The sequence below is a fragment of the Pseudomonas sp. D5(2026) genome (assembly GCF_057766845.1).
In genome coordinates, this window is sequence record NZ_CM173421.1 from 1,086,657 (window position 1) to 1,198,108 (window position 111,452).

Consider the following 111,452-nt stretch of genomic DNA (forward strand, 5'->3'; position numbering starts at 1 on the left):
CGCGTGCTGAACCACCCGGCTGTGGCCAGCAAGAGCTTCCTCATCACCATTGGCGACCGCACCATCACCGGCCTGGTTGCCCGCGACCAGATGGTCGGCCCGTGGCAGGTTCCGGTGGCGGACTGCGCCGTTACCGCCACCAGCTTCGACGTCTACACCGGTGAGGCCATGGCCATGGGCGAGCGTACGCCGCTGGCGCTGCTGGATGCCCCGGCGTCCGGCCGCATGGCCATCGGCGAAACCCTGACCAACCTGGCGGCTTCGCGCATCGAAAAGCTGTCCGACATCAAACTGTCGGCCAACTGGATGTCCGCTGCTGGTCACCCGGGTGAAGACGCACGCCTGTACGACACCGTGAAGGCTGTCGGCATGGAGCTGTGCCCGGAGCTGGGCATCACCATTCCGGTCGGCAAAGACTCGATGTCGATGAAGACCAAGTGGAGCGACGAGGGCGTCGAGAAGAGCGTCACCTCGCCGATGTCGCTGATCATCACCGGCTTCGCCCCGGTCACCGACATCCGCAAGACCCTGACCCCGCAACTGCGCATGGACAAGGGCGAGACCGACCTGATCCTGATCGACCTGGGCCGCGGCAAGAACCGCATGGGTGCCTCGATCCTGGCCCAGACCTACGGCAAGATCGCTGCCCAGGCACCGGACGTCGACGATGCCGAAGACCTCAAAGCCTTCTTCGCCGTGATCCAGGGCCTGAACGACGACGGCCACCTGCTGGCCTACCACGACCGTTCCGACGGCGGCCTGGTCACCACCGTGCTGGAAATGGCCTTCGCCGGCCACTGCGGCCTCGACCTGCAACTCGACCCGCTGACCGACAGCAAGGGCGAAGTACCGGCCATCCTCTTCAACGAAGAGCTGGGTGCGGTGATCCAGGTTCGCCAGGATGCTACCCCGGACGTGCTGGCTCAGTTCAGCGCTGCCGGCCTGGGTGAAGAATGCGTCGCGGTGATCGGCAAGCCGGTCAACAACGCTGAAGTGACCATCAGCCTGAATGGCGAAGTGCTGTTCGACGATGACCGTCGCATGCTGCAGCGCCAGTGGGCTGAAACCAGCTACCAGATCCAGCGCCTGCGCGACAACGCCGACTGCGCTGACCAGGAATTCGACCTGCTGCTCGAGGAAGACAACCCGGGCCTGTCGGTCAAGCTGGGCTTCGACGTCAACGACGACATCGCCGCGCCTTACATCAAGAAAGGCGTGCGCCCGCAAGTGGCCATCCTGCGTGAGCAGGGCGTCAACGGCCAGGTCGAGATGGCAGCCGCCTTCGACCGTGCCGGCTTCGCCGCCATCGACGTGCACATGAGCGATATCCTCGCTGGCCGTGTCGACTTCGAAGCCTTCAAGGGCCTGGTCGCCTGTGGCGGCTTCTCGTACGGTGACGTGCTGGGCGCTGGTGAAGGCTGGGCCAAGTCGGCGCTGTTCAACGCCCGTGCACGTGACGCCTTCCAGGCCTTCTTCGAGCGTACCGACAGCTTCGCCCTGGGCGTGTGCAACGGTTGCCAGATGATGTCCAACCTGCACGAGCTGATCCCGGGCACCGAGTACTGGCCGCACTTCGTGCGCAACCGCTCGGAGCAGTTCGAAGCCCGCGTGGCCATGGTCGAGGTGCAGAAGTCCAACTCGATCTTCCTGCAGGGCATGGCCGGTTCGCGCATGCCGATCGCCATCGCCCACGGTGAAGGCCATGCCGAGTTCGCCAGCGAAGAAGCCTTGCTGGAAGCCGATGTGTCCGGTTGCGTGGCCCTGCGCTACGTCGACAACCATGGCAAGGTCACCGAAGCCTACCCGGCCAACCCGAACGGCTCGCCGCGTGGTATCACCGGCCTGACCAGCCGCGACGGCCGCGTGACCATCATGATGCCGCACCCGGAGCGTGTGTTCCGCGCTGTGCAGAACTCCTGGCGCCCGGACGAGTGGCAGGAAGACGCCGCGCTGATGCGTATGTTCCGCAACGCGCGGGTGTGGGTGAACTAAGGCGTGTACAAGCTCGCCTTCTTCGTCCCCGCCAGTCACGTCGCAGCGGTCAAGGCCGCTGTGTTCGCCGCTGGCGGCGGGCGCATTGGTGATTATGACCACTGCGCCTGGCAAACCTTGGGCCAGGGCCAGTTCCGCCCGTTGGACGGCAGCCAGCCGTTCCTCGGGCAAACCGGCCAGGTCGAGGTGGTGGAGGAGTGGAAGGTGGAGTTGGTGGTGGCTGACGAACTGGTGGCTCAGGTCGTCGCTGCGCTCAAGCAGAGCCACCCGTACGAGACGCCAGCCTATGAAGTCTGGCGCCTCGCCGAGTTCTAGAACGCATCACGGCCATTCGCGGGCACGCCCGCTCCCACAGGGATATCACAGGTTCTGAGTATTGTGATATCCCTGTGGGAGCGGGCGTGCCCGCGAAAGGGCCCTACAATCCAGCCACAATCTCCTTGCCTGGCTCCGGCCGCTTCAACATTCCACAAGCCAGCAACCCCACCTCGAACAGCACCCACATCGGCACTGCCAGCATCGTCTGCGAAAACACATCCGGCGGTGTCAGAATCATCCCCACCGCAAAGCACCCGACGACCACGTAGGGCCTGCTGCGTCGCAATGCGGCCACATCGGCCAACCCCGCCCAGACCACGATGAACGTCGCCACCGGGATCTCGAACGCCAGCCCGAACGCCAGAAACAGCGCCAGGATAAAGTCCAGGTACTGGCTGATGTCGGTCATCATCGCCACGCCGTCCGGCGTCACGCTGGCAAAGAAACCGAACATCATCGGGAACACCAGGAAGAACGCGAACGCCATGCCGGCATAGAACAGCACGATGCTCGAAACCAGCAGCGGCAGGGCAATGCGCCGTTCACGGCGGTACAGCCCCGGCGCCAGAAAGCCCCAGGCCTGATGCAGCAGCAACGGCATGGCCAGGAACAGTGCGCACATCGCGGTCAGCTTGAACGGTGTCAGAAAGGGCGAGGTGACACTGGTGGCGATCATGCTCGCGCCTTCCGGCAAAAAGCGCCGTAGCGGTTCGGATATGAGCGTGTACAGCGTCTGGGCGAAGGGGAACAGGCCGGCAAACACCAATGCCACCAGCGCCAGGCAACGCACCAGGCGTTTGCGCAGGTCGCGCAGGTGTTCGGTCAGCGGCATGCTCGCCGCAGGGTCCATGGCAATACTCATGAAGCTTTTTCCTTGGGCAGCGCGGCCGTGGCCGCATCATTGGCCGGCACCGCGTTCAGGCTGATGCCCTGGCGGATCTCCTGTTCCAGGCGCTGCAAAGGTGCCTTGTCGAGGTTGGGCATTTCGATTTCGCGCTCCACCTGCGTGCGCAAGGCGTGCATGGCCCGGCGCGCCTGGCCCAGGCCGCGCCCGAGGGTACGGGCTGCCACCGGCAGGCGCTCGGGGCCTAGTACCAACAGTGCGACGACGCCGATCAGCAGCAACTCGCTGAAGCCTACCTCGAACATCAGGCCTGGCGGTCCGCTTGAGGTTGCTGCGCAGCCTGGCCGTTCAGCGGGCACTGTTGCTGCACGTGCGCCTGGCCAGCGGCGCTGGCGTCATTGTCGCCGCCCATGGACTTGCGAAAACCCTGGATCGCCTCGCCCACATCGCTACCCAGACCCTTCAGGCGTTTGGTACCAAACAGCAAGAACACGATCAGCAGTACGATCACCAGTTGCCAGATTCCAATGCCACCCATAGCGACCACTCCTGTAAGGTCATGAAAAGGAAGGGCAATCCTGCCTTGCCTAGATGACGTGCGCATGACGAACGGGCATTGCCATCTACCTGAAACACCCCGCGTGTTGACTGGCGTTTTTATTCCGCGAGCGAGGCACACACGGATGGGTGGAAGGCAACAGCAGGGTGCGGCCCTTTTGATGGTGATGGTGGTGCTGGCAATGCTGGCGGCGGGCATGGCCTGGTTGGTGGAGGATGGCCGACGCCAGGTTGACGATGTGCGCCTGCTACACCAGCGGGTGCAGGTGCGGGCCATGGAGCAGGCCGGCCTGGCTTATGCCGGGCAGGCCCTGCGTGACCCCGCCTGGCGGCTCAGCCCGCTGTTCTGGCAAGCCTTGCGCGGGCAGCCGCTGAACTACGATTTTGGCGCTGGCCAGGCGCAGTTGCGGGTACGCGACCAGCACACCTGCTTCAACGTCAATGCGTTGCTGGGTGCCGATGGCGAACGCGCCGAGCGCCAGTTGCGTTACTTGCTGGGCAATGACATGGCGGCCGAACGCCTGGTCGATGCCTTGGCCGACTGGCTCGATGCCGACAGTGATGCCCGCCTGCAGGGCGCCGAGAGCGCCCAGTACCTGCGTCAGCAACCGCCACGGCTGGCGGCTGACCAGCCGATGCTCGACACCAGCGAGCTGAACCTGTTGCTGGAGCCGGACGCCAGCCGCCAGGCGCGTTACCCGATGCTGTGCGCCTTGCCCCAGACCACGGGTTGGCGGCTCAATGCCAACGCGCTGGGGTTGGAGCATCTGCCCCTGCTGGAGGCGCTGTATGAAGGGCGTTACTCGCGTTCGTTGCTCAGCCGCATCATCAGCGGTCGGCCGGCGTCAGGGTACGTGGATGCCGCCGCGCTGCGCCAGGCGCTGGGGGCGGTGGATGATGAAACGTTCGAACGGTTGAGCGAAGGGCTGCTGCTCAATAGCGGGCATTTTCTGTTGCAGCTGTCGTTCGAAGAAGAGGGGCGGGTGATGCGCAGCGAATTCCAGGTGGAGGCGCTGGGGGTGGTGCAATGGCATGCCCGGGTGCCAGCGCAGCAAGTGCGGGTGCGTAGCCGGGAGCCGATAGCCTGGTAACGTTTACGGGCGCCTTCGCGGCCAAGCCCGCCCCTACGCCGGTTTTGAAACCCGTGGGATCCCTGTAGGAGCGGGCTTGCCCGCGAAGAGGCCGGTACAGCCAGCAAAAGGTTGGCTGACCGGCACTGGATCAAACGGTGCCGATTTCCCCGCCATCAATACGCTGGATCACCACCGTCGAAGCCCGCGGCCGTACGGTAGCCCCAGCCGGCGTCGCATCGGTCGCCTTGTCGGTATACGGCCAGTTCCCCGGGTGCTGAATGTTGACGAACAGCGTCTTGTTGTCCGGGGTAAAGGTAATCCCGGTCACCTCGCAACCGTTTGGCCCGACAAAGAAGCGCCGCAGGTCCACCTGGTTCTGTGCGTTCACCGGCACCTGCTTGCCGCTGGCATCCACCAGGTCGGTAGGGATCACCGCCAGCAACTGGTCGTTGGTGTAGTCGGTCAAGGTGCTTTCGCCGTTGTCGGTCTCGAACCACAGCACGCCGCGGCTATCGAAGCTCATGCCGTCGGGGCTGGCGAACTGGTTCAGTTCGGTCAGGCCGGAGCGGTTGATGTCGGCAGTACCGGCAGCGTTGGCGCCGAACACGAAGATGTCCCAGTTAAAGCTCAGCTGATCGTCGCTGTCGTGCCAGCGAATGATGTGGCCGTGGCGGTTCGGGCCGCGCGGGTTCGCTGCATCGACCTTGTCCGGGGTGCGTGCACTGTTGTTGGTCAGGGTCAGGTACACATCGCCGTTCAGCGGGTTGACCGTTGTCCATTCCGGGCGGTCCATCGGCGTTGCGCCCACGGCATCGCCAGCACCGCGGGTGTTGAGGATGATGCCCGGCAAGTCGCCGTACAGCGCGCCCAAGGTGCTGCCGCCCGTGGTGGCGGTGGCCACATCCAGCAGCAGCCATACACCGGTGCCGTCGGCATTGAAGCGGGCCACGTAGAGCTTGCCTTGGTCGAGGTACTTGGCGCCGGTGGCCAAGCGGTCGGCCGGGGTGGCGTCGGCGGGGTCCCACACGGCGGTGGACACCCACTTGTACAGGTACTCGTTGTTCGAGTCGTCACCCATGTACCACACCAGCGGCTTGCCGGCGACGGGCAGGCCGGGGGCGCAGCCCTCGTGGCGGAAGCGGCCCAGCGCGGTGCGTTTGGTGGCCAGGGTGCTGCTGTTGTACGGGTCGATTTCGACAATGTAGCCGTAGGTGCTGGCTTCGTTGCGATAGTCGTCGGTGGCGCTGGCGCCTTTGACGGTAACATCGAAACGGGCGAATTCGTCATCCACTTCGCTGGCGTCACCGGCAGCGCTTTCCCACTTGTACTGGCCGCTGGAGGTGCCCACGCCAATGCGGCGCTGGTCCTCGGGGCGGGTACCCTTGTTGACGAAGATGCCCGGCCAGTTCTCTTCGCAGGTCAGGTAGGTGCCCCACGGGGTATAGCCATTGCCGCAGTTGTTGTTGGTGCCACGGCAGTGGGTGCCAGCAGTGGAGTACTTGGTCTTGACGTGGTCGGTGCCACGCAGCGGGCCGGTGATTTCCATGCGTGAAGCAGTGGTGAAGCGACGGTTCAGCGGGTCGTTGTCGACCACCTGCCAACGGCCGTTGATTTTCTGCAGGCGTACCACGCCAGCACCGTGTGCGTTGATTTCCTTGCGCACTTCTTCAACTGGGCGCTTGCCGTTGACATCGGTAGTGGGGCCGGCCGGGTGCAGGGCGGCGGTATCGATGTACTCGAAATTGATTGCCAGCAGGCCGTCTTCCGAGCTGCCGTTGATGGGGAAGAAGTGCATGCCGTCGTGGTGCATGCCCATGGCGTTGGCCTGGTCGGTCGAGGTGTTGCTGCCGTCGGACTTCCACGGGTTGCCGTTGCTGTTCAGTGGCGTGCCCCAAGGTGCCAGCACATAGGCGCTATAGCCGGCGGCGACCACACAGGCGTCGGTGCGCGAGCCTGGGATGGACTGGAAGCCCAGCGCCAGTTTTGGCACTTCCGGCTCGGTGACTGGCGGTTCGGTGACCGGATCATCGTGATCGGAACCACCACCGTCGAAGCAGCCTGTCAGGCCGGTACCGGCGATCATGGCGATGGCGGCGCCCAGGCTGCCGCGCATCACGCTGCGGCGGCTCAGGTAGGCATCCATGACGTTGGCCATCGGCAGATTGCCGCTTTGGTTCCGGTCCAGGTTGTCGCCGGTATCTCGACTCATCAGGTTGTCCTTATGTTGGCTGAGTTGGAAGAAACCGCGACTGTAAGGCGCAAGTGTGATGATTCCTTGGCAGAAATGTTAACGAGCTTTTAAAACTTTCGGTTCTTGGATGGGGAATCTAAAGATCGAATTGGAATTTCTGTCGGATTTCTGCCATCAAACTGTAATGCCAACGCCGCAACATCCGGGACCCTGAATGGACGTGGATAAGGATGGCGATGCGATGGCGAGCAGTGTGCGCAGGCGCGAAGTGATCGGCTGGATGGGTATCGGTGCCTTGGCACCGCTGCTCGGCGCCTGCACAGCCTTCCCAGGGCAGCAGGGCGGCAACGCCCGGCTCGACTTGCTGTACGTCGCCGATACCCTCGATGCCCGCCAGCCTGGCCAGGCGGTGGTACCGGCTACCCGGCTGGGGCCGGTCAGCCACTTGGGCCGTGCGCCCTGGATGACCGGCAGCAGCGCCAGCATCGCCTACCCGCAACTGGCGCCGCTGCTCGATGCCCGCCAGGCAACGACGGCCCCGCTGGGCGGTTATGCGGTGCTCGCGGCGTTGCTGGAACAACTGCGTGGCGAGGCCGGTGCGGGCAACAGCCTGACCCTGGAAAACGGCCAAGGCTGGAATGGCAGTGGCCTGGCCTACCTGACCCAGGGCGAAAGTGGTGTGCAAGGCAGCCAGCTGTTGGGCATCGAAGCGCGGGTCAGCAGCGACGAGCGTGTGCTGTGGCCGCAACGCTGCATGGGCCTGTATCGCCAGGCCAGCGCCATTACCCTCGGCGCCGGGCTGGCTGACGCACAACGCCAGGCACTGGGCGTGCAAGGCCTGCACATTTTCGAGCGCGGCGGTGCCCGTATTGCAGTGGTTGGCGTGACCGACCCGTACGCACAGGACCAGAAAGCCTCTCTTAAACAGTGGTATCAGTCACTGCTGCCGGTATTCGAGCAAGCCCGGCGCGAGGCTGACCTGGTGGTGGCCATGGCCGATGCAGGCACGGGCCCCGGCTTGTGGCTGGCTGAACGGGTGCCGCAAATCGACGTGCTGTTGTGTGCCCGTGGTCAGGACCTGTGGCCGGCACCGGTCGAGGTCACCCAGGCCAGCGGTCGGCGCGTGCCGGTGCTGTTTGCCGGCTGCCGGGGCAGCGGTGCCTTCCGCCTGCGCTGCCAGCGAGTGGCCGGCCAGTGGCAGTTCGACGGGCGTTTTTTCCCGGCCTTTGAACAGCAACTGGCGCCTGCCGCGCAGCTGCGTGTCGCGCAATTGCAGGCACAACTGCGCCAGCAACGGGCCGGCCACGCGGCCTGGCTCGACCAGCCGCTGGCCCGCGCGCCCCAGGCCTTGTGGCGCCGCGATACCCGTGGCGGCAGTTGGGACTGCCTGCTGCATCAAGCCTTGGCCGACGATAGCAGCATGCCCGTGTTGCTGCCGGGCCTGCGTTACGACTACCCGCTGTCCGCCGGGGCGCCCATTACCCGCGAACACCTGATCAGCCTTACCGGTGGTTACCCGGCGCCAGTGGTCGAGGCACCGGCCAGGCAGGTCGAACAAGTGCTGGAAAACGCCGCTGAACAATTGTTCGGTGACCCGCTGCTGCTGGACAACAGCCAGGACCTGCCGCGCTGGCAGGGCCAGGCCTGGAGCGTCAGCTACAGCCCACAAGGCAAGCGCATCACGGGGTTGGAGCCGGTGCAGGGCCTGTGCCGCACCTTTGGCTTGCAATTCGAAAGCCAGGCCGGCGAGCCACTTTGGCAGCGGGTCGAGGCCTGGCTCGCCCGCCAGCCTGACGGTTGGCAACTGGCGCCGCTGCAACTGCCCGAAGTGCGTTACGTGCAGGGGCACCCAGGCTGGCACCCACGGCAATTGGCCTCGTGATGCTCACCTCGCGTCTGCTCACCGGTGCTGGCCTGACCTTGGCCGGCTGGCTGTCTGCGCAGTGTGTGCTGCAGCTGAGCCGGCAGCCACACCCGGCCACGGCACCTGCGGTGGCCGATAGCCCGCTGCCCGGGCTGATGGTCGGTCACTGGCAGGCGCCGCCCGACAACGGCGCCATCACCATCACCCGTCTGCCGCTGCAGTACCTCGGCGGCCTCAAGGCCCAGCCATTGGCCGCCAGTGTGGTGGTGCTGCGCTACGGCCAGCAAGTGCGCACCCTGGCCCGCGGTCAGCGCCTGGCGCCAGGGATCGTGCTGCAGGACATCGACAGCGATGGCCTGATTTTCAACAACCAGGGGCGGCGTGAGCGCCTGCCCTGGCCGCCACGCCCCGCCGTGACCGGCTTCAAGCGGCAAGGATGAACGATGCCTGTTAGATACTGCATGGCGGCTGCGCTGAGCCTGGCCTTGTCCATGGCCTATGCCCAAGAGCCGGTGTTCGATGACAACGGTACGCCGATGTACGAAGTGAATTTCGTCGATACCGAACTCGGCGAGTTCATCGACAGCGTGTCGCGCATCACCGGCACTACCTTCATCGTCGACCCCCGGGTCAAGGGCAAGGTCACCGTGCGCACTGTCGACCTGCACGACGCCGACGCCATCTACGACATCTTCCTGGCCCAACTGCGCGCCCAGGGGTATGCCACCGTCGACCTGCCCAATGGCAGCGTGAAGATCGTGCCCGACCAGGCCGCGCGCCTGGAGCCGGTGCCAGTGGAGGCGGGCGGGCGGCAGGGTGAGGGTAGCGACAGCGTGGCCACCCGCGTATTCAACGTGCGCAACGCCGCCAGCGAACAGGTACTGGGTATCCTCAAACCGCTGATCGACCCGCGGGTTGGGGTTATTACACCGTACCCGGCGGCGCACCAGTTGGTGGTGACTGACTGGCGCAGCAACCTCGAACGCATCGCCAGCCTGCTGCGCCAGCTTGACCGCCCTCAAGAGGCACCGGGCAATGGCAGCACCCAGGTGATCTACCTGCGCCATGCCAATGCCGGTGAAGTGGTCAAGGTGCTGCGAGGGCTCAGCCAGGAAGGTGCGGTGCCGGCTGAGGGCGCGGGTGAGGCAGAGGGCAAGGACCGGCCGGTGATGCCAGCCTCCGGTGGCTCGGGCATCCGCCTGGAATACGAAGAAGGTACCAATGCCGTGGTCATGGTCGGCCCCGACAGCGAGCTGGCAGCGTACCGGGCCATTGTCGAGCAACTGGACATTCGCCGTGCCCAGGTGGTGGTCGAAGCGATCATCGCCGAGGTGTCCGACAGCAGCGCCCAGGAGCTGGGCGTTCAGTGGCTGTTCGCCGACGAGAAGTTCGGCGCCGGTATCGTCAACTTCGGCAGTAACGGGGTGAATATCGCCAGCATTGCCGGGGCCGCCGCGAGTGGCGACAACGAGGCCCTGGGTGACCTGTTGTCCACCACCACCGGTGCCACGGCGGGCATCGGCCATTTCGGCGGGGGCTTCAACTTCGCCATGCTGATCAACGCGCTGAAAGGCAAGAGCGGCTTCAACCTGCTGTCCACGCCCACCTTGCTGACCCTGGACAACGCCGAGGCATCGATCCTGGTTGGCCAGGAAGTGCCCTTCGTCACCGGCTCCGTGACGCAGAACAACGCCAACCCGTACCAGACCATCGAGCGCAAGGAAGTCGGGGTGAAGCTGCGTATCAAGCCGCAGATCAATATCGACAACAGCGTGCGCCTGGACATCGTTCAGGAGGTGTCGTCGATTGCCGACACCAGCTCGGCCAGCGACGTGATCACCAACAAGCGCGAGATCAAGACCAAGGTCATGGTCGAGGACAACGGCCTGGTGATACTTGGCGGCCTGATCAGTGACGAGTTGAGTACCAGCAACCAGCGTGTGCCGCTGCTCGGCGACATTCCTTATCTTGGCCGGTTGTTCCGCTCCGATGCCACCAGGAACGCCAAGCAGAACCTGATGGTGTTCATCCGCCCGCGCATTCTGCGCGACGGCCCGAGCCTGGCGGGCCTCAGTGAAGACAAGTACCGCACCCTGCAGCAGACCACACCGCTGCAATTGCCCGACCTTGCAGAGGGCACGCGGCTGTTGCAGGTATTCCCCGCCAGCCGCGCACGCCTGGAAGGCGGTGACTGGTGATGCTGCCCTATCGCCAGGCACGGCAGAGCGGAGTGGCCATGGCCCCGGCAGAGCAGGGCTGGCAGCTATGGCTGCGGCCCGACGCCGACAATGCCCAGTTGCAGGAGTTGTTGCGTGTGCATGGCCAGCCAAGCCTGCTCGAATATCTGGAACCTGCGCTGTTCGACGAGCGCCTTGGCCAGCTGTACCAGGCCGGCGATGCCGCCACCGAGGCGCTGATCGAAGGCATCGGCGACCAGGTCGACCTGGATAGCCTGATGAGCGAGATGCCGCGCATCGAAGACCTGCTTGAAAGCGACGACGAAGCGCCGGTGATCCGCCTGATCAACGGCCTGTTCGGCCAGGCGCTGCGGCTGCGTGCCTCGGACATCCATATCGAGACCTTCGAGCAGAGCCTGGTGGTTCGTCTGCGGGTCGATGGCCACCTGCGTGAGGTGCTGCGTCCACCGCGTGCGCTGTCGGCCATGCTGGTATCACGGATCAAGGTCATGGCCCGCCTGGACATCGCTGAAAAGCGTCAGCCCCAGGACGGCCGCATCACCTTGCGCGCGGCGGGGCGCGAAGTGGATGTACGAGTCTCGACCTTGCCCGGCATCCACGGCGAGCGGGTGGTGATGCGCGTGCTCGACAAGCAGGCCAGCCTACTGGCGCTGGATAACCTGGGCATGCCGGCAGCGGTATTGCAGGGCCTGCGCAGTTGCCTGGCGCGGCCCAACGGCATTGTGCTGTCCACCGGGCCGACCGGTTCGGGCAAGACCACGACCCTGTACGCCAGCCTGAACAGCCTCAACGATGGCAGCCGCAACATCCTTACCGTCGAGGACCCGGTGGAGTACGCCATCGCCGGCATTGGCCAGACCGCGATCAACCCGCGTGCGGGGCTGACGTTTGCCAGTGGCCTGCGCGCCATCCTGCGTCAGGACCCAGATGTGATCATGCTCGGCGAAATCCGCGATCAGGAGACTGCACAGATCGCCGTGCAGGCCAGCCTCACCGGCCATCTGGTGCTGTCGACCTTGCACACCAACAGCGCGGTAGGCGCAGTGACCCGCCTGCGCGACATGGGCATCGAGCCCTTCCTGATTGCCTCGTGCCTGCGCGGCGTCCTGGCCCAGCGCCTGGTGCGGCGTTTGTGCAGCTGTGCCGTGGCGCACCCGCTACAGGCCGCCGAGCGCGAGCTGTGGCCCGAGCTGGCGGCACTGGACAGCACTTATCACGCCGTGGGCTGCGAGCAGTGCCAGGGCAGCGGTTATATCGGGCGACTGGGGCTGTACGAGTTTATCGAACTGGACGCTGGGCTCATCGGCTTGTTGTACGACGGCGCCAGTGAGCTGGCCATGCAGGATCATCTGGCTGATCGGCGCCAAAGCCTGGTGGCGATGGCCAGCGATTGCCTTGCTCGCGGCGAGACCAGCCTGGCCGAAGTACTGCGCGTGGTACAGGGCTAAGGCATGCCAACCTATCGCTACCAGGCCGTTGACCTCGCCGGCAAATTGCACAAGGCCAGCTTGCAGGCTGACAGTGAACGCCACGCTCGCCAGCTGTTGCGCGAGCAGGGCCTGTTCGCCCGCCAGTTGCAGCGTCATGAAGCCGGCAGCCGACAACCCCGTCGCCAGCGCCTGAGCCGCGCCCAGCTGTGTGAGCTGACCCGTCAACTGGCCACCTTGACCGGGGCCGGCATTCCCTTGGTCGATGCCCTTGCCACCCTTGAACGGCAACTGCGTCAGCCCGCCCTGCACAGTGTGCTGGTGGCCTTGCGCGGCTCGCTGGCCGAAGGCCTGGGCCTGGCCCGCAGCCTGGCCCGGCAGGGCGCACCGTTCACTGGTCTGTACTGCGCGCTGGTCGAGGCCGGCGAACGTTCCGGGCACCTGGCCCAGGTGCTGACCCGCTTGGCCGACCATCTAGAGCAGGTGCAACGCCAGCAACACAAGGCCCGTACTGCGTTGATCTACCCCACGGTACTGATGGGGGTGTCGCTGGCCGTGGTCATTGGCCTGATGACCTTCGTCGTGCCCAAGCTCACCGAACAGTTTGCCCACGCCGGGCAGAGTCTGCCGCTGATTACCTCGTTGCTGATCGGCTTGAGCCAGGCGGTGGTGCAGGCCGGACCGTGGTTGCTGGGGCTGACGTTGATGCTTGCCGTGCTGGCTGGATGGTTGCTGCGCAAACCGCACTGGTGTCTGCGTCGCGACCAACTGCTGCTGCGCCTGCCACGTATTGGCAGCCTGCTGCAGGTGCTGGAAAGCGCACGTCTGGCGCGCAGCCTGGCGATTCTCACTGGCAGTGGCGTGGCCCTGCTCGAAGCCTTGCAAGTGGCCACTGAAACCATCGGTAACCGGCGTATCCGCCTGGCCATGGAGCAGGTGCGCCAACACGTGCAGGGCGGCACAAGCCTGCACCGTGCGCTAGATGCCAGCCAGCAATTCCCGCCGCTGCTGGTGAATATGGTCGGCAGCGGCGAGGCCAGCGGCACCCTGGCGGACATGCTCGAGCGCGTGGCCGACGACCAGGAGCGCGGCTTTGCCCGCCAGGTCGATACCGCCATGGCGCTGTTCGAACCCCTGATGATCCTGGTGATGGGCGCTGTGGTGCTGTTCATCGTGCTGGCGGTGCTGCTGCCGATCATGCAACTCAACCAGGGCCTGCAATTGTGACGACAAGGAGTATTGCCATGCAGCATCGAAGTAACCGCCAACGCGGCTTCACCCTCATGGAAATCATGGTGGTGATCTTCATCATCGGCCTGCTGATCGCCGTGGTTGCGCCCAGCGTGCTGGGCAACCAGGACAAGGCCATGAAGCAGAAGGTGATGGCCGACCTGGCCACCCTGGAGCAGGCACTGGACATGTACCGTCTGGACAACCTGCGCTTCCCCAGTAACGAACAGGGCCTGGCCGCGCTGGTGAAAAAGCCGGCTCAGGAGCCGCTGCCTCGGGCTTGGCGCAGTGATGGCTACGTGCGTCGCCTGCCGGAAGACCCGTGGGGCACCCCTTACCAGTACCGCATGCCCGGCGAACACGGCCGGGTCGATGTGTACTCGTTGGGCGCCGATGGCATGCCGGGTGGCGAAGGCCAGGATGCCGACCTGGGTAACTGGGCGCTGTAACCGGTGCGCGGTCAGCGTGGCTTCAGCCTGATCGAGCTGCTGGTGGTACTGGCCATCGCCGGGCTGATGACCGGGCTGGCGGTAGTCGGGCTCGGCAGTGGCCAGGCCCGTGTCGACCAGGCCTTGCAACGATTGGCGGCCGAGACTCGCGGCCAGGCCGCGCTGGCCCGGCATGCCGGGCAACTGCGCGGGCTGCGCTGGAATGGCCAGCGCCCGGAGTTCGTGCGCCGCGAGGCCAATGCCTGGGTGGTCGAAGCGGTGCCGCTCGGCGACTGGCCCAAGGGCCTGCACCCGGACTGGCCGGCCAGCCCGCAACCGCGCGTGCTGTTCACGCCGCATGGCTGGGCGCAGTCGGGTAGCGTGCGCTGGCGCTGGGCCGATGGCAGTCAGCAATGGGCCTGGAGCCGCACCGATGGCATGTGGGTAGTGCCATGAAGCAAACACAGCGTGGTTTCACTCTGCTGGAGGTGACCGTAGCCCTGGCGATCGCTGCCGTGCTGGCGGTGATCACCAGCCAGGTACTCCGCCAGCGGCTGGCTGTGCAGGACAACCTGCAACAGCACCGCCTTGGCTTGTTGTGCGCGCGTGAGCTGCAAGCACGCTTTGTCGTCGAGCAGTACTGGCCTGCCGAAAACCAGGTAGCCGGCGAGCTTGGGCAAGGTGGCCAACTGTGTCACTGGCAACTGCAACTGCGCCGCACCGGCGTGCGCGACCTGCGCCGTGGCGAGCTACAGCTGTTCGCCGACCGCGAGCAGCGCCTGCCACTGGGCCAGTACACCGTGTTTCTGGAGCGCCCATGAAACGCCACCAGGCAGGCCTGACCCTGATCGAACTGATGGTCGCTCTGGCCCTGACTGCCGTGCTTGGCATCATGCTGGCTGCCTTGGTCAACGGCTGGCTGAAGGTGCGCGAGCGCCTGCAGCACACCAATCAGCAAACCTCGGTGCTGGACTTTTGCCTGGCGCTGGAGCGGCGCTTCGACAGCCCGGTGCTGCGCCGTGTCTACGACCAGCGTCTGCCGTTGGCCAGTCGTTGGCTGGACTGGCAGCCCGCCAGTAACCAGTTGCTGTGGGTCGCCAGCACCGGCCTGCCGGCAGCCGAAGGTGGCTCGCGCCTGCAACGCCAGCGCCTGCGCTTCGAGGCCCGTGAGCAGCGCCTGCTGCTGGAAAGCTCGGCGGATTTGTACGCCGCCGTCGCCCCACGCTGGGTACAGCGCGAACGACTCGACCAGGTCAGCGCCATGAACGTTCTGTACTACCAGGGCGGCCGCTGGCTGGCCTGGCCTTCTGACCAACCGGTGCACCCAGGCCGTGGCGTGCGTCTGGAACTGCTGCGTGATGGAGCCCCCTATGTCTGCACCTTCGCCCTTCCATGGGGGCGCTCATGAAATTTGAATGGCGGCGGCGTACGCCGGCCCAGGCGTGGCTATTGCTGCGCCCGGGTGCTGTCTGGCACTGGGCGCTGGTCCAGGAGGGTATTTTGCAAAGCCAGGGGCAGGGTGAGCCACCGGCCAACCCGCAGGCCCATGTTGCGCTGGTTCTGCCTGCCGAAGCCTGCAGCCATTTTCGCGTGCCGGCCCCGCCCGGGCTCAAGCGCGAAGAATGGCCTTTGTTGCTTGAGGATCGCTTGCTGCAGGCCCCGCATGAGGTGGCTTGTGCCTGCCTGGCCCGTGAACCCGGGCACCTTCGCCTGCTGGTAGTGGCGCGTCAGCAGCTGGATGACTGGCGTGGCCAATGTGCCGCCTGGGGCTTGCAGGTGGTGCGCTGCTGGGCGGAGCTGCAGTTGCTGCCGCTGCCCGAGCCAGGATGCGCCTGGCAATGGCAGCGTATGCCCGGCATGTCCTGTTACAAAGGGCTGGCCGAAGACGGACAGGAACACTGGCTGGCCTGGCCTGATGCCTTGGGTGGGGTGCCGCAGCCACCGTGGGCAGGGCTGCACAAGACGTCGCTGAGCGGCAACTGGCCCACCGTATTTGCGCCGCTCGACACATTACCCGGTCTGTTCGAACGCACCCGCAAAGTCCGCTCGTTGCCGGTGGCGTCCCGCCAGCAGCAGCGGCTGCTGGCGGCTTGCCTGATGCTGGCCACCGTTTGGGGTGGTTTGTGGTTGAGCCAGCAATGGCGCCAGGCGCAACTCTGGCGCAGCCAGGTCATTGCCGTGACCGGCGAGCAGGCCAGCCCTCGGCACGCGGCGCAGGCCCTCAAGCGCCTGCGCGAGAGCGTACTGCAGCAGCAACTGCGTACACGTCAGCTAGACGACCTGCAGGCTCGCTTGCAGGCCTGGCTGCGTGCCAACCCTGATTGGCGCCTGCAAGCGGTGCGCTTCGATGGTCAGCGTTGGCACCTGCGCCTGGAGGGCGAGGGCAATGCGCCGCCATGGCGTGATATGGCAGCTGCCGCTGGCGCCACAGTGCAGGTTCAAGAAGGCCGGGTGATCTTCGACTTGGGAGCCGCCTCATGAACCGGGACTGGTTACAGCGTCATCGCTTCAAGTTCGCCTGGGGACTGATCGCTCTGCTGCTGGCCGTCCTGGCCCTGCGTGAAGGCGTTGCGCAATGGCGCGAGCTTGGCCAGTGGCGCGCGCTGGCCGAACAGGCGGCCAGCCTGCAAGGCGGGCCCGGTGTGAACCTGGAGCGGCTACGTCAGTCGGCCCAGGCCCGTGGGATCGAACTGACCGAAGTCGATACACAAGACAAGGCCTGGCAGCTGCGCGGGCAAGTGGCCGATGAGCGCATGCTGCAAGGCTGGCTGCAGAGCCTGCGTGCAGAAGGCGCACTGCCGTTGCAATGGGGGCTGGAGCAGCAGGGCAAGGCTTTGCGATTCGATCTGGTGGTGCAGCCATGAGCCGCAGAGCAGCAATGGCCTGGGTGCTATTGGTATTCGTGCTCACGCTGTTTATCGAGCTTCCGGCCAAGTGGTTGGTGCGTGCGTCCGGCCTGCCGATACGTGATGTCAGTGGAAGCCTTTGGCAAGGGCAGGCACAACAATGGGGGCCGGTCGGGCCTTTGCGCTGGACGCTGCAGCCCTGGCGCTTGCAGGCGAATGCGCAGGTGGGGTTCCAGGGCCAGGCCTGGCAGTTGCTTGCAGAAGGCTGGCCTTGGCGTTGGCGGCTGGAGGTATCAGCCAAGGGGACTTTGGCGACGGTATCGACGGATTACCGCCTGGCCGGCCAGTGGCAGGGTGTGTTGAAGATGCAAGGGGCAGGGCGCCAATGCCAAGCCAGTGAAGGCCGCGTGATCGTAACCGACCTTGCGCTGAGCGACCCTTGGTCACTAGGCCTTGGGCACGGCTGGCTGGAAATGGACTGCCGCAGTGGCTGGCACCTGCGCGGGCAGTTAGCGCAGCAAGGGCAACATCAACTGGGCGTGGATGCCGACCTGCCAGGGCGCCGGGCGCAGGTGGTGTTCCAGCTGCAGCCTGAAGCGCCGTTGACGCCATTGTTGCGTGGGGCCCAATGGCTCGGGCCGCAGGCCCTGGCGGGGCAGCGAGACCTTCGTTGGTAAGCAACAACGTGGCGTGGCGCCCTGTAGATACGCTGTGGGCGGTCGAGCTTTTCTGAGGTGGTCGGGGCTGAACCGCTTGGTCTTATCAAATGGTTCAAACCGCGACGCAGGCGGCGCTTTGCGTGGCACCGGCTGCGCCGGTGTTCGCGGGTGAACCCGCTCCTACAACGGCCTGTGCCAACAACCGATTTGTGTCCAACCGCCGATTTGCGTCCATCCCCGATCAGTGTAGGAGCGGGCTTGCCCGCGAAGACGGCAGATCAGGCAATCACGATCACTCGTCGTCGGCGGTCCCGTTGGCCCGCCAGTAGGCTGCAGCCTTTAGCGCGTCTTCCTTTACCCCTTTCTCCAGCAACAACGCCTTGGCCTGGCGAGTCAGGGCTTTCTCCAGCGCCACCCAGGCATACAGCTGGCCTTGCGGCAAGCTCAGGTTTCGCACCAGTGCCAACAAGTCTTCCTCTTGGCGACGTACCCAGATCACTTCCACCTGGGCCTTGCTTGGCAGCGGCTGGCGCTCCTGCTCGTCTTCTATCTGGATCACTGCCAGCACCTGGCGGCCGGCTGGCAACTCCTCCAGCCGACGGCCAATTGCCGGGATGGCAGTCTCATCGCCGATCAGCAGGTAGTTGTCGAAAATATCCGGTACCACCAGCGAGGCCCTTGGCCCGGCGATGTCCAGGGTTTGCCCGGGCGTGGCCTGTGCGGCCCAGGTAGAGGCAGGGCCGTCGCCGTGCAGCACGAAGTCGATGTCCAGCTCATTTGCCACCAGGTCGATGCGCCGTGGCGTGTACTCGCGCATGGTAGGCCGCGCGCCACCGTCCTTACCCAGATTACGGGCCTCGATGGCCTGTTGTTGCTCCGGCGTTTCGGCGAACAGCAGCTTGATATGGTCGTCGCTGCCCATGCTGGTAAAGCCTTGCAGCTCGGCACCCCCCAAGGTGATGCGGCGCATGCGCGGGGTCAGCTCGGTGACCCGAAGTACCTGCAGACGGCGCTGGCGGATCTCATGGTTTACGCGGTGAACGGTGTCACTCATTGGGCGTCTCCCTGAAAGGTTCGGTTGGCCCGGAGGCAATGGCCTTGGCGGCATGGTTGAGCAGGTCACGGACCCGTTCGATTTCTTCCGCGGTCCAGCGGCCGCTGTGCATGTGCAGTGCATGGCGCAGGTTGCCGACTGCTTCATGAATCTCTGGTGGGCGGTCGTGGCCGCGCAGGGCGCGTTTGCTGACCTCGATGCGCATGCGCACGCCATCCAGGGCTACCGCCTGATCCGCCAAGGCGCTGCGGCCGGCATCGGTGATGGCATACAGGCGTTTGCTGCCCTGCACCTGGCCGCTGATCAGCTCGGCTTCTTCAAGAAAGTTCAGCGTGGGGTAGATCACCCCGGGGCTTGGGCTGTAGCTGCCTTCGAACAGGTTTTCGATCTGGCGGATCAGGTCGTAACCGTGGCCGGGTTGCTCGGCCAGCATGTCCAGCATCAGCAGCTTGAGGTCACCAGGGGCGAAGACCCGCGGGCCGCGTTCGCCACGGCCGGGGCGCCGCTCGAAGGGGTCATGAGGGTGATGTTCGCGCATAAGAATAGGGCTCTGTCGTTTGCGATATATCGTAAGATATTACTCAAGATATATCTAATGACAAGCCTTTAAATGCTGATGATTATCATCTACTCAGTCGATGTGTTACCTGTCGGCGGCGGTGTGTGCAGGGCAACCTGTGGCGGTTTGCACTCATTCGGGTTGCCTGGCTGCAGGTATGGCATGAGGATCGGTGCCATGCCCTTGAGCACCTGCACCGGCAGCGCCGAGGTAAATTTGAACGCTTCTGCCGTGCGACCCGGCACGAAGGCGGTCAGCGTGCCGAAGTGGTTGTCGCCGAGGAAGAACACGAAGGTGGCGGTGCGGTTCAGCGAGCGCGAACCGATCAGCCGGCCGCCGGCGCCGAAGCTTTCGATTCGGTTGTCACCGGTACCGGTCTTGCCGCCCATCACCAGTGGCGTGCCGTCCTGTAGCTTGAAGCTGCCGGAAATACGCCGCGCGGTACCTGCGTCGACCACTTGCGACATGGCGCCTTTGAGCGCACGTGCCACTTCGACCGGCAGAATTCGCACGCCCCGGTCCGGGTCTGTGATCAACTTGGTCTCGTAGGGTGTATTGGCTGCAAAGTGCAGGGTATCGATGCGCAGGGTTGGTAGGCGAATGCCGTCGTTCTGGATGATCCCGACCAGTTCCGAGAGGGCAGCGGGGCGATCGCCGGAACTGCCGATGGCGGTGGCCAATGAGGGCACCAGGTGGTCGAATGGATAGCCCACGCGTTTCCAGCGCTGGTGAATATCGAGGAAGGCTTCGATTTCGACCATGGTGCGGATACGGCTGTCGCGGGCGCTCTGGTGGCGGCTCTTGAACAGCCAGCCATATACCTCCTGGCGCTCGAAACGGCTGGCATTGACCATTTCGGTCAGTGTCGAGCTTGGGTGCTTCAGCAGGTAGCCAAGCAGCCAAAGGTCCAGCGGGTGAACCTTGGCGATGTAACCTTGGTCGGGCAGGTCGTACTTGCCTGGGCCGTAAGCAGCGTACATCTCTGACAGACGGCCATCGGTCAGTTTGCCCAACACTTTCTTGTTACCGTTGAGGTGGGCACGCACGAATGCGTTGAACGTTTCCTGGCCTGCCTCGGGGAACAGGTAGCGGTGTACTGCCGCTAACCGCTGTGGGGTCACGCGCATGCTGTCGAGGAACGTGTCCAGGCGTTGTTGCGAGGTTTTACGCTGGTACTTCTTCCAGAAGCGCATCAGGTACTTGGTGCCCTCCTTGTCGGCGAAGCGCGCAAGGTACTCCTGACGGCGCGGGTCGGTGTCGTCCTTGAGCAGCGCCACGCGGTTGTACGGCTGCTGGTAAGTCACGTAGCGCACAAGGTCGCGCATCAGGCGGATGAACGGCAGGTTGATCGATTCGCGCAGTGCGTCTTTGAGTGTCGGGTTGCGGTTGTTGTCTTCCTTGCGGAAGTTGTTGAACACATGCATCCCGCCGCCAGTGAAGAACGCTTCGCCGGTGTTGGCCGAGTACTTGCGTTCCAGCGCGGCGTCGAGCATGGCGTCCAGGCTCTGGTTTTTGCTGTTCTGTGCCAGCCATTCCAGCGACCATTGCGTGATGCGGTCGAGTTCGGCCACTTCGACCTTCTTCAGATCGGCGGCAGGTTTGCCCGCGTACTTGTCGTGCAGCTCGGCGATAATTTCCAGATAGGTGGTCAGTACCCGCAGCTTGGCGGTTGAGCCCAGTTCCAGCTTGCTGCCTTCATTGATGTCGAAGGGCTGGTTGGTGCTGTCGGTCTGCACCCGTACCCGTGAGCCATCGGCGGTGCGCTCGAACAAGGTGAAGCTGTAGCTCACCTGGTCGGTGGTCTTGGCAGTGAGTAGCCGCTCGCCGATCAGGCCGATCTGTGCGGCAAACTCTGGGTCGGCAAGGTTTTTCAGGTACTGGCTGACCTGCAGTTGCAGGTCGGCCTGCAAGGTACTGGTGGCTGACAGGTCAAGGCGGTCAAGGTCGTACAGCGGGCGGTTGAGCATGGCCGACAGGCGGTTGCGTGCCAGGCTGATGCCCTTGTTGGTGATGATCGGTACGATGGTTGGCTGCGCTACCCAGTCGCGGTACACCGCCTTGCTGGCCAGCGCGGCATCGGCCAGCGGCTGATTGATGACCTTGTTGGCGGCAAGCACGCGAATGTGCGAGTCGGTGAGTTCGGCCAACTCGACCCGGCCCTTGGACAAGTAATACGAGGGGCGGCGCTGGGCAATCATCAGCGACAGTACCTGGCGCAGGGCCAGGCCGCGCGCGGCCATGCTCTCGGGGTCGGTGGCGGTGGCGTTCAGGGCCTGGTTGACCTGGTCGAAGTCGGCGCCGTACCACACCCGCAGGCCCTCGGCCATGCCATGTACCTCACCATGCCCAGGCACGGCCGACAGCGGTACGCTGTTGAGGTAGTCGCGCACGATGCGCTGGCGTGCCTCTGTGGTGTCGGGGCCGCCCTGGTAGGCACGTACGCTGGCAGAAATCATCTGCCGGATCTTCTCCGCGCCCGACACCGTCAGGCCATCGGGTGAGTGGCGATATTTCTCCAGCTGTGTGGCCAGGGTGCTGCCGCCGGCAGACTGGCCGGGCAGGGCCAGGTACTTGGCGACCTGGCTGTAGGCGGCCTTGGCAAAGCGTGGCCAGTCCACGGCCGGGTTGTTACGTGGTTCGTTGGTATCCAACAGGTCGCGGTTCTCGATGAACAGCAAGCTGTTGACCATCACGGGAGGAATCGCCGCAAAGTCCGGGTACAGGTGCTGGGGGTAGTTGTACTGGTACAGCGTGTCGCCGCGGCAGTCGGTGATCGACAGGCCGGCCTGGATCTTCTCGATATAGGGAGCGAACAGCCCATGTTCGACGTAGTTCATCAGTGCGGGAGAGAACTTCACCTGTTCGCTGATGAGGTAGTCGCGCTTGAGCAGGCGTGGCAGGAATTCACCCAGGGCGCTATAGCCCAGGCGTTTGTCGAACGGCCCATCGCCGGGGTAGATGATGGCGTCGCTGGGACCAGGTTGCAGCGAGTAGGTCAGTGTACCGGCCAGTTTGCTGAACTCGCGCGATTGTAGTTCGGAGGTGCGGAACTCGTCGTACGCGGCAACGGCGATAGCTACCAGTGCCACCAGCAGGGTGAGGAGGATCAGCCACCACCATAGCCGACGCTGACGGGGGGATTCAGGTTGTGGCGTCTCGGCCGGAGGTATCTCGGGTGCTTCCGTTCTGCTGGGTTCCGATTGCCACAGTGCGCCCATAGTCTTCTATCCGGCCAGGTGTTTTCGTCTTGCTTGTCTGAAGCTTAGACGTTGAGTGGATAGGGTGAAAAATTTGTAAGAAGAAGGGAAAAGTGGCGTAGGGCTATGCGGCTTTGGTGTGGGTTTCCTCAACGGACGATGTTGCTATGGTGCCTTGGCGATTTTTGGGGGGGCGCAGCGGCCCCAGAGTTCTAGCCAAATTTCTGCATATATACAGTGAAAACTCCTACAACGGTCTTCCTATACTGCTGGCCCCCTTCGCCCTGCCGGGCGCTCTAGTCCGGCACATGGGCCGGCTCACAAGGCCGGCCTGGCAAGCCAACGCCACGCCTATCGGCATGGTCGCGGCTGCACGGAGGTCAAATCCAATAACAAAATGAGGTTGTATTGCTATGCCAGTCGGCAACCACTCTGCCCACGGCCAGGCCACTGAAGGCGGCCCGCTCAAGCGTGAACTGGGCGAACGGCACATCCGCCTGATGGCGCTGGGCGCCTGTATCGGTGTCGGTCTTTTCCTCGGTTCGGCCAAGGCGATCGAAATGGCCGGCCCGGCCATCATGTTGTCCTACATCATCGGTGGCCTGGCCATCCTGGTGATCATGCGCGCGCTTGGTGAAATGGCCGTGCACAACCCTGTCGCCGGCTCTTTCAGCCGTTATGCCCAGGATTACCTCGGCCCATTGGCGGGCTTCCTGACCGGCTGGAACTACTGGTTCCTGTGGCTGGTGACCTGTGTTGCCGAAATTACTGCAGTGGCCATCTACATGGGCATCTGGTTCCCCGACGTACCGCGCTGGATCTGGGCCCTGGCGGCGCTGGGCAGCATGGGCGCGGTCAACCTGGTGGCGGTGAAGGCTTTTGGTGAGTTCGAGTTCTGGTTCGCGCTGATCAAGATCGTCACCATCATCGCCATGGTTCTTGGCGGCATCGGCATCATTGCCTTCGGCTTTGGCAATGACGGTGTCGCAGTCGGTATCTCCAACCTGTGGAGCAACGGCGGGTTCATGCCCAATGGTGTGACTGGCGTGCTGATGTCGCTGCAGATGGTGATGTTCGCCTACCTGGGCGTGGAAATGATCGGCCTCACCGCAGGTGAAGCACGCAACCCGCAAAAGACCATTCCGCAGGCCATCGGCTCGGTGTTCTGGCGCATCCTGCTGTTCTACGTCGGCGCGTTGTTCGTGATCCTGTCGATTTATCCGTGGAGCGAAATCGGCAGTCAGGGCAGCCCGTTCGTCATGACCTTCGAGCGTCTCGGCATCAAGACCGCCGCCGGCATCATCAACTTCGTGGTCATCACAGCGGCGCTTTCGTCGTGCAACGGCGGCATCTTCAGCACCGGGCGCATGCTCTATAGCCTGGCGCAGAACGGCCAGGCCCCGGCGGCCTTCGCCCGTACCTCGAAGAACGGCGTGCCACGCAATGCGCTGCTGCTGTCGATCGGCGCGTTGCTGTTGGGCGTGCTGGCCAACTACCTGGTGCCTGAAAAGGTCTTCGTCTGGGTAACCTCGATCGCCACCTTCGGTGCGATCTGGACCTGGGTGATGATCTTGCTGGCACAGCTGAAGTTCCGCGCCGGCCTTACCACTGCCGAGCGCAAGGCACTGAAGTACCGCATGTGGCTGTGGCCGCTGAGCTCGTATCTGGCGCTGGCCTTCCTGGTGCTGGTGGTCGGGCTGATGGCGTACTTCGAGGATACGCGTGTGGCCCTGTACATCGGCCCGGCGTTCCTGGTGCTGCTGACGGTGCTGTATTACACGCTCCGCCTGGCGCCGAAAGACGCACAAGGTGCGACGAGTACCGCCTCCTGATCTGACGTGGGGCCGCTTTGCGGCCCCAGCGTTCCGTCAGGCCGCCACTTCGCTGTGCGGCTCGAAACTGTCCGCCCGGGCCAGTTGCCACATCCGCGAATAGAACTGCCCGTTCACCTCGCCGGTCAGCAACTCACCTGGCTTCAAGAACACATGCATCTGCGAGAACAGCTTGATCTCGGTGGCCGAAATGCGCCGCACCAGGTGCTTGGCCTCCAGTTGAGCCGGGTGCTCCAGGCCTGCCGCCGCGAGCATTTCCGCCAAGGCACGCAACGTGTTGTGATGGAAGTTCAGCACCCGCTGGGCTTTGTCGGGCACCACCAGCGCACGCTGGCGCAGCGGATCTTGCGTGGCCACGCCGGTCGGGCACTTGTTGGTGTGGCAGCTTTGCGACTGGATGCAGCCGATGGCGAACATGAAGCCGCGTGCCGAGTTGGCCCAGTCGGCGCCAATGGCCAGCACGCTGGCGATGTCGAAGGCGCTGACAATCTTGCCGCTGGCGCCCAGCTTGATTTTGTCGCGCAGGTTCAGGCCGACCAGGGTGTTGTGCACGAACAGCAGGCCTTCACGTAGTGGCACCCCGATATGGTCGGTGAACTCCACAGGCGCTGCGCCGGTGCCGCCTTCCTTGCCATCGACGACGATGAAGTCGGGCAGGATGCCGGTTTCCAGCATGGCCTTGGCGATGCCCATGAATTCCCACGGGTGACCCAGGCAGAACTTGAAACCCACCGGCTTGCCGCCGGACAGTTCACGCAACTGGGCGATGAACTGCATCATTTCGATCGGTGTCGAGAAGGCGCTGTGGCGCGACGGGGAGATGCAATCCTCGCCCATCAGCACGCCACGGGTTTCGGCAATTTCCTGGGTAACCTTGTGTTTGGGCAATATGCCGCCGTGGCCGGGCTTGGCGCCCTGGCTCATCTTGATCTCGATCATGCGCACCTGAGGGCTGCGCGCCTGGGCGGCGAAGCGTTCGGGATCGAAGCGCCCATCCGGCGTGCGGCACCCGAAGTAGCCGCTGCCCAGTTCCCACACCAGATCACCGCCGTGCTCGCGATGGTAAGGGCTGATGCTGCCCTCGCCGGTGTCGTGGTGGAAGTTGCCCAGCTTGGCGCCCTGGTTGAGCGCACGGATGGCATTGGCACTGAGCGAGCCGAAACTCATGGCCGAAATGTTGAAGATCGAGGCCGAATACGGCTGGCTGCACTGCGGCCCACCAACGATAACGCGGAAGCTGGCCGGGTCGGCCAGCGGTGCCGGGCGCATCGAGTGGCCGATAAACTCGAAACCGGATTCATATACGTCGATCAGGGTGCCGAAAGGTTTGTCCGAGGCTTCGTTCTTCGCCCGGGCATACACCAGCGAGCGTTGGGCGCGGGAGAATGGCAGAGCATCGCTGTCGGACTCCAGCAGGTACTGGCGGATTTCCGGGCGAATGGCCTCGACCAGATAGCGGATGTTGCCAAGAACCGGGTAGTTGCGGCGTACGGCGTGGCGCTGCTGCAGCAGGTCGAACAGGCCGACCAGGCTGAGGATGCCAGTGGTCAGGGTGAACGGCCACAACCATTCGTGGTGGCTGAAGGGGATGCTCGCCAGAGTGAACAGCACACAGGCGGCGAAGAAGGCATAACGACTGAGAAGTGACAGGCTCATACAGGGTCCTTGCGATGGCTCGGTCAGGCTCAGGGCCTGGGGGCAAACCCCGACCATAGCCAAGTTGCCGGGCACTGCAAAATAAAATCGGGGTAGCGCAAATCATTCTCGACCCGAGCCAAATTGCCTGGGCGCAACGCCAACCGCTGTAGGAGCGGGTTTACCGGCGAAGGGTCGGGCCTGCCGGGCAATCTCCACCCGCCGTTCACCGTTGCCGCCGCTACCATATTCGCGGGTAAACCCGCTCCTACAGGGTGTCGCGCAGCAGTTTTTGCCGCCAGCTTTCCTGCTCCTGTGCGGACGCCTCGATCAGATACGCGTAACGCCCTGCCATCCGCACCGCCACCGGTATTCCGTCGCGATACAGAAGCCGGTTGCCAATCACTGCCGGCACTTTCGCCCCCGGCAGCAACGAGCCGATCAGGTTCAGCGGGTCACTGGCGCTCACCACCTGCAGCGTTCCGTCCGGTTCACGTCGTCTCACTTGCCGCAGCAATACTACCGCCTCAGGCAAGGCGAACTGTTCACCGGCCAGCCCGGCAATGAAGCGCCCGCCCCTGATTTCGCCACGTGCTTCCAATCGGTGGTAGCAGCGCAGCAGCTCACGCCAGGGCGGCAGTACATCACTCTCGCGCGCCAACAGGCGCCAACAGATCACGCCATAGCGGCGCAGCAGCGTGCGGGCAATGTGCTCCAGGCGCTGGTCGTGCTCCGGTGGCGCAACGCTGCGGCGCAGCAGTGACCAGCGCCCGGCATGTGCCATGCTGCTGGAAAGTGGCGGGTGGCCACGGCGGCTGTTACGTGAGCTGCGCTTGGTTGCAGGCGTGATAAGGCTGCGCAAGCCAGTGAAGCTGTCCGCCCCGACCAGGCCTGAGCCCACTAGCTCCTGCAGTGCAGTTTCCAGTTCACTGGGCAGCAGATGTGCTTCATGTGCCAGTTCATCGAAGAACAGCGCCCCCAGGGTTTTCAGCGCTTCGTGCACACGTTGCGCACGTAGGCCAAGGGCGTCGACAGCAGGTGCGGGCGCCAGACTGCGCCACGTGTTCAACTGCTCCCGCGGCAGCAGCACCAGTGGGGTACTGGTCAACGTGCTGCTCGCCACTGTTGCCGCCAGCCGGCTCCAGGCAAACTGCCCGCTTCGGCAGGCTTCATCGAGCCAGTGCGGACTGTAGTCTTTGATACGCGCCGGCAGCAGTTCCGCCTCCCAGGCTGCTGCGGCGCTGGGGAACCCTTGTAGCTGGACCAGCACTTCGGCCACCGCCTGCGGACCACGCAGGCGCTCGTCAGGCGCCAGGTGCTGCCAATCGAACAGAAAGCGCATGAAGTCTTGCAGGCTGACCGGTTCGATCTCGCGGCGCAGGCGTTTGACCGTGTAGCGGTGGATGCGTGCCAGCAAGTGGCGTTCGCACCATTGCAAGTCAGTTGTACCTGGGCTGAAATGCCCGCGCAGCACATAGCCTTCGGCTTCCAGGCGGGCCAGAGCCTGCTCGATATCGGTTACCGGTTTGCCCAAAGGCGCAGCGATTTGCGCCAGGGGCTGCGGGCCATGGCCGCTCAGGCGGGCGCGCAGCAGTTCGCTCAGTGCGTTGTCGGGTTCGATGGGCTGGTCGAAGCCAGCGAGCCGTTCGAACGCTGGCTCCCTGTGCGCTGTGGGGTACAGTGCCAGCAGCAGGCTCAGGCGTTCGCGGGCCAACCAGAGCTTGTCATCGGGCAGACGCAAGGCACGCCCGGCCTTGGCCAGCTGCCTTAGCAACAAATCCCAGCAGGGGTTGGCATCTACCTCGATCTGACCGATGGCACCCAGGCTCATCAATGCTTCGTGCATTTCGTCGGGATTGGCCGGCTGTGGCCAGGCCTCGGCCGCGACGGCAGCAATGGCATCAGCGTCCAGTGCGCCCAGGTCGTCGCTACTGTGCACGTCGTTCCAGCGCCGGTTGAGTACCGCCTGGGTACGTCGTTCTTCCAGTGGTGCATCGTCCAGAAAGGCATAAGGCCGGGCGTTGAGAATCGCTGATGCCAGCGGCGAGGGGGCGGGCAAGTCCCTGCACAGCAAGCGCACTGCGCCGCTTTCCATGCGCCGCAGCAGGGCCAGCCAGCCTTCGCTGTCCATTGCTTCGTGCAGGCAGTCGTCGAGGGTTTGCTCGACCAGCGGGTGGTCGGGAATCTGCCGCTCGCCGACGATGTTCTCCAGGCAGGCGATCTGGTCGGGAAACACAGCGGCAATCAGGTCTTCGCTTTTCATGCGCTGGATTTGTGGTGCCACCTTGCGTCCGCCCACAAAGCGCGGCAGTGCCATGGCCACGCCTGCGTTCCAGCGCCAGCGCACGCCGAACAGCGGTGCATCGAGCAGGGCCTGGATGAGGATCGGCTCGGCGCTGCGGCTGTTCAGGTAACGCCACACTTCGTCCAGCTCGAAACTGTGGCTGGTCGACAGTGACAACACGATGGCGTCCTCGCTGGCGGCAGCCTGCAGCTCGAAGTTGAAGGTGCGGCAGAAGCGTTTGCGCAGGGCCAGGCCCCAGGCGCGGTTGATACGGCTGCCGTAGGGCGAATGAATGATCAGTTGGGTCCCGCCGGACTCATCGAAAAAGCGTTCCATCACCAGCGTATCCTGCGAGGGCAGGGCGCCAAGCACTTCACGGGTGCGGGCCAGGTAGTCGAGTAACTGGCCTGCACTGGCTTCGTCCAGTTCGAAGGTCGCCTGCAACCAGGCCAGTACCTCGACCGTGTCGCCGCCTGCCTGCGCCAGTTGCTGGTCTATTCGCGCCTGCAATCGGGCTACGGCGGCAGACAGCTCGTCACTGCGCCCCGGCGCTTCACCCAGCCAGAACGGAATGGTCGGCGGCAGGCCGTGAGCATCCTCTACCCGCACCCGGCCCGGCTCTACGCGCAGAATGCGATACGAGGCGTTGCCCAGCTGGAAAATATCGCCGGCAATGCTTTCCACGGCAAAGTCTTCATTGACGCTGCCAATGTTCAGCGCCTGCGGTTCCAGTAACACGGCGTAGTCAGCGTTGTCGGGGATAGTGCCGCCGCTGGTCAGCGCAGTCAGTTGGCTGCCACGTCGGCCACGCAGCGTGCCGGTCACTACGTCACGGTGCAAGTAGGCACTGCGCACACCCTGGCGGCCGTTGTAGCCCTCGGCGAGCATGCGCAGCAGGGCCTGGTAATGGTGCTGATCGAGCTCGGCGTAAGGTGTAGCCTGGCGTAGGCAATCCAGCAGAGCCTGTTCGTGCCAGGCCTGGTTGCTGGCTTCTGCGACGATCTGCTGGGCCAGTACATCCAGTGGCGCCCGGGGGATGTGCAGTTCGTCCAGTTCGCCCTGGCGAACGCAGTCAAGCAGGGCAACGCATTCGATCAGGTCATCGCGTGAGGTGGGGAACAGGCGCCCCTTTGGCACACCATCGACCTGGTGCCCAGCGCGGCCTACCCGTTGCAGGAAGGCGGCAATCGAGCCCGGCGAGGCGATCTGGCAAACCAGGTCGACATCGCCGATATCAATGCCAAGCTCCAGCGATGCGGTTGCTACCAGCACCTGGAGCTTGCCGCTCTTGAGCCGCTGCTCCGCATCCAGGCGCAGCTCCTTGGACAGGCTGCCGTGGTGCGCGGCAACCGCCTCTTTACCCAGACGGTCGCTGAGGTGGCGGGTGATACGCTCGGCCAGGCGCCGGGTGTTGACGAATACCAGCGTGGTGCGGTGTTCACGGGCCAGGGTGGCCAAACGATCGTACACGAGGCCCCAGACGTCGGTAGCCATCACTGCCCCCAGCGGTACTGGCGGCACTTCGATAGCCAGATCGCGCTGGCGCGCATGGCCGACATCGACGATGGCGCAGGCACGCCCGCTCCCGACCAGAAACTGTGCCACACGCTCTACCGGCCGTTGCGTGGCGGACAGGCCTATACGCCGCAGTGGCCTTTTGCACAAGGCTTGCAGTCGTTCCAAGGTCAGTGCCAGGTGGGCGCCGCGCTTGTTGCCGGCCAGGGCGTGGATTTCATCGACGATCACGGTGTGCACGTTGGCCAGGCCTTCACGGCCAGAAGCGGAGCCCATCAGCACGTAAAGCGATTCGGGGGTCGTCACCAGAATGTGCGGGGCCAGCTTGCGCATGGCGGCACGTTCCTTTTGCGGTGTGTCGCCCGTGCGCACGGCCGTAGTGATACGTGGGGCGTTCAGGCCTTGGTCGGCGATGGCTTGGCTGATGCCTTCGAGTGGGGCCTGCAGGTTAAGACGGATGTCATTGGACAGGGCCTTCAGAGGTGAAATATAGATCACTAGAGTCTGTGCGGGCAGCTCGCCCTGGTGCTTCATGCCTTCGCGCAGCAGTTCGTCGAGCACGGCCAGAAAAGCGCTCAGGGTCTTGCCTGATCCGGTCGGCGCGGCCAGCAGCATGGATTGCCCGGCGTGGATCAATGGCCAGGCCTGGGCCTGGGCATCGGTTACCGTGGCGAAGTAGCGGCGGAACCAGGTGCTGACGGCAGGATGGAACAGCTCGAGCACCGGGTGGTGTTTGGCGGGCAGGTTCATGTGTTGTTTATGGAGGGTGTGCAACGGGTTGGCAAGGGGCCGCTCGTCTGTCAGGCCGGCACAGGAATGACCGGCCTTGTCAGGCCAATGACCCCATGGGATCCTCGCGAGTCAATTTTTTCAGCGAGCTCACCCATGCCCAACATCATCCGCATCGCCGCCGCCCTGCTGATCGACCCTCAGGGCCGCACCCTGCTGGTGCGCAAGCGTGGCACCGAGGCGTTCATGCAGCCAGGCGGCAAGATCGATGCCGGTGAAACGCCGGTACAGGCGCTGGTGCGCGAGTTGCACGAGGAACTGGGCCTGCGCATCGACCCGGCTCAGGCCATGCACCTGGGCCAGTTCAGTGCCCCCGCCGCCAACGAGCCCGGCTTCGAAGTGCAAGCCGAACTGTTCCGTGTCGACAGCGCCGCTGCCGTGGTGCCGGCCGCAGAGATCGAGGAGGTGGTCTGGCTGGCTGCAGATCAGGCGCCCGTCATGCAACTGGCCCCCCTGACCCGCGACTTGATCCTGCCGCTGTATCGCCAGGCGCTCAACGCACCGCGCTGACACCGTCGAGGGTGGCGAACGAGGTGTCCTTGGCCGTCAGCAAAAAGTCGCGCATATATGGGGCATCGAGCATGTCGGTGCGTACGGCGGCATAAAGCGTGGCAAACAGGCCTTTCTCGCCCAGGCGTTTGCCCTTCACATAGCCGCGCGAGCTGTACTCGTGCAGCGCCCAATGCGGCATGCCGCATACGCCACGGCCGCTGGCCACCAGTTGCATCATCATCACCGTCAGCTCCGAGGTGCGCACGGCAGCTGGCTCTATATCGGCCGGCTCCAGGAAGCGGGTGAAGATGTCCAGGCGATCGCGCTCCACCGGGTAGGTGATCAGCGTCTGGTCGAGCAAGTCTTGCGGCACGATGTAAGGCTTGCTGGCCAGCGGGTGCTGGTTGGCCACTGCCAGCATCGCCTCGTAGGTGAACAGCGGCACATAAGTGATGCCTGCCAGGTCCACCGGGTCGGAGGTAACCACCAGGTCAAGGTCGCCGCGGGCCAGGGCCGGCAGCGGGGCGAAGGCAAAGCCGGAGGCCAGGTCCAGTTCCACTTCCGGCCAGGCATCGCGGAACTGGTCGATGGTCGGCATCAGCCACTGGAAGCAGCTGTGGCATTCGATAGCCATGTGCAGGCGCCCGGCAGTGCCGCCGGCCAGGCGTGCGATGTCACGTTCGGCACCGCGCAGCAACGGCAGGGTGGCATCGGCCAGTTGCAGCAGACGCAGCCCGGCGCTGGTGAAGCGGATCGGCTTGGTCTTGCGCACGAAAATCGGGAGGCCCAGGCGCTCTTCCAGCTCCTTGAACTGGTGCGACAATGCCGACTGGGTCAGGTGCAGGCGTTCGGCGGCCTCCACCAGGCTGTCGGCTTCGCGCAGGGCATGAAGGGTTTTCAGGTGACGGATCTCCAGCACAGATGACTCCGGGGTGTGGAATTGAAGAAACAGGGAATGAGTTGAGTTTCCCTCATGATGCGGCATCTGTCGACTGGGCGATCGTCGCACCGTCTGGCGGAAGTCATGAAACTGTCACCGAACTGTGGCAGCGCGCCCGAACAGAATTCATCAGACTCGCGCTCTACTGGGGATCTGCATTCTGGTGTTTCTTTCATGCGGGCTTTTTGGCTTTTTCTTTTCTTCCTGCTGAGCGTACCGGCGAGTTCCGCCGAACAGCGCTGTGACGCCCATGTGCCGGTGCAGCGTGCCGAACTGGGTGCCGTCAGCCTGGTGTACCAGAGCGTCGGTGCGCCACGCGACCCGGCCTTGCTGCTGGTCATGGGCCTGGGCGGGCAGCTGATTCATTGGCCGGACGACGTGGTCGAGGCATTGTGCCGACAAGGTTTTCGGGTGATCCGCTATGACAACCGCGATGTCGGCCTGTCACGCTGGAACCAGGTGCCACCGCACGCCAACCTGACGCTCGAACTGTTGCGTTACAAGCTGGGCCTGCCTGTGTCGGCGCCCTATACGCTGACTGATATGGCCGATGACGGCTTGCGCCTGATGGACGCGTTGGGCGTGCGTCAGTTTCATGTATTGGGGGTGAGCATGGGCGGCATGATTGCCCAGCATCTGGCGGCGATGGCGCCCGAGCGTGTGCGCAGCCTGACGCTGATCATGTCCAGTTCAGGGGCTGCGGGTTTGCCGGCACCGGATCCGGCGTTGGTGCAGTTGCTGGCCCGGCGCAGCGCGCCGAACCGCGCAGTGGCTATCGAGCAGCAGGCCGACCTGCTGGCGGCTTTGGGCAGCCCGGAAGTACACGACGACCGTGACGTGTTGCTGCATCAGGCGGCGCAGGCCTACGACCGGGCGTTCAACCCGGACGGAGCCAAGCGCCAGATCATGGCGATACTGGCCGAGCCGAGTCGCGTGGAGTTGCTCAACCAGTTGCGAGTGCCGACCCTGGTGGTGCACGGTACGGCTGATCCGTTATTGCCGGTGATGCATGGCGTGCACCTGGCGGCGCATATTCAGGGTAGCCAATTGCGCTTGATCCCGGGGCTGGCGCACCGTTTTCAAGAGCCGTTCAAGGCGCCGCTGCTGGGGGCGGTGTTGCCTTATTTGCAGGCGCATAGGCAAGCGGTCACGCACATCGCTGGGCTCTGAATTTGCGCTGGCTGCTTCGCGGGCTTGCTCGCTCCCACAGGTGCTGCACCGATCTCAGGCTTTCCAGTTTGGGTTCAAGTCAGCCGAGGCCGTATTTTTTCACTTTGTCGAACAGCGTGGTCTTGGCCATGCCCAGCTCCTGGCTGGCCTGGCTCAGGTTGCCGCCAGTGCGTTGCAGGGCATCAGTGAGCAGGTTGCGTTCGAATGCTTCCACCGCCTCGGCAAAAAGCAGGCCTTGGTTGGCACCACCGCTGGGGCCTTTCTTGAACGCTGGCAGGCCGAGGGCATAGCGTTCGGCCACGTTACGCAACTCGCGCACGTTGCCCGGCCAGTCATGGGCCATCAGGCGCGACAGGGTCTGGCTGTCCAGTGTCGGTGTTTCGCGGTCGAAGCGCAGGGCCGATTGCTGCAGGAAGTGTTCGAACAACTGCAGAATGTCTTCACGGCGCTCACGCAGCGGCGGCAGCTCCAGGGTTACCACGTTCAGCCGGTAATACAGGTCACTGCGGAACTGGCCGCTCTGGCCCAAGGCATCGAGATCGGCCTTTGTCGCGGCGATCACCCGGCAATCCACCGGGATGCTCTGGTTCGAGCCCAGTCGCTCCAGAGTGCGCTCCTGCAGTACGCGCAGCAGCTTGATCTGCAGGTTGATCGGCATGCTCTCCACTTCATCGAGGAACAGCGTGCCGCCATTGGCGTGTTCGATCTTGCCGATGCGGCGTTTGCCGGCACCGGTGAAGGCGTTGGCCTCGTGGCCGAATATCTCGCTTTCAAACAGGTTTTCCGGCAGGCCGCCACAGTTCAGCGCCACGAACGGGTGGCTCTGGCGGCGGCTGAAGTCGTGCAGGCAGCGTGCGACCAGCTCTTTGCCGGTGCCGGTCTCGCCTTCGATCAGCACGTTGGCTGAGGTGTCGGCGACGTTGGCGATCAGTTCGCGCAAGTGCTCCATGGCCGGTGAGCGACCAATGATGCGTCCCTCCAGGCTGCTCTGTTCGGCCAGCTGGCGGCGCAGGGCCACCACTTCGCGTGACAGCCCGCGCTGTTCCAGCGCGCGGCGTACCACGTCGACCAGGCGCTCGGGGGAGAACGGTTTTTCCATGAAGTCATAGGCGCCGTTACGCATGGCGCCTACGGCCATGTCGATATCGCCATGACCAGTGATCAGCACCACTGGCAGGCTGCGGTCACGGGCCTTGAGGCGATTGAGCAGCTCCAGGCCATCAATACCCGGCAGGCGGATATCGCTGACGACAATGCCGGCGAAATCGTCGCCGATGCGTTCCAGCGCCTGTTCGGCGCTGCCTACGCCCTCGCAGGCGATATCCTCCAGGGCCAGCGCCTGCTGGCAGCCGAGCAGCACATGCGGGTCGTCTTCGACGATCAGGACGGTAAGAGGCGCTTGGTTCATGGATGCTCTGCCGATTCGCTAGGGGGTGAAACCAGAGGCAGGGCCAGGACAAAGGCCGTGCCGCCGGTGGCGGGATGCTCGACGTTGAGGCTTCCCTTGGCGGCGGCGGCAAGGCTCGCCGACAGGGTCAGGCCCAGGCCCAGGCCATGCTCGCCCGGTTTGGTGGTAAAGAAGGGTTCGAACAGGTGCTTGCGCGCCTCGGCGTCGATGCCATGGCCATTGTCGCGCACCTGCAAACGGTACTTGTCGCCCTGCAACTCGCCTTCCAGCCACAGCTCAGGCTGCGGTTGCGCGGCCATGGCGTCAAGGGCATTCCCGATCAGGTTGACCAGAATCTGCTCCAGGCGGGTCTGGTCGATGGCCAGTTGCTGGTCCTCGAACTGGTGGTGCAATTTCAGGTGACAGGCACTGATGCGGTTGGCCAACACTTGCAGGGTGGCCTCCACCGCCTTGGCCAGTGAAGCCTGGCCGCTGTCATCGCCGCGCCGGGCAAATGAGCGCAGGCTGGCGGTGATGCGGCCCATGCGGTCGATCAGGTCATTCATGGTGCGCAGGTTGGTACTGGCGGTCTCCAGCGCCCCGCGCTCGAGGAAGCGCACAGTATTGCCAGACAAGGTGCGCAACGCGGCCAGTGGCTGGTTCAGCTCGTGGGCAATGCTGGTGGACATTTGCCCGATGGCGGCCAGCTTGCCCGCCTGCACCAGCTCATCCTGGGCGTGGCGCAAGGTTTGCTCGGCATGCCGGCGCTCGCGAATCTGGCCCTTCAGGCGTTCGTTGCTGGCGCGCAGGTCGGCGGTGCGTTCGGCAATCCGCCGCTCCAGCTGGCTGTTGGCTTCTTCAAGGGCTTCGCGGGCCGCCAGGCGGGTGGCGATCACCTTGCGCCGCTCGTTCCAGGCAATGCCGAGGATCGCCAGCAAGGCAAAGGCCACGCCCACCAGGATGCCCTGCACCATGGATTCGCGACGCAGGTCTTGCAGTGGGGTCAGCAGGGTGAAATGCCAGGGCGTGTCCACCAGGCGCCTGGTTTGCGCCAGGTAGGCCACTTCGTGCGGTTTGCCATGAGCGGTTTCGGTGTTGGCGGGGAAGGTCAGTTTTTCCACACCGTCGGCCAGGGTCTCCCGGGCCAGAGGCTGCAGTTCGTTCAGCGGCCACCAGTAGTACTGCAGGCTTCGCGCCAGGCGCTCCTTGATTTGCGGGGTCAGCGGGCGCACCGACTTAAGGCGCCGGGCCGGGTCACTGGAGAGGATGATGATGCCATTTTCGTCGCTGACGAACGCTTCCAGGCGGGCGCGCTGCCAGCGCTCCTCGAGGGTGTCCAGGCGCACTTTGATCACTGCAACGCCTATGATCTTGCCGTGCTCCTCAAGCCCGTGGGCCAGGTAATAGCCGGCCTCGCCAGTGGTACTGCCGATGCCGTAGAACCGCCCGGGTTCGCCGCGCACGGCTGTCTGGAAGTAGGCGCGGAACGACAGGTCTTCACCCAGGAACGAGTCGGCATCGCGCCAGTTGCTGGTGGCCTGCACCCGGCCATTGGTGTCGAGGACGAAGATGGCCCGACTGCGGCTGCGACGGTTCAGGCCTTCAAGGTATTCGTTGACCGTCTGGCGTGAGCCGCCGTCCGGGTCGGTGAGCAGGTGCGAGACGCTGTCTTCCAGTTCCAGCAGGCTCGGCAAGTAGGTGTACTTGCTGATTTCGCTTTCGACCGTACGTGCGTGCAGCTCCAGCTGGCGTTCGCCGTTTTCGCTGAGGGTGCGGATACCATTGCTCTCGCTGATCAGGTAGCCAGCCATTCCCAGGCCGACCATCAGCAGGATGATCAGTGGCGGTAACAGCAATTGACGGATCAGGCGGGAATTCACGGCAGGCTTGGCAGGGCGAAGTAGCGAGGGGTCGCATTTCATCACAGTGGCCTTGTAACGACCAGCTTCCGCTGCCTGGTGGGTGCCTGGCAGCGGAAGCTGTGGCCGGGTCAGTGCTGCAGGATCTTGCTGAGGAAGTGCTGGGTGCGCTGGTCGCGGGCGCTCTGGTCACCGAAGAACTCTTCCTTGGTGCAGTCTTCGATGATGCTGCCCTTGTCCATGAAGATAACCCGGTTGGCGACTTTGCGGGCAAAGCCCATCTCGTGGGTTACGCACATCATGGTCATGCCTTCCTGGGCCAGTTGCACCATCACGTCCAGCACCTCGCTGACCATTTCAGGGTCCAGTGCCGAGGTGGGCTCGTCGAACAGCATGACGATCGGGTCCATCGCCAGGGCGCGGGCGATTGCCACGCGCTGCTGCTGGCCACCGGAGAGCTGGCCAGGGTGCTTCTTGGCATGGGCACTGAGGCCTACACGGTCGAGCAGGGCCAGGCCCTTCTTGGTGGCTTCCGCCTCGCTGCGGCCCAGCACCTTGCGCTGGGCAATGGTCAGGTTTTCGGTGATGGTCAGGTGCGGGAACAGCTCGAAGTGCTGGAACACCATGCCCACCCGCGAGCGCAGTTTGGGCAGGTTGGTCTTCGGGTCGGCAATCGAGGTGCCGTCAACCACGATGTCGCCCTTCTGGAACGGCTCCAGCGCGTTGACGCACTTGATCAGGGTGGACTTGCCCGAGCCCGACGGGCCACAGACCACCACTACTTCACCTTTCTTGACCTCGGTGCTGCAGTCGGTCAGTACCTGGAAGTCGCCGTACCACTTGTTGACGTTCTTGATGGAAATCATACGGTGATCCTTTTTTGCAGGCGCTTGACCAGCCACGAAGCGGAGAAGCTGATGATGAAGTAGACGACGCCGGCGAAGATCAGGAACTCATGGGAGCGCCCGATGATGTCGCCGTTGGAGCGAGCCGAGTTGAGGAAGTCGACCAGGCCCACGGTATACACCAGCGAGGTGTCCTGGAACAAAATGATGCTCTGCTGCAGCAGCAGCGGGGTCATCTTGCGGAAGGCCTGGGGCAGGATGATCAGGCGCATGGTCTGCGCGTAGTTCATGCCCAGCGCTTGTGCGGCGCCCATCTGGCCCTTGGAGATCGACTGCACGCCGGCGCGGACGATTTCGCAGAAGTACGCGGCCTCGAACATCATGAAGGCGACCACGCAGGAGGTGAAGGCACCCACCGGGGTATCTTCGCCGGTGATCCAGCGCAGCACGAACGGTACCGCCAGGTAGAACCAGGTGATCACCAGCAGCAGCGGGATCGAGCGGAAGTAGTTGACGTAGGCACCGGCCAGGTTCGACAGCAGTTTGCTCGACGACAGGCGCATCAGGGCCAGTATGGTGCCCAGCACGATACCGCCGATGACTCCCATGACCATCAGCTTGAGGGTCATGACCATGCCGTCCCAGAGGGCTGGCAGGGCGGGGATGATTTCGCTGAAATCCATTTCCATTTACTTGCCCCCCACGGAGATCAGGCCAGGCACGGCGACTTTCTTCTCGATCATGCGCATGAGCAACATCAGGCCCATGTTCAGGGTGAAGTAGATCAGCGTGGCCAGGGTGAACGCCTCGAACAGGTTGGCGGAAAACTCAGCGGTCTGTTTGGTCTGCGCCAGCAGCTCCATCAGGCCGATGAGCGACGCCACCGAGGAGTTCTTGAACACGTTGAGGAACTCGGAGGTGAGCGGCGGAATGATGATCCGGTAGGCCTGCGGCAGCAGCACATTGTTGTAGATTTGCGGGAGGCTGAAGCCCATGGCGCGGGCGGCAGCTTCCTGGCCTTTGGGCAGTGCCTGAATACCGGTACGCACTTGCTCACAGACGCGTGCGGCGGTGAACAGGCCCAGGCAGATGACCACGCTGATCAGTGCCGAAGTGGTCGGGTTGAGATCCTGCTTGAACCATTCCTGCAAGCCTTCTGGCAGCAGGTCGGGTACCAGGAAGTACCAGATGAACAATTGCACCAGCAGCGGTACGTTGCGGAACAGTTCCACGTAGGCGGTGGCGATACCCGATACCAGGCGGTTCGGCACGGTACGCATGACGCCGAGGAGTGACCCCAGCAGCAGCGCGATGATCCAGGCGGTGATGGCGATGGCGATGGTCCAGCCCAGGCCGGTGATGTACCAGTCCAGATAGGTTTCGCTGCCCACGCCGGTGGACTTGAAGAACACGCCCCAGTCCCAGTTGTAATTCATCGGGATTTCCCCTCAGACGGTTGTTTCACGGGCACCTTCGAGCATCCGGGGGCGCAGGGCGCCCACGGATGAAAGGTTAGACACTAATGAGTGGCCTGCAGAATTGATTCGTGCTTGTGAGCACCAGGCCACTATTTGCTGAGGATCAGGACTTCTTCTCGTCCGCAGCCTTGTCGGTTGGCTCGGCGATCAGTTTTTTCAGCTCTTCGCTCATCTGGAAGTTGAGGTTCAGACCTTTAGGCGGGATCGGCTGCATGAACCACTTGTCGTAGCTCTTGTTGACTTCGCCCGACTTGAAGTAGGCAATGATCGCGTCGTCGACCGCTTTCTTGAACGCAGCGTCTTCCTTGCGCACCATGCAGCCGTAGATTTCATACGACTGTGGCGTACCGGTGATGACCCAGTCGGATGGCTTGCGCGCCTTGGCCATTTCACCGGCGAGCAGGGCGTCGTCCATCATGAAGGCCACGGCGCGGCCGCTTTCGAGCATGTTGAAGGCTTCACCGTGGTCCTTGGCGGAAATCACGTTCATCTTCATCTGCTTGTCGGCGTTCATCGCCTTGAGGATGCGCTCGGAGGTGGTACCGGCGGTGGTCACCACGTTCTTGCCGGCCAGGTCCGGGAAGTCTTTGTATGCAGGCTGACCGTCCTTGACCTTGGTCAACAGGCGGGTACCGACTTCGAAGATGCCGACCGAGAAGCCGACCTGTTGTTGGCGCTCGACGTTGTTGGTGGTGGAGCCGCACTCCAGGTCGACGGTGCCGTTCTGCACCAGCGGAATACGGGTTTGCGAGGTGACCAGGTTGTAACGGACCTTGATGTCCGTGCCCAGTTGCTTCTTCAGCGCGTCGACGACGGCCAGCTGGATGTCATGCGAGTAACCGACGGGCTCAGGTTTGCCGGCCAGGTAGGAAAATGGAATGGAGGAGTCGCGGTGCCCCAGGGTGATGGTGCCCGATTCCTTGATCTTCTTCAGGGTGCCGGTGAGCTCCTCGGCCATGGCCGGCGAAGCGATGACTGCAGCCGCGATGGCTGCGCCCAGCAATTGACGAACGATACGCATCAAATTTTCCTCGACGTGTTTGTTTTTTTTATGGAGCCGTTGGCGGACTCTTCGTTCAACGAATACAGCAAGAAGCGGGTGCATTCGGCTACCAAGTGTAGAGCATGACTCGTGCCAAGCCCTGCTGTCGACCTTAAACCGCTTGTATTGCTCGCGCTTGACAGTCTCTACATCTCTCCGGGGTTCGCCAGGCCGAATAAATAGCGTTTGCTCGTTCGGTTATCCGAACGCGTGGGCTGCCGCACATTCAGGTATCGCGTGTGGTAACTATGCAGTGCGCGGCAAGGGCGCAGACGTAGTGTGCTCTGCTCTTTGCCTGGAGAGTTCCACAGATGTCACCGCACCGGCCCCCGAACGATTCCATCGATAGCCTGATTGCCCAAAACTTGCCTGGATGGCTAGTCGACCACGCGCAACCGGAAAGGCTCGATGCGTTACGTAATGCCCTGCGTCGGCAGGCGCACTGCAATGCTCGGCTTGGCCCGATCCTCCAGGCCATCCCTTCCTTGCAGGCCTACGCGGCAGAGTTGCTCAAAACGAAGCTGCGCAAGAGCGGCATCAGCAACCCGGACGTGACGGGCTGGAAGGTACGGGTCTCGCAGCGGCTGGTGCTACCCAGCGCTTCGCCTGCGCTGCTGCGGCCCACCTATGTTCGCCGCTCCAGGCGGTCATTGCTGGAGGCGGCGCTGCATAACTATCATCGCAGGGAGACGCGCCCCGGGCTGATGCGCAAAGGTGAACTGGTCGATGGCAACGGTAACCGGCTGCCGATGAGCTTCCACGCGTTTGCCTCCGCATGTCGCGAGGTCGACGCAGGTGGCAAGTACCAGGCGTTGCTCACGCACCACCTACAGCCTGAAGATGGCCCGGAGGATGAGCCGGGCCAGGCCGTTTCCCGCTTGCACGGGCTTTTCGAAGCGAGTTTCAAGGCACATTTCGAGGTGGCGATGCGGGTCGCCGCGTTGAAGCAGGACATTGACGAGCGCACATATTTTTTTCTGTTGCCGCTTGTTGCTGAAAAGCCGGTAGTGCCTGCGCTGGTTGGCACTGTGGTTCCCCGACAGTTGTACCTATTGGGCCGCCCGGTTCAAGGCGTGCTGACGCTGGAAGTGCGTCCGTCAGCTGATGGCGCAGTGGAGTCGGTGGTGCTCTGGATACCCGATGACCCTCATCAGCCCGTCTCCCGTCATGCCAGCTGGGACGCACTCGACAACTACCTCGGTAAGCGCTTTTGTGCGCCGGACTATCGGCGCTTTTTCGCGCGCTTCATTACCGAGCGTGAGCGCATCAATTTCTATCGGGTATTGAACGAACGGGTCGCGCAGGCATCGGCAGCCGGGGTGGAACTCGACGCCCGTTCTGCACCGGTCACGGACGCACCGTTCGTACACCTGCGCCGGCAACACCTTGCCAAGATCAGGGATGACGCCAAGGTGCTCGCCGTACCCACCGATGTCGAAGATGACGAAGACCGCGAAGCGCGCATGCAGGGCTACAAAGAGCTGGGCATGAATTTGCTGAACGTGGCGGGCGCCTTCGTGCCTGTGCTTGGCGAAGTGCTGCTGGTGGCAAACGCGGTTCAGATTGCTGACGAAGTGTATGAAGGGTATGAAGATTGGCGCATGGGTGATCGCGAAGGGGCGTTGAACCACCTGTTCAATGTTGCCGAGAACGTCGTGCTCGGCGGGATGATCGCAGCCGGCAGCAAAGTGGCCGTGCGTGCCCTTGAGCGGCTGGCCTTCGTGGATGACTTGGTACCGGTGTGCGACTCCGCAGGCAAGGTCAAGCTCATGGCCACGGATCTACCCGGTTACGATGCCGAACCTTTGCGTGGTGCTGGCGCACAGGAATGGTTATGGCACCTCGATGAGGGCTGTTATCGAGTGTTGGAGGATCCGCAGGATGGTCGCTCCAGGATCCTGCACCCTGGTCGTGCCAGTGCCTATCGGCCTGTGATCGAGCAGAATGGCGCCGGCGGCTGGCGCCATGAACTGGAAGCTCCCCAATACTGGGAAGGGCGGGCCAATCTGGTGCGCCGCCTGAGTACGCCCCTGGCAGAACTACCGGAAGCGACATGCGACTACCTACTCCAGGTAACAGGGCTGAGTGAGGCGCAGGTTCGCCGTTTGCACGTCGAGCACATGGGCGCACCTGCACGGTTGCTCGATGCCCTGGAGCTTTATCAGGCACATGAATTGCACCCGGACTTCAGCGCGCCGCGACTGGCGCAGTACGTTGCTGATCGGCAAGTGCAGCCCAATGGCATCGAGCGGATATTGCGGCGCACTTTCCCGGGCCTGTCGGCTCGTTGTACCCGTGAGCTGCTTCAGCAATGCAGCGGTGCGCAGCTCGATACGCTCAGCACCGCGCAGCGGATCCCTTTGGCAGTGGCCGAGCGCGCACGATGGTCACTGCGCGAAAGCCGTCTGGACAGGGCCTGTGCCGGCTTGCGCCTGCCGCGTTGCGTCAATCCCGATACCGAACGCCTGGCTTTGGGCTTGCTCGAGCGTCAGCTGAAATGGCCGGACACCCTGCGCATCGAACTGCGCGAAGGTAGCCCGAGTGGCCGGTATCTGGCCGGTATCGGCGCTGAGTCTGCGCAGGATGTACGGTGTATCGTGCGCCGCGGTGATGGCTACCGCTATGCCGGCCAAGGCACATCCGGCCCCTACCTGGCGGCGCTGCTGTCTGCGCTGGACGAGACGCAGACAGCCGATCTCGGCGATGCCGCTGTCAGTCCAGGTGCCCTGGGCTCGTTGTTGATCGAGGCCGCTGCCGGTGATCGTACCCAAGCGGCTGAGCTCTGTGGCATGCCCCGTCTGGGCGTTGGCCTGCGGCCCCCGACCCGTTTTGGGGACGGGCGTATCGGGTATGCCTTGAGTGGGCGAGGGGAGAGCAGTCGGCGTGCCATAGGGCGTGGTATCCACCAAGTGTTTCCGACTATGACAGACGGGGAGCTACAAGCCTATCTGCTTGACCTAATGGAGCGGCGAGTAGGGTTGTGGGAGCACTACAGCCAGCTCACGGGACAGTTGGCACGCCTGCGTCAGAGCCTGCGCCAATGGCGCAGGGATGCCAGTAACCCACTGGACGCGCTGCGCCGCCGTCGGGTCGCTACTGCCGTTCGGCGAAGCTGGCGGCGTAAGATAACCGACGAGGCCGGGGACTACGCGCTTATCATCAGCGGAGAGCGTATCGGTAGTCTGCCCGAATTACCGGAGGGGGTGAGCTTTGATCATGTGCGACGGCTGATCCTCAGTGACCTGCGCCTTGGTGAAATCAATGGGGACTTCCTTCGACGTTTTCCCAACCTGATTGAGCTCGACCTGTCCGGCAATCGCCTGACTGCGATCCCTCACGGCATTGAACATATGCCCCGCCTGCGGCAGCTAAACCTGCGTCGCAACAGCGTGATCATGGATGAGGCCGGTGAGTTGCGTCTTGCCGGGATGAGCGCGCTGCGGTACCTCGACCTCAGCCACAACCCGCTGGGAAGGGCGCCGGTACTGACGCGCCTGGGCAATTTGCGTGAAGTCAACTTGCGCTCTGCTGGCCTTGAGGCGTTGCCTGAGCGGATTTCATTTCGTGCCCACATAGACTTGCGTAACAACAACATCCGCACACTGCGCCGAGAGGTGCAGCAGCTGCGCCTGCAGGTGCACCAGTTGTCCTTGCACGATAATCCACTTGGCGAAGCTGACGCATTGCTGCTCGATGAGGCTCGAAGTGTGACCCCGGGGCAGTGGGGGTCAGCGTCCGCACGCCATCGCGCCATTGACAGTGACCTTTTCAATACCTGGGCCAACAGTACAGCCGACGCTGAACGTGATCGCCAGCAGGCCATATGGACAGCCCTGCTTGAGGAACCGCAATCAGATGGAATGTTCCGCTTTCTGGCAGACTTCGTCCATGGTGAGGACTTTGAACAGCACCCTGGGCATTACCGCAGCCGAATCTGGCGAATTCTTGAAACGTGTGAGCAGCACGAGCAGTTGCGTCATCAGTTGTTTCTAGAGGCATCTGGCCGGCGCAGTTGTGAAGACCGCCTGCTGCTGTTGCTGGAGCAGATGGAGCTTGGGGTTCTGGTGCTGCGCGCCGTCGAAGACGCGCATGGCAGTCGGATGGAAGCCCGTTTGCTAAGCCTGGCGCGTGGTTTGTTTCGCCTGGACGAGGTCGACCGTCACGCGACTTTACACGTTCAACGCATGCATGCCGAGCACGCCCCTCATATCGATGAAATCGAGACACGGCTTTTTTACCGACAGCGGCTTGCGCGTCCCTTGGGCTTGCCGATCGAGCTCGACGAAATGCATTACCCAGGTTTTGCAAACGTAACCACCAGCGATGTGCTGCGGGTCCAGGACGCGGTTTTGCAAACTGAGACGACGGATGCCCTGATAGCCTCGTTGGCACAGCGGCCTTTCTGGGAGCAATACGCGCGAGAGTTTCATGCGCAGCGATTTGAAGAACTGGTACAGCCACTGCACCAGCGCATGGAAGCCCTGCAGGCTCAGGTAGATGAGCAAGTGATCAACGAAAGCGAGTTTCTGCAACGCTGTGAAGCACTGAAAACTGATTACGATCGCAGCGAGCGGGCATTGCTGGCGCGGTTGGCGCGTGAAGCCTATGAGCGCTGGGCGAATACGCCCCCTTGACGAATCAAGAGGGCTTCACCGTCGGTATCAGGCTGCGCGGCTATTTGTGCGCACCTTGCGGGCATGCTGCAGATACGCCCCCAGGGCCATCTGCTCCTGCGCGGTCAGCGACAGGCCCAGCTTGGTGCGACGCCAGATAATGTCAGCGGTTTGCTCTGCCCATTCCTCCTCCAGCAGGTAGTCCACCTCGCGGGTGAACAGCCCGGCGCCGATAGCCTGCCCGAGGTCTTCGGGGCCGTGAACGCCATCAAGCAGCCGCCACACGCGGCTGCCGTAGGTGAGCACCCAGCGTTTGGCCAGGTCAACAGGCAACCAGCCGCAACGTGCCAGTACGGCATCGATCAGCGCCTGTACCGTTGTCATGCCCTCTGCGCCCGGCAGTGGCGCACTGGCAGTCCAGGCGCCGCGCATCTGGGTGAAGAAGGGCTTGAGTTCGGCCATGGCCGATTCGGCCAGCTTGCGGTAGGTGGTGAGCTTGCCGCCGAACACAGACAGTAACGGTGCCTGGCCTTCGTCCGCCGAAAGGGCGAGTGTGTAGTCCCGGGTCACTGCCGAAGGGTTGTCCGATTCATCGTTGCACAGCGGTCGAACGCCGGAGTAGGTATGCAGGATGTCGGCTGGGCTCAGTTGATGGTTGAAGTGCTCGTTGACCACCTTCAACAAGTAGTGTGTTTCCTGCTCGGTAATGGCGACCGCGGCCGGGTCGCCGCTGTATTCCCGATCAGTGGTGCCGATCAGGGTAAAGCGGTCCAGATACGGGATGCAGAAGACGATGCGCTGGTCTTCGTTCTGCAGAATGTAGGCATGTTCACCTTCATACAGGCGCGGCACGATAAGGTGGCTGCCCTGGATCAGGCGGATGCCGTAAGGCGCCTCGAGCTTGAGGTCGTCCTTGATGAAGCTGGCCACCCACGGGCCGGCGGCGTTGACCAGTGCGCGGGCATGGATCGTCTGGAGGGTGCCATCGGCGTGCTGCAGTTCTACCTGCCACAAGCCCTTTACACGTTCGGCGCGCAAGCAGCGGGTGCGGGTGTGGATAAGTGCGCCTAGCTCACGTGCCGCCATGGCGTTGAGTACCACCAGGCGGGCGTCATCGACAGCGCAGTCGGCGTATTCGAAGCCGCGGGTGATTGCTGGCTTAAGCGGGTATCCCGGGCCGAAGCGCAGGCTACGCGAGGCGCCCAGACGCTTGCGCTTGCCCAGGTGGTCGTAGAGGAACAGGCCGGCGCGGATCATCCAGGCAGGGCGCAGGTGCGGGCGGTGCGGAAGCACGAAGCGCATAGGTTTGACGATGTGCGGCGCCTTGGCCAGCAGCACTTCGCGTTCAGCCAATGCCTCGCGTACGAGGCGAAATTCGTAGTGCTCCAGGTAGCGCAAGCCACCGTGAATCAGTTTGCTGCTGGCTGACGACGTGTGTTGGGCCAGGTCGTCCTTTTCGCAAAGGAAGACCTTCAAGCCGCGACCAGCGGCGTCGGCAGCGATGCCCACGCCATTGATGCCACCGCCGATCACGGCAAGGTCATAACAGTCGGCTGTTGGGGGCTGGGACGAAACTGGCTGGGACACGGGCAAGGCCTCCTGGGGCTGTTCACATCGAATATGAACATTGATGTTCGTTTGCGAAAATATTAGCGCAACAGAAAGCCGGTCGCCAGTCAGTCTCTATAGAAAAAACTGATCAAATGACAATGAAGTGAACATTTACGAAAATTTAGGGGCGGCCAGGGTTCTGGGCGCGCGCGCTGTCTCAGGCATAACTGGCCCGAAAACGATGCAGGCGCGAGCCTCGCTCGCGATGCGCCGCGCGGGCCGCATTTGATCTCACGGCCGCCACATATCTGGCTGTATGCACCCGCCAGCCCTCAAACCACCTCAAGCCTGATCTTGTTCTGGTTCAACAATTGGGTAAGGGTTGGGGTCGGTGTCTGGTCGGTCACCAGGCAGTCGACCAGGTCGATCGAGCCCAGACGCACCATGGCATTGCGCCCGAATTTGCTGGAATCGGCCGCGAGGATCACTTGTCGGGCATTGGCAATGATGGCTTGCGACACCCGCACTTCCTGATAGTCAAAATCGAGCAGGCTGCCATCCTCGTCGATACCGCTGATGCCCACCAGGGCGAAGTCGACCTTGAACTGGTTGATGAAATCGACACTGGCCTGGCCGACTACACCACCATCTCGGCGCACCGTGCCACCCGCCACCAGCACTTCGAAATCGTCCTTGGCGGCCAGGATCGCAGCCACGTGCAAGTTGTTGGTGATGACTTTCAGGTGGCTGTGGTTGAGCAGTGCCCGGGCAATCGACTCGGTGGTGGTGCCGATGTTGATGAACAGCGAGGCATGGTCGGGAATCTGTCGGGCCACGGCGTCGGCAATGCGCTGTTTTTCGTCGCGCATCTGGTCGGCACGCATGGCGTAGGCGGTATTTTCGATGCTTGAATCGTAAGCCGCACCGCCGTGGTAGCGGCGTAGCAGGTTGAGCTCGGCAAGCTGGTTGATGTCGCGCCGGATAGTCTGGGGAGTGACAACGAATAGCTGCGCCATTTCCTCGATACTGACATAGCCGCGTTCGCGCACCAGTTCGAGGATTTGTTGTTGGCGGGGGGGCAGATTCATGGGCGGTCCTTTGGGGCTGCCGGACAAATTCTGCAATGATGCCGTAGGAAAGGGATGACGGCCAGTGGACGATGGGGGCCGTATGGCGGCCCCCACAGGTATCATGCCTCGTGATCTTCCCAGTCACGGGTACGCTTGACTGCTTTCTTCCAGCCGGCATACAGCTTTTCTTTCTGCGTTTCGTCCAACTGCGGGCTGAACTCGCGCTCGATGATCGCCTTGTCGCGCAGCTCGTCCAGGCCACTCCAGAAGCCACAGGCCAGGCCAGCCAGATAGGCGGCGCCCAGTGCCGTGGTTTCGCGCATTTGCGGCCGCTCCACGCAGGTGCCGAGGATGTCGGCCTGGAACTGCATGAGGAAGTTGTTGGCCACTGCACCACCGTCCACACGCAGTTCGGACAAGCGCTGGCCACAGTCCTGCTGCATGGCGTCGAGGACATCGCGGGTCTGGTAGGCGATGGACTCCAGTGCGGCGCGGATGATGTGGTCCACCTTCACGCCACGTGTCAGGCCGAACAACGCACCGCGGGCATACGGGTCCCAGTATGGGGCGCCCAGGCCGGTAAAGGCTGGTACCAGGTACACGCCGTTGCTGTCCTTGACCTTGCTGGCGAAGTACTCGGTATCCAGGGCGTCGTTGACGATCTTCAGTTCGTCACGCAGCCATTGCACGGTAGAGCCACCATTGAATACCGCGCCTTCCAGTGCATAGGCCACCTCACCACGCGGGCCGCAGGCAATGGTAGTGAGCAGGCCGTGGGACGACTTCACCGCCTGGTCACCCGTGTTCATCAACAGGAAGCAGCCAGTGCCGTAGGTATTCTTGGCCTGGCCCGGCTCCACGCACATCTGGCCGAACAGTGCCGATTGCTGGTCGCCGGCGATACCGGCGATGGCTATGCCGCTCTTGGTGTGGCCATACACTTCAGAAGAGGGGCGCACCTCAGGCAACATTTGCCGTGGGATGCCCAGGATTTCCAGCAGCTTGTCGTCCCACTGCAGGCTGTGGATGTTGAACATCAGCGTGCGCGAGGCGTTGGTGTAGTCGGTGACGTGAACCTTGCCACCGGTAAATTTCCAGATCAGCCAGGTGTCGATGGTGCCGAACAGCAGTTCACCACGCTCGGCGCGCTCACGGGCGCCGTCGACATTGTCGAGGATCCACTTCAGCTTGGTGCCGGAGAAATACGGGTCGGTGACCAGGCCGGTGGTTTCACGAATGTAGCCTTCATGGCCGTCACGCTTGAGCTGGGCACAGATCTCGGTGCTGCGGCGGCATTGCCAGACAATGGCGTTGTACACCGGGCGCCCGGTTTCCTTGTCCCACACCACAGTGGTTTCGCGCTGGTTGGTAATGCCCAGTGCGGCGACCTGAGCGTGGCTGATGCCTGCCTGGGCCAGGGCCTCGACCATGGTCGCGCTTTGTGTGGCGAAAATCTCCATCGGGTCATGTTCGACCCAACCCGCCTGTGGGTAGTGCTGTGCGAACTCGCGCTGGGAGGTACCCACAACATTGGCGTCACGGTCGAAAATGATCGCCCGCGAACTGGTGGTGCCCTGGTCCAGGGCGATGATGTAGTTCTTATCCTGGGTGTCTGTCATGGTCGTAGGCCTTGCAAGAATAGAGGGTCAGGGCTGCGCGTGGTGGCGGCATCAATTGGCTTGAGTATCGCCCTGGCGAATGTCATTTGTCTCTGGGATCGCGGCGGGCGCTACTGGCAGGTTGCGTGCAATAAGGCCGCGATAGCTCGCTGCACCCAGGCAGGCGCCAACGATCGGTGCAAATACCGGAACCAGGAAATAAGGAATATCCCGCCCGCCAGTGAAGGCGATTTCGCCCCAACCGGCCAGGAATGTCATGAGTTTTGGCCCGAAATCGCGGGCCGGGTTCATCGCAAAGCCAGTCAAAGGGCCCATGGCGCTACCAATCACCGCAATCAGCAGGCCGATCAGCAGCGGGGCCATGGCACCGCGCGGAAGGCCGTTGTTGTCGTCGGTCAGGGCCATGATCACGCTCATCAGAATGGCAGTGATCACCACTTCGACCAGAAATGCCTGGCTGGTGGACAGGGACGGGTGCGGGTAGGTGGAGAACACAGAGGCCAGCTCCAGGCTGCCTTCGCTACCGCGCAGCATGGCGTGGGCCTGTTCGAAATCGAAGAACAGACTGCTGTACAGCGTGTAGACCAGTGCCGCGCCACAGAATGCGCCGCATACCTGGGCCAGCATGTAGAAGGGCAGCTTGCGCTTGTCGAACCCTGCGAACAGTGCAAGGGCGATACTTACGGCTGGGTTCAGGTGCGCACCGGAAATACCGGCGGTGAGGTAGATGGCCATGCTGACGCCCACGCCCCAGATGATACTGATCTCCCAAAGCCCGAAGCTGGCGCCGGCAACCTTGAGCGCGGCGACGCAGCCGGTACCGAAGAAGATGAGCAGGGCGGTGCCGAGAAACTCGGCCAGGCACTGGCTGGACAGCGTGGGTTGGTGCAGAGCAGTCGTCATGTATGACCTCGTTTTTTTTGTTGTGAGGCGCGTAGCGCTCGACAGCAAAACCCGGTGTCTATCCCCATTGACCCCGGATGATGTAGGAAATGCACCTTAAAAGTGCACCGCTTATTCAGAAACGAAAAAATATAGACAAGAAACGCTGATGTCAAAGGTCGAAAGTGAACGGTCAGTCACGATATGGCCGCTAGAATAAGATGCGGATCCCGTACTAGAGGCGCGCGATCGCGGTGCGCTGGCTGGGATGTAGGAATTGTCCTAAAGTAGCCGCCGAGTCGTCCCTGACTGGAGCCCTTGCATGACCCCCGCCCTAGACCTGTTGAAAAAGCACCGTGCCGAGCATCGTGTGCACAGTTATGAACATGACCCGAAGTCGGCGTCGTATGGCCTGGAGGCGGCAGAAAAGCTCGGGCTCGACCCGCAACAGGTGTTCAAGACGTTGCTGGCAAGCAGCGAGAAAGGAGAATTGCTGGTAGCGGTTGTGCCTGTGGTGGGGACCTTGGACCTCAAGGCCCTGGCCCATGCTGCCGGGGTAAAGAAGTGCGAGATGGCCGACCCGGCGGCGGCGCAGCGGGCGACCGGTTACCTGGTGGGCGGGATCAGCCCACTAGGGCAGAAGAAGCGTCTGCGGACCTTTATCGATGACTCGGCGCAGAATTTTGCAACTATCCATGTCAGCGCCGGTCGGCGTGGCCTGGAAGTGGAGTTGGCAGCGGCGGTGCTGGCGGAGTATACGCAGGGCTCGTTCGCCGGGATTGGTCGAGGCTGAGAACAGGGGGGGCGCCAAGCGGCCCCCTGGCGCTGAAGTCAAGTCGCCGAACTGTAACGACGCACGCCATTCTCCTGGCGTGGCAACTGTGCCGCAACGCTACCCGGTACAGGGAATAGCACGAGGTGATCGGCCTTCACTGCAATCTCCACATTCTCACCGACCTCGTGGTCGTTATGGCTAGGGAAGATCGCTTCCAGCTGGCTACCGGTGGGCAACTGCAAGCGATAGAGCGTCGATGCCCCGAGGAAGCTCTTGCCCACGATGTTTGCCAGTAGCGCGCTGCCTGGTGCATGCACGATATCATCCGGGCGCAGCAGTACATCCACCGAGCTGCCCGGCGCCATGATGTAGGCGCGGTTACCGCGCAGCTCACCCACTTCGGTATTGACCGCTTCGTGGCTGCTCATTTGCCCACGGATGAAGTATCCCTGGCCGATGAAACTCGCCACGAATGGCGTCTGCGGTTCGTGGTAAAGGTTGTAGGGCGTGTCCCACTGTTCCAGGCGGCCTTCCTTGAAGACACCGACCTGGTCACTGACCGCAAAGGCTTCTTCCTGGTCGTGAGTGACCAGAATGGCGCTGGTACCGCGGCTTTTGAGAATGTCGCGAACCTCATGGCTCAGGCGACGGCGCAGCTCTACGTCGAGGTTCGAGAACGGCTCGTCAAGCAGCAACAGTTGCGGTTCGGGCGCCAGCGCCCGGGCCAGGGCGACACGTTGCTGCTGGCCACCAGACAACTCATGCGGGTAACGACCGCCCAGCCCGCCGAGTTTGACCAGTTCCAGCATCTCTTCGATGACGGCGGCCTGGCGTGGGTGTTTGGCGATACCAAAGGCAATGTTCTGCGCCACGGTAAGATGCGGGAACAGCGCGTAGTCCTGAAACACCATGCCGATGCGGCGCTTTTCCGGGGCCAGGGTGAAGCCAGCCCGGGAAATGACCTCACCGCCCAGGTGGATTTCACCTTCGTGCACCGGCTCGAAACCGGCGATGGCGCGCAGGGTGGTGGTCTTGCCGCAACCGGATGAACCTAGCAGGCAACCGATGTCGCCTGCGTTCAGGTGCAGGTTGAGGTTCTGGACGATGCGCTGGTCGCCATAGCCGCAGGCGAGGTTGCGCAGGTTGAGCAGTAGGGGTTGACTCATGCGTGGTGGTAAGCCGGTTCTACAAGGAATTCGAGAAGCGCCTTCTGTGCATGCAGGCGGTTTTCAGCCTCGTCCCAGGCGACCGAACGTGGGTCGTCGAGCAGGTCCTGGCTGATTTCCTCGCCACGGTGGGCGGGCAGGCAGTGCATGAAGAGGACATCGGGTGCAGCCAGGTCGAGCAGTTCGCGGGTGACCTGGTAAGGTGCGAAATGCGCCAGGCGCCGTGCAGTTTCCTCCTCCTGACCCATGGAAGTCCAGACATCGGTGACCACCAGGTGAGCATCACGCACAGCTTCCTTGGCATCCCGGATGATCTGCACGCGGTCGCCGCCCAGTGCCATGAAACGTTGATCCGGCTCATAGCCTTCGGGGCAGGCGATGCGCAGCTGGAAATCGAACTGCGTGGCGGCTTCGATATAGGAGTTGCACATGTTGAAGCCATCGCCGATCCAGGTCACGGTCTTGCCCTGAATCGAGCCGCGGTGTTCAACAAAGGTCTGCATGTCGGCCAGCAGTTGGCACGGGTGCGATTCGTCGGACAGGCCGTTGATCACTGGCACGCGCGACTTGGCGGCGAACTCGGTCAGGGTGCTGTGGGCGTGGGTGCGGATCATCACCACATCAACCATGCTCGACAGCACGATGGCGCTGTCACCAATCGGCTCGCCGCGGCCCAGTTGGGTGTCGCGAGGCGACAGGAAGATGGCCTGGCCGCCGAGCTGGATCATGCCGGCCTCGAAGGACACACGGGTACGGGTCGAGGACTTCTCGAAGATCATGCCCAGTACACGGTTCTTCAGGGGTTCGAACAGCACGCCTCGCTTACGCAGGTCCTTCAGCTCGATGCCGCGGCGGATCACCCCGAGCAATTCGTCGGTGGTGAAGTCCAGCAGGGAGAGAAAGTGCCTAGCGCTCATGATTGACTACCTTATCTGCAACGGTATGCAGGTCGACCGTATGGTTTTTTTGACAACGGGAATGACCTGCGGCGTAAGCCGCACGGGGCGGACGAAATAGGGAAAGGCGCAATACTATAAGTAAATGTCGCCTGAAGCCAAGGGGGGAAAAGCGGCCTGCTCGCAAAGGGTGTTGCAAACGGTGTCTTTGCCCGTTGGCCGTGCTGTTCTTTATTTGCTACACAAGGTTGTACACGGCTTGCTGGCAATTTGGCAAATGGCTGTCGTAAATCGTGCGCCTGATGTCGGTGGATTCACGCGGCGAAGCGCACTGGCCGCGGGGAGGGGCCGGGCGCATAGTCACTGTTCGACAACAACAAGGCAGAGGCGGCCATGACCAAGACCCTGCACCACCGTGCCTGTCACCTGTGCGAAGCGATCTGCGGGCTCAACATCGAAGTCAGCCATGAGCAGGACGGGCGGGCCCTGATCAGCTCGATCAAGGGCGACCCACTGGACCCTTTCAGCCGTGGCCATGTCTGCCCCAAGGCCGTGGCGTTGCAGGACATTCAGAACGATCCGGATCGCCTGCGCCAGCCACACAGGCGAGTAGGCGACCATTGGCAGGCCATTGGCTGGGATGAGGCCTTTGCACTGGCGGCCGAAAAATTGTGGGCGGTCCAGCAGGCCCATGGGCGCAATGCCGTGGCGGTCTACCAAGGCAACCCGAGTGTGCACAATTACGGCTTGATGACCCATAGCAACTACTTTCTGGGCCTGCTCAAGACCCGTAACCGTTTCTCTGCCACTTCAGTGGATCAGTTGCCCCAACACCTGGTCAGCCATCTGATGTACGGGCATGGGCTGCTGCTGCCGATTCCGGACATCGACCACACGGGATTCATGCTGATTCTTGGCGGCAACCCACTGGCCTCCAATGGCAGCATCATGACCGTTCCGGACGTGGAGAAGCGCCTGAAGGCCCTTCGGGCGCGTGGTGGGCGCCTGGTGGTGGTTGACCCGCGACGTAGCGAAACGGCGGCAATGGCTGACAGCCATTTGTTCATACGCCCCGGTGCTGATGCCGCCCTGTTGTGCGGCTTGCTCAACACATTGTTCGAAGAAGGCCTGGCGCGGGGCTCGCACTTGCCGGTCAACGGCCTGCAGCAGGTGCGTGAGGCCATTGCGCCGTTCAGTGCCGAGGCCGTGAGTGCCCAGTGTGGTATCGCTGCAGCGGACATTCGCCAGCTGGCACGCGACTTCGCCGCTGCTGGGCAGGCCGTGTGTTACGGCCGCATGGGCGTCTCGACCCAAGCATTTGGTACCCTTTGCCACTGGCTGGTGCAACTTGTGAACCTGGTGACCGGCAACCTCGACCGCACAGGCGGCGCGTTGTGCACGGAGCCTGCCGTCGACCTGGTGGCGACCACCTCGGGCGGGCATTTCAACGCCTGGCAAAGCCGTGTGTCGGGCTTGCCCGAGTACGGCGGCGAGCTGCCGGTGGCGGCCCTGGCCGAGGAAATGCTTACATCGGGTGAAGGGCAGGTGCGCGCCCTGGTGACAGTTGCCGGCAACCCTGTGTTGTCCACGCCTAACGGTCGCCAGCTGGATGCAGCGCTGGAGGGTTTGGACTTCATGCTCAGTATCGATCTCTACATCAACGAAACCACCCGCCATGCCGACCTGATCCTGCCCTCCACCTCAGCGCTGGAAAATGACCATTACGACAGCACCTTCAACCTGCTGGCAGTGCGCAACGTCACGCGCTTCAACCGGGCGATCCTGGCCAAGCCGGAGGGCGCACTGCATGACTGGGAAATCTTCGTCGGCCTGGCCCAGGCGTTTGCCAAGCGTGCCGAGTTGGAGTTGAAACCGACCTGGTCGCCTGCGCAGATGATTGATCAAGCCCTGCGCAAAGGGCGCTATGGTGAAGCAACGCCTTGGCAGCTCTCCTTGGCAGCACTGGACGATAACCCGCATGGGCTTGACCTGGGGCCTTTACGCAGCAACCTCGCGGGGCGGCTGACGACTGCCAGCAAGGCTGTCGAAGCAGCCCCTCAGGTTTTGCTTGACGACCTGCAGCGCCTGGCGCAAATGACGCCACCAGTGCCGGGCGAACTGCTGCTGATCGGGCGTCGCCATGTGCGCAGCAACAACTCGTGGATGCACAACTTCCATCGCCTGGTAAAAGGCAAGCCACGGCATCAGCTGTTGATGCACCCGCAAGACTTGCAGCAGCGGCAACTGCAGGATGGCCAGCGCGTGCGCATCCGTTCGCGTACTGGCTCACTGGAGGTCGAGGTGCAGGCCTGCGAAGACATGATGCCCGGTGTGGTCAGCTTGCCCCACGGCTTTGGTCATGGTCGTCAGGGCGTGCACATGCAGATCGCCCAGGCGCAACCCGGCGTGAGTGCCAATGACCTGACCGACGAACGCTTTCGGGACCAGGTTTCCGGAAACGCTGCGCTCAATGGCGTACCCGTGCAGGTCGAGGCCGCTTGAGGAACGGCAAGGCCGAGCACGGCGCTCGGCTTTCCGATACAATGCGACACCGTGCCGACGACTGTGTCGGATAGTTCAGCCGAGGTGCTACATGGATATCATCGAAACGATCAAAGAGCAGATTGCCAACAACACCATTCTGCTTTACATGAAAGGCTCGCCGAATGCCCCGCAGTGCGGCTTCTCTGCGCGTGCATCGCAGGCCGTGATGGGTTGTGGCGAAAAGTTCGCCTACGTCGACATCCTGCAGAACCCGGAAATTCGCGCCAACCTGCCAAAATACGCCAACTGGCCGACCTTCCCGCAACTGTGGGTAGCCGGTGAGCTGGTTGGCGGCAGCGACATCATGCTGGAAATGTTCGAGAACGGTGAGCTGCAAACCCTGATCAAGGAAGCGGCTGCCAAGGCCAAGGCTTCTGAAGCCTGATCTACCGGCAAGCATAAAAAAACCCGCTGATCGCGGGTTTTTTTATGGGGCGAGTAGTTACTCTTCGCCCATCTGCGACTGCAGGTAGTTCTCGATACCGATCTTGTCGATCAGCCCCAGTTGGGTTTCCAGCCAGTCGATGTGCTCTTCCTCGGACTCGAGGATATCTTCGAGCACGTCACGCGAGCCGAAGTCGCCAGCAGTTTCACAATGGGCGATGGCTGCCTTCAGGTCGACCAGGCCTTGCTGTTCAATCTTCAGGTCACACTCGAGCATTTCCTTGGTGTGCTCGCCGATCAGCAGTTTGCCCAGGTCCTGAACGTTAGGAATACCTTCGAGGAACAAAATACGCTTGATCAGTTTGTCAGCGTGCTTCATTTCATCGATGGATTCTTTGTACTCGTGCTTGCCGAGTTTGTTCAGCCCCCAATCTTCGTACATGCGCGCGTGCAGGAAGTACTGGTTGATCGCGACCAGCTCGTTTCCGAGGATCTTGTTGAGATGCTGGATGACGCTTACGTCGCCTTTCATGTCGGGGTTCCTGCCCTGTAGAAGTGTGTCAATCCAGTGAAGTTTGAGCCCGATACTTAGGTGTGTCAAACCTAAGTTCTTGAATAATAAGTGAAAATTAATAGGAATAAGAATGTTTGTGAACCGCGTTGTAACGCTAACTTGTTGAATTTCAGGCATAAAAAAACCGGACGCCAGGTCCGGTTCTTGAAATTCTGGGTTCAGGCAGCGGTAAATTCGACGGGGTAGGGCAGGGCTGCCTGGCTGACCTGAAGTTCGGTCAGGGTCTCGCGGACCACCTGCTTGGCCACGCAGGCGCATTTGCCGCACTGGCTGGCGACATTGGTCGCGGCTCGCACTTCTTTGTAACTGCAGCATCCTTCATAGATCGCATCGCGGATCTGTCCGTCGGTAACGCCGACACAAAGACACACATACATAAGGGCTGACCATCGCTGGTTGGGTCGATGGGTTGGAGCTTAATGTTAATGAGAATGCTTGTCAAAGATCTTTCTGAGAGGGGTGTGCTTGAGCGACCGGCGGTCGCTTTGTCGACGGAGTCGGCCTGTCATGAGAAGCCGTGTATGATGGTCGGCCTTTGTTGGATGTCGGGCAAGCCCGTCTGGCCCGGCAAACGGTTTTTCACCCTCATCAGGAGATTACAATGAGCGTACTCGTTGGTAAGAAAGCCCCCGATTTCACCGTTCCGGCCGTGCTGGGCAATGGCGAGATCGTCGATAGCTTCAACCTGGCCTCGGCCATCAAGGGCAAGTACGGCCTGGTGTTCTTCTACCCGCTGGACTTCACCTTCGTCTGCCCGTCCGAGCTGATCGCCCTGGACAACCGCATCCCTGACTTCCAGGCGCGTAACGTGGAAGTGATCGGCGTGTCGATCGACTCGCACTTCACCCACAACGCCTGGCGTAATACCCCGGTCAACAACGGCGGTATCGGCCAGGTGAAGTACACCCTGGCTGCCGACATGACCCACGAAATCTGCAAAGCCTACGACGTCGAGTCCGAAGGCGGCGTGGCCTTCCGTGGCGCCTTCCTGATCGATACCAATGGTGTTGTTCGTTCGCAGATCGTCAACGACCTGCCACTGGGCCGTAACATGGACGAGCTGCTGCGTCTGGTCGACGCTCTGCAGTTCCACGAAGAGCACGGCGAAGTCTGCCCTGCCAACTGGAAAAAAGGCGACAAGGGCATGAACGCTTCGCCTGAAGGCGTTGCTGCCTACCTGAGCGAGAACGCTGGCAAGCTGTAATTGCTGCGTGCACAAAAAAACCGGCCTTCGTGGCCGGTTTTTTTTGCCTTCCTGTGCCGGCCTCTTCGCGGGAGCGCCCGCCCCCACAGATTCTCTGCATGCCTGAAGGCAAAGGTTAACCTGTGGGAGCGGGCGTGCCCGCGAATGCTTTTGGCAGATCAGTCGTTGAAATCGCGCCAGCCGCCCATTTCTTTCCAGCGGTTGACGATGCCGCAGAACAGCTCAGCCGTTTTCTCGGTGTCGTAACGTGCCGAGTGCGCCTCACGCCCGTCGAAGTCGATGTCGGCGCTCTGACAGGCCCGCGCCAGCACGGTCTGGCCATACGCCAGGCCCGCCAGGGTGGCGGTGTCGAAGCTGGAGAACGGGTGGAACGGGTTGCGCTTCAGGTCATTGCGCGCCACTGCTGCATTGAGGAAACCCAGGTCGAAGCTGCTGTTGTGGCCGACCAGAATCGCCCGCTTGCAGCCGTTGGCCTTGAGGGCCTTGCGCACGCCGCGGAATATGTCGGTCATCGCGCTTTCCTCGCTGACCGCCATGCGCAGCGGGTGGTCCAGCTTGATCCCGGTGAACTCAAGTGCGGCCGGCTCGATGTTGGCGCCCTCGAACGGCTCTACTCGGTGGAAGTAGGTATGTTCGGGGAACAGGAAGCCTTTCTCGTCCATGCCGATGGTGACAGCGGCAATTTCCAGCAACGCATCGGTAGCGCTGTTGAAACCACCGGTTTCAACATCCACCACGACCGGCAGATAGCCGCGGAAGCGCTCGGCCATCGGGTGGCGAGGACCGCTGCTGCCTTGGGTTTCCAGGTCGTCTTCGTAAAGGTCTTCGCTCACGCGTTTGCCTCCAGCAGGCGCCAGCGCAGTTTTTCGCCAGCGCGCAGCGGGACTACGGTTTGCTCGCCAAATGGCAGGCTTTCCGGAGCGGTCCATTCTTCGCGGACCAGGGTGATGGTGTCGGTGTTCGCCGGCAGGCCATAGAAGGCCGGGCCGTGCAGGCTGGCGAAGCCTTCCAGCTTGTCCAGCGCGTTACGCTGTTCGAAAGCTTCGGCGTACATCTCGATGGCCGCATAGGCGGTGTAGCAACCCGCGCAACCGCAGGCTGCTTCCTTGGCGTGACGGGCATGAGGTGCCGAGTCGGTGCCGAGGAAGAACTTCGGGTTGCCGCTGGTGGCGGCGTCCAGCAAGGCCACCTGGTGGGTATTGCGCTTGAGGATCGGCAGGCAGTAGAAGTGCGGACGAATGCCGCCAACCAGCATGTGGTTGCGGTTGTACAGCAGGTGCTGGGCGGTGATGGTCGCACCCACGTTGGCCGGGGCCTCGGTGACGAACTGCGCGGCGTCGCTGGTGGTGATGTGTTCGAACACCACTTTCAGCGTCGGGAAGCGCTCGACCACACGGCGCAAGTGCTCGTCGATGAAGCGCTTCTCGCGGTCGAACACGTCGATCTCGCTGCGGGTCACTTCGCCATGCACCAGCAGCGGCATACCCACTTCCGCCAGTGCCTCTATGGCCGGGAAGATCTTGTCGATGCTGGTCACGCCGGAATCGGAGTTGGTGGTGGCGCCGGCCGGGTACAGCTTGGCGGCGTACACGAAACCGCTGGCCTTGGCCGCGCGGACGTCCTCGGGGCTGATGTTGTCGGTGAGGTACAGCACCATCAGCGGCTCGAAGCGGCTGCCGGCCGGGCGGGCAGCCAGAATGCGCTCACGGTAGGCGCCGGCCTCGGTGGCATTGCGCACCGGCGGCACGAGGTTGGGCATGATGATGGCACGGGCGAAGGTACGCGCCACGTCGCCAACGGTGTGGGGCAGGACGGCACCATCGCGCAGATGGATGTGCCAGTCGTCGGGGCGCAGGAGGGTCAGGCGATCGGACATTGGGGATTCCAGGCGGGTCGAACTCAAGCCCCAATCCTACCGGAAAACCCTGGGGCGAGCACGGCTATCAAGTTTTCCGCGCGGCGTCCGATAGCCTGCTGGTAAGCCGTCAGAAATTGTGGAGCCGCCCGTGCGCCAGCGTTACCTAGCCCTGTTGACCCTGTTCGCCAGCCTGCCGGCCGGCGCACTGACTTTCCAGACGCGCATGGAGAACATTGCCTGGCAGGTCGAGGGTGACCAGTTCGAGTGTCGTCTGAGCCAACCGATCGAAGGTTTCGGCAGCGGTACGTTCGTGCGCCGGGCAGGCGAGCAGCCGGTGTTCCAGCTGCGTTCGGACAGCAACGTACTGGGTGCCGGCACCGCCAGCCTGCTGGCCGCGGCAGCGCCTTGGCAACCTGGGCGTGGCGATATCAACCTGGGCCATGTGCGCATGGCCCGCAGCGGTGTGCTGTTCAGCTCCTCCCAGGGGCAGGCCAGCCGGCTGATCAACGGTTTGCTCGACGGGCGTAGCACCGTCGTGCGCAACTACACCGGTGAGGCGGGCAGGCCGATGGAGGTGCGGGTGCTGCCGGTCAGCTTCGCCAAAGCCTACAATGACTATCAGGTCTGTGCCGGCAAGCTGTTGCCGATGAACTATGACCAGGTGCGCCAGACTCAAGTGGGCTTCCCTGGGGGCGGTTACGAGCTGGATGCAGCAGCCAAGGCGCGGCTGGAGGTGATTGTCGACTACCTGAAGGCCGACCCTACGGTTAACCATATCGAGCTCAACGGCCACTCCGACAACAGTGGCAACCGCCTGACCAACCGCGACCTGTCGCGCCGCCGCGCATTGGCCGTGGCCGATTACTTCAAGGCTCACGGTGTGCCGCAAGAGCAGATTACTGTGCGCTTCCATGGTGAGCGTTATCCGCTGGCGAAGAACAACAGTGCATCGAACCGGGCGCGTAATCGGCGGGTGAATATCGAGCTGGATCGGGTGGCGGAGGTTGAAAAGGCGGTGGAAAAACCGGTTGAGCCCGTGTCGCCGGCTGCTCCCGCTCCAGCCGTTCCGGCTGCTCCCGCGTCGGGGGCGAAGGCGCCCTGAGACCGGATGGGGCGCCAACCCTTGCGTCAAATTTCCGTGTTGATCTGGCAAGTCGCCCTTCCGACAATTTCTGTCGCTTTGTCGTCAGAAGCTGTCGCCCCACTGTAAATTTATCCGCAACGCCGGTAGAATCGGTCCCTTTCCGTACAACCCCGTGGAGTGATGGCATGGCGGACGTAAAAAAGGTCGTACTGGCGTATTCCGGCGGCCTTGATACTTCGGTGATTCTCAAGTGGCTGCAGGATACCTACAACTGCGAAGTGGTGACCTTCACCGCTGACCTGGGTCAGGGCGAAGAGGTCGAACCGGCTCGTGCCAAGGCCCAGGCAATGGGCGTTAAAGAGATCTACATCGACGACCTGCGCGAAGAGTTCGTGCGTGACTTCGTGTTCCCGATGTTCCGCGCCAACACCGTCTACGAAGGCGAGTACCTGCTGGGTACTTCCATCGCCCGTCCGCTGATCGCCAAGCGCCTGATCGAAATCGCCAACGAAACCGGCGCCGACGCCATTTCCCATGGCGCCACCGGCAAGGGTAACGACCAGGTGCGCTTCGAGCTGGGTGCCTATGCCCTGAAGCCAGGCGTCAAGGTCATCGCCCCATGGCGCGAGTGGGACCTGCTGTCCCGCGAAAAGCTGATGGACTACGCCGAGAAGCACGGCATCCCGATCGAGCGCCACGGCAAGAAGAAGTCGCCGTACTCGATGGACGCCAACCTGCTGCACATCTCCTATGAAGGCGGTGTCCTGGAAGATACCTGGACCGAGCACGAAGAAGACATGTGGCGCTGGAGTGTCTCGCCTGAGAACGCCCCGGACCAGGCTACCTATATCGAGCTGACCTACCGCAATGGTGACATCGTTGCCATCGACGGCGTCGAGAAATCCCCGGCTACCGTTCTGGCCGACCTGAACCGTATCGGTGGTGCCAACGGCATCGGCCGCCTGGACATCGTCGAAAACCGGTACGTCGGCATGAAGTCGCGCGGTTGCTACGAAACGCCTGGCGGTACCATCATGCTCAAGGCCCACCGTGCCATCGAGTCGATCACCCTGGACCGCGAAGTCGCTCACCTGAAAGATGAGCTGATGCCCAAGTATGCCAGCCTGATCTACACCGGCTACTGGTGGAGCCCGGAGCGTCTGATGCTGCAGCAGATGATCGATGCTTCGCAGGTGAACGTGAATGGTGTGGTGCGCCTGAAGCTGTACAAGGGCAATGTGACCGTGGTTGGCCGCAAGTCGGACGATTCGCTGTTCGATGCCAACATCGCCACCTTTGAAGAAGATGGTGGTGCCTACAACCAGGAAGACGCTGCTGGCTTCATCAAGCTCAACGCGCTGCGTATGCGCATTGCCGCCAACAAGGGCCGTTCGCTGCTCTGATTGCTGGTGTGCGTGAAAACCCCGGCTCAGTCCGGGGTTTTTTATGCCTGCGCAAAGGCGAGTCGTTCAACTTCGAGGGTTCACATCATCGCCCTCAAGTGCGCTGATCGAAAGCTGCGCACATTGACGTCTATCCAGATTACAAAAGCGCCAGACTCGCGCCGGCTCGGGGGGGTGGGCAAGAGCGTGCAAGAGTTGTTGTTCCATCATGCGACAGGCGTCGGGGCCGGAGAACATGAATGTAACAGGCTCGCCCTGTACCGCCTCACGGGCATCATTGGCAATAGCGGGTGTGGCCGCACTGTTCAGTGCTGGCGTGTTTTCGTGTACAGGGTTGTTGGGGAGCGGGCTGTAGAACGACTTGTAATTGAAGTTGAGCGTCAGAAAAAACAGTGCCGTCAGAAAGAATGGAAAACCTACCAGGAACCAGGTGTAGAGCTTTTGGCTGGACTCGCCGAGAAATGGCAGTGTGGCAAGGGCGGAGGCTTCGATAATCCCCGCGAAGATGGCAATGATCGTCAGCGGGGCGACAGGTTGTGCTTGGGTCATAGGGGCCGTCTCCAGCGGTTTTGTCCATCTTTACCTTACTGCTGTACTCAACTAAAGGCTGGATTCTTTCCCGGGGGAGGAATGATCGTCAGAGAACCTAGTTGTGTTGATTTTTCAACGCGTTCGAGTCGGAAGTTCTCCTCTGCTGAAGATCAGTATTCAACTGGTGCGTTTATGTTAGTGGGTGGTACCGTTTCTTTCGGTAATAAGTAATTTGTTTGTTACAACCATAGTCTTAATGTGTAGGAAGTTTCTGTAAGCTCTGTAGGTTTTGTCTGTCCATGGCTTTCACTGGTAAATCGCCGCGCCAGCAAGCGTCCTGTCGGTTATCGTGGCGTGCCAAAGCAACAACAATGTATGGATATCGCATGAATAAAGTGCTTATCGTGGATGATCATCCGGTCATACGCCTGGCCGTACGCATGCTGATGGAGCGGCATGGGTATGACGTTGTGGCGGAGACTGACAATGGGGTGGCTGCGCTGCAGCTGACACGGCAACACCTGCCGGATATTGTGGTGCTGGATATCGGTATCCCGAAACTGGATGGCCTGGAGGTGATCGCCCGCATGGCGACATTCAGCCCGGGTAGCAAGGTGCTGGTGCTGACGTCGCAGGCTCCCGGTAACTTTTCGATGCGCTGCATGCAGGCGGGGGCGGCGGGTTACGTGTGCAAGCAGCAGGAGCTTACCGAGCTGCTTAGCGCTATCAAGGCTGTGTTGTCGGGTTACAGCTACTTCCCCAACCAGGCCTTGCATGCGTCACGTGGCAGGGGCGCGAGCAGTGAGACGGATATGGTGAATCGCCTTTCTGCGCGAGAGATGACCGTGCTGCAACAACTGGCGCGAGGGCGTTCGAACAAGGAGATTGCCGACAGCATGTACCTCAGCAACAAGACGGTCAGTACCTACAAGTCGCGGCTCTTGCTCAAGCTCAATGCACGGTCACTGGTTGACCTGATCGAGCTGGCGCAACGGCAAGGTTTGAACTGACCGCCAGGCCTTGAAGCCTCCAGCCAGGAGGCTTTGCCAAGGCTAACGATCCATGACTAAAGGGCCAGAACTAAAGGTCGTAATCGAAATCGGCCAGCTGCTTCTGCAGGCGCCGTTCTTCTAGCATGTTGTCGATGGTGCGGCGTTTGCTCAGGTTGGTCTTTGCGGTTTCAACCTGTGGTTCCGCGTCATCGTCTGCGGCAACAAAATCATCATCGATCGACAGGTCGTCTTTATCGGTACTCATGAGTCGCTCCAAGCCAAGGGGCCATTGGCCGTCCTTATAACCAGAAAGCAGACGCTGGTAAAAAAGATTTTTTCAATCGACGTGATTGGTTTCTGCCTATCGGCTCAATCGTCGGAGGTTTTGTGCTTGTACTCGCACAAATCTTCGATCCTGCAGCTGCCGCACCGTGGCTTGCGCGCCTGGCACACATAGCGCCCGTGCAGGATCAGCCAGTGGTGGGCATCGAGCAGGTAATCCTTTGGTACGAACTTGAGCAGTTTCTTTTCCACTTCCAGCACCGTTTTACCTGGCGCGATACCCGTGCGGTTACTCACCCGGAAGATATGGGTGTCCACTGCCATCGCCGGTTGGCGAAACGCGGTGTTAAGCACCACGTTGGCGGTTTTACGGCCGACGCCGGGCAGCGCTTCCAACGCTTCGCGGGTTTGCGGTACCTGGCTGTCGTGGCGCTCGATCAGCAGCCGGCACGCTTCTATGACATTCTTGGCCTTGCTGTTGTAGAGGCCGATGGTCTTGATGTATTCGCTAAGGCCTTCAACGCCCAGGGCATAGATGGCCTCGGGGGTGTTGGCGACGGGGAACAGGCGGGCAGTGGCCTTGTTGACGCCGACGTCGGTGGATTGCGCGGACAGTGTCACGGCGACCAGCAGTTCAAACGGGGTCGTGTAGGCCAGTTCGGTCTTTGGGTCGGGGTTGTCTTCGTGCAGCCTGCGAAAAATCTCCAGGCGTTTGGCGGCATTCATGAAATCAGGGCTTTCCTTGACGATGTGGATGGGCAGAGCCCGGACGCAGGCGATTGTACAAGGCCAACAGCAATCCCAGCAGCAGTAGCGCACCGGGGGCGAGGCTGGCCAGGTGCAGCTCGGTATGGTCAGCCAGCCATTGGCGGCTGGCGCCCAGCAGCAGGCAACTGGCAAAGACAGCGCCGAGGTGCTTTGCGAGCACGTGCCAGCGGCGTTGGTCAGGAAGCAGATGGTCACTGGCCAGGCATTGCAGGCACAACAATGCGGGATAGTGACCCAGTGCAATGGCCAGTGGTAGCAGCCAGGCCCGCATGGCCAACTGCAGGCAGCTGGCCAGAGCTGCCAGTAGCAGCAGGCTGGCCAGTACATATGCCCAGCTGGCGACGCGTTTACGCAGGGGGGCCAGCAACAGTTGGTGCAGGCATCCCATCACCACTGCGCACAGGCCGATGGCCGCGCCTTCACCCAGCGTTCGGGTGGCGCCCAACAGGGGAGCGAGGCTCATGGCCAGCAGGCAAAACCTATTCATGCGCGGCGCCCTCCAGCCATACACTACGCTGCTCATCGAAATAATTCAGTGCGTCCTGCAACGCGGCGATCACTGCCCGCGAGGTCACGGTTGCGCCGGCCAACTGGTCAAAATCACCCTGGTCCCGCTTTAGCGCCCAGTGATCGCCCTGATGGCGGTTGTCGAACTGTTTCAGCCACTGCAGCTGTGGGTCAGCCAGGTGAGCGCCCAGCCCGGGACTTTCCTGTTGTTCGACGACCTGGCTGCCGATCAGCCGGCCGTCTGTGGCGATCGCGACGCTCAGCACGATTGGCCCGACATATCCCTGCGCCTGTGTGACCAGAACTATGGCGCTTGGCTTGCCTGCCATAGTGGCACGGTAAGCCGCCAGGATACGGCTGTTGGGCCGCTGTGCGGCGGGCCTTGGCAGTGGGCTTTCCAGGGGCTGGTTGTCATAGCTGCCTTCGGGCAGCACGGCCAGCCGCTGGCGGCTTTGCATTTGTTTTTCGGCGCTGGCGATGGCCGGGCTGGTCCACTGCCGCCAGGCCAGGGTGACTGACACTGCCAATACTCCAGTCAGTAGCAGCAGGCCCACATCCCGAGCTCCATGCTTCATCGGGCTGCCTGCTGACGTTGCACAGCCACGCGCTCGAGTGCCGGTGCCAAAAGGTTCATCAGCAGGACGGCGAACGCGGTGCCATCCGGGTAGCTGCCCCAGGTACGAATCAGGTAGATGAGCAGCCCTGTTCCCAGGCCGAAGCACAACTTGGCCCAGTCGTTTCTGGGGCCGGACACCGGCTCGGTCGCAATGAAGAATGCTGCCAGCATGGTCGAGCCGGAAAACAGGTGCAGCAAAGGCGAGCCATTGGAGTCCGACCCCGAACCATTCCAGCCCAACAGGCTGAATATCAATAGCCCTGCCAGCAAACCTGCCGGTGCATGCCAACTGATCACCTTGCGCTGCAACAAAAACAGGCCGCCAAGCAGGAATGCCAGGTTGACCCATTCGCTGCCTGCCCCACCAATGCTGCCAAAGCCCGGATGGCTGGCAAACAGCTCGTCAATGGTCAGGCTGCGGTTGTGGCGTAGGCCGTCGAGCAATGTCGGACGGGCCCAGGCATCAATCTGATCGCCCCCAGCGAACACCTGCTGCAGGCTGTCGAGCAGGCCCGGGGCCTGTGCCGGCCAATGGTTCATCTGCAATGGGAAGCTGAGCAGCACGAAGGCGTAACCCACCATGGCCGGATTGAACAGATTTCGCCCGACCCCACCATAGGCCTGCTTGCCGATGCCGATCGCAACACATGCCGCGATGACCGGCAGCCACCATGGCGCCAGGGTGGGCAGGGCGGCCGCCAGTAGCACGGCGGTTACCAGTGCGCTGCCGTCGTTTAGCGCCTGGCTCAGTGATTGATTGCGCAGTGCCAGCAGCAATGCTTCGCACAGCAGCGCGGCACTGGCACACAGCAACAGGTTCAGCACCATGCCCCAGCCATGCAGCCACATTAGCGCCAGCAGTCCAGGCGTGCAGGCGAGCAACACCAGGCCCATGCTGGTGCGCAGGCGCGGATCGGGGCTGCTCATTGGCCAAACATCCCGTTGAAGCCGGAAAACGCCATGGCCATTACCCCGGCACCGATCAATTGGATGGGCAGGCCGCGCAGCGCGTCGGGGATATCGGCGTGGACGCTGCGCTGGTGCAGGTCGGCGAACACCATCAGCGTCAGCCAGAAGCCGCCAGCCGTCAGCAAGCCTTGGAGTAGCGCGGTTGGCCAGCTGACGTCGTCGCTTGCCTGTTGTAGAGCCACCCCAAGCGCTGCGGCATTGCTCAACAGCAGCGCTGGCAACCCCACTACGGGCCAGGTTGGGCGCCACTTGGCCAGTAGCCAGGGCAGGCCCCAGGCGAGCAAAGCCAGCCAAGGCAATAGCAGGAACAGGGCAAGATCGTGGATGTGCAACGGGGCAAGTACGGCGTACGCCAGCAGTTGCGCGCCGATTACGCCCAAGGCAATGCACAGGGCGCATGCCAGGCCGTGCACCTGTAGTTGCAACCCGGAGAGTGGCTGTCTGAGCAGGCACAGGTGATTGATCAGTGCGGCGCTGATCAGGACCAGGATGTAGTCATTCATGAGATGACGATAGCCGGGAATCAGGGCGATTGTCCGGATTTGACATGAAGGGGCCTGCGTATTGTGGGAGCGGGCAGGCCGCTCCCACAATGGCCCGCAGGGGAGTTACTTGATGCGCTGGCCTGGCTTGGCGCCGCTGTCCGGGCTCAGCAGGTAGATTTCTTCACCGCCAGGGCCGGCAGCCATGACCATGCCCTCGGACACGCCAAAGCGCATCTTCCGTGGTTTGAGGTTGGCTACCATCATGGTCAGGCGGCCTTCCAGCTTGGACGGGTCTGGGTAGGCCGACTTGATGCCGGAGAACACGTTGCGGCGCTCGTCACCAATGTCCAGGGTCAGTTGCAGCAGCTTGTCGGCACCCGCTACGGCTTCAGCCTTGACGATCAGCGCCACACGCAGGTCGACGGCCGCGAAGGTATCGAACTCGATCTCTGCCGACAGCGGGTCCTTGGTCAGTTCGCCATTGCCCGCCGGGGCATTGGCTTCGGCAGCCAGCAGGTCCTCCTTGCTGGCAGCGATCATGGCTTCGACCTTGGCCGGCTCGATACGGCTCATCAGGGCCTTGAACGGGTTAAGCGGGTGGTTTTCCAGGCGTGTCAGGTGGTCGTTCCAGGTCAGCGGGGCCACGTTGAGGAATGCCTCGGCATCAGCAGCCAGCACCGGAAGTACCGGTTTGAGGAAGATCACCAGCTGGCGGAACAGGTTGATGCCTTGGGCGCAGATGGCCTGGACTTCATCCTGCTTGCCTTCCTGCTTGGCCAGTGACCACGGTGCCTTGTCGGCGATCCAGGCGTTGGCGCGGTCGGCCAGTGCCATGATTTCGCGCATGGCGCGGCCAAAGTCACGGGCCTCATAGGCTTCGGCGATGGAGGGCGCGGCAGCCAGGAAGGCTTCGGTCAGCTCAGGCGCGGCATCACCGCCTACCATCACGCCTTCGTTGCCCTTGTGGATGAAACCGGCGCAACGGCTGGCAATGTTGACGACCTTGCCGACCAGGTCGGAGTTGACCTTCTGCACGAAGTCTTCCAGGTTCAGGTCCAGGTCGTCGACGCCACGGCCCAGCTTGGCCGCATAGTAGTAACGCAGGTATTCCGGCTGCAGGTGGTCCAGATAGGTGCGGGCCTTGATGAAGGTGCCGCGCGACTTGGACATCTTGGCGCCGTTGACCGTCAGGTAGCCGTGCACGTTGACCGCGGTCGGCTTGCGGAAGCCGGCGCCTTCGAGCATGGCTGGCCAGAACAGGGCGTGGAAGTTGACGATATCCTTGCCGATGAAGTGGTACAGCTCGGCCTTGGAGCCCTCGTTCCAGAAGGCGTCGAAGTCCAGTTCCGGGCGGCGTGCGCAGAGGTTCTTGAAGCTGGCCATGTAGCCGATCGGCGCATCCAGCCATACGTAGAAGTACTTGCCAGGCTCACCCGGGATCTCGAAGCCGAAGTACGGCGCGTCGCGGGAGATATCCCACTCCTGCAGGCCGGAATCCAGCCATTCCGCCAGCTTGTTGGCTACCGCGTCCTGCAGGGTGCCGCTTCGGGTCCATTGCTGCAGCATGGCCTGGAAGTCTGGCAGCTTGAAGAAGAAGTGCTGGGAATCACGCAGTACCGGGGTGGCACCGGAGATCGCTGACTTGGGGTTCTTCAGCTCGGTAGGTGCGTAAGTGGCGCCGCATTTTTCGCAGTTGTCGCCGTACTGGTCTTCGGCCGCGCACTTCGGGCAGGTGCCCTTGATGAAGCGGTCGGCGAGGAACATGCCTTTTTCCGGGTCGAAGTACTGGGTCACCGAACGGGTGGCGATGTGCCCGGCTTCACGCAGGCGCGAGTAGATCAGGCTCGACAGCTCGCGGTTCTCTTCACTGTGGGTGGAGTGGAAGTTGTCGAAATCCACCAGGAAGTCGGCGAAATCGCTGCTGTGCTCGGCCTGGACGTTGGCGATCAGCTGTTCCGGGGTGATGCCTTCCTTTTCGGCGCGCAGCATGATGGCCGAACCGTGGGCGTCATCGGCGCAGACATAGATGCACTGGTTGCCGCGCAGCTTCTGGAAGCGCACCCACATGTCCGTCTGGATGTACTCCAGCATATGGCCGAGATGGATCGATCCATTGGCATAGGGCAGGGCGCTGGTGACGAGAATCTGGCGTGGCTCGGACATGGTGGCTCGGCTACTTATCTGGCTACGGGGTAAAAATGAGGATGATCGGCCACTATAAAGGGCTGGCGAAGATATTTCACCCCGCAAGCGTATCTGCTGACGATTGACGGGTTAGGATAGGCGGCTGTTTTACATTCAGTTTGCCAATGGGAGTCTCCATGAGTGCCGTCACCCGTGCCGCCGTTGAAGGCGTGCTTCGCCAGTACACCGACCCCTACCTGAACCAGGACCCGGTCAGCGCCGGCTGCGTGCGCGCCATCGATATCCAGGGCGGGCAGGTCAGCGTGCAGTTGCAGTTGGGTTATGCCGCTGGGCTGTTCAAGAACGGCTGGGCCCAGGTGCTGCAGACCGCCATCGGCGGCCTTGAGGGTGTCACTGGTGCCCAAGTTTCGATCGACTGCGTGGTGGCTGCGCACAAGGCCCAGGCCCAAGTGCCAGCCATGGCCAACGTCAAGAACATCATCGCCGTGGCCTCGGGCAAGGGCGGTGTGGGCAAGTCGACCACCGCAGCCAACCTGGCCTTGGCCTTCGCGCGCGAGGGTGCCCGGGTAGGTATCCTCGATGCCGATATCTACGGCCCCAGCCAGGGTGTGATGTTCGGCATTGCCGAGGGTACCCGTCCACAGATTCGCGAGCAGAAGTGGTTCGTGCCGATCAAGGCACACGGCGTGGAAGTCATGTCCATGGCCTTCCTCACCGACGACAACACGCCGATGGTATGGCGTGGCCCGATGGTGTCGGGCGCGCTGCTGCAACTGGTCACCCAGACCGCCTGGGATGACCTGGATTACCTGGTGATCGATATGCCACCGGGTACCGGTGACATCCAGCTGACCCTGGCACAAAAGGTGCCGGTGGTCGGTTCGGTGATCGTCACCACGCCGCAGGACCTTGCTCTGCTGGATGCCAAGAAGGGCGTGGAAATGTTCCGTAAGGTCAACATTCCGGTGCTGGGCGTGGTCGAGAACATGGCTGTGCATATCTGCTCGAATTGCGGCCATGCCGAACACCTGTTCGGTGAAGGTGGCGGCGAGAAGCTGGCCAGCCAGTATGGCGTCGACCTGCTGGCGTCGCTGCCGTTGTCGATGCTGATCCGTGAGCAGGCCGACAGCGGCAAGCCGACTGCGATTGCCGAGCCGGAAAGCCAGATTGCCATGGTTTACCAGGAACTGGCCCGCCAGGTGGGCGCGCGGATCGTGCTGCAGGAAGCAGCGGCACCGGCAATGCCGAGCATTACCATCAGCGAAGACTGACCTGTCATACCGGGTTTGCCCGCACACAGCGACTGCGCCGCACTTGAAATCTGTGCAGTCCCTGGGGAGCGGGTGAGCCTGCGAAGAGGCCAGCGCCTATTTCGAGCAGGCATGAAAAAACCCGCCAGAAGGCGGGTTTTTTTGAAAGCTAGGAAGCTAGATCGACTTAGGCGATCTGAACTTCTTCAGCCTGCATGCCTTTCTGGCCGCGGGTAGCGACGAAAGTAACAGCCTGGCCTTCTTTCAGGGTTTTGAAGCCGTCAGCTTGGATGGCTTTGAAGTGCACGAACAGGTCGTCGCCCGACTGAGGGGTGATGAAGCCGTAGCCTTTCTCATCGTTGAACCACTTAACAACACCGGATTGACGGTTGGACATTTTTCTGTCTCCTTGGACAATTTGATAACGGTCAGGAAAAACCCTGCCCGGGACTGAGCGCAAAGAGAGCAGAAAATTCAGCGATGGGCCGATCAGGATCGTGCATCAAACTAGAGATTCTCGGTGTCACGTGCAGCACAGTGGCAACACCTTACCCCACTTTCCGCAACCTGCCAATGGTCAGAAGACGCTTTAGGCAAATTCGGATCGGCGGCGGCTGCAGCCCCCACCCGGCGCGGGATGTGGGATGGAACTTTAACCTGGGCGCCGGGACCGGTAATATGCGCGTCACGATTTTCACCTCGCAACTCTTCAGGACACCCCGCCATGAGCATCAAATCGGACAAGTGGATTCGCCGCATGGCGCAGGAACACGGCATGATCGAGCCCTTCGTCGAGCGCCAGGTGCGCGGCGAGCAGGACAACCGCGTGATCTCCTTCGGCGTCTCCAGCTATGGCTACGACGTACGCTGCGCCGACGAATTCAAGGTGTTCACCAACATCAACTCGGCTACCGTCGATCCGAAAAATTTCGATGCTGGCAGCTTCGTCGATATCAAGAGCGACGTGTGCATCATCCCGCCAAACTCTTTCGCCCTGGCGCGCACTGTCGAATATTTCCGTATTCCCCGTGACGTGCTGACCATTTGCCTGGGCAAGAGCACTTACGCCCGTTGCGGCATCATCGTCAACGTCACGCCGCTCGAGCCCGAGTGGGAAGGCCACGTGACGTTGGAGTTCTCCAACACCACCACGCTGCCGGCGAAGATCTACGCCAACGAAGGCGTGGCGCAGATGCTGTTCTTGCAGTCCGACGAAGAGTGCGAAGTGTCGTACAAGGACCGTGGCGGCAAATACCAGGGCCAGCGCGGCGTCACCCTGCCGCGTACCTGAGCCGACAAGCGCGGGGAATTACCCGCGCCTTTGGCACTCCAACGAAGTAACGCCGGTGTGCATGATGTGCATCGGCTTTCGTCAGGAGCAGCCAATGAAACTCCATCCCGCAATCAGTGCCAAGCTGGCAGGCCTGCAGCCCAATCACGTAGGGTTGTTGCCCTGGTCACTGCTGGCGCACCCGCTGCCCATGCAGGCGGGGGGCGTGCCTCATCAACCTGACCCCGATACTCCACAACCGCCAGAGCCCGGTGAGACGCCACCCATGGAGCCAGGCGAGCCGACCTTGCCGGACGAGGCGCCTCCCGCCCCTGTTGCCTGAGCGTCGCTACAGCGTCCAGACGCGGTCAGCGCCAGCCAGGTACACGCGGCTGGCGCTGGCGGGCGTTATTTCCCACCCTCCGGTGAACTCACCGAATGCAGGTAGCAGGCTGACCTGCTCATCGATCAGGAAGCAAGGCAGGCGCAGGCGCTGACGGGCCTTGCCTCGCAGGACGAAGACTGGGTGTACGTGGCCCGCCAGTACCGGGTGTGTGTGGTGGAGCTGCGGCTCGTGCTGCAGGGCAAAGGGCTCCAGAACCCACGGCTCGTCCACGACCTGAATATCGAGCGAGGCGGGTGGATCGCCGGCGTTGCGGTCATGATTGCCGCGTATGAGCACTATTTTCAGTTCTTTGTGCCGCTTGCGCCAATCATCCACTTTGGCCAGCGTTGCCGGTGCACGGGCCGTGCGGGCATGCAGAAAGTCGCCCAGGATGATCAGTTGCTCACAGTCATGCGCGGCCAGCAAGCTATCGAGCCGGGCGAGTGTCGCCTCAGTCGTTCCGCGTGGCACCGGTTGATGCAGGGCACGGTAGCTGGCGGCCTTTCCGATGTGCACGTCGGCCACCAGCAGGGCCCGGCGGGCGGGCCAGTAGACGGCTTTGTCGGCGAGCAGCCAGAGCACCTGACCACAGTGTTCGATGGGTTGGTAATTCATTCCGCGTCCGCCGCTTGCTCCAGGTCCGCCACCATCCGCGCAATCCGGTCTGCCAGCTTCTCGGTGCTCAACGTCTCGCGCATGCCTTCCACCAGCAAGGCAAACGCCAGTGGCCCTGGCCGCTTCAACGCCCGCAGGTCCAGTTGCAACGCGCTCATTTTTAGCAATTGCCGACGTAGCCGCTCGATTTCCAGCTCTTCGCTCAATACTTCATCCCGCGCCTGGCCAAGCAGCAAGTTCCCTGCGTCGTGTTTGCGAAACACCTCATAGAACAGGCCGCTGGAGGCCTGGATCTGCCGCGTACTCTTCTGCGCGGCGGGATAGCCGCCAAACACCAGGCCGGCAATCTGGGCAATTTCCCGAAAGCGCCGCAGTGCCATTTCCCCGGCATTCAGGCTGGCCAGCACATCTTCCAGCAGATGCCCGGTGCCGAGCGCTTGCGGCAGGTGCGTGGCCCAGTCCACCTTGGCAGGGCTGAGGAGTTCGAAGCCGTAGTCATTGACGGCAATCGACACCGACAGCGGTTGTGCGCGGCTGACCCGCCAGGCAATCAGATTGGCCAAGCCCAGGTTGGCCATGCGCCCGGCAAAGGGGTACAGGAACAGATGCCAGCCCTGACGGGACTTGAAGGTCTCGGCCAGCAGTGTGCCTGTGGTGGGCAAGGCTGACCACTGTGCCTGAAGCCCAAGCAGTGGGCGTACTGCGCGCATTTCCGGCCCGTCAAAGCGTTCATGGGCTGCAGCATCGAGCTGCTCGACCAGCGCCTCGGCCAGCTCGCTCGAGAGCGGCATGCGCCCGCCGTTCCAGCGCGCCACAGCGGCCTTGCGCGCGGTGCTGCGACGCACATAGGCCGTCATGTTTTCCACACGCACCAACTCCAGTACCCGCCCGGCAAACACCAGTGTATCGCCGGGGCGCAGGCGAGCGATGAACGCTTCTTCAACACTGCCCAGCGTTTTCCCCCCGCCGCCCTTGCTCCAGTATTTCAATTGCAGGTTGGCATCGCTGACGATGGTGCCGATGCCCATACGGTGGCGCCGTGCCAAGCGTTCGCTGGTAACCCGATAAACACCGTCGGCCTGACGCTCGACGCGCTGGTAGTCCGGGTAGGCGGTCAGTGAGCTGCCGCCGTGGCAGACGAAATCCAGCGCCCATTGCCATTGGTTGTCGCGCAACTCGCGAAAGGCCCAGGTGCTGCGCACTTCGGCGAGCAGTTGCTCCGGGCGAAAGCCACTGCCCAAGGCCATACTGACCAGATGCTGTACCAGCACGTCCATGCACAGGCGCGGTGAAAAACGAGCTTCGATGTGGCCGGCTGTCAGTGCCTGCCGGGCCGCCGCCGCTTCCACCAGTTCCAGGCTATGGGTGGGCACCAGGGTGACCCTGGAGCGCCGCCCAGGCGCGTGTCCTGAGCGACCCGCCCGCTGCATCAGGCGGGCGATGCCCTTGGCCGAGCCGATCTGCAGCACCCGTTCCACTGGCAGAAAGTCCACGCCCAGGTCCAGGCTGGACGTGCAGATTACCGCCTTCAGGCTGCCTTGCTTGAGGCTGCGCTCGACCCAGTCGCGGGTATCGCGGGCCAGCGAGGCGTGGTGCAGGGCGATCAGCCCGGCCCAGTCCGGGCGGGCCTCAAGCAGAGCCTGATACCAGACTTCGGCCTGGGCACGGGTGTTGGTGAACACCAGGCTACTGGCACTGGCGTCGATCTCGTGACAGACCTGGTCGAGCATCTTCAGGCCCATGTGCCCAGCCCAAGGGAAGCGCTCGATCACTGCTGGCAGCAGGGTGTCGACTTGCAGCGCCTTGTCTTGCCGGCCTTGCACCAGCAGGCCGCCCTGCGGTAGCAAGACATCCAGTGCGTGTTGCAGGTTGCCGAGCGTTGCCGACAAGCCCCAGGTCGGTAGGCCTGGGTGCCAATGCCGCAGGCGCGCCAAGGCCAGCTGCAGTTGTACCCCGCGCTTGTTGCCAAGCAGCTCGTGCCATTCGTCCACTACCACCAGTTGCAGCGTGGCGAAATCCTCATGTGCCTGTGCCCGGGTCAGCAGCAGGGTCAGGCTTTCGGGGGTGGTGATCAGCACACTGGGTAGCCGCCGGGCCTGTCGGGCGCGTTCGGCACTGTTGGTGTCGCCGCTGCGCACCCCCACGCTCCACGGCAGCTCGAGCTCATCGAGCGGCGCTTGCAACGCACGTGCGGTGTCGGCGGCCAAGGCACGCATGGGCGTCACCCACACCACCTGTAAGGGCGCTGGCTGGCGGCCTTGCGGCCCAGCCTTGAACGCACGTAGCGCAGCGAGCCATACCGCGTAGGTCTTGCCTGCACCGGTACTGGCATGCAGCAAACCGGACTCGCCCCGTTCGACGGCAGCCCATACGCGCCGTTGGAAAGCGAAGGGCTTCCAGCCGCGCTTGGCAAACCAGGCATTGGCGAGGTCGGTAGCAGCAGGCATGAGGCAGATGGCCCTCCGAAGGCTGTGCTTCTACAGACCACCTGCCGGCTGCAATGGTTTTACCGGATCAATTGGCCAACAGGTAGCCGCTGCGGCATACCTGTTCGCCGGCCACATGGGCGATGACCATGCCAGCCGTGGCCATGCGCCGTACGCTACGCGCATACAGCAGGCCTGGCTGGCTGTTGCGCAGGGCGGTAACTCGGTCACTGAGCGGGTCGATGACTTCGGCGATCAATTGGCCGGCCTCCAGGTGCTGGCCGGGTTTGGCGTGATAAACCAGCAACCCACCCAGTGGCGTTGCCACGGGTTCCACCGCGGCCAACGGCGTGGCGTGGCGTAACAGTGCGGGCAGGGCGGCACTGGTGCCTTCGATGACGCCGGCGTGGGTCAGGAAGTCGAGGATCGCCTGGCAGTCCTGGCTGGCAAGGTCATGGCTGACATCCGCCTGACCACGCAGCTCGACGGTTACCGAGCAGCAGCCCAGCGGAATCGGAAAGCGTTTGCCGAAACGCTGCTGCAATTGCCACCAGACCAGGCTGAAGCATTCATCGAACGACTGCCCGCCCGAGTCGGTTGCCAGCAGGCTGGCCTGGGCACCCAGGTAACGGGCCAAGGGTTCGATCTGGGGCCAGGCATCGGGTGTGGTGTACAGGTGCTCGACCGCTTCGAAATCGCAGTGCAGGTCCAGCACCATATCGGCATCGCAGGCCAGGCGCTGCAGTATCAGGCGCTGGGCCTGCAGAGGGGTGCGGGCCGGGTGTGCGTCCAGGCCTCGGCGCAGGTATTCGCGGATCAGTGCAAGGTTGTGCTGTGGGTCCTGGGTGAGGTGTTCTTCGATCTCGTCGCCGATGCTGTCCGACAGGTCGACGAAGTTGCGATTGAAGTTCTCGCCGCTTTGCAGTTCAAAACGCCCCAATGGTGCGTCCAGCAGCACTTGCTCCAGGCCCGTCGGGTTGGCCACCGGGACCAGAATGATCTCGCGCTGCAGTCGGCCCTGCTGTTCCAGCTCGGCCAGACGGCGCTTGAGGTGCCAGGCTACCAGCATGCCCGGCAGCTCGTCGGCATGCAGCGAGGCCTGTATATAGACTTTGCCACCACTGCGGGGGCCGAAGTGGAAACTGTGCAGTTGGCGGGTGATGCCCGGTACGGGGGAGAGCAGGTCATGGGTTGAATGGTGCATGTTGGTCCTGGCTGCGTGGCGAAAACGGTCTGCGACACGGGTCGGCTCAAAAATAGAAGCATAGTTTCAGCGAATGCGCCTCATCCTGCAGCAGTCGGACATCGCAAACTTTTTCAGGCCAGTAGCGCCTGCAAGGTGGCCAGGTCATCTGCCTCCTCCACCGGCTTGTCCAGCCGCCAGCGCAGCATGCGCGGAAAGCGCACGGCGATACCGCTTTTGTGGCGCCGGGACAGGGCGATGCCTTCGAAACCCAGCTCGAACACCAGCGTTGGCGTCACGCTGCGTACCGGGCCGAACGTTTCCACCGTGGTCTTGCGGATGATGGCGTCGACCTTGCGCATTTCTTCGTCACTGAGCCCCGAATAGGCCTTGGCAAAGGGCACCAGCGCACGACCAGGTGTACCTGCCGGTGCATCCCATACGGCAAAGGTGTAGTCGCTGTACAGGCTGGCCCGGCGGCCGTGGCCGCGTTGGGCATAAATCAGCACCGCATCGACGCTGAACGGGTCGATCTTCCACTTCCACCAAATGCCCATGTCCTTGGTGCGCCCCACACCGTAAAGGGCCTCGCGCTGCTTCAGCATCAAGCCCTCCACCCCCAGGCTGCGCGATTGCTCGCGCTGGCGGGCAAGGTCGGTCCAGTCCGGGCCTTGCAGCAAAGGCGACAACAGCACGGGGGCAAGTGGGTGTTCATCCACCAGGCGTTCCAGCTGGCTTCGGCGTTCGTGCTGCGGGCGGCTGCGCCAGTCATCGCCCTGCCACTCCAACAGGTCGTAGGCCTGCAACACCACCGGTGCATCGTTCAGCAGCTTTTTGCCCAGCGTTTTGCGACCGATGCGCTGTTGCAGCAAGGCGAAAGGCTGCACGGCCAGTTCCGCCTCGGTTTCACCGGGTTTCCAGACCAGAATCTCGCCATCGAGCACCACGCCATCGGGCAACGTCTGTGCCAGACCATGCAGTTCGGGGAAACGCTCGGTAACCAGTTCTTCGCCGCGCGACCACACCCACAGCTGGCCATCGCGCTTCACCACCTGCGCCCGAATGCCGTCCCACTTCCACTCGATTTGCCAATCGCTTGGCGGTCCGAGCAGGGTATCGAATTGATCGCTGGGTGCTTGCAGCGGATGGGCCAGGAAGAATGGGTAGGGCTGGCCGCCGCGCTGGCTGTGTTCATCGGCGGACTCTGGAGCGATCAGCCTCTGGTAGCTGGCTGCAGTAGGGCGATGGCCTGTATCGGTGTAGCCGACCAGGCGCTGGGCCACGCGTTTGGCATCTAGCCCGGCCAGTTGCGCCAAGGCGCGAGTGACCAGCAGCTTTGACACGCCCACGCGAAAGCTGCCAGTGATCAGCTTCAGGCACAGCATCAGGCTGGCGCGGTCCAACCGCGCCCAGAGCGGTGGCAGGCGCAGCCTGACTTGCTCAGGCGGCAGGCCGCGCAGGGGCAGCAAGTGCTGTTCCACCCAGGTGGCCAGGCCTTCCTCGCTGCCATCGGCGTGCAGCGGCAGCAGCAGCGAAATGGTCTCGGCCAGGTCGCCCACGGCCTGATAGCTTTCTTCGAAAAGCCAGTCCGGCAGGCCAGCCAGCGTCGTTGCCAGTTCACGTAGAAGGCGGGTGGGCACCAGCTGGCGTGGGCGCCCGCCGGCCAGGAAATACACCGCCCAGGCAGCATCGTCGGCGGGCGCCATGTCGAAATAGTCCCGCAGTGCCTCGAGCTTGGCATTGCTGGAGGTGGTCGCGTCCAGGCGCAGGAACAGCGTAGCGAAGGCTTTCATGGCGAGGGGGCGGTGTTGGGCACATCGTCTTCGTCGCCATACTCGGTGACGAAGGCGCGGGCATCCAGGCCTTGTTCGGTGAGGTAGCGCACCAGTACCTCGACCGAGCCGTGGGTGACCATCACCCGTTGGGCACCGGTCTGGCCAATGGCCCAGAGCAGGCCAGGCCAGTCGGCGTGGTCGGACAGCACAAAGCCCCGGTCCACGCCGCGCCGTCGGCGGGCGCCGCGTAGCAGCATCCAGCCGCTGGCGAAGGCATCACTGTAATCGCCAAAACGGCGCAGCCAGCTGCTGCCGCTGGCTGATGGGGGGGCCAGGATCAGTGCCTGGCGCAGCAGTGGATCGTTGCGCGGGATGTCGCCTGCGTAGCGGGTTTCCGGCAGGCGGATACCGGCATCCCGGTACACCCGGTTGAGCGACTCCATGGCGCCATGCACGAGGATCGGGCCAATGCTGGCATCCAGCCCATGCAGAATCCGCTGGGCCTTCCCGAAGGCATAGCAGAACAGCACGCTGGCCTTGCCCTGTTCACTGTTGGCCCGCCACCAGGCATTGATGCCGGCGAAGATCTCGCTTTGGCTTGGCCAGCGGTAGATCGGCAGGCCGAAGGTCGATTCGGTGATGAAGGTGTGGCACGCCACTGGTTCGAAGGGCGCACAGGTGCCATCGGGTTCTACCTTGTAGTCACCGGATGCAACCCAGACTTCACCTTGGTACTCCATGCGCACCTGCGCCGAACCCAGCACATGCCCGGCCGGGTGCAGGCTCAACGTCACACCGTGGTGCAGCAGGCGCTCACCGTAGGGCAGGGTCTGCAAATTGATGTCCTGGCCCAGGCGGCTGCGCAGAATGCCGGCACCGGGGCTGGCGGTCAGGTAATGGCCATTGCCGGTGCGCGCGTGGTCGCCGTGGCCATGGGTAATGACAGCCCGGTCCACGGGCCGCCAGGGGTCGATGTAGAAATCTCCGGGCGGGCAGTACAGGCCTTCGGGGCGGGCGATGACAAGGTCCATGGCACGGGCACTGGTTCTGGGCTTACCCGTTAAGAGGCATGGTGCCAGGCGTTAGTTCGGATGGATTTGGGAGGGAGCTGCTGAAAAACTTCATCAAGCCCCCTCATGCACCCCTGAAGAATGCCGTTACCGCCCCGGTACCAATGTGAGCCGCTGGTTGCCATACGCCCTGCCGAAGTTCTGCTGTTGCAGTGGCAGGCTCATGAAGCGCCCTTTGAACCAGGCATCCAGCCCGTCGCGGTAATGCGCGCTGGCCGGGTTGCCGGACTGGCCGCTGCTGGTCAGTATCTGCAAGGGCTCGGCCTGGCCGAAGTCGACGATCATCCGCGCCGAGGCTGGCAGGCGAGTGTCGAAGTCGCTACCCCAGGCGAATGGTGTAAGGGCCAGGGTAGTGAAGTCGCCGCCTGCGGCAAGCGGCGCACGGCTGATCGCATCGCCCAGGCCATGGTAGGCCGGCGCCGGCCAGCGGTACTGGTGCAGCTTGCCCCACTGCCAGGTGCGTCGGTCGGCACCCAGTTGCGCGATACCGGCCTCCATTGCACCTGCCAGGCTGCGGGCGAGGATGGTGGGTTTGTCTTCTTTTTGCGGCGTGGTGCGGTCATCCCAGAAAGGGCTGTCATCGCGGCCCAGCAGGTGATCGGCCTGCGCCGAGAACGACAAACGTGCATTGCTGACGAACGCCTGCCACGCCGGGCCGGCCTCCGGGCCCAGGTCATCGAGGAAGGTCTGGCGAGCGACCTCCTGCAAGAACAACTCGTACAGCGCGGCATCGGCCGACACCGGGCTCAGGCGGCCATCGAAGGCCTTGAGCCGGGCCAGCGTGTCGCGGGCCTTGTCGCGCTGCCCGGCTGGGAGGGCGTCGATCGCCTGCTTCAGAGGCTGGGCCATGCCGGGGGCGTCGAACATCTGCTTGAGCTTGTTGGCCAGCAAGGTCACCTGGTCATTCTGCAGGGCAATCAGGCTGCGCCTGTCGTGGCGGCCGTTGCCGGCCAGCTGTGCCAGGCGTTCGGCACGTTCGGGGTAGTACCAGGTGCTGGACAGCTGCATGCCATAGCCGCGCGGCAGGCTGCGCTGGTTGGCATGGCCGATCCAGCCCGCGGGTGGGTCCTGGTCGTATGGGTGCAGCATCGGGTCGGCATAGCCGTCCCAGTCGTAACGCCCGTCCCAGCCCGGCGAGGGCAGCAAGCCCTGGCCTTCGCGGCGATTGGGGTAGCGGCCACTGACTTGCCAGCCGATGTGCTCAGGCTCGGCGAAAACGAAGTTGACGGCAGCGGCGGTCACTTCCCGGGTGCTGTCGAAGGCCCGCTCCAGGTTCTTGGACCGCGTCAGGTCGAACAGCGCATCGAGGCTGCGATCACCTTTGAACTGTGGCAGGTTCAGCGCCAGGCCCAGGCTGGCGTTTTCTGGCTGGGCCAGCAGGGTGCCGTGGCGGGTGTCGTACATCACTTCGCGCACGGGGCGCTGGCCACGGACAAAGAAGGTTTCGTTACGGGTACGGGCCGGCAGCCATTTACCGTCGGCCAGGTAGCGCAACTGATTGCCCTGGCGGCGCAACTGCTCGAGGAACACGTCCTGATTGTCGGCCATCACCGCGCTGCTGCTCCAGGCCAGCTTGCCATTGTAGCCGGCCAGCACGATCGGCAGGCCGGGCAAGGACAGGCCGGCAACCTGGTACTTGCTGGTATTGATCTGTACCGGGCTCAAGGCCCAGCCGGCGCGGCTGTCGCTGGCCAGCAGGCTTTTGCCGCTGCGGCTGCGCTGCGGGCCCAGGGCCAGGTTGGCCGACCCCGGGCTACCGAGCAGGTCGAGGTCGGCGAGCTTCTGGCTGGCAGCCACCAGGGCCGGCAGCCCCGGCAACTGGCTGGCAAGGTTCAGCCCCTTGAGCTTGTCCACTTCCATTTCGGCCAACGGCTCGTCCGGGGCTCCGGGCAGCAACCAGGCGAGCTTGTCGCTACCCACTTTCTGCGCCAGGGTCAGGGCGCTGAGTTCCTCGTGCAGGTTAACCGACTGGCTGAACGCGTACAGGCAGAAGACCAGCGCCGAGTCTTCAGGCTTCCAGTATTCGGGGCGATAGCCACTACTGGCCAGGCCTGCTGGCAGCTTGTCGCGGTAGCGGAACAGGTAGGCGTTGATCCCGCGCGCATACACTTCGAAGAAGCGCTTGAGCCTTGGCGATGCGTCGGCGTACTGCTGGGCGGCACTCTGCTTGAGGTTGGCGGCGCGCATGAGGCGGTCGATATCCAGCGCCTCGCTGCCGGCCAGTTCGGCCAGGCGGCCCTGGGCGAGCAGGCGCATGGCGACCATCTGTTCGATTCGGTCGCCAGCGTGCACATAGCCCAGGCTGAACAGCGCATCATGGAAGCTGCTGCTTTCGATAAGCGGCGCGCCCATGGCATTGCGCCGTACCGAAACATTCTGCGCCAGGCCCTTGAGCGGCTGCACGCCGCTGGTTGGTGGCACGCTATCCTGGTAGCCGCCCGTCTGGCAGCCGGCCAGCCCGAGCATGCCGAGCAGGGTGGCAGCGGTTGCAAACCGCAGGCGGAAGTGAGGAAAGGCGGGGGCGGCCATGACAAGGGCTCCTGCAAGGCGAGGCTGGTTTGGAAAGGCGCTAAGGTAGTAAGCGCGCAGGCGCCATGCAAGGTCCCAGGTCGGTTTATTTGATTGCGCGCCTCAAACGTCGAAGTGCTCAGCCAGTGCGTCGGAAAAATGCGTGCAATTGATGCGCGTGTAGCGTCGGTAGTCACGGCTCACCGCGAATGCAGAGCCGGGCATCAGCAGGATCTTGTGCTGCTCCAGTTTGCGCATGAAAGGTTGCAGGTCGGGCAGGTCCGGGTGATAGACCCAGAGGAACATCCCCCCTTGCGGTGCAATATCGAACTGCCAGCCGCGCTCGAGCAGCAAGCGTTGGGTTTGCACTTGCTGGCGGATCAGACGCTGCTGCACGTCCTTCATGTGCCGGGCATAGGTGCCATCTGACAATATGGTGTTGACGAAGCGTTCGCAAAACGCGGGGACCGCAACGCAGGTCAGCAGTTTAAGGCGTGTGAGCGGCTCGATCAGGTCTTGCGAGCAGGCAATGAACCCCACGCGCAGCGATGCCGACAGGCACTTGGAGAAGCTGCCGATGTAGATAACCCGGTCAAGGTTGTCCAGCTCGGCAAAGGTCTGGCGCACGGCGGGGCTGAAGTCCCCATACACATCATCCTCGACCACGAAGAACTCGTGCTCCACCGCCAGGCGCAGGACGCTGAAGGCGTTGTGCGGGCTGATGTTGCTGCCGGTCGGGTTGTGGAAGGTGCTGTTGCAGAAAAACGCCTTGACCTTGTGCCTGGCCAGGTGGCTTCTCATTTCTTCCACGTCCGGCCCGTCCTGAGTCCGCCGAATGCCGACGACGTGCCCGCCCGCCAGCTGGATCAGCTTGATCAGGTTGCCGTTGCCCGGCTCGTCGACGAAAACGTGGTCGCCTGGTTTGATCAGCAACCGTGCCACCAAGTCCAGGCCTTGAGTGGCACCCAGTGTGGTCAGCAACTGGTTGGGGCGGGCTTCGACACGGGTCAGCCGTTTCATGTGCACGCAAAGCTGTTTGCGCATGGGCAGGTAGCCCTGGATGTCGCCGTATTCTGCCAGCGAGCTCTGCTCCAGCCGCGCCGTGCGCCGAATTGCCTTGGCCAGCAGTTCGGTGTCGCGCCACGCCGGGGGCAGCCATCCGCTGCCTAGCTTGGTGAAGTGCTGGCCGCCCTGCAACAGCCGGAACAGCGGATCGCCGGCCATGCATTCGGGTTCGTGGATCACGCCGGTGTGACGCGTCCGGTTTGCGACGAAGTAGCCACGGCCGGGTGATGCCGTCAACACGCCTTCGCTGACCAGCTGGGCATAGGCCGACACGACGTCGTGGTAGCTGAAGTCGACTGCAGCGGTCAGCTTGCGGATGGAGGGCATGCGTTGCCCGGGCAACCACTCGCCTGCATCCAGGCGTTGTTTCAACAGGTGATGAAGGCTGCAGGGGATCATGGCAGGTCCGAAACCGTTAGAAAAAAAAGCCTAACAGTTAACGGAAATGCTTGTCGACTGTTCGTTTGCAAATGGCCAGTACATGCCAATATCCCTGTGTCGAAACTTTCGGCTGCCAACAAAGGCGGCACTTATAGCGTCTGTGCAGACCAGACAACTGGATATCAAGCCCATGCACCCTATGGACATGCAATCAGCCGTCATTGCCAGGCTTCCTGTCCCTGACGAACTGGAGTCATTCAAAGTTGTAAAGAATCTTGTGACCTCGGCGTTATTGGAGTGTTGTTCAATCGTCGAGTTCGAAGCACTGAAAGAAACATCGGTCATTGAAAGTGTGACTGAACAGGCACATGCCGATTTGCAGGCATTTGCCATGAAAGATCCGGCTGCCGGCCGCGACCTGGTATTCATTGCAAAAACCTACACCTCTTATTCTGCGGTTTTGCATTATCGGCTTGCCCATTGGATCTACAACAATAGCGCCGCTATCTACGGCGCCGGCGGCCAATGCCTGGCCGCCATGATCTCCCGGCGCGGAAAAATGCTGTCGGGGGCGGAGATCCATTTCCGCAGCCGCATCGGTGCGCGCTTCATCATCGATCACGGCATGGGCACCGTCATTGGTGAAACATCGACCATTGGTGACGATTGCTACGTGCTTGGCGGTGTAACCCTGGGCGCCCGCGGTATCAGTGACAACCCCTCGAGCCCCAGGCATCCGACGTTGGGTAACCGGGTACAGATCGGCGCTTTCGCCAGTGTGCTGGGCGCTATTCATGTGGGTGACGGCGCGTTTATCGGGCCGGGCTGCATTGTTACCAAAGACGTCCCGGCCGCTGCCCGGGTACAGGTTAAAACATCATTGCAGGTGGTATTGGAAGCATGAACTCTCTTAACTATGAAGTTTTAAGAAATACCGAAAAACTGTATTACAAAGATCAGTACCTGGCGGGCGCGAATACTCAAGTAGTGCGGGTGCACAGTGACGGTGTCGAGTTGCTGAGCACGGTGGCCTACCCGGAAGGTGGCGGCCAGGAAGCGGACTTCGGCACGATTGAATTACCGGTGGGTACCGTGCGATTCGTCTGGGTTAAAAAACTCTACGGTAGTCCTATTCGCCTGGAGGGTTTCAAAGGCGGAAAACTGGGCGGCATCATTATTCACAATGTGCACCCTGATGATTTGCACTTGCTGGATGAAGTCACCGCAGGCATGCCGGCTCGCGTCACTATCGATATTGAACGGCGCGAACGGCTGACGTTGTCTCACAGTGCCAGCCACTTCCTGTATGCCGCCGCCATCGGGCTGCGTGAAGAGCTGAAGCAATGGACTATCGGCTGCCATATCAAAGAGGACACGGCACGCTTCGACTTTCTGGTCGAGGACGCGTTCACGGCTGAAGACGTACTTGAAATAGAACGGCGGGCGAATGAACTGATCGGCTGCGATGCGCCCATCGAGCACTACGCGGTTCAAGGCCTGGAAGACGCACGTTTGTGGACCTACAACGGGATCGAAATCCCCTGCGGTGGCACCCACCTCGATTCACCGCGGCGCATCGGGCGCCTTGGCGTCAAGCGCAAACGGCTGGGTAAAGGCAAGGAACGGCTGATCTGCGTGTTCCCCGAGGCGGAAATCGACCTGTCCACTTATCACGAGCACGCATTATGAACAGTACATTACCGCGGCGCACGTACCTGTATTTCACCGCACAGTCGATCAACCTGACGACTGCCGTGATGTCGGTGACGATGGCCGCCATTGTCGGGGCCTCGCTGGCGCCTGACGCCGCATGGTCCACAGTGCCGTACGGGTTCCAGTTTCTGTGCCTGATGTTGGCAACCTATCCGGTCTCCAGGCTGATGAGCCGCATCGGCCGTAAAAAGGCTTTCATGCTGGGTGCGATTCCCTTGGCGCTGTCTGGCGTCAGCGGCTTTCTGGCGGTGGAGCACGAGCATTTTCCTGCGCTGGTCCTCAGTCACTCTGCATTGGGTGTATACATCGCGTTCGCCAACTTCAACCGGTTCGCGGCGACCGACAATCTTTCCCAGGCCTTGAAGCCCAAGGCGCTTTCGCTGGTCGTGGCTGGCGGGGTCATCGCGGCTGTGGTCGGGCCGACGCTTACCGAGTGGCTGCGTGATGTTGGCGGCTTCCCACTGTTTTCGCTGTGTTACGCCGCGTTTGTCGGCCTGGCGCTGCTGTCGTTGTTGATTGCCCTGTGCCTGCCCAATGATGCGGGCACGGCCAGCGCGGTCAACAGCACAGCAAAACCGGCAAGCACCCGTGCCGAGCCGGCAGGCCCGAGCGTGGTTGTGGCAATGGCTGTGGCTGCGCTGGGCTACGGGATCATGAACCTGCTGATGATCCAAGCCTCGATGCACATGAAACACATGCACGAGGACTTCACTGACGTCCGACTGGCGATCCAGTGGCATGTGATCGCCATGTTTGCCCCGTCGTTCTTCACCGGCGCCATCATCCAGCGGCTGGGTATCAAGACCACCATTTGCGCGGGCCTGGCCCTGTTGATCGGTTGCTCGGCGATGAATATCTGGTCGCACAGCTACGCCATGATGACCTTGGCACTGATTGCCCTCGGACTGGGCTGGAACCTCACTTATGTAGGCGGAGGTGCGTTGCTGGCCCAGTCACTGCAGAACAGCCCGGCTGCGATGCAGATGCAGGGCAAGAACGACCTGGCCATTGCCGTTTTTGCCACCATCGGCGCATTCAGCCCTTCGCTGTTGCTGAGCTCGGTCGGCTGGGACGGTACCAATGCCATCTGCATGGTCCTCTGCATGGGGCTGCTGGTTGCCACTGCCGGGCTGCTGCAGAACAAGGCCGGCCTGCATACTTCAATGGAAGGTAGCCGCAAATGAGCGAGCTCATCAGTGTCAGCGATCGCATCTACACCAAACTGGAAATGAACAACCCGGGCGGTAGCCACAAATACCGGGCGGCGCGGCAGATCGTCGAACATGCCGTGCGCAGGGGCGACATCATTCCCGGGGTGACGACCGTCATCGAAAAGACCGGTGGCAGTTTCGGCTTTGGCTTGCTGGCGGCTTGCCATAAGTACCAGGTCGCCGTAGAGCTGGCGGTCGGGCTGAGTTTCAGCCAGACCAAGCGGGATCTGCTGGAGTGTTTCGGTGCCCGACTGATTGGCAAGGAAATGCTGATGGCCGGTGCCACCCCCAAGGACGTGGTGATGCATCACCTGGATAATCAGGCCGCACTGGGCAAGTCATACTTCTACACCGACCAGTTCAACAACCCGGTAGGCATCGAGGCCCATCGTTATCAGACCGCCAGCGAACTGGCCATGCAACTGACCAGCGCCGGGGCGGGGCGGCAGATACTGTTCGTGGGCTGTGCGGGTACTGGCGCCAGTTTCACGGGTATCACCCTGGGGCTGAAGGACCATGGCTTCGAGGTGTCGACGGTACTGGTCGATCCCAATGGCTGTGATTCGAGGGCTGGCGTGTTCGCCGATCATCGTTTTGAAGGCATGGCCGTGGGCGTTTGTCCGCCGTTCATGGACTGGTCGCTGGTGGACGAGCGGGCCCAGGTGCACCATGCAGAAATGCTGGCCGCACAGCGCTGGTTCTACATGCAGAGTGGCATTTTCGTCGGTAATACAGCCGCTGCCTGTCTGGCGGTTGCCCAGCGCATGGCCCAGCACCCGCGGTATGTCGAGACCACCCTGGTGACCATCGCCTATGATGCCGGCCTCTGGTACCAGGACCTGCTGGGGGCTAACCGGCGCAAAGCCGCATAACCCACCTGTGTCAGGCTCATGATCCAGAGGCTGGCACGGTACCTGTGGGAGCGGGCGAGCCCGCGAAGCAGGCGACGCTGTGGATGGCACGGGCTTCGCCCGTGTTCGCGGGCGCGCCCGCGAACACAGTGATCGTGCAATCTCTCAGATTTTTATCGAGTCAGTCGATCAGGCGCCGTGGCACTTCTTGTACTTTTTCTCGCTACCGCACGGGCACGGGTCGTTACGGCCAACGTCCTTCAGGGCGTTGCGTACCGGCTCCTGGTGGCCGTGGTTGCAGTGCGGGCCGTGTACATGGCCGTGGTCGTGGTGGTGATCATGGTCATGGTTGCAGTCAGGGCCATGAACGTGGGGTTGTTGGGACATTGCAGGGTTACTCCGGTATGTGATCGCCGGGGATTATCTCACCACTGCGTGATATGTGCAGGTCCCGATGGATCAGCAACCCGGTCGCCAGTTCGCCCTGCAGGGTGTAATGCAGTGGCTGCTTGCTTCTCAGCAGTTTGGCCAGTGGTTTCAGGTGCTGCCACAGGTTGGTGCGTGCGGTTATCTTGAAAGTGCGCCGTGCATGCCCTCCCACGCTGCGCCATACGCTGGCTTCATCCTGCACCAGGAGCAGGTCATTGAGGCGTATTGCATACGACACGTTGCGTATGAACAGGCGGCTGTCATTGGGGTTGTCGACCCGCACGTGCAACACGAACTCCTGTTCCAGCAACCTGGCCTTGACCGTTTCGACCTCGACCAGGTGCACTTCGGGCTCGCGCCAGTCTTCGCCCCAACTGGCACAGCCCGTCAGCCATGTCAGCAGCGCACCGAGCAGTAGCAGACGGGTGCGCTTGATCATGTTCAGTTCCCTACGTAGCTGGCGCAGCATTTCTTGAATTTGTGCCCGCTGGCGCAAGGGCAGGGGTCGTTGCGCCCGGCCTTCAGCCCGACCGTCGGGTCGATGAAGTACCAGCGCCCGGCATGCTGGACGAAGGCCGAGCGTTCACGGTGCTGATGATCGCCGTCCTGGTCGTGCCAGCGCGCGGTGAAGGTGACGAAGCCGTGTTCCGGCTGGCCGCCCAGCACTTCTGCGCTTTCCACCTCCAGGCCCAGCCAGGTGCTCTGTGCACTCCAGTCGGCCATGGCAGCACGGTCCAGGTCGGCTTGCTGAACCGGCAGGGTGGTGGCTACCAGGTAGTCGACCAGGCCCAGCACGTACGCACTGTAGCGTGAGCGCATCAGGGCCTGGGCATCCGGTGCCGGGGTACCGGCATGGTAATGCCCGCAGCAGGCGTCAAGCAGGTTGCCACTGCCACAAGGGCAGACCGAGACACTCATCATCACCACCAGTACTTGCCAAAGTTTTCAGGGTTGGCCCAGAACCTGGCGTTGAGCCAGTCCGGGACCTGCTTATAGTCATGTAGATCATAGGTGAACAGGCTCAAAACCTGTTGGTCACGGCAGAATTTCTCGCTGGCCGACAAGGCCAGGGCGAAAAAGTCGGTGTCCTGCCAGCCGCAGGCGGCCAGGTCGGCCAGCACTGCAACGCGGCTGGCATTGAGGTTGCGAATGCCGCCGAGCAGCTCCAGGCCGGTGCGCTTGGGCAAGTGTTCCAGGCAGTCCACCAATACCGCCAGGTCAAAGCGCTGGGCAGCCAGTTCGGCCGGCAGCGGGCCAGGGGCGGCGATGTCGATGGTCACCTGGGGGTGCGCCTGAGCGAAGGCGTCCAGCGCCGGAAAGCGCGTACCTACCAGCAGCAGCCGTTGTGGAGTGAAGCGCTCGAGCAGGGCCGCCAGGGCCTGTTGAGGGGTGCGTTTGGAAAAACCTTCGGTCATTGCCATTCCTCGTTCTAGTCGTCCAAGACTAGCGGGCTGCGGCGTGTGGGCAAAGAGGCATGTGGCCGTGACGTAGCTTATTGCTGGCAGGGTTGGGATGAGCGGTCTTTACTCCCAGAGATCGGTCTTATGCCGATTCCCCCTAGGAGAAGCAATGAAATGAGCATAGTACGCACAGCGATACCCCTGGTACTGCTCACCAGTGTGTTGACTGGTTGTGCAGGTTTGCAAAAAACCGACTGGCCGAAATGTGCCGCCGTCGGGGGTGTAGGCGGCGCCGCCCTGGGCGCCATCGAAAGTTCCAGCTGGGCTGGCTGGGGTGCGTTGCTGGGCGGTGGCCTGGCGGCGGGCTATTGCTGGGCCCACGGCGATGGCGACGAGGATGGCGACGGCGTGCCCGACAGCCGTGACAAATGCCCTGGCACCCCGCGTGGTGTGCAGGTCGATGCCAACGGATGCCCGCCTGAGCCGGTCGCGGTGGTCGAAGAAGTGGTGGTGCAGAAGGAAGAAGTCATTGTCATCCGTGATGTGCACTTCGAGTTCGATTCTGCGCGCCTGACTGCCAGTGACAAAGAGCGCCTCAATACCATTGCCACGCGCCTGAAGCAGGAAGCGCCATCTGCCCGCCTTAGCGTCAGCGGCCATACCGACAGCGTCGGTTCCGACAGTTACAACCAGAAACTGTCCGAGCGACGCGCCCATTCGGTGACCGATTATCTGGTCGAAAGCGGTGTACCGCGCAGCAGCTTCGTTTCGGTGGTCGGCGCGGGTGAAACCCAGCCGGTGGCAGACAACGCCACGGCCGAAGGGCGTGCCATGAACCGTCGTACCGAGATCAAGATCCAGCGGTAAGGCGGCATGCGCCCGTGCCTTGAGCAGTGGCACGGGCGCGTCTTCATGCCGGCCAGCCGTTTGTGGCCAATGACACAGGAGCATTCAGCATGAGTGTGACGTCGAAGGCGGCATTGCCGCTGTTGGTGGCTGCCAGCCTGCTCGCGGGCTGTGCCACGCACAGTGATGGCAGCGCGCCCCTCAACCAAAGGACCTGGCCCATCTGCAGCCTGCTGGGCGGCTTGGTCGGTGGTGGCCTTGGCGCCATCGAGAGTTCTTCCTGGGCTGCCGGTGGTGGTGCCTTGGGCGCCATCGCCGGGGGGCTGATTTGTTACGCCCAGGACGGTGACGAAGATGGTGACGGCATTTTCGACCGACGTGATCACTGCCCCGAGACCCCTGCCAACACGGCGGTCGACCACATGGGTTGCCCACTGAAACAGTACCCGGTCGCGCCACCTGCCAGTGCTCCCGAACCCTCGCCAGAGGTGATCACCCTCGATGACAACGGCGCGGTGATGTTCGCCTTCGACTCCGCCGAACTGACGCCGGCGGCCCAGCAACGCCTGCAAGGCCTGGTGGCGAAACTCAATTCACCGACGGTGGCCAAGGTCCGTGTGATCGGGCACACCGACAGTGTGGGCTCCGACAGCTACAACCAGGCACTTTCCGAACGCCGCGCCAGCAGCGTGGCCGAGTACTTGATTGGGCAGGGCCTGGAGATGGGCAAGGTCACTAGCCAGGGCCGCGGGGAAAGCGAGCCGGTTACCGACAACGAAACCGACGAGGGCCGCGCGCGCAACCGACGGGTGGAACTGCACCTCAACTGAGTGGTGTTGGCGCCTGCCTTGGCATTACCGTGAATGCTGTTCGCATGGTTTGCTCGATCAGGCTGCCTCGACATGAGAACAATCGATAGGGGCGGGGTATGAAGTTCATCCTGGGCCTGGGCAAGGTCCTGACGGTCGCTTTCTGGGGGGTGGTGTTGTTCAATCAGTTGATGCCACAACCCTTGCCCTTCAATCTGCTGATCAATGCTGCCGGCATCGTCTTGTTGGGCCTGCACCTGCTTGAAGTGCTGTTCTTCAATCGCAGCCTGCGCGGACGCAGTCACCGCTGGTTTGACCGTTTGCAAATACTGTTGACGGGTATCTTCCATGTGATGTCCATTCCCCGTGCGCGGAAGGCGCCGCGGGTGAACTGATCTTGCAGCGGCTCTGATTCTCACTGCGGCCCCTTGCTGGAGGGGGCTTGCCCGCGAACACCGGCAACGCCGGTGACATTCACCGTGGCGCCGGCTTCGCTACAGGTTGCGCGCAGAACCTGTCAGATCACCAGCCGCGAACTGGCCACCGCAACCACGGCCAGCCCCAGCAACAGATTGATACCCACCATCCGCCGAATGCGCCCCAGTACCGCCGCCCCCGTCGGCCAGTCCTCGGCCTGTACTGCTGCCTTCAATTCCGGCAGCAGCAACGCCTGAATGCGCATGAACAAGGCAAGCATGGCGATCCCGCCACCTATCATTACGTGCACGTACCGGGGCGCCGTTTCGAAACCGCTGAAGCGCATGTGCAACATGCCGATACCACTTATCGCCAAAATCGCCACCGCCAGCCAGACCCAGCCGAAGAAGCGTCGGAAAACTTCCACCCACAAGCGCAGGCGGGCAGGCCCTTCCAGGGCTGCAACCGTTGCCGGGCGCAGCACCAGCCAGGCGAAGAACATGCCGCCGACCCATACTAGGGCGGCCAGAACATGCAGTGTGTAGGGCAGGGCAAAGGCGAGCATTCGGATCTCCATGCGGCAGAAAGGGCAATAGCGGGGTATGATAGCCGCCCCATGCGAAACACTGAAAATATATCCAGCCCTCCGGGCGCCTGCAGACCATGATCAGCAACGAACTCAAAGCCACTATCCAGGGCGCCTATTCGCGTTTTCTCGAAGCCAAGAGCCTCAAGCCGCGCTATGGCCAACGCCTGATGATCGCCGAAGTGGCCAAAGTGCTTGGCGACATTGCTTGCGACGATGAAGGCCGCCGCGCTGGCGAGCCTGCCGTGGTGGCCGTGGAAGCGGGCACCGGTACCGGCAAGACGGTAGCCTACAGCCTGGCTGCCATCCCGGCGGCCAAGGCCGCCGGCAAACGCCTTGTGATCGCCACGGCTACCGTAGCCCTGCAAGAGCAGATCGTCTTCAAGGACCTGCCCGACCTGATGCGCAGCAGTGGCCTCAACTTCAGCTTCGCCCTGGCCAAGGGCCGTGGCCGCTATCTGTGCCTGTCCAAGCTCGACATCCTGTTGCAGGAAGGCCACGCCCAGTCAGCCACGGCTCAGTTGTTCGAGGAAGAAGGCTTCCGTATCGAAGTCGACGAGCGCAGCCAGAAGTTGTTCAACAGCATGATCGAGAAGCTTGCCGGCAACCGCTGGGACGGTGACCGTGACAGCTGGCCAGAGGCCCTGGAAGACCAGGACTGGGCACGGCTGACCACCGACCACAGCCAGTGCACCGGCCGCCACTGCCCCAACTTCCAGCAGTGCGTGTTCTACAAGGCTCGCGAAGGCATGGGCAAGGTCGATGTGATCGTCACCAACCACGACATGGTCCTGGCCGACCTGGCCCTGGGTGGCGGTGCGGTGTTACCCGACCCGCGCGATACCATGTACGTGTTCGACGAAGGCCATCATCTGCCAGACAAGGCCATCGGCCATTTCGCCCATTATTCGCGGCTGCGTTCCACCGCCGACTGGCTGGAACAGACCGCCAAGAACCTGACCAAATTGCTGGCCCAGCATCCGCTGCCCGGCGACCTGGGCAAGTACATCGAGCAGGTGCCGGAGCTGGCGCGAGAAGTACGCACCCAGCAGCAGTTCATGTTCACCCTTTGTGAACAGGTGGCCGACTTCCGTCCCAGCGAGGACACCGAAGGCCGTGAACGCCCGCGTTACCGTTTCGAGGGTGGGGTGGTGCCGGAGCAGATTCGCGAAGTGGGCATCGAACTGAAAAAGGGCTTTGCCCGCCTCAACGATCTGTTCACCCGACTGGCTGACCTGCTCAAGGAAGGCATGGACGGTGAGGTCAACATCGGCATCGCCAGCCATCAGGCCGAAGAGTGGTATCCGCTGTTCGGCAGCCTGGTCACCCGTGCTCAGGGCAACTGGGAGCTGTGGACGGCCTTCACTGCCGAAGACCCAGAAGACAGCCCGCCCATGGCGCGCTGGCTGACCTTGGCCGAGAGTGGCGCGCTGTTCGACATCGAAGTCAACGCCAGCCCCATCCTCGCCGCAGAAATGCTGCGGCGCAGCCTGTGGAGCGTGGCGCACGGTGCGCTTGTGACTTCGGCGACATTGACAGCGCTGGGCAAGTTCGACCGTTTCCGCATGCGTTCGGGGTTGCCGCGCGATGCCGTCACTTGTGTGGTGCCCAGCCCGTTTGTGCATGGCGATGCCGGTCTTTTGCGGGTCCCCGACCTGAAGGCCGACCCCCGCGATGCTACCGCGCACACTGCAGCAATCATCCGCGAGCTGCCGAACATCGTCGAAGATGCCCGTGGCGCGCTGGTGTTGTTCTCGTCACGCAAACAGATGCAGGATGTGTTTGATGGTCTGGACCGTGACTGGCGCAAGCTAGTGCTCATCCAGGGCAACCTTTCAAAGCAGGAAACCCTGAACAAGCACAAGGCGAGGGTCGACGATGGCCAGCACAGCGTGCTGTTTGGCCTGGCCAGCTTTGCCGAAGGTGTCGACCTGCCGGGTGCGTATTGCGAGCACGTCGTCATCGCCAAGATTCCCTTTGCTGTGCCCGACGACCCGGTCGAAGCTGCGCTGGCCGAGTGGATCGAGGCACGTGGCGGTAACCCGTTCATGGAAATTGCCGTGCCCGACGCCTCGTTGAAGCTGATCCAGGCTTGCGGTCGCCTTCTGCGTACCGAGCAGGATCGCGGCGTTATCACCTTGCTTGACCGGCGCTTGGTCACGCAGCGTTACGGCAAGGCTATTCTCAATGCGCTACCGCCGTTCCGGCGGGAAATTTCCTGATCGCCGGAGCACTTGCTCCGGCGCATTGTCCATTACTCGTCTTGGGCCCGTCAGGGTCTTGAAGGAGAGCCCCCGCCTTATGATCCGCCGCACCCTGCCCGCTGTTTTCGCCTTGTTGTGCAGTTCGCCCTTGCTGGCCGAGCAGCAAACGCTGTTCAGCTTTGTGCGCCCGGCCTCGGTGGTCAATGTGGCGACCGTGGATGCCGGCATGCCGCAGTACAACGCGGAACAAACGGCCGAGGGCGAGGTGTTGCGGCGTGTGGTGTTCAACCCGGCGCAGCAGCCGACCCTTCGCCTGAGCCCGCAGAGCGGGGTGTGGGACTGGTCTGCGGGGCAGTTCCTGACCTTGCGCTTGCAAAGTGCCATGGATTGGGCATTGACCGTGGATGTTACGGTGCAAGGCAGCGATGGGCGCACCTTGACCAGCCGTATCGACCTGCCCGCTGGCCCCGCGCAAACCGTGATGGTGCCGTTGACGGCCCGCTCACCTCTGAGCCAGGGCATGCGCGCCGGCCCGCCGATGCCCTGGAACCATGGTGGTCAGCGCGTTCTGTTGACCAGCAGTGCCGGTGCAGTCGACCTCAAGCAGGTGACCTCGGTCAGCCTGAGCATCCCCAGCCCCAAGGTTGCGCAGAGCCTGTTGATCGAGCGTGTCGGTATTCAGGATGACGACCAGGCGTACAGGGCGGCCTATCACGAGCTGATTGATGCCTATGGCCAGTCGACTCGCGGGACCTGGCCCGAGAAGGTATCCAGTGACGAGCAGCTCAAGGCGGCCAATACCCGTGAACAGCAACAGCTCAAGGGCTGGTTGGCGGAGCGCAGCAAGCAGCAGTTGGACGCTTACGGCGGCCTGGTGGGTGGTCCGGCCTTTGCAGCCAAGGGCTTCTTTCGCACTGAAAAGCGTGATGGCCGCTGGTATCTGGTAACGCCGGATGGGCACCCGTTCTATTCGCTGGGGGTGAACGCCGTGGCGGCAGACGGCGGGCGTACTTATGTCGCCGGGCGCGAAGGCATGTTCAAGGCCCTGCCCGCCGAGGGCGATGCACTGGCCGCGTTCTATGGCGAAAGCAACAACGACGATGGCAATGCCTCGTCGCAAGGGCGCAATTTCAAGCAGGGGCGTTGGTTCGACTTCTACGCCGCCAACCTGCAGCGTGCCTACGGCAAACCCTGCCCGCCTGCGGTGGAGGGCCAGCCAGCGGACTGCGCACCGCCGGCGCTGGATGCCGACCGCTGGCAGGCGCACGCGCTTGACCGCCTTCAGGCCTGGGGGTTCAACACAGTTGGCAACTGGAGTGAGCCGGCTCTTGGCCAAGCCAGACGCATGCCGTATACCTTGCCGCTGTCGATCGAGGGCGACTACGCCAGCATCAGCACTGGCATGGACTGGTGGGGGCGCATGCCCGACCCGTTCGACCCGCGGTTTGCCATGGCCACCGAGCGTGCCGTGGCCATTGCCGCTCGCGATCACCGTGATGACCCTTGGTTGATCGGCTACTTTGCGGACAACGAGCTGGCCTGGGCTGCCCCCGGAAGCGACCCCAAGGCCCGCTATGGCCTGGCTTACGGTACCTTGCGCCTGACCACCGACGTGCCAGCCAAGCGCGCGTTCCTCAAGCAGTTGCGCGACAAGTATCGCAACCAGGAGGGGCTGTCCAAGGCCTGGGGCATCGAACTGACCGCCTGGGAACTCATGGAAGATCCTGGCTTCGAGGCGCCGTTGCCTAACCCGGAGCACCCGGAAATCGAGCGTGACTATCAGCACTTCCAGCAGGTATTTGCCGAGACCTACTTCAAGACCATTTCCGATTCGTTGAAGTGGCATGCGCCCAATCACATGCTCCTGGGTGGCCGTTATGCGGTCAGCACACCGGAGGCGGTCGAGGCCTGCGCCGAGTTCTGCGATGTGCTGAGCTTCAACTTCTATACCCTCAAGCCACAGGACGGCTACGACTTTGCCCGCCTGGCGGAACTGGACAAGCCGGTGCTGGTGTCCGAGTTCCAGTTCGGCTCGCGTGATCGCGGGCCGTTCTGGCCGGGGCCATTGGAACTGGCGCGGGAAGAGGATCGCGGCCCGGCCTACGCAAACTTCCTCAAGGCGGCCATGGCGCAGCCGATGATCGTTGGCGCGCACTGGTTCCAGTACCTCGACCAACCGGCCAGCGGTCGCCTGCTTGATGGTGAGAACGGTCACCTCGGGCTGGTGGCGATTACCGATATGCCATATCCAGGGTTTGTCGATGCCGTGCGCAAAAGCAATCAGCACACCATGAACCAGCTGCGTGCCGAGCTGGAAAAGCCGGCCCCCTGAGATCAGGTTGATGCAGTCAACTTAGGTAAGAAGGGCCTTGTGTCACGACCACTTGGCCCTAGCCAGTTTGCAAAACACCCAACTACTGAAACAATGCACACCTTTTTGGATATGGTCGTACGGAGAGCAGCGGGTGCAGATCCAGGGTCACTATGAGCTGAAGTTCGAAGCAGTGCGCGAAGCCTTTGCCGCGCTGTTCGATGATCCCCAGGAGCGTGGCGCCGCGCTGTGCATCCAGGTGGGTGGCGAAACCGTCGTTGACCTGTGGGCCGGCAGTGCCGACAAGGACGGCCAGCAGGCCTGGCACAGCGATACCATCGCCAACCTGTTCTCCTGCACCAAGACCTTCGCGGCCGTTACCGCCCTGCAGCTAGTCGGCGAGGGCAAGCTGGCCCTCGATGCCCCGGTGGCCAACTACTGGCCCGAGTTTGCCCAGGCGGGTAAGCAGTCGATCACCTTGCGCCAGCTGCTCAGCCACCGTGCCGGCTTGCCGGCCATTCGTGAGCTGCTGCCGGCCGAAGCCTTGTATGACTGGCAGGTCATGGTCGATGCCCTGGCTGCCGAGGCACCGTGGTGGACGCCAGGCACAGAACACGGCTATGCCGCCATCACCTATGGCTGGCTGATTGGCGAACTGATTCGCCGTGCCGACGGCCGTGGCCCTGGCGACTCGATCGTGGCCCGCACCGCCCGCCCGTTGGGGCTGGATTTCCATGTTGGCCTGGCTGACGAAGAGTTTCACCGCGTCGCGCATATCGCCCGTGGCAAAGGCAATGCTGGAGATGCCGCAGCGCAACGCTTGCTGCAGGTGACCATGCGCGAGCCCGAGGCACTGTCGACCCGGGCCTTTACCAACCCGCCCGCGATACTGACCAGCACCAACAAACCGGAATGGCGGCGCATGCAGCAGCCAGCGGCCAATGGCCATGGCAACGCACGCAGCCTGGCGGGGTTCTATGCCGGGCTGCTGGACGGCAGCCTGCTTGAATCCGAACTGCTCGATGAGCTGACCCGCGAGCATAGCCTCGGCCAAGACCGTACCTTGCTCACCCAGACCCGTTTCGGCCTGGGCTGCATGCTCGACCAGCCCGATGTGGCGAATGCCACATTTGGCCTCGGCGCCCGCGCCTTTGGTCACCCCGGTGCCGGTGGTTCGGTTGGTTTTGCCGACCCGGAGCATGATGTGGCCTTCGGTTTTGTGGTCAATACCCTCGGCCCTTACGTGCTGATGGATCCACGAGCCCAGAAACTGGTACGCGTTCTTGCCAGTTGCCTTTGATCGGGTAATGCGGGTATTGCCACACCCCTTTGACTATCCTCAATGCCAACGCCTGAAGTTCGTAGGCAAAATATCTTTCTATTTCATGGTGTATCGCTGATGTCTTCACATAAAACCTTAGCACTCGCCCTGTGCCTGACCGCCGTTACCGGCTGCGCCAGCCACTCCCCGGACGGCTCCAAGGAAGGTGGTTCCAGCTGGTGGCCTTTCGGTTCGGACAAGGTTGCCGAGCAGCAAGTGAAGTCAGCCGTCACTGAAAAGGTGGCCAAAGCCGATGCCAAATCCGAAAGCGCCAGCCGCTGGTGGTGGCCGTTTGGTGGTGAGGACAAGCAAGCCAAGGGACCGGTGGTGCCGAAGATTGACCAGAAGGCCACCCAGGCCTGGCTGGACGAATACGAGCCCAAGCTGCGTGAAGCGATCAAGGACAGCAAGCTGGAGCTGGAGCGTCGCGACAATGTGCTGGCGGTAACCCTGCCGGTGGACAGCTCGTACAATCCTGATCGCCCGAACATGCTGCTGCCCATGTCCCTGGGCCCGATCACCCGCGTCGCCAAGACTGTCGAAGGCGACCCCAAAACTGCCGTGCTGGTACTGGGCCATGCCGACAGCAGCGGCGCCGCCGTTGTCAACCAGAAGCTCAGCCTGGAGCGCGCCGCGTCGGTATCGGCCATCTTCCGCCTCAGTGGCCTGCAGCGTGACCGCCTGACCCTCAAGGGCATGGGCTCGGTGATGCCGCGCGCTGCCAACGACAGCGCCGAGGGGCGCGCCCTGAACCGCCGGGTGGAAATGTTGCTGACCCCACAGAACACCATGGTCGCACTCTTGGCCAAATACCAGCAGGCCACCCCCGCACCCGCCCCAGCCTCGATGGTGGCAGTGCAGGATGCCAAGGCGCCAGCCGCCAAGGCCGCTGGCAGCAAGCCGGCTGCCAAAACTGCGGCGAAGAAACCTGTAGCCAAGGCCAAGACACCTGCGAAGACTGCAGCCAAGAAGAAAGCTGCACCGGCCAAGCCAGCAGCCAAAAAAGCTACTATTGACAAGAAAGTAGCTGCCAACAGCCCTGCGAAGACCAACTGATCGTCAAGGAACCGCAGTAATGACCCAATCCCTGGCCGATATGCGCCGCGACTACACCCGTGATGGCCTGGCCGAAGCCCAGGCACCAGGGGAGCCGTTCGCCCTGTTCCACCAGTGGTTCGCCGATGCGGTGAAAACCGAGCAGGTACCGGTGGAAGCCAACGCCATGACCTTGGCCACGGTGGACGGCGAAGGTCGCCCGCATTGCCGTGTATTGCTGTTGAAGGGGCTCGACGAGCAGGGGTTCACCTTCTTCACCAACTATGACAGCGCCAAGGGCCAGCAACTGCAAGCCAACCCCTTTGCTGCAATGACCTTCTTCTGGCCAGCGCTGGAGCGGCAGGTACGCATCGAAGGCCGTGTGCAGAAGGTTACGGCACAGGAGTCGGATGCCTACTACCAGGTACGCCCGCTGGGCAGCCGCCTGGGGGCCTGGGCGTCGCCACAGAGCCGCGTGATTGCCGGGCGTGAGGAACTGGAGGGCCTGGTAAAGGCCACCGAAGCGCGATTCTCCGACACCCAGCCGCATTGCCCTGAGCATTGGGGGGGATACCGTTTGTTGCCCGAGCGCATCGAGTTCTGGCAGGGGCGCGCAAGCCGCCTGCATGACCGGTTGAACTATCGGCTGGTGGATGGGCAGTGGCTGCGAGAGCGGCTGGCGCCCTGAGTAACTGGGGCCGCCAAGCGGCCCCAGCCATCGATCAAGCTACCCCGGATATCCCGCCGCCTCGCGCTCCAACCACTCCGCCAGTTGCTTACGCCCCACTTTCTCCTGCCGCGCCTGCGCCAACCTTTCCAGCATGAACGCGCGCTTTTCAGGATCAGCCCCTGCCAGCGACAATGCCAGGTCACGGTCCATCCAGCGGCGCATGCGCACATATAGCCACCAGTGGAAATACAGTCCCGTTACGGTGGTGACCACGACGATGAAGTAATCCATGGCTATTCTTGGTCTCACTTGAAAGGCCTTCGACACAGCCCGGCAGGCTGTACCCCGGCTGAATGAAAACAATTTTATTACGTTTGTACCGTGACAGCCGTCAATGTGCAGCGTCTAATGAGCACCTGACTTATGGAGACTTTACCCATGCGTAAATCCGCTTTGCTGGTGGCGACCTTTACCACCATGTCGCTGCTGCTGGGGGGCTGTGCCTCGAGCCTGACCGGTGACAGCTACTCCCGTGACGAAGCCCGCCGCGTGCAAACCGTGCGTATGGGCACCATCGAATCCCTGCGTCCGGTCAAGATCGAGGGCACCAAGACCCCGATTGGCGGCGGTGCTGGTGCCATCGTGGGTGGCGTAGCCGGCAGCGCCGTGGGCGGTGGCCGGGGCAGCATCGTGGCCGCCGTGATCGGTGCCGTGGCCGGTGGCTTGGCGGGTTCCGCAGCAGAAGAAGGCCTGACCCGTACCCAAGGCGTCGAAATTACCGTTCGTGAAGATGATGGCAGCATGCGCGCCTATGTGCAGGCCGTGCAGGAGAACGAAATCTTCCGTGTTGGCGACCGCGTGCGCATCATGACTGTGGACGGTACCAGCCGCGTTTCGCACTGACCGTAGCGCAGTAAAACAAAACCCCGACATGGCTGCTGCCAGTCGGGGTTTTTTCATGCTTCAGCCAAGTCAGGCAACGCTGGTTTTGCGGCTGGCCATTGCGGTGACGGCGTAGCCGATCACTGCGGCAAAGAACGAACCAGTAAGAATGCCCATGCGGTCCATGCCGGCGTACTCGCTGCTACCCGGGGCGAAGGCGAGCGAGCCTACGAACAGGCTCATGGTGAAGCCAATGCCGCAGAGTATCGCTACCCCCAATATTTGCCCCCAACCAGCACCTGCCGGCAGTGCGGCCAGGCGTAGCTTGACCGCCACCCAGGTCAGGCCGAAAACCCCTACGGTTTTGCCTAGCAACAGGCCGACCGTGATGCCCATCGGCACCGGGTGAGTGAAGCTGTCTAAGGTCATGCCTGTCAGAGAAACGCCGGCATTGGCGAAGGCGAAAAGTGGCAGGATGGCATAGGCCACCCAAGGGTGCAGGGCGTGTTCCAGCGCCAGCAGAGGCGACGATTCAGCATTGCGTGTACGCAGCGGAATGCACAAGGCCAGTGCGACACCGGCCAAGGTGGCATGCACGCCACTCTTGAGCACGCAGACCCACAGGATCAGGCCAACGATCATGTAGGGGCCGAGCTTGACCACGCCAAGCCGGTTCATCGCCACCAGCACCACCAGGCAGGCTGCAGCCAGCAGCAGCGACACACTCGACAGGGTGCCGGAGTAGAACAGGGCGATGACAATGATCGCACCCAGGTCGTCGATGATCGCCAGGGTCATCAGGAACAACTTCAGTGACACGGGGATGCGTTTGCCGAGCAGGGCCAGGACACCGAGGGCGAAGGCGATGTCGGTGGCGGTAGGGATTGCCCAGCCGGCCACGGCTGCAGGGTTGTCATGGTTGATGAACCAGTAGATCAGCGCTGGCACCACCATGCCGCCCACGGCAGCGGTGGCAGGCAGGATTACTTGTGAGGGCTTGGACAGGTGTCCGTCGACCACCTCGCGTTTGACCTCCAGGCCGATGAGCAGGAAGAACAGGGCCATCAGGCCGTCGTTGATCCACAGCAGCAATGGCTTGGCGATGTTAAGCGCGCCGACCTGAACGGCGACGGGTACGTCGAGCAAGCCGTTGTACAGGTAGGACAGCGGCGAGTTGTTGATGATCAGGGCCAGAACGGCGGCAGCGATCAGCAGCAGGCCGCTGGCAGCTTCGAGCTGGAAGAAACGGGTAAACAGGCTACGCACGGGCTGTAGGCTCTCCATGAGCAGTTTACGAAGGGTACGGGCGTACACCCTAGTCTGTGATGATGTTCCTTAAAACAAAAAACATATTCGTTTTTGTTATATGTTGTTGCTGGCAGGCCTAGGGCAAGCCTAGATGGATTTGGGGAAGGGTGGGGGAGGGGAAGTCTGGAGTAGGTGCTGGAATAGACTGATGCCGGACCGGGCCCTTTCGCGGGTAAACCCGCTCCTACAGGGGACCATTGTTCCGTGTAGGAGCGGGTTTACCCGCGAAGAGGCCCTGTCAGTCGATAAAGAGTCAGAGGCCGAGCATATCCCGCGCCACCGCCTCGGCGATACGAATACCATCCACACCGGCTGACAGGATCCCGCCCGCATACCCAGCCCCTTCACCCGCCGGGAACAGCCCCTTGAGGTTCAGGCTCTGGTAATCCTCACCCCGGGTAATCCGCAGTGGCGACGAGGTACGCGTCTCGATTCCGGTCAACACCGCATCATGCAGGTTATAGCCCTTGATCTGCCGGTCGAACGCCGGCAGTGCCTCACGGATCGCCTCGATGGCGAAGTCCGGCAGGCTCGGTGCCAGGTCTCCCAAGGTCACACCTGGCTTGTAGGACGGCTCGACACTGCCCAGTGCGGTGGAGGGCCGGCCGGCGACAAAGTCACCCACCAGTTGCGCCGGTGCCTGGTAGTTGCTGCCGCCCATTACATAGGCGTGCGCTTCCAGGCGCTCCTGCAGTTCGATACCGGCCAACGGGCCACCCGGGTAGTCGCGCTCGGGGTCGATGCCGACGACGATGCCGGAGTTGGCATTGCGCTCGTTACGCGAATACTGGCTCATGCCGTTGGTGACGACTCGGCCTGGCTCGCTGGTGGCCGCGACCACGGTGCCACCCGGACACATGCAGAAGCTGTACACCGAGCGGCCATTTTTGGCGTGATACACCAGCTTGTAATCGGCAGCACCCAGTTTCGGGTGGCCGGCGTACTTGCCCAGGCGTGCCTTGTCGATCAGCGTTTGTGGGTGCTCGATACGGAAGCCCACCGAGAACGGCTTGGCTTCCATGTAGACACCTTTGGCATGCAACATGCGGAAGGTGTCGCGGGCGCTGTGGCCCAGGGCCAATACCACATGGCGAGAGTGCAGCTGTTCGCCGCTCTCAAGCACGACACCTGTCAGTTGGCCATCTTCGATCAACAGGTCGGTGACCTTTTCCTGGAAGCGCACTTCGGCTCCCAGGGCGATCATGTCCTGGCGCATCTGTTCGACCATGCCGGTGAGGCGGAAGGTGCCGATGTGCGGCTTGTTGATGTACAGGATTTCGTCCGGCGCACCGGCCTTGACGAATTCTTCCAGCACTTTACGGCCGTGGTGTTGCGGGTCCTTGATCTGGCTGTAGAGCTTGCCGTCGGAGAAGGTGCCGGCGCCGCCTTCACCGAACTGCACGTTGGACTCAGGGTTGAGTACGCTTTTACGCCACAGACCCCAGGTGTCCTTGGTGCGCTGGCGAACCTCCTTGCCGCGTTCGAGGATGATCGGCTTGAAGCCCATCTGTGCCAGCAACAGGCCGGCAAAGATGCCGCACGGGCCGAAACCGACCACGATCGGGCGCTCCTGCAGGCCTGCCGGGGCCTGGCCGACGAACTTGTAGGTGACATCTGGCGCAGGGCCGATGTTGCGATCATCAGCGAACTTGCTGAGCAGCTCGGCCTCGTTGCTGGCTTCCAGGTCGATGGTGTAGATGAACAGCAGTTCGCTGTTCTTCTTGCGCGCATCGTAGCTGCGCTTGAACAGGTTGAAGCTGAGCAGTTGCTCGTCGCGGATGCCCAGGCGCTGGACGATGGCTTCGCGCAACGCTTCGTCAGGATGGTCCAGGGGCAGCTTCAGTTCGGTGATTCGTAGCATGGCAGGGTCCAGTATCCCGGCCATGGGCGGCCGGCGGCTTTACACAAACCGCCAAGTATAAGCTGTTCGCTGCCCCTACTGGCAGGATAAAAACGCCCGGTGATCAGTTGTCGCGTGCGCCGCCGTAGTAAGCACAGCCCTGCAAGGTCTTGCCGTCGATGCGCAGTTCGGCGCGCAGGTGGTGGATGGCGCCAGTGGCGATATCTGCACAGCGCTGCGGAGCGACCCACAGTTCCACGTGCTGGCCGTTGGCTTCGCTGGTCAGGGTCAAGCCACCACCGGGTACTTCTTCTTCCAGGAACGGCAAGGGCAGGGGGGGCTGGCCGATTCGCTCGATGACCATGCCCTTGCCGCTGGCTTTGATGTCCCAGTCCGGTTCATGACCGTTGGCGCGCAGGGTCAGCTGCTTGAAGTTGGGGTCGTCGCAAGCGCGGGTGGAGGGTTCCAGGCGGTACAGGCGGCTGACCTCCAGCTGGCCGTCGTTGTCGGCCTGCTTGGCGCCAGTGAGGCGACCGCGCACGTCGGCGAACAACTTGGCGTTGGCGTCCTTGGCCAGGTTGGCGGCCTCCGGCAGGATGCCGGTGCCGGCGACGTCATTGATCACGAAGCGGCGTGCTTCGCTGCAGGGCTTGAACAACAGGCGGCCGCCATTGGCGCTCAGTTCGCCCTGCATGCGCGTGGTGCCGATGTTCGGGTCACGGGGCTGCTCGGCCAGTAACTGGCAGCCAGCGAACAGGGGCAGCAGGGCACTGAGCAGCAGGGTAGGGGTGAGGCGCATGGGGCGGGCTCCGGGAATCTTTGCCAAAGAGCTGGCCACGATACACGTCCTGCAGGCAGAAAAAAGGGCCCGAAGGCCCTTTTTCATTCAACCCCCCAGGTACGCGTCGCGTACTTTCGGGTCGGTCAACAGTGCTTCCCCCGTACCCTGCATCACCACCCGACCATTCTCCAGCACATAAGCCCGGTCAGCGATCTTCAGCGCCTGGTTGGCGTTCTGCTCCACCAGGAACACCGTCACGCCATCGCGGCGCAGCTGTTCGATGATGTCGAAGATCTGCTGGATGATGATCGGCGCCAGGCCCAGCGAAGGCTCGTCGAGCAGCAGCAGCTTGGGCTTGCTCATCAGCGCCCGGCCGATGGCGAGCATTTGCTGCTCGCCGCCGGACATGGTGCCGCCACGCTGCATGTAGCGCTCCTTCAGGCGCGGGAACAGTTGCAACACCTTGTCCAGTTGCTCCTGGTAGTCGCCCTTGTCGGTGAAGAAACCACCCATTGCCAGGTTTTCCTCGACGGTCAGGCGGGCAAACACGCGGCGGCCTTCCGGCACAACGGCGATGCTTTTGCGCATGATGTGCGAGGACGGCTGGCCGACCAGTTCTTCACCCAGGTACTTGATGCTGCCACTGTGCGCCTGCGGCGAGCCGCACAGGGTCATGAGCAAGGTCGACTTGCCGGCACCGTTGGCGCCGATCAGGGTGACGATTTCGCCCTGGTTGATCTCCACGTTGACGCTGTGCAGCGCCTGGATCTTGCCATAGAAGGTGGAAACGTTTTCAAACTTCAGCATTTACGCTTCCCCCAGGTAGGCTTTGATCACATCAGGGTTATCGCGGATCTCTTCCGGCGTACCGTGGGCCAGGGGGGTGCCCTGGTTGATGACCACGATATGGTCAGAGATGCTCATCACCAGCTTCATGTCGTGCTCGATCAGCAGCACGGTGACGCTGTGCGACTCACGCAGGTAGGCGATCAGGGCCTTGAGGTCTTCGGTTTCTTTCGGGTTAAGGCCTGCGGCAGGTTCGTCCAGCATGATGATGCGTGGCTGGGTCATCATGCAGCGGGCAATTTCCAGTCGACGCTGCTGGCCGTAGGCAAGGGTGCCGGCGGTGCGGTTGGCGAACTCGGTAAGGTTGACCTTCTCCAGCCAGTACTGCGCACGCTCCAGGGCTTCCTTCTCGCTGCGGCGGAAACCCGGGGTCTTGAACAGGCCGGCGAAGAAGTTGGTGTTGAGGTGGCGGTGCTGGGCGATAAGCAGGTTTTCCAGCGCGGTCATTTCCTTGAACAGGCGCACGTTCTGGAAGGTTCGCACCACGCCCTTGCGGGCAATCTGGTGGCCGGCCAGGCCCTGGATCGGCTGGCCATCGAGCAGGATGGTGCCGCCGCTGGGCTTGTAAAAGCCGGTCAGGCAGTTGAACACGGTGGTCTTGCCGGCGCCGTTCGGGCCGATCAGCGCCACTACCTGTTTCTCCTTGACGGTCAGGCCCACGCCGTTGACCGCCAACAAGCCGCCAAAGCGCATGCTCAGGCCGCTGACTTGCAGAATTTCGCGGCTCATCGGGGCAGCTCCATCTGTGGACGTTGCATAGGCAGCAGGCCTTGCGGACGCCAGATCATCATCAACACCATCAACGCACCGAACATCAGCATCCGGTATTCGCTGAACTCACGCATCAGCTCTGGCAGCAGGATCATCACGATGGCCGCGAGAATCACGCCCAGTTGTGAGCCCATGCCGCCAAGCACGACGATGGCGAGGATGATCGCCGACTCGATGAAGGTGAACGACTCCGGCGTCACCAGGCCTTGGCGCGCGGCGAAGAAGCTGCCGGCGAAACCGGCGAAGCAGGCGCCCAAGGTGAATGCTGAGAGCTTGATCACGGTCGGGTTCAGGCCCAGTGCACGGCAGGCGATCTCATCTTCACGCAGTGCTTCCCAGGCACGACCGATCGGCATGCGCAGCAGGCGGTTGATCACGAACAACGCCAGCAGGGCCAGCAGCAGAGCCACCAGGTACAGGAAGATGACCTTGTTGATCGAGTTGTATGGCAGCCCGAAGTACTCGTGGAAAGTCTGCATGCCCTCGGCTGCACGGCGTTCGAAGGTCAGGCCGAAGAGTTCCGGTTTGGGGATGTTGCTGATGCCGTTGGGGCCGCCGGTCCAGTCGGTGAGGTTACGCAGGAACAGGCGGATGATCTCGCCGAAGCCGAGTGTCACGATCGCCAGGTAGTCACCGCGCAGGCGCAGCACCGGGAAGCCTAGCAGGAAGCCGAATGTGGCAGCCATCAGGCCGGCAATCGGCAGGCACACCCAGAAGCTCCAGCCCAGATAATGCGAGAGCATCGCGTAGCTGTAGGCCCCGACGGCATAGAAGCCCACGTAGCCGAGGTCGAGCAGGCCCGCCAGGCCGACCACGATGTTCAGGCCCAGGCCCAGCAACACGTAGATCAGGATCAGCGTGGCGATGTCGACTGCACCGCGAGAGCCGAAGAATGGCCATACCAGTGCCACCACGATCAACCCGATGATGACATAGCGCTGGGTTTTGGGCAGGGTGAGGTAGTTACTGACTGCCGGGGGGATCAGCTTGCGATCCGAACGGCGGCCCATCACCGAACTCCACTGTTTGTCGAACAACACGCGCAGGAACATCAGCACCGAACACACGGCGATGATGCTGATGGTGAACGAGCCCTGGCTGTGCACGACCAGGCTGATGCCGTCGATGCTCAGTTTCAGGCCCAGCACCGGGAAGGCCACGGCCCAGACCAGCAAGGCGCTGAAGAACGCCTGTTTGAGATTTCTGTTCATACTTTTTCAACCTCCGGGCGGCCCAGGATGCCGGTCGGCCGGAATAGCAGGACAAGAACCAACAAGCCGAATGCCACTACGTCCTTGTACTGGTCGCCGAAGATGTCGGCGCCAAACGCTTCGGCTACACCCAGCACCAGCCCACCGAGCATGGCGCCCGGAATACTGCCGATGCCCCCCAGCACCGCTGCGGTGAAGGCTTTCAGACCCACCAGGAAACCGGCGTTGGGGTTGATCACCCCGTACTGCATGCTCAGCAGCACGGCCGCCACGGCAGCCAGGGCGGCCCCGATGACGAAGGTGAGGGCGATGATGTTGTTGGTGTTGATGCCCAGCAGGTTGGCCATCTTGATGTCCTCTGCACAGGCACGGCAGGCGCGGCCCAGGCGGGAACGAGAGATGAACAGGGTGAGCAGTGTCATGGCCACCAGGGTGACGACGAACACCAGGATCTGCATGTAGCTGATCAGTACTTCTTCAGCACCGCCTGGTCCGAAGGAGAAACTCCCGGGGATCAGGTTGGGGATGGATTTATCCTTGGAGTCCTGCGAGAGCAAGACCGTGTTCTGCAGGAAAATCGACATGCCGATGGCGGAAATCAGCGGGATCAGACGGTTGCTGTTGCGCAGGGGGCGGTAGGCAACCCGTTCGATGCTGTAGCCATAGGCACTGGTGACGAAGATCGTCGCGACGAAGGCGACGGTCATCAGGATCGGCAGCGAATGGATACCCATCATGGCCAGGCCCGCCAGGGCGATGAAGGCCACGTAGGAACCGATCATGTACACCTCGCCGTGGGCGAAGTTGATCATGCCAATGATGCCGTACACCATCGTGTAGCCGATGGCGATCAAGGCATAGGTGCTGCCGATGGTCAATCCATTAACCAGTTGTTGGAAGAAATGGTAGATCTCAGGCATTACAGCGCTCCTAAAAACCTGATTTGCATTTCACTGGCAGGGGTACGGCCAGGAAACCGCGGGTGACGGTTTTAAGATTTTCAGGTGAGCCCGCCCCCGGATCGCGGGGAGGGGCCCATGAACCTCATAAAACGAAGCCCACTGCTCGCACAGTGGGCTCGTAGGTCAGCTATTAGTCACGCAGTTACTGAGGGGAGACTTCGGTCTTCGGCTTGCCGAAGTGCCATTCGTAGACCACGAACTTGAAGTCTTTCAGGTCGCCTTTATCGTCGAACGACAGGTCACCGGTCGGGGTCTTGAAGGTGCCTTCGTGGATGGCTTTGGCCACCTTGTCGGTATCTTCGGAACCGGCTTTCTTGATGCCTTGAGCGATCAGCTCGACAGCCGAGTAGGCGGGGAATACGAACGGGCCACTTGGGTCCTTGCCGTCAGCCTTGATGGCGTCGACGATCTTCTTGTTCTCCGGGTCAGCGTCGAACGACTTCGGCAGGGTGACCAGCAGGCCTTCGGAAGCGCCCTGGGCGATCTGCGAAATGGAGTCGTTACCCACACCTTCCGGACCCATGAACTTGGCTTTCAGGCCTTTCTCTTGAGCCTGGCGCAGGATCAGACCCAGCTCTGGGTGGTAGCCGCCGTAGTAGACGAAGTCGACATTGTTCTGCTTGAGCTTCTGGATGATCGAGGAGAAGTCCTTGTCACCGGCATTCAGGCCTTCGAAGACGGCCACTTTGGTGCCTTTCTTCTCAAGGGTTTGCTTGACTGCGGTGGCGATGCCTTCACCGTACTGCTGCTTGTCGTGCAGAACGGCAACGACCTTCGGTTTGACGTGGTCGGCGATGTAGTTGCCGGCAGCCGGGCCCTGGGCGCTATCCAGACCGATAGTGCGGAAGATCAGCTGGTAGCCACGGGCGGTGATTTCCGGGCTGGTGGCGGCGGGGGTGATCATGATCACGCCTTCGTCCTCGTAGATGTCGGACGCTGGCTGGGTGGAGCTGGAGCACAGGTGGCCGACCACGAACTTGACGCCGTCGTTGACCACTTTGTTGGCGACTGCCACGGCCTGTTTAGGGTCGCAGGCGTCGTCGTATTCCTTGGCTTCGAGCATCTTGCCATCTACGCCGCCCGCGGCGTTGATATCCTTGATGGCTTGCTTGGCGCCGATGAACTGCATGTCGCCATACTGGGTGACAGGGCCGGTCTTGGGACCTGCAATCCCGATCTTGATGGTATCGGCGGCAAACGAATGGCTGGCTACCCCGGCCAGAACCATTGCGGCGAACAGCTTGGAAATCTTGATCATAGTGCTCCACTCATTCTGTTGTAATTCTTATAGTCCTGGCGGCCAGGGCTACAGACCGGGCGGGATTTGCGGCGTGGCCATGCCAACGCGCTAGCCCACCTTCCCCCGGAACATGTCCCGGAACTGTACCGGTACAGTGTAGAGCGCTGTTCGAGCGCTTGAAAAGCGGTCGAAAAGTGCGTCTTTCCTGCGTTGTCGCTTGATCGACAGAAAGATACAGAAAGGCGCCATCAAACTGCCTGCATCTGCGGCCCCGTCCCACAACTTCGGGGCCAATCGACCAAATTACATATTTGAAACCGGGTTTTTCTGCAAAAATGCCGGCCTTTTTATTGACCGATTTTTTGCGGATACCACCCATGACTGATCAAACAAGCACCCTCTATGCCAAATTGCTTGGCGAGACGGCAATCATCGAGTGGAAAGCGTTGGAGCGTTTTTGGGCCAAGGGTGACCTGATTTGGGTCGACCCCAGCCTTGACCTGATCGCCGTTGCCGAGGCGATGGCCGAGAATCGCAGCGAGATCTTCGCCAAGTGGCGTAGTGATGGCACTGTTGGGCCGGTGTCGGCCGAGCAGGCATTGGACCTGCAAAGCCGCGACCCAGAGATCTGGGCGGTGGTGGTTTCACCGTTCATCGTGATTCAGGTGAAGTGCCAGGAAGAGGCGTGATCTTTTTTGGTGCGCAAAAGTACGCATCAGCTCCGTTTTGGTGCTTGAAAGTAATCAAGGCGGGTAGAGGGAAGTAACAATTCGGCGTGGCGGTAACAGTTTACGGGATGCGTAATGTGGCCGCCGTTCTGTCAGGCGCCAACGGGATCCTAGCCAGCCTGGGAAATGTTCGAATCAGTCAGGAGTTTATCAATGAGCACTGCACTACCTTCGCTTGGATTCGCCGGCATCGGCCTGATGGGCCTGCCCATGTGCCGCCGCCTGCTGGCAGCGGGTTATCCGCTCACGGTTTGGAACCGCAGCCCGGACAAGTGCGCCGCCCTGGTCGCTGCTGGCGCGCGCCTGGCCGGCAGCCCGGCCGAATTGTGCCGTGACAGCGACATGGTTCTACTCTGCCTGGCCGACACGGCGGTGGTGCGTGAAGTGGTGTTCGGCGAGCAAGGCATTGCCCAAGGCGGGCGCAGTGGCCAGTTGCTGATCGATTTCTCCAGCCTGGAACCCACCGCCACCCGTGAAATGGCTGCCGAACTGGCAGCACTGTGCGGCATGGCCTGGCTGGATGCGCCGGTATCTGGCGGTACCCCCGGTGCCGAGGCGGGCACGCTGGCGATCATGGTTGGCGGTGAAGCGGCCGACTTGCAGCGTGCACGCCCGGTACTGCAGGTGCTTGGTCAGCGCGTGACACATATGGGGGCAGTAGGCGCTGGCCAGGTGACCAAGGCTTGCAACCAGATGATCGTAGCGTGCAATGCCCTGGTAATTGCAGAAGTGGTGGCACTGGCCGAACAGTCGGGCGTGGACGCGACGCTGATCGCTGAAGCGCTGGCCGGTGGTTTTGCCGATTCCAAGCCATTGCAGATTCTTGCGCCGCAAATGGCAGAGAGCCGCTTCGAGCCAATCAAGTGGCACGTACGCACGCTGCTCAAGGACCTTGATGGCGCAGTCAAGTTTTCCCGCGAGCAAGGCTCGGCAACGCCACTCAGTGGCCTTGCCGCGCAACTGATGCGGCTGCACGGTAGCCAGGGTTACCTGCAAAAAGATCCGGCGACCCTGGTAGAGCTGTATCGCAACAAGGTGTAATCCGGCCGCTCTGGTGCTGCAACCGCTCTAGCAGTGGCCGCAACTCGGTCAGCGGAACGGGGCGCCCCAACAGGTAGCCCTGCAGGTAGTCGCAGCCATGGCTTTCCAGGAAAGCCTGCTGTTCGGCGGTTTCCACGCCCTCGCTGACTACCTGCAGGTGCAGGGTATGCGCCATGGCGATGATTGCCTGGACAATTTCGCGGTCTTTCTGGCTGCCCGGTACATCCTGCAGGAAGGTGCGGTCGATCTTCAGCACATCCAGCGGCAGGCGCTTGAGGTAGGCCAGTGACGAGTAGCCGGTACCAAAATCGTCGATCGAAAGTGCCACCCCCAAGGCCCGGACGCGTTTGAGCAGGCTGACCGTGCGCTGGATATCGCCCACCAGGGCGTTCTCGGTCACTTCCAGCTCCAAGTGGTGCGGCGCAAGGCCGGCGTGGAACAGCGCCTTTTCAACTTCGTTGGGCAGTTCATCGTGGCTGAGGGTGACTGCCGAGCAATTGACCGTGACCTTGACCTTGCCATGGCCGTGGCGCTGCAAGAGTGCCAGGTCGACACAGGCGTGGCGCAGCACCCACAGGTCCAGGTCGATGATCAGGCCGTTGGCTTCGGCAATGCCGACAAAGCGGTCGGGCCCTAGCAGGCCGTGTTGAGGATGCTGCCAGCGTACCAGCGCTTCCAGTTTGGCCACTTGCCCACTACGCAGGTCGAAGATCGGCTGGTAGTGCACACACAGCCCGCGTTCTTCGAGCAGGGCCAGGCGCAGCTCTTCTTCCAGTTGCAAGGCGATCGACGCGCGGGCCTTCAGGCTGTCATTGAAGAAATTCAGGCTGTTGCGGCCGTTGTCCTTGGATTGGTAGAGGGCCAGGTCGGCATGCTTGAGCAGCTCTTCGGCTGTGCCGCCATCGTCCGGGAAGATGCTTATACCAATGCTGGTGGTCATGACCATGTGCCGCCCGCCAAGGTCGATGGGTTCTTTCATCCGTTGCATGATGCGCTGGGCCAGGTGTCGGGCTTCGTCGCGGCTGTTCAGGCTGGTGACCACACAGAACTCGTCGCCACCAAAGCGTGCAACCAGGTCGTGGCTGCGGGTAGCAGCCTTGATGTGGTTGGCGATCACCTTGAGCAGTTCGTCACCGGCGTCGTGGCCGAGGCTGTCGTTGATGCGCTTGAAATGGTCGATATCGAGGAACATCACGGCCAGGCGGTTTGCGCTGGCCTGATGTTCGACCAGGCAATCGGCGAATACCTGGTTGAACCCACGGCGGTTGAGCAGGTTGGTCAGGGCATCGTAGTTCGCCGCCTGCTGCAGCGAAGCGCGGGCCTGGTCCAGTTGGCTGAGCAGTACGCTGACCCGGCGCAGGTCGTGCTCCTTGCTTTGCAACTTTTTGTCGGCCAGTGCGGCGCTGATGCTGGCGCCACTGATCAGCAGGGTGATGAAGCCAATGCCCAGTCCCAGCTGCAGGCTGTTGTCGCCAGACGGCAGGCGC

At 62.4% G+C, this 111,452-nt stretch carries 101 protein-coding genes (2 of these 101 cut by a window edge); 44 read left to right on the forward strand and 57 right to left on the reverse strand.

The window, feature by feature from the left end; all coding sequences use genetic code 11:
- Both purL and AC3B5Q_RS05040 read left to right on the forward strand, forming a co-directional pair.
- Nucleotides 1-1,992, forward strand: partial view of a phosphoribosylformylglycinamidine synthase gene (purL, locus tag AC3B5Q_RS05035; protein WP_021781927.1) — the 3' portion only. Its footprint begins 1,908 nt before the window's first position; 1,992 of the gene's 3,900 nt are visible here — the last part of the coding sequence; its start codon lies off the left edge, out of view; the stop codon is at nucleotides 1,990-1,992.
- A gap of 3 nt (nucleotides 1,993-1,995) precedes the next feature.
- A complete protein-coding gene (locus tag AC3B5Q_RS05040; RefSeq protein ID WP_021781928.1) occupies nucleotides 1,996-2,307 on the forward strand; it encodes a YqfO family protein in 312 nt (103 codons plus the stop codon).
- Nucleotides 2,308-2,410: 103 nt separating this feature from the next.
- Here the strand turns inward: AC3B5Q_RS05040 and tatC are convergent, their stop codons facing one another.
- The 3 genes from tatC to tatA are packed head-to-tail and all read right to left on the reverse strand — an operon-like array spanning nucleotide 2,411 to nucleotide 3,692.
- Complete coding sequence (gene tatC / locus AC3B5Q_RS05045) at nucleotides 2,411-3,172, reverse strand: twin-arginine translocase subunit TatC (RefSeq protein ID WP_274118661.1); 762 nt, start codon at nucleotides 3,170-3,172, stop codon at nucleotides 2,411-2,413.
- On the reverse strand, nucleotides 3,169-3,459 hold the full coding sequence (gene tatB, locus AC3B5Q_RS05050) for a Sec-independent protein translocase protein TatB (protein ID WP_021781930.1): 291 nt from the start codon (nucleotides 3,457-3,459) through the stop codon (nucleotides 3,169-3,171). Before tatB ends, tatC begins: the two co-directional genes overlap by 4 nt.
- Nucleotides 3,459-3,692: a twin-arginine translocase TatA/TatE family subunit gene (gene tatA / locus AC3B5Q_RS05055; RefSeq protein ID WP_021781931.1), complete on the reverse strand. Its 234-nt coding sequence runs from the start codon at nucleotides 3,690-3,692 to the stop codon at nucleotides 3,459-3,461. Before tatA ends, tatB begins: the two co-directional genes overlap by 1 nt.
- Nucleotides 3,693-3,837: 145 nt before the next feature.
- Here tatA and gspK point away from each other — a divergent pair, with 145 nt between their 5' ends.
- Nucleotides 3,838-4,803: a type II secretion system minor pseudopilin GspK gene (gene gspK, locus AC3B5Q_RS05060; protein WP_488392867.1), complete on the forward strand. Its 966-nt coding sequence runs from the start codon at nucleotides 3,838-3,840 to the stop codon at nucleotides 4,801-4,803.
- Between the two features lie 130 nt (nucleotides 4,804-4,933).
- On the opposite strand, the gene AC3B5Q_RS05065 is transcribed toward gspK, so the two are convergent.
- Nucleotides 4,934-6,994, reverse strand: coding sequence for a PhoX family protein (locus tag AC3B5Q_RS05065; protein WP_103443552.1), 2,061 nt, complete (start codon nucleotides 6,992-6,994; stop codon nucleotides 4,934-4,936).
- A 223-nt stretch (nucleotides 6,995-7,217) separates the two neighbouring features.
- Here AC3B5Q_RS05065 and AC3B5Q_RS05070 point away from each other — a divergent pair, with 223 nt between their 5' ends.
- Genes AC3B5Q_RS05070 through AC3B5Q_RS05125 form a run of 12 tightly spaced genes read left to right on the forward strand, consistent with a single transcriptional unit; the run spans nucleotide 7,218 to nucleotide 17,646 of the window.
- Nucleotides 7,218-8,858 carry a bifunctional UDP-sugar hydrolase/5'-nucleotidase gene (locus tag AC3B5Q_RS05070; protein WP_021781934.1) on the forward strand — a complete coding sequence of 547 codons (1,641 nt, stop codon included), beginning with the start codon at nucleotides 7,218-7,220 and terminating at the stop codon, nucleotides 8,856-8,858.
- Entirely contained in the window at nucleotides 8,858-9,280 is a 423-nt protein-coding gene (locus AC3B5Q_RS05075) for a pilus assembly protein PilZ (RefSeq protein WP_021781935.1), read from the forward strand. The genes AC3B5Q_RS05070 and AC3B5Q_RS05075 overlap by 1 nt, the downstream gene beginning before the upstream one ends.
- 21 nt (nucleotides 9,281-9,301) lie before the next feature.
- Nucleotides 9,302-11,038: a type II secretion system secretin GspD gene (gene gspD / locus AC3B5Q_RS05080; RefSeq protein ID WP_319298097.1), complete on the forward strand. Its 1,737-nt coding sequence runs from the start codon at nucleotides 9,302-9,304 to the stop codon at nucleotides 11,036-11,038.
- Nucleotides 11,038-12,486 carry a GspE/PulE family protein gene (locus AC3B5Q_RS05085; RefSeq protein WP_274118659.1) on the forward strand — a complete coding sequence of 483 codons (1,449 nt, stop codon included), beginning with the start codon at nucleotides 11,038-11,040 and terminating at the stop codon, nucleotides 12,484-12,486. Before gspD ends, AC3B5Q_RS05085 begins: the two co-directional genes overlap by 1 nt.
- A 3-nt stretch (nucleotides 12,487-12,489) precedes the next feature.
- Entirely contained in the window at nucleotides 12,490-13,692 is a 1,203-nt protein-coding gene (gene gspF, locus AC3B5Q_RS05090) for a type II secretion system inner membrane protein GspF (RefSeq protein ID WP_488392868.1), read from the forward strand.
- A gap of 17 nt (nucleotides 13,693-13,709) precedes the next feature.
- Nucleotides 13,710-14,144 (forward strand): type II secretion system major pseudopilin GspG, encoded by a 435-nt coding sequence (gene gspG, locus AC3B5Q_RS05095; RefSeq protein ID WP_103443556.1) that lies wholly within the window; start codon nucleotides 13,710-13,712, stop codon nucleotides 14,142-14,144.
- Between the two features lie 3 nt (nucleotides 14,145-14,147).
- Entirely contained in the window at nucleotides 14,148-14,579 is a 432-nt protein-coding gene (gene gspH, locus AC3B5Q_RS05100) for a type II secretion system minor pseudopilin GspH (RefSeq protein ID WP_021781940.1), read from the forward strand.
- On the forward strand, nucleotides 14,576-14,944 hold the full coding sequence (locus AC3B5Q_RS05105) for a type II secretion system protein GspI (RefSeq protein ID WP_103443557.1): 369 nt from the start codon (nucleotides 14,576-14,578) through the stop codon (nucleotides 14,942-14,944). The genes gspH and AC3B5Q_RS05105 overlap by 4 nt, the downstream gene beginning before the upstream one ends.
- Nucleotides 14,941-15,531 carry a PulJ/GspJ family protein gene (locus tag AC3B5Q_RS05110; RefSeq protein WP_021781942.1) on the forward strand — a complete coding sequence of 197 codons (591 nt, stop codon included), beginning with the start codon at nucleotides 14,941-14,943 and terminating at the stop codon, nucleotides 15,529-15,531. Before AC3B5Q_RS05105 ends, AC3B5Q_RS05110 begins: the two co-directional genes overlap by 4 nt.
- Nucleotides 15,528-16,604 (forward strand): type II secretion system protein GspL, encoded by a 1,077-nt coding sequence (locus AC3B5Q_RS05115; protein ID WP_223271094.1) that lies wholly within the window; start codon nucleotides 15,528-15,530, stop codon nucleotides 16,602-16,604. Before AC3B5Q_RS05110 ends, AC3B5Q_RS05115 begins: the two co-directional genes overlap by 4 nt.
- Nucleotides 16,601-16,987: a type II secretion system protein GspM gene (gene gspM / locus AC3B5Q_RS05120; RefSeq protein WP_103443559.1), complete on the forward strand. Its 387-nt coding sequence runs from the start codon at nucleotides 16,601-16,603 to the stop codon at nucleotides 16,985-16,987. The genes AC3B5Q_RS05115 and gspM overlap by 4 nt, the downstream gene beginning before the upstream one ends.
- On the forward strand, nucleotides 16,984-17,646 hold the full coding sequence (locus tag AC3B5Q_RS05125) for a type II secretion system protein N (RefSeq protein WP_031321969.1): 663 nt from the start codon (nucleotides 16,984-16,986) through the stop codon (nucleotides 17,644-17,646). Before gspM ends, AC3B5Q_RS05125 begins: the two co-directional genes overlap by 4 nt.
- 274 nt (nucleotides 17,647-17,920) lie before the next feature.
- On the opposite strand, the gene AC3B5Q_RS05130 is transcribed toward AC3B5Q_RS05125, so the two are convergent.
- From AC3B5Q_RS05130 to AC3B5Q_RS05140, 3 genes are all read right to left on the reverse strand, one after another.
- A complete protein-coding gene (locus tag AC3B5Q_RS05130) occupies nucleotides 17,921-18,682 on the reverse strand; it encodes a siderophore-interacting protein (protein ID WP_021781946.1) in 762 nt (253 codons plus the stop codon).
- On the reverse strand, nucleotides 18,675-19,220 hold the full coding sequence (locus AC3B5Q_RS05135) for a PadR family transcriptional regulator (protein WP_021781947.1): 546 nt from the start codon (nucleotides 19,218-19,220) through the stop codon (nucleotides 18,675-18,677). The genes AC3B5Q_RS05130 and AC3B5Q_RS05135 overlap by 8 nt, the downstream gene beginning before the upstream one ends.
- 89 nt (nucleotides 19,221-19,309) lie before the next feature.
- Complete coding sequence (locus AC3B5Q_RS05140) at nucleotides 19,310-22,459, reverse strand: transglycosylase domain-containing protein (protein ID WP_021781948.1); 3,150 nt, start codon at nucleotides 22,457-22,459, stop codon at nucleotides 19,310-19,312.
- 392 nt (nucleotides 22,460-22,851) lie between these two features.
- On the opposite strand from AC3B5Q_RS05140, the gene AC3B5Q_RS05145 reads away from it, so the two are divergent.
- The gene (locus AC3B5Q_RS05145; protein ID WP_103443562.1) at nucleotides 22,852-24,270 is read left to right on the forward strand and encodes an amino acid permease; all 1,419 of its coding nucleotides are present in this window, start codon (nucleotides 22,852-22,854) and stop codon (nucleotides 24,268-24,270) included.
- Between the two features lie 36 nt (nucleotides 24,271-24,306).
- Here the strand turns inward: AC3B5Q_RS05145 and AC3B5Q_RS05150 are convergent, their stop codons facing one another.
- Together AC3B5Q_RS05150 and AC3B5Q_RS05155 are read right to left on the reverse strand one after the other, a co-directional pair.
- Complete coding sequence (locus tag AC3B5Q_RS05150) at nucleotides 24,307-25,926, reverse strand: FMN-binding glutamate synthase family protein (RefSeq protein WP_028697979.1); 1,620 nt, start codon at nucleotides 25,924-25,926, stop codon at nucleotides 24,307-24,309.
- A 247-nt stretch (nucleotides 25,927-26,173) separates the two neighbouring features.
- Nucleotides 26,174-30,454, reverse strand: a complete 4,281-nt coding sequence (locus AC3B5Q_RS05155; RefSeq protein WP_488392870.1) for a DEAD/DEAH box helicase — start codon at nucleotides 30,452-30,454, stop codon at nucleotides 26,174-26,176.
- A 135-nt stretch (nucleotides 30,455-30,589) separates the two neighbouring features.
- On the opposite strand from AC3B5Q_RS05155, the gene AC3B5Q_RS05160 reads away from it, so the two are divergent.
- Nucleotides 30,590-31,003, forward strand: a complete 414-nt coding sequence (locus AC3B5Q_RS05160; RefSeq protein WP_021781952.1) for an NUDIX hydrolase — start codon at nucleotides 30,590-30,592, stop codon at nucleotides 31,001-31,003.
- Here the strand turns inward: AC3B5Q_RS05160 and metR are convergent.
- Nucleotides 30,987-31,904, reverse strand: coding sequence for a transcriptional regulator MetR (gene metR / locus AC3B5Q_RS05165; RefSeq protein ID WP_021781953.1), 918 nt, complete (start codon nucleotides 31,902-31,904; stop codon nucleotides 30,987-30,989). The genes AC3B5Q_RS05160 and metR overlap by 17 nt on opposite strands.
- A 195-nt stretch (nucleotides 31,905-32,099) precedes the next feature.
- Here metR and AC3B5Q_RS05170 point away from each other — a divergent pair, with 195 nt between their 5' ends.
- Nucleotides 32,100-33,095, forward strand: a complete 996-nt coding sequence (locus tag AC3B5Q_RS05170) for an alpha/beta fold hydrolase (protein ID WP_103470097.1) — start codon at nucleotides 32,100-32,102, stop codon at nucleotides 33,093-33,095.
- A gap of 79 nt (nucleotides 33,096-33,174) precedes the next feature.
- Here AC3B5Q_RS05170 and aauR read toward each other — a convergent pair whose 3' ends face one another.
- From aauR to AC3B5Q_RS05200, 6 genes are all read right to left on the reverse strand, one after another.
- Nucleotides 33,175-34,503, reverse strand: a complete 1,329-nt coding sequence (gene aauR / locus AC3B5Q_RS05175; protein ID WP_003254975.1) for a two-component response regulator AauR — start codon at nucleotides 34,501-34,503, stop codon at nucleotides 33,175-33,177.
- Nucleotides 34,500-36,404: a two-component sensor histidine kinase AauS gene (gene aauS, locus AC3B5Q_RS05180; RefSeq protein ID WP_021781955.1), complete on the reverse strand. Its 1,905-nt coding sequence runs from the start codon at nucleotides 36,402-36,404 to the stop codon at nucleotides 34,500-34,502. The genes aauR and aauS overlap by 4 nt, the downstream gene beginning before the upstream one ends.
- A 68-nt stretch (nucleotides 36,405-36,472) precedes the next feature.
- On the reverse strand, nucleotides 36,473-37,207 hold the full coding sequence (locus AC3B5Q_RS05185) for an amino acid ABC transporter ATP-binding protein (RefSeq protein WP_021781956.1): 735 nt from the start codon (nucleotides 37,205-37,207) through the stop codon (nucleotides 36,473-36,475).
- Nucleotides 37,204-37,875, reverse strand: a complete 672-nt coding sequence (locus AC3B5Q_RS05190) for an amino acid ABC transporter permease (RefSeq protein WP_021781957.1) — start codon at nucleotides 37,873-37,875, stop codon at nucleotides 37,204-37,206. Before AC3B5Q_RS05190 ends, AC3B5Q_RS05185 begins: the two co-directional genes overlap by 4 nt.
- Nucleotides 37,876-38,622, reverse strand: a complete 747-nt coding sequence (locus AC3B5Q_RS05195) for an amino acid ABC transporter permease (RefSeq protein WP_021781958.1) — start codon at nucleotides 38,620-38,622, stop codon at nucleotides 37,876-37,878.
- Between the two features lie 145 nt (nucleotides 38,623-38,767).
- Nucleotides 38,768-39,685, reverse strand: coding sequence for a glutamate/aspartate ABC transporter substrate-binding protein (locus AC3B5Q_RS05200; protein ID WP_021781959.1), 918 nt, complete (start codon nucleotides 39,683-39,685; stop codon nucleotides 38,768-38,770).
- Between the two features lie 332 nt (nucleotides 39,686-40,017).
- On the opposite strand from AC3B5Q_RS05200, the gene AC3B5Q_RS05205 reads away from it, so the two are divergent.
- Nucleotides 40,018-44,340, forward strand: coding sequence for an NEL-type E3 ubiquitin ligase domain-containing protein (locus tag AC3B5Q_RS05205; RefSeq protein ID WP_279934804.1), 4,323 nt, complete (start codon nucleotides 40,018-40,020; stop codon nucleotides 44,338-44,340).
- Between the two features lie 27 nt (nucleotides 44,341-44,367).
- On the opposite strand, the gene glpD is transcribed toward AC3B5Q_RS05205, so the two are convergent.
- The 4 genes from glpD to AC3B5Q_RS05225 form a co-directional block, all read right to left on the reverse strand.
- Entirely contained in the window at nucleotides 44,368-45,906 is a 1,539-nt protein-coding gene (glpD, locus tag AC3B5Q_RS05210) for a glycerol-3-phosphate dehydrogenase (protein ID WP_367250696.1), read from the reverse strand.
- Between the two features lie 296 nt (nucleotides 45,907-46,202).
- Complete coding sequence (glpR, locus tag AC3B5Q_RS05215; protein ID WP_021781962.1) at nucleotides 46,203-46,958, reverse strand: DNA-binding transcriptional repressor GlpR; 756 nt, start codon at nucleotides 46,956-46,958, stop codon at nucleotides 46,203-46,205.
- A gap of 101 nt (nucleotides 46,959-47,059) precedes the next feature.
- The gene (gene glpK / locus AC3B5Q_RS05220) at nucleotides 47,060-48,559 is read right to left on the reverse strand and encodes a glycerol kinase GlpK (RefSeq protein ID WP_021781963.1); all 1,500 of its coding nucleotides are present in this window, start codon (nucleotides 48,557-48,559) and stop codon (nucleotides 47,060-47,062) included.
- Nucleotides 48,560-48,610: 51 nt separating this feature from the next.
- Entirely contained in the window at nucleotides 48,611-49,462 is an 852-nt protein-coding gene (locus AC3B5Q_RS05225) for an MIP/aquaporin family protein (RefSeq protein ID WP_275966780.1), read from the reverse strand.
- A gap of 301 nt (nucleotides 49,463-49,763) precedes the next feature.
- Between AC3B5Q_RS05225 and ybaK the strand changes: the two genes are divergently transcribed.
- Nucleotides 49,764-50,234 carry a Cys-tRNA(Pro) deacylase gene (gene ybaK / locus AC3B5Q_RS05230; protein ID WP_021781965.1) on the forward strand — a complete coding sequence of 157 codons (471 nt, stop codon included), beginning with the start codon at nucleotides 49,764-49,766 and terminating at the stop codon, nucleotides 50,232-50,234.
- A gap of 38 nt (nucleotides 50,235-50,272) precedes the next feature.
- Here ybaK and AC3B5Q_RS05235 read toward each other — a convergent pair whose 3' ends face one another.
- Complete coding sequence (locus AC3B5Q_RS05235) at nucleotides 50,273-51,382, reverse strand: ABC transporter ATP-binding protein (protein WP_021781966.1); 1,110 nt, start codon at nucleotides 51,380-51,382, stop codon at nucleotides 50,273-50,275.
- Complete coding sequence (argF, locus tag AC3B5Q_RS05240; RefSeq protein WP_135192300.1) at nucleotides 51,379-52,299, reverse strand: ornithine carbamoyltransferase; 921 nt, start codon at nucleotides 52,297-52,299, stop codon at nucleotides 51,379-51,381. The genes AC3B5Q_RS05235 and argF overlap by 4 nt, the downstream gene beginning before the upstream one ends.
- 372 nt (nucleotides 52,300-52,671) lie before the next feature.
- Between argF and AC3B5Q_RS05245 the strand changes: the two genes are divergently transcribed.
- Nucleotides 52,672-54,780 (forward strand): molybdopterin-dependent oxidoreductase, encoded by a 2,109-nt coding sequence (locus AC3B5Q_RS05245; protein ID WP_488392872.1) that lies wholly within the window; start codon nucleotides 52,672-52,674, stop codon nucleotides 54,778-54,780.
- Between the two features lie 91 nt (nucleotides 54,781-54,871).
- The gene (gene grxD / locus AC3B5Q_RS05250; protein ID WP_021781969.1) at nucleotides 54,872-55,207 is read left to right on the forward strand and encodes a Grx4 family monothiol glutaredoxin; all 336 of its coding nucleotides are present in this window, start codon (nucleotides 54,872-54,874) and stop codon (nucleotides 55,205-55,207) included.
- A 57-nt stretch (nucleotides 55,208-55,264) separates the two neighbouring features.
- Here the strand turns inward: grxD and bfr are convergent, their stop codons facing one another.
- Together bfr and AC3B5Q_RS05260 are read right to left on the reverse strand one after the other, a co-directional pair.
- Entirely contained in the window at nucleotides 55,265-55,738 is a 474-nt protein-coding gene (gene bfr / locus AC3B5Q_RS05255) for a bacterioferritin (RefSeq protein ID WP_003254948.1), read from the reverse strand.
- A gap of 200 nt (nucleotides 55,739-55,938) precedes the next feature.
- Nucleotides 55,939-56,157 carry a bacterioferritin-associated ferredoxin gene (locus AC3B5Q_RS05260; protein WP_003254947.1) on the reverse strand — a complete coding sequence of 73 codons (219 nt, stop codon included), beginning with the start codon at nucleotides 56,155-56,157 and terminating at the stop codon, nucleotides 55,939-55,941.
- A gap of 224 nt (nucleotides 56,158-56,381) precedes the next feature.
- Here AC3B5Q_RS05260 and AC3B5Q_RS05265 point away from each other — a divergent pair, with 224 nt between their 5' ends.
- The gene (locus AC3B5Q_RS05265) at nucleotides 56,382-56,984 is read left to right on the forward strand and encodes a peroxiredoxin (protein ID WP_003254945.1); all 603 of its coding nucleotides are present in this window, start codon (nucleotides 56,382-56,384) and stop codon (nucleotides 56,982-56,984) included.
- Nucleotides 56,985-57,142: 158 nt separating this feature from the next.
- Here the strand turns inward: AC3B5Q_RS05265 and rnt are convergent, their stop codons facing one another.
- Nucleotides 57,143-57,754, reverse strand: coding sequence for a ribonuclease T (gene rnt / locus AC3B5Q_RS05270; protein WP_010952252.1), 612 nt, complete (start codon nucleotides 57,752-57,754; stop codon nucleotides 57,143-57,145).
- A 59-nt stretch (nucleotides 57,755-57,813) separates the two neighbouring features.
- Nucleotides 57,814-58,860 carry a dihydroorotase gene (pyrC, locus tag AC3B5Q_RS05275; protein WP_021781972.1) on the reverse strand — a complete coding sequence of 349 codons (1,047 nt, stop codon included), beginning with the start codon at nucleotides 58,858-58,860 and terminating at the stop codon, nucleotides 57,814-57,816.
- 130 nt (nucleotides 58,861-58,990) lie between these two features.
- On the opposite strand from pyrC, the gene AC3B5Q_RS05280 reads away from it, so the two are divergent.
- A complete protein-coding gene (locus tag AC3B5Q_RS05280; RefSeq protein ID WP_021781973.1) occupies nucleotides 58,991-59,944 on the forward strand; it encodes a flagellar protein MotY in 954 nt (317 codons plus the stop codon).
- A gap of 167 nt (nucleotides 59,945-60,111) precedes the next feature.
- Nucleotides 60,112-61,329, forward strand: coding sequence for an argininosuccinate synthase (locus AC3B5Q_RS05285; protein WP_021781974.1), 1,218 nt, complete (start codon nucleotides 60,112-60,114; stop codon nucleotides 61,327-61,329).
- Nucleotides 61,330-61,395: 66 nt separating this feature from the next.
- Here AC3B5Q_RS05285 and AC3B5Q_RS05290 read toward each other — a convergent pair whose 3' ends face one another.
- On the reverse strand, nucleotides 61,396-61,878 hold the full coding sequence (locus AC3B5Q_RS05290) for a hypothetical protein (protein WP_021781975.1): 483 nt from the start codon (nucleotides 61,876-61,878) through the stop codon (nucleotides 61,396-61,398).
- 368 nt (nucleotides 61,879-62,246) lie between these two features.
- Here AC3B5Q_RS05290 and AC3B5Q_RS05295 point away from each other — a divergent pair, with 368 nt between their 5' ends.
- The gene (locus AC3B5Q_RS05295; protein ID WP_021781976.1) at nucleotides 62,247-62,870 is read left to right on the forward strand and encodes a response regulator transcription factor; all 624 of its coding nucleotides are present in this window, start codon (nucleotides 62,247-62,249) and stop codon (nucleotides 62,868-62,870) included.
- Nucleotides 62,871-62,940: 70 nt separating this feature from the next.
- Here AC3B5Q_RS05295 and AC3B5Q_RS05300 read toward each other — a convergent pair whose 3' ends face one another.
- The 7 genes from AC3B5Q_RS05300 to metG all read right to left on the reverse strand — a co-directional run bounded on the left by AC3B5Q_RS05300 (nucleotide 62,941) and on the right by metG (nucleotide 68,642).
- Entirely contained in the window at nucleotides 62,941-63,117 is a 177-nt protein-coding gene (locus AC3B5Q_RS05300) for a PA3496 family putative envelope integrity protein (protein WP_003254937.1), read from the reverse strand.
- Nucleotides 63,118-63,221: 104 nt separating this feature from the next.
- Nucleotides 63,222-63,860 (reverse strand): endonuclease III, encoded by a 639-nt coding sequence (gene nth / locus AC3B5Q_RS05305; RefSeq protein WP_010952257.1) that lies wholly within the window; start codon nucleotides 63,858-63,860, stop codon nucleotides 63,222-63,224.
- Between the two features lie 4 nt (nucleotides 63,861-63,864).
- Nucleotides 63,865-64,389, reverse strand: a complete 525-nt coding sequence (locus tag AC3B5Q_RS05310) for an Rnf-Nqr domain containing protein (RefSeq protein ID WP_021781977.1) — start codon at nucleotides 64,387-64,389, stop codon at nucleotides 63,865-63,867.
- Nucleotides 64,382-64,984, reverse strand: coding sequence for an RnfABCDGE type electron transport complex subunit G (locus AC3B5Q_RS05315; RefSeq protein ID WP_021781978.1), 603 nt, complete (start codon nucleotides 64,982-64,984; stop codon nucleotides 64,382-64,384). Before AC3B5Q_RS05315 ends, AC3B5Q_RS05310 begins: the two co-directional genes overlap by 8 nt.
- Complete coding sequence (locus tag AC3B5Q_RS05320; protein WP_021781979.1) at nucleotides 64,981-65,952, reverse strand: RnfABCDGE type electron transport complex subunit D; 972 nt, start codon at nucleotides 65,950-65,952, stop codon at nucleotides 64,981-64,983. The genes AC3B5Q_RS05315 and AC3B5Q_RS05320 overlap by 4 nt, the downstream gene beginning before the upstream one ends.
- On the reverse strand, nucleotides 65,949-66,497 hold the full coding sequence (locus AC3B5Q_RS05325) for an Rnf-Nqr domain containing protein (protein ID WP_103443569.1): 549 nt from the start codon (nucleotides 66,495-66,497) through the stop codon (nucleotides 65,949-65,951). Before AC3B5Q_RS05325 ends, AC3B5Q_RS05320 begins: the two co-directional genes overlap by 4 nt.
- A gap of 105 nt (nucleotides 66,498-66,602) precedes the next feature.
- On the reverse strand, nucleotides 66,603-68,642 hold the full coding sequence (metG, locus tag AC3B5Q_RS05330; protein ID WP_279934807.1) for a methionine--tRNA ligase: 2,040 nt from the start codon (nucleotides 68,640-68,642) through the stop codon (nucleotides 66,603-66,605).
- Nucleotides 68,643-68,800: 158 nt separating this feature from the next.
- Here metG and apbC point away from each other — a divergent pair, with 158 nt between their 5' ends.
- Nucleotides 68,801-69,895 (forward strand): iron-sulfur cluster carrier protein ApbC, encoded by a 1,095-nt coding sequence (gene apbC / locus AC3B5Q_RS05335; protein WP_084850138.1) that lies wholly within the window; start codon nucleotides 68,801-68,803, stop codon nucleotides 69,893-69,895.
- A 166-nt stretch (nucleotides 69,896-70,061) separates the two neighbouring features.
- Here apbC and AC3B5Q_RS05340 read toward each other — a convergent pair whose 3' ends face one another.
- The gene (locus tag AC3B5Q_RS05340; protein ID WP_003254922.1) at nucleotides 70,062-70,271 is read right to left on the reverse strand and encodes a cold-shock protein; all 210 of its coding nucleotides are present in this window, start codon (nucleotides 70,269-70,271) and stop codon (nucleotides 70,062-70,064) included.
- Nucleotides 70,272-70,598: 327 nt separating this feature from the next.
- Between AC3B5Q_RS05340 and dcd the strand changes: the two genes are divergently transcribed.
- Nucleotides 70,599-71,165, forward strand: a complete 567-nt coding sequence (gene dcd / locus AC3B5Q_RS05345) for a dCTP deaminase (protein WP_003254920.1) — start codon at nucleotides 70,599-70,601, stop codon at nucleotides 71,163-71,165.
- A gap of 94 nt (nucleotides 71,166-71,259) precedes the next feature.
- Entirely contained in the window at nucleotides 71,260-71,487 is a 228-nt protein-coding gene (locus tag AC3B5Q_RS05350; RefSeq protein ID WP_021781983.1) for a hypothetical protein, read from the forward strand.
- A 6-nt stretch (nucleotides 71,488-71,493) separates the two neighbouring features.
- On the opposite strand, the gene pdeM is transcribed toward AC3B5Q_RS05350, so the two are convergent.
- From pdeM to AC3B5Q_RS05385, 7 genes are all read right to left on the reverse strand, one after another.
- Nucleotides 71,494-72,144, reverse strand: a complete 651-nt coding sequence (gene pdeM, locus AC3B5Q_RS05355) for a ligase-associated DNA damage response endonuclease PdeM (RefSeq protein ID WP_084850139.1) — start codon at nucleotides 72,142-72,144, stop codon at nucleotides 71,494-71,496.
- Nucleotides 72,141-74,591, reverse strand: coding sequence for a ligase-associated DNA damage response DEXH box helicase (locus tag AC3B5Q_RS05360; protein WP_103443571.1), 2,451 nt, complete (start codon nucleotides 74,589-74,591; stop codon nucleotides 72,141-72,143). The genes pdeM and AC3B5Q_RS05360 overlap by 4 nt, the downstream gene beginning before the upstream one ends.
- 67 nt (nucleotides 74,592-74,658) lie before the next feature.
- Nucleotides 74,659-75,774 carry a succinylglutamate desuccinylase/aspartoacylase family protein gene (locus AC3B5Q_RS05365; protein WP_084850141.1) on the reverse strand — a complete coding sequence of 372 codons (1,116 nt, stop codon included), beginning with the start codon at nucleotides 75,772-75,774 and terminating at the stop codon, nucleotides 74,659-74,661.
- A 113-nt stretch (nucleotides 75,775-75,887) separates the two neighbouring features.
- A complete protein-coding gene (locus AC3B5Q_RS05370) occupies nucleotides 75,888-77,546 on the reverse strand; it encodes an ATP-dependent DNA ligase (RefSeq protein ID WP_084850142.1) in 1,659 nt (552 codons plus the stop codon).
- Entirely contained in the window at nucleotides 77,543-78,559 is a 1,017-nt protein-coding gene (locus AC3B5Q_RS05375; protein ID WP_392520667.1) for a ligase-associated DNA damage response exonuclease, read from the reverse strand. Before AC3B5Q_RS05375 ends, AC3B5Q_RS05370 begins: the two co-directional genes overlap by 4 nt.
- 126 nt (nucleotides 78,560-78,685) lie before the next feature.
- Nucleotides 78,686-81,127: a penicillin acylase family protein gene (locus AC3B5Q_RS05380; protein ID WP_414816580.1), complete on the reverse strand. Its 2,442-nt coding sequence runs from the start codon at nucleotides 81,125-81,127 to the stop codon at nucleotides 78,686-78,688.
- Nucleotides 81,128-81,229: 102 nt separating this feature from the next.
- Entirely contained in the window at nucleotides 81,230-82,570 is a 1,341-nt protein-coding gene (locus AC3B5Q_RS05385) for an aminotransferase-like domain-containing protein (protein WP_021785821.1), read from the reverse strand.
- A 172-nt stretch (nucleotides 82,571-82,742) separates the two neighbouring features.
- Here AC3B5Q_RS05385 and AC3B5Q_RS05390 point away from each other — a divergent pair, with 172 nt between their 5' ends.
- Genes AC3B5Q_RS05390 through AC3B5Q_RS05405 form a run of 4 tightly spaced genes read left to right on the forward strand, consistent with a single transcriptional unit; the run spans nucleotide 82,743 to nucleotide 86,348 of the window.
- Nucleotides 82,743-83,456, forward strand: coding sequence for a serine O-acetyltransferase (locus AC3B5Q_RS05390; RefSeq protein WP_181004818.1), 714 nt, complete (start codon nucleotides 82,743-82,745; stop codon nucleotides 83,454-83,456).
- Nucleotides 83,453-84,241 (forward strand): alanyl-tRNA editing protein, encoded by a 789-nt coding sequence (locus AC3B5Q_RS05395; RefSeq protein WP_488392876.1) that lies wholly within the window; start codon nucleotides 83,453-83,455, stop codon nucleotides 84,239-84,241. The genes AC3B5Q_RS05390 and AC3B5Q_RS05395 overlap by 4 nt, the downstream gene beginning before the upstream one ends.
- Nucleotides 84,238-85,449 carry an MFS transporter gene (locus AC3B5Q_RS05400; RefSeq protein WP_084850146.1) on the forward strand — a complete coding sequence of 404 codons (1,212 nt, stop codon included), beginning with the start codon at nucleotides 84,238-84,240 and terminating at the stop codon, nucleotides 85,447-85,449. Before AC3B5Q_RS05395 ends, AC3B5Q_RS05400 begins: the two co-directional genes overlap by 4 nt.
- On the forward strand, nucleotides 85,446-86,348 hold the full coding sequence (locus tag AC3B5Q_RS05405) for a pyridoxal-phosphate dependent enzyme (protein ID WP_021785825.1): 903 nt from the start codon (nucleotides 85,446-85,448) through the stop codon (nucleotides 86,346-86,348). The genes AC3B5Q_RS05400 and AC3B5Q_RS05405 overlap by 4 nt, the downstream gene beginning before the upstream one ends.
- A 168-nt stretch (nucleotides 86,349-86,516) precedes the next feature.
- On the opposite strand, the gene AC3B5Q_RS05410 is transcribed toward AC3B5Q_RS05405, so the two are convergent.
- Genes AC3B5Q_RS05410 through AC3B5Q_RS05425 form a run of 4 tightly spaced genes read right to left on the reverse strand, consistent with a single transcriptional unit; the run spans nucleotide 86,517 to nucleotide 88,171 of the window.
- Nucleotides 86,517-86,714 (reverse strand): SEC-C metal-binding domain-containing protein, encoded by a 198-nt coding sequence (locus tag AC3B5Q_RS05410; RefSeq protein WP_003254900.1) that lies wholly within the window; start codon nucleotides 86,712-86,714, stop codon nucleotides 86,517-86,519.
- Between the two features lie 7 nt (nucleotides 86,715-86,721).
- The gene (locus AC3B5Q_RS05415; protein WP_021785826.1) at nucleotides 86,722-87,195 is read right to left on the reverse strand and encodes an LEA/WHy family protein; all 474 of its coding nucleotides are present in this window, start codon (nucleotides 87,193-87,195) and stop codon (nucleotides 86,722-86,724) included.
- Nucleotides 87,196-87,197: 2 nt separating this feature from the next.
- Nucleotides 87,198-87,674 carry a YchJ family protein gene (locus AC3B5Q_RS05420; protein ID WP_021785827.1) on the reverse strand — a complete coding sequence of 159 codons (477 nt, stop codon included), beginning with the start codon at nucleotides 87,672-87,674 and terminating at the stop codon, nucleotides 87,198-87,200.
- A 2-nt stretch (nucleotides 87,675-87,676) separates the two neighbouring features.
- A complete protein-coding gene (locus AC3B5Q_RS05425; protein WP_021785828.1) occupies nucleotides 87,677-88,171 on the reverse strand; it encodes a DUF6231 family protein in 495 nt (164 codons plus the stop codon).
- 159 nt (nucleotides 88,172-88,330) lie between these two features.
- On the opposite strand from AC3B5Q_RS05425, the gene AC3B5Q_RS05430 reads away from it, so the two are divergent.
- From AC3B5Q_RS05430 to AC3B5Q_RS05440, 3 genes are all read left to right on the forward strand, one after another.
- Complete coding sequence (locus AC3B5Q_RS05430; RefSeq protein ID WP_003254894.1) at nucleotides 88,331-89,023, forward strand: PA1041 family peptidoglycan-binding anchor lipoprotein; 693 nt, start codon at nucleotides 88,331-88,333, stop codon at nucleotides 89,021-89,023.
- An 89-nt stretch (nucleotides 89,024-89,112) separates the two neighbouring features.
- Nucleotides 89,113-89,832, forward strand: coding sequence for a PA1041 family peptidoglycan-binding anchor lipoprotein (locus AC3B5Q_RS05435; RefSeq protein WP_084850148.1), 720 nt, complete (start codon nucleotides 89,113-89,115; stop codon nucleotides 89,830-89,832).
- A 98-nt stretch (nucleotides 89,833-89,930) separates the two neighbouring features.
- Nucleotides 89,931-90,206: a DUF1145 domain-containing protein gene (locus AC3B5Q_RS05440; protein ID WP_084850149.1), complete on the forward strand. Its 276-nt coding sequence runs from the start codon at nucleotides 89,931-89,933 to the stop codon at nucleotides 90,204-90,206.
- A 122-nt stretch (nucleotides 90,207-90,328) separates the two neighbouring features.
- Here the strand turns inward: AC3B5Q_RS05440 and AC3B5Q_RS05445 are convergent, their stop codons facing one another.
- Nucleotides 90,329-90,793, reverse strand: a complete 465-nt coding sequence (locus tag AC3B5Q_RS05445; RefSeq protein WP_021785832.1) for a CopD family protein — start codon at nucleotides 90,791-90,793, stop codon at nucleotides 90,329-90,331.
- Between the two features lie 98 nt (nucleotides 90,794-90,891).
- Here AC3B5Q_RS05445 and dinG point away from each other — a divergent pair, with 98 nt between their 5' ends.
- The 5 genes from dinG to pdxH all read left to right on the forward strand — a co-directional run bounded on the left by dinG (nucleotide 90,892) and on the right by pdxH (nucleotide 98,373).
- On the forward strand, nucleotides 90,892-93,036 hold the full coding sequence (gene dinG / locus AC3B5Q_RS05450) for an ATP-dependent DNA helicase DinG (RefSeq protein WP_084850150.1): 2,145 nt from the start codon (nucleotides 90,892-90,894) through the stop codon (nucleotides 93,034-93,036).
- A 79-nt stretch (nucleotides 93,037-93,115) separates the two neighbouring features.
- Nucleotides 93,116-95,350: a beta-galactosidase gene (locus AC3B5Q_RS05455; RefSeq protein WP_323601484.1), complete on the forward strand. Its 2,235-nt coding sequence runs from the start codon at nucleotides 93,116-93,118 to the stop codon at nucleotides 95,348-95,350.
- A gap of 133 nt (nucleotides 95,351-95,483) precedes the next feature.
- The gene (locus AC3B5Q_RS05460; RefSeq protein WP_021785835.1) at nucleotides 95,484-96,629 is read left to right on the forward strand and encodes an EstA family serine hydrolase; all 1,146 of its coding nucleotides are present in this window, start codon (nucleotides 95,484-95,486) and stop codon (nucleotides 96,627-96,629) included.
- Nucleotides 96,630-96,728: 99 nt separating this feature from the next.
- Nucleotides 96,729-97,706, forward strand: coding sequence for an OmpA family protein (locus AC3B5Q_RS05465; protein ID WP_367250716.1), 978 nt, complete (start codon nucleotides 96,729-96,731; stop codon nucleotides 97,704-97,706).
- 19 nt (nucleotides 97,707-97,725) lie between these two features.
- The gene (pdxH, locus tag AC3B5Q_RS05470; protein ID WP_003254885.1) at nucleotides 97,726-98,373 is read left to right on the forward strand and encodes a pyridoxamine 5'-phosphate oxidase; all 648 of its coding nucleotides are present in this window, start codon (nucleotides 97,726-97,728) and stop codon (nucleotides 98,371-98,373) included.
- A gap of 39 nt (nucleotides 98,374-98,412) precedes the next feature.
- Here the strand turns inward: pdxH and AC3B5Q_RS05475 are convergent, their stop codons facing one another.
- Nucleotides 98,413-98,646, reverse strand: coding sequence for a hypothetical protein (locus tag AC3B5Q_RS05475; protein WP_021785838.1), 234 nt, complete (start codon nucleotides 98,644-98,646; stop codon nucleotides 98,413-98,415).
- A gap of 147 nt (nucleotides 98,647-98,793) precedes the next feature.
- On the opposite strand from AC3B5Q_RS05475, the gene AC3B5Q_RS05480 reads away from it, so the two are divergent.
- Complete coding sequence (locus AC3B5Q_RS05480; protein WP_009684613.1) at nucleotides 98,794-99,258, forward strand: outer membrane lipoprotein; 465 nt, start codon at nucleotides 98,794-98,796, stop codon at nucleotides 99,256-99,258.
- Nucleotides 99,259-99,327: 69 nt separating this feature from the next.
- Here the strand turns inward: AC3B5Q_RS05480 and nhaA are convergent, their stop codons facing one another.
- The 8 genes from nhaA to AC3B5Q_RS05520 form a co-directional block, all read right to left on the reverse strand.
- Nucleotides 99,328-100,521: a Na+/H+ antiporter NhaA gene (nhaA, locus tag AC3B5Q_RS05485; protein WP_275966788.1), complete on the reverse strand. Its 1,194-nt coding sequence runs from the start codon at nucleotides 100,519-100,521 to the stop codon at nucleotides 99,328-99,330.
- 277 nt (nucleotides 100,522-100,798) lie between these two features.
- Nucleotides 100,799-102,406, reverse strand: coding sequence for an NAD(P)/FAD-dependent oxidoreductase (locus AC3B5Q_RS05490; protein WP_019750617.1), 1,608 nt, complete (start codon nucleotides 102,404-102,406; stop codon nucleotides 100,799-100,801).
- A 103-nt stretch (nucleotides 102,407-102,509) separates the two neighbouring features.
- Nucleotides 102,510-103,184, reverse strand: a complete 675-nt coding sequence (locus AC3B5Q_RS05495) for a COG3650 family protein (RefSeq protein WP_084850151.1) — start codon at nucleotides 103,182-103,184, stop codon at nucleotides 102,510-102,512.
- Nucleotides 103,185-103,271: 87 nt separating this feature from the next.
- Nucleotides 103,272-103,973, reverse strand: a complete 702-nt coding sequence (locus tag AC3B5Q_RS05500; protein ID WP_021785841.1) for an ABC transporter ATP-binding protein — start codon at nucleotides 103,971-103,973, stop codon at nucleotides 103,272-103,274.
- Nucleotides 103,974-104,741 (reverse strand): high-affinity branched-chain amino acid ABC transporter ATP-binding protein LivG, encoded by a 768-nt coding sequence (gene livG, locus AC3B5Q_RS05505; protein ID WP_021785842.1) that lies wholly within the window; start codon nucleotides 104,739-104,741, stop codon nucleotides 103,974-103,976. It abuts the gene before it with no gap.
- The gene (locus AC3B5Q_RS05510) at nucleotides 104,738-105,994 is read right to left on the reverse strand and encodes a high-affinity branched-chain amino acid ABC transporter permease LivM (protein ID WP_101196506.1); all 1,257 of its coding nucleotides are present in this window, start codon (nucleotides 105,992-105,994) and stop codon (nucleotides 104,738-104,740) included. The genes livG and AC3B5Q_RS05510 overlap by 4 nt, the downstream gene beginning before the upstream one ends.
- The gene (gene livH / locus AC3B5Q_RS05515; protein WP_008097482.1) at nucleotides 105,991-106,914 is read right to left on the reverse strand and encodes a high-affinity branched-chain amino acid ABC transporter permease LivH; all 924 of its coding nucleotides are present in this window, start codon (nucleotides 106,912-106,914) and stop codon (nucleotides 105,991-105,993) included. Before livH ends, AC3B5Q_RS05510 begins: the two co-directional genes overlap by 4 nt.
- A gap of 184 nt (nucleotides 106,915-107,098) precedes the next feature.
- Nucleotides 107,099-108,214: a branched-chain amino acid ABC transporter substrate-binding protein gene (locus tag AC3B5Q_RS05520; RefSeq protein WP_021785844.1), complete on the reverse strand. Its 1,116-nt coding sequence runs from the start codon at nucleotides 108,212-108,214 to the stop codon at nucleotides 107,099-107,101.
- Nucleotides 108,215-108,573: 359 nt separating this feature from the next.
- Between AC3B5Q_RS05520 and AC3B5Q_RS05525 the strand changes: the two genes are divergently transcribed.
- A complete protein-coding gene (locus AC3B5Q_RS05525; RefSeq protein ID WP_021785845.1) occupies nucleotides 108,574-108,885 on the forward strand; it encodes a DUF2288 domain-containing protein in 312 nt (103 codons plus the stop codon).
- A 192-nt stretch (nucleotides 108,886-109,077) separates the two neighbouring features.
- Nucleotides 109,078-109,965, forward strand: a complete 888-nt coding sequence (locus AC3B5Q_RS05530; protein WP_021785846.1) for an NAD(P)-dependent oxidoreductase — start codon at nucleotides 109,078-109,080, stop codon at nucleotides 109,963-109,965.
- On the opposite strand, the gene AC3B5Q_RS05535 is transcribed toward AC3B5Q_RS05530, so the two are convergent.
- Nucleotides 109,865-111,452 carry the 3' portion of a putative bifunctional diguanylate cyclase/phosphodiesterase gene (locus AC3B5Q_RS05535; RefSeq protein ID WP_021785847.1) on the reverse strand. Its footprint extends 677 nt past the window's final position, so the window shows 1,588 of its 2,265 coding nt (coding positions 678-2,265); its start codon lies beyond the right edge, outside the window; its stop codon occupies nucleotides 109,865-109,867. The genes AC3B5Q_RS05530 and AC3B5Q_RS05535 overlap by 101 nt on opposite strands.

Excerpts from the sequence above, each read along its gene's own strand:
- AC3B5Q_RS05065 (WP_103443552.1), bottom strand. The coding sequence starts at position 6,994 with ATGAGTCGAGATACCGGCGACAACCTGGACCGGAACCAAAGCGGCAAT.
- aauR (WP_003254975.1), bottom strand. The coding sequence starts at position 34,503 with ATGAACCAAGCGCCTCTTACCGTCCTGATCGTCGAAGACGACCCGCAT.
- AC3B5Q_RS05070 (WP_021781934.1), top strand. The coding sequence starts at position 7,218 with ATGGCGAGCAGTGTGCGCAGGCGCGAAGTGATCGGCTGGATGGGTATC.
- gspF (WP_488392868.1), top strand. The coding sequence starts at position 12,490 with ATGCCAACCTATCGCTACCAGGCCGTTGACCTCGCCGGCAAATTGCAC.
- AC3B5Q_RS05315 (WP_021781978.1), bottom strand. The coding sequence starts at position 64,984 with ATGAAGCATGGAGCTCGGGATGTGGGCCTGCTGCTACTGACTGGAGTA.
- AC3B5Q_RS05265 (WP_003254945.1), top strand. The coding sequence starts at position 56,382 with ATGAGCGTACTCGTTGGTAAGAAAGCCCCCGATTTCACCGTTCCGGCC.
- AC3B5Q_RS05445 (WP_021785832.1), bottom strand. The coding sequence starts at position 90,793 with ATGCTCGCCTTTGCCCTGCCCTACACACTGCATGTTCTGGCCGCCCTA.
- tatA (WP_021781931.1), bottom strand. The coding sequence starts at position 3,692 with ATGGGTGGCATTGGAATCTGGCAACTGGTGATCGTACTGCTGATCGTG.
- AC3B5Q_RS05340 (WP_003254922.1), bottom strand. The coding sequence starts at position 70,271 with ATGTCCAACCGTCAATCCGGTGTTGTTAAGTGGTTCAACGATGAGAAA.
- argF (WP_135192300.1), bottom strand. The coding sequence starts at position 52,299 with ATGAGCGCTAGGCACTTTCTCTCCCTGCTGGACTTCACCACCGACGAA.
- AC3B5Q_RS05185 (WP_021781956.1), bottom strand. The coding sequence starts at position 37,207 with ATGATTTCCATCAAGAACGTCAACAAGTGGTACGGCGACTTCCAGGTA.
- tatB (WP_021781930.1), bottom strand. The coding sequence starts at position 3,459 with ATGTTCGAGGTAGGCTTCAGCGAGTTGCTGCTGATCGGCGTCGTCGCA.
- bfr (WP_003254948.1), bottom strand. The coding sequence starts at position 55,738 with ATGAAAGGCGACGTAAGCGTCATCCAGCATCTCAACAAGATCCTCGGA.
- glpR (WP_021781962.1), bottom strand. The coding sequence starts at position 46,958 with ATGAATCTGCCCCCCCGCCAACAACAAATCCTCGAACTGGTGCGCGAA.
- AC3B5Q_RS05085 (WP_274118659.1), top strand. The coding sequence starts at position 11,038 with ATGCTGCCCTATCGCCAGGCACGGCAGAGCGGAGTGGCCATGGCCCCG.
- grxD (WP_021781969.1), top strand. The coding sequence starts at position 54,872 with ATGGATATCATCGAAACGATCAAAGAGCAGATTGCCAACAACACCATT.
- AC3B5Q_RS05155 (WP_488392870.1), bottom strand. The coding sequence starts at position 30,454 with ATGAACCTGCCCGCCAAACACCACCCGGTGCTCGAGCTGTTCCATCCT.
- AC3B5Q_RS05400 (WP_084850146.1), top strand. The coding sequence starts at position 84,238 with ATGAACAGTACATTACCGCGGCGCACGTACCTGTATTTCACCGCACAG.
- AC3B5Q_RS05145 (WP_103443562.1), top strand. The coding sequence starts at position 22,852 with ATGCCAGTCGGCAACCACTCTGCCCACGGCCAGGCCACTGAAGGCGGC.
- AC3B5Q_RS05385 (WP_021785821.1), bottom strand. The coding sequence starts at position 82,570 with ATGATCCCCTGCAGCCTTCATCACCTGTTGAAACAACGCCTGGATGCA.
- AC3B5Q_RS05115 (WP_223271094.1), top strand. The coding sequence starts at position 15,528 with ATGAAATTTGAATGGCGGCGGCGTACGCCGGCCCAGGCGTGGCTATTG.
- AC3B5Q_RS05425 (WP_021785828.1), bottom strand. The coding sequence starts at position 88,171 with ATGACCGAAGGTTTTTCCAAACGCACCCCTCAACAGGCCCTGGCGGCC.
- pyrC (WP_021781972.1), bottom strand. The coding sequence starts at position 58,860 with ATGTCCGATCGCCTGACCCTCCTGCGCCCCGACGACTGGCACATCCAT.
- AC3B5Q_RS05465 (WP_367250716.1), top strand. The coding sequence starts at position 96,729 with ATGTCTTCACATAAAACCTTAGCACTCGCCCTGTGCCTGACCGCCGTT.
- livG (WP_021785842.1), bottom strand. The coding sequence starts at position 104,741 with ATGAGCCGCGAAATTCTGCAAGTCAGCGGCCTGAGCATGCGCTTTGGC.
- AC3B5Q_RS05235 (WP_021781966.1), bottom strand. The coding sequence starts at position 51,382 with ATGAGTCAACCCCTACTGCTCAACCTGCGCAACCTCGCCTGCGGCTAT.
- AC3B5Q_RS05125 (WP_031321969.1), top strand. The coding sequence starts at position 16,984 with ATGAGCCGCAGAGCAGCAATGGCCTGGGTGCTATTGGTATTCGTGCTC.
- AC3B5Q_RS05325 (WP_103443569.1), bottom strand. The coding sequence starts at position 66,497 with ATGAATGACTACATCCTGGTCCTGATCAGCGCCGCACTGATCAATCAC.
- AC3B5Q_RS05480 (WP_009684613.1), top strand. The coding sequence starts at position 98,794 with ATGCGTAAATCCGCTTTGCTGGTGGCGACCTTTACCACCATGTCGCTG.
- AC3B5Q_RS05475 (WP_021785838.1), bottom strand. The coding sequence starts at position 98,646 with ATGGATTACTTCATCGTCGTGGTCACCACCGTAACGGGACTGTATTTC.
- AC3B5Q_RS05195 (WP_021781958.1), bottom strand. The coding sequence starts at position 38,622 with ATGAATTACAACTGGGACTGGGGCGTGTTCTTCAAGTCCACCGGCGTG.
- AC3B5Q_RS05170 (WP_103470097.1), top strand. The coding sequence starts at position 32,100 with ATGCGGGCTTTTTGGCTTTTTCTTTTCTTCCTGCTGAGCGTACCGGCG.
- AC3B5Q_RS05105 (WP_103443557.1), top strand. The coding sequence starts at position 14,576 with ATGAAGCAAACACAGCGTGGTTTCACTCTGCTGGAGGTGACCGTAGCC.
- AC3B5Q_RS05410 (WP_003254900.1), bottom strand. The coding sequence starts at position 86,714 with ATGTCCCAACAACCCCACGTTCATGGCCCTGACTGCAACCATGACCAT.
- AC3B5Q_RS05310 (WP_021781977.1), bottom strand. The coding sequence starts at position 64,389 with ATGAATAGGTTTTGCCTGCTGGCCATGAGCCTCGCTCCCCTGTTGGGC.
- AC3B5Q_RS05510 (WP_101196506.1), bottom strand. The coding sequence starts at position 105,994 with ATGAACAGAAATCTCAAACAGGCGTTCTTCAGCGCCTTGCTGGTCTGG.
- apbC (WP_084850138.1), top strand. The coding sequence starts at position 68,801 with ATGAGTGCCGTCACCCGTGCCGCCGTTGAAGGCGTGCTTCGCCAGTAC.
- gspK (WP_488392867.1), top strand. The coding sequence starts at position 3,838 with ATGGGTGGAAGGCAACAGCAGGGTGCGGCCCTTTTGATGGTGATGGTG.
- AC3B5Q_RS05520 (WP_021785844.1), bottom strand. The coding sequence starts at position 108,214 with ATGATCAAGATTTCCAAGCTGTTCGCCGCAATGGTTCTGGCCGGGGTA.
- livH (WP_008097482.1), bottom strand. The coding sequence starts at position 106,914 with ATGCCTGAGATCTACCATTTCTTCCAACAACTGGTTAATGGATTGACC.
- AC3B5Q_RS05290 (WP_021781975.1), bottom strand. The coding sequence starts at position 61,878 with ATGACCCAAGCACAACCTGTCGCCCCGCTGACGATCATTGCCATCTTC.
- AC3B5Q_RS05245 (WP_488392872.1), top strand. The coding sequence starts at position 52,672 with ATGACCAAGACCCTGCACCACCGTGCCTGTCACCTGTGCGAAGCGATC.
- gspD (WP_319298097.1), top strand. The coding sequence starts at position 9,302 with ATGGCGGCTGCGCTGAGCCTGGCCTTGTCCATGGCCTATGCCCAAGAG.
- AC3B5Q_RS05130 (WP_021781946.1), bottom strand. The coding sequence starts at position 18,682 with ATGAGTGACACCGTTCACCGCGTAAACCATGAGATCCGCCAGCGCCGT.
- AC3B5Q_RS05300 (WP_003254937.1), bottom strand. The coding sequence starts at position 63,117 with ATGAGTACCGATAAAGACGACCTGTCGATCGATGATGATTTTGTTGCC.
- AC3B5Q_RS05205 (WP_279934804.1), top strand. The coding sequence starts at position 40,018 with ATGTCACCGCACCGGCCCCCGAACGATTCCATCGATAGCCTGATTGCC.
- AC3B5Q_RS05430 (WP_003254894.1), top strand. The coding sequence starts at position 88,331 with ATGAGCATAGTACGCACAGCGATACCCCTGGTACTGCTCACCAGTGTG.
- AC3B5Q_RS05135 (WP_021781947.1), bottom strand. The coding sequence starts at position 19,220 with ATGCGCGAACATCACCCTCATGACCCCTTCGAGCGGCGCCCCGGCCGT.
- AC3B5Q_RS05380 (WP_414816580.1), bottom strand. The coding sequence starts at position 81,127 with ATGGCCGCCCCCGCCTTTCCTCACTTCCGCCTGCGGTTTGCAACCGCT.
- AC3B5Q_RS05370 (WP_084850142.1), bottom strand. The coding sequence starts at position 77,546 with ATGAAAGCCTTCGCTACGCTGTTCCTGCGCCTGGACGCGACCACCTCC.
- AC3B5Q_RS05260 (WP_003254947.1), bottom strand. The coding sequence starts at position 56,157 with ATGTATGTGTGTCTTTGTGTCGGCGTTACCGACGGACAGATCCGCGAT.
- AC3B5Q_RS05390 (WP_181004818.1), top strand. The coding sequence starts at position 82,743 with ATGCACCCTATGGACATGCAATCAGCCGTCATTGCCAGGCTTCCTGTC.
- metG (WP_279934807.1), bottom strand. The coding sequence starts at position 68,642 with ATGTCCGAGCCACGCCAGATTCTCGTCACCAGCGCCCTGCCCTATGCC.
- AC3B5Q_RS05360 (WP_103443571.1), bottom strand. The coding sequence starts at position 74,591 with ATGCCTGCTGCTACCGACCTCGCCAATGCCTGGTTTGCCAAGCGCGGC.
- AC3B5Q_RS05110 (WP_021781942.1), top strand. The coding sequence starts at position 14,941 with ATGAAACGCCACCAGGCAGGCCTGACCCTGATCGAACTGATGGTCGCT.
- AC3B5Q_RS05150 (WP_028697979.1), bottom strand. The coding sequence starts at position 25,926 with ATGAGCCTGTCACTTCTCAGTCGTTATGCCTTCTTCGCCGCCTGTGTG.
- AC3B5Q_RS05365 (WP_084850141.1), bottom strand. The coding sequence starts at position 75,774 with ATGCACCATTCAACCCATGACCTGCTCTCCCCCGTACCGGGCATCACC.
- AC3B5Q_RS05285 (WP_021781974.1), top strand. The coding sequence starts at position 60,112 with ATGGCGGACGTAAAAAAGGTCGTACTGGCGTATTCCGGCGGCCTTGAT.
- AC3B5Q_RS05530 (WP_021785846.1), top strand. The coding sequence starts at position 109,078 with ATGAGCACTGCACTACCTTCGCTTGGATTCGCCGGCATCGGCCTGATG.
- AC3B5Q_RS05525 (WP_021785845.1), top strand. The coding sequence starts at position 108,574 with ATGACTGATCAAACAAGCACCCTCTATGCCAAATTGCTTGGCGAGACG.
- AC3B5Q_RS05440 (WP_084850149.1), top strand. The coding sequence starts at position 89,931 with ATGAAGTTCATCCTGGGCCTGGGCAAGGTCCTGACGGTCGCTTTCTGG.
- aauS (WP_021781955.1), bottom strand. The coding sequence starts at position 36,404 with ATGAAATGCGACCCCTCGCTACTTCGCCCTGCCAAGCCTGCCGTGAAT.
- AC3B5Q_RS05225 (WP_275966780.1), bottom strand. The coding sequence starts at position 49,462 with ATGACGACTGCTCTGCACCAACCCACGCTGTCCAGCCAGTGCCTGGCC.
- AC3B5Q_RS05495 (WP_084850151.1), bottom strand. The coding sequence starts at position 103,184 with ATGCGCCTCACCCCTACCCTGCTGCTCAGTGCCCTGCTGCCCCTGTTC.
- tatC (WP_274118661.1), bottom strand. The coding sequence starts at position 3,172 with ATGAGTATTGCCATGGACCCTGCGGCGAGCATGCCGCTGACCGAACAC.
- pdeM (WP_084850139.1), bottom strand. The coding sequence starts at position 72,144 with ATGAATTACCAACCCATCGAACACTGTGGTCAGGTGCTCTGGCTGCTC.
- gspG (WP_103443556.1), top strand. The coding sequence starts at position 13,710 with ATGCAGCATCGAAGTAACCGCCAACGCGGCTTCACCCTCATGGAAATC.
- nhaA (WP_275966788.1), bottom strand. The coding sequence starts at position 100,521 with ATGGAGAGCCTACAGCCCGTGCGTAGCCTGTTTACCCGTTTCTTCCAG.
- gspM (WP_103443559.1), top strand. The coding sequence starts at position 16,601 with ATGAACCGGGACTGGTTACAGCGTCATCGCTTCAAGTTCGCCTGGGGA.
- pdxH (WP_003254885.1), top strand. The coding sequence starts at position 97,726 with ATGACCCAATCCCTGGCCGATATGCGCCGCGACTACACCCGTGATGGC.
- AC3B5Q_RS05190 (WP_021781957.1), bottom strand. The coding sequence starts at position 37,875 with ATGGAAATGGATTTCAGCGAAATCATCCCCGCCCTGCCAGCCCTCTGG.
- AC3B5Q_RS05395 (WP_488392876.1), top strand. The coding sequence starts at position 83,453 with ATGAACTCTCTTAACTATGAAGTTTTAAGAAATACCGAAAAACTGTAT.
- AC3B5Q_RS05320 (WP_021781979.1), bottom strand. The coding sequence starts at position 65,952 with ATGAGCAGCCCCGATCCGCGCCTGCGCACCAGCATGGGCCTGGTGTTG.
- dinG (WP_084850150.1), top strand. The coding sequence starts at position 90,892 with ATGATCAGCAACGAACTCAAAGCCACTATCCAGGGCGCCTATTCGCGT.
- AC3B5Q_RS05455 (WP_323601484.1), top strand. The coding sequence starts at position 93,116 with ATGATCCGCCGCACCCTGCCCGCTGTTTTCGCCTTGTTGTGCAGTTCG.
- AC3B5Q_RS05350 (WP_021781983.1), top strand. The coding sequence starts at position 71,260 with ATGAAACTCCATCCCGCAATCAGTGCCAAGCTGGCAGGCCTGCAGCCC.
- AC3B5Q_RS05435 (WP_084850148.1), top strand. The coding sequence starts at position 89,113 with ATGAGTGTGACGTCGAAGGCGGCATTGCCGCTGTTGGTGGCTGCCAGC.
- AC3B5Q_RS05160 (WP_021781952.1), top strand. The coding sequence starts at position 30,590 with ATGCCCAACATCATCCGCATCGCCGCCGCCCTGCTGATCGACCCTCAG.
- AC3B5Q_RS05295 (WP_021781976.1), top strand. The coding sequence starts at position 62,247 with ATGAATAAAGTGCTTATCGTGGATGATCATCCGGTCATACGCCTGGCC.
- rnt (WP_010952252.1), bottom strand. The coding sequence starts at position 57,754 with ATGGCCGAGCGCTTCCGCGGCTATCTGCCGGTCGTGGTGGATGTTGAA.
- AC3B5Q_RS05415 (WP_021785826.1), bottom strand. The coding sequence starts at position 87,195 with ATGATCAAGCGCACCCGTCTGCTACTGCTCGGTGCGCTGCTGACATGG.
- dcd (WP_003254920.1), top strand. The coding sequence starts at position 70,599 with ATGAGCATCAAATCGGACAAGTGGATTCGCCGCATGGCGCAGGAACAC.
- AC3B5Q_RS05500 (WP_021785841.1), bottom strand. The coding sequence starts at position 103,973 with ATGCTGAAGTTTGAAAACGTTTCCACCTTCTATGGCAAGATCCAGGCG.
- glpK (WP_021781963.1), bottom strand. The coding sequence starts at position 48,559 with ATGACAGACACCCAGGATAAGAACTACATCATCGCCCTGGACCAGGGC.
- AC3B5Q_RS05405 (WP_021785825.1), top strand. The coding sequence starts at position 85,446 with ATGAGCGAGCTCATCAGTGTCAGCGATCGCATCTACACCAAACTGGAA.
- AC3B5Q_RS05375 (WP_392520667.1), bottom strand. The coding sequence starts at position 78,559 with ATGGACCTTGTCATCGCCCGCCCCGAAGGCCTGTACTGCCCGCCCGGA.
- AC3B5Q_RS05200 (WP_021781959.1), bottom strand. The coding sequence starts at position 39,685 with ATGCGTATCGTTCGTCAATTGCTGGGCGCAGCCATCGCGGCTGCAGTC.
- AC3B5Q_RS05075 (WP_021781935.1), top strand. The coding sequence starts at position 8,858 with ATGCTCACCTCGCGTCTGCTCACCGGTGCTGGCCTGACCTTGGCCGGC.
- nth (WP_010952257.1), bottom strand. The coding sequence starts at position 63,860 with ATGAATGCCGCCAAACGCCTGGAGATTTTTCGCAGGCTGCACGAAGAC.
- AC3B5Q_RS05490 (WP_019750617.1), bottom strand. The coding sequence starts at position 102,406 with ATGCTACGAATCACCGAACTGAAGCTGCCCCTGGACCATCCTGACGAA.
- AC3B5Q_RS05140 (WP_021781948.1), bottom strand. The coding sequence starts at position 22,459 with ATGGGCGCACTGTGGCAATCGGAACCCAGCAGAACGGAAGCACCCGAG.
- AC3B5Q_RS05420 (WP_021785827.1), bottom strand. The coding sequence starts at position 87,674 with ATGAGTGTCTCGGTCTGCCCTTGTGGCAGTGGCAACCTGCTTGACGCC.
- ybaK (WP_021781965.1), top strand. The coding sequence starts at position 49,764 with ATGACCCCCGCCCTAGACCTGTTGAAAAAGCACCGTGCCGAGCATCGT.